This window comes from Pauljensenia sp. UMB10120 (assembly GCF_030212035.1).
In the GTDB taxonomy this organism is placed as follows: domain Bacteria; phylum Actinomycetota; class Actinomycetes; order Actinomycetales; family Actinomycetaceae; genus Pauljensenia; species Pauljensenia radingae_A.
The window spans coordinates 173,014-288,356 of sequence record NZ_JASODH010000002.1; the positions used below are offsets into that span (position 1 = coordinate 173,014).

Here is a 115,343-nt window from a genome sequence, read left to right on the forward strand (position 1 = left end):
CAGTGGCAGTTCAACCGTGCACGACGGGACGTGCAAGGGTGGACTGACACGGCTTTGGCCGGTGCCATTGAAGCCATCGCGCTCGCAGACGAAGAGGCCAAAGGCCTGTCACGTGACCCTGAACGCGCAGTCGAAAAATGTGTCCTCACGATCTGTCGACTGCGCGGGTCGGCCCGCGCCTAAGAGCCTAGGAGCCGCTTCTAGTCCACTTCGACTTCGTCGGGGTGAGACGAGACACGGTTGCCTCGCTCCAGCGCGGTGATCGTGCTCATTTCGTCACTGGTCAACGTGAAATCAAAGATCTCCATGTTCTCGCGCATGCGCTCAACATGTACTGACTTCGGGAAAATGATGTTCTTCATCTGCAAATGCCACCGCAATACCACCTGAGCAGGAGTCTTTCCATGAGCTTCAGCGGCCTCCTTGATCGGCTTCTCACCGAACAGGTCGTACTTGCCCTGTCCCAGCGGTCCCCAGGCTTCAATCGCAATATCGTGCGAGCGTGAATACTGCGTCACCGAGCTTTGCTGGTAGGTCGGATGCAACTCAATCTGGTTCACAACCGGAACAGTCTCTGACTCACCGAGCAAAAGCTCCAGGTGTTTCGGCAGGAAATTACACACACCGATCGAGCGAATCAGCCCTTCCTCTCGGCACTTCTCCATCTCATGCCATGCATCGAGGTACGCATCCTGCCGGGCGCACGGCCAGTGAATGAGGTAAAGGTCAACGTAGTCAAGTCCCAGGCGTTCCAGGGACTGCTCAAGTGCCTGGCGTGCATTCGGCTGGTCATCGTTCCACAGCTTCGTGGTGATGTACAGGTCTTTACGGGCAATTCCCGATTCAGCGATCGCGCGTCCGACGCCTTCCTCGTTCCCGTAGATCTTCGCCGTGTCGATGTGGCGATAGCCAGTTTCGAGGGCGTCCATCACTACCCGCTGTGCCTCATCTTCTTCAACGAGGAATACCCCAAAGCCCAGCTGAGGGATCTCGTAGCCGTCATTCAGTTTCATCACAGGAATATCGCTCATGGCTCCAGTGTGCCATTGACCACACTCGCGTGCAGAACGAGAACGAGGACGGTCGAACGCGGAACACCTGCGATAACGCGAGCAGAAAATGCCGGCGAATGCGTGATGGCGCGCGAAGCGGACGAAGGAGGATGGCGTGGCCGAACCAAAAAGCGAGGGAGCAGGCGCCATGCCTGCTCCCTGTGAAAGTGTGTGCCCGCTCGGGGCGCAGAATCACTCTGCTTTTTCAGCCGTCATCTTGTTCAGACGGTGCGACAGCTTCGACTTACGCTGGCTGGCCTGATTACGGTGAATCACGCCCTTGGAAGCAGCCTTGTCAAGCTTGCGGGAAGCAACCTGCACTGCTTTTTCTGCAGCGTCCTCGTCGCCTTCTTCAATGAGTTCGCGAGCCTTACGTACCAAGGTCTTCAGCTCAGACTTCACTGACTGGTTACGCAGACGACGCTTCTCGTTGGTGCGGTTGCGTTTGATCTGAGACTTAATATTCGCCACTGTCCGGAAATCTCCTTACTTCATGAACGTCCAGGTCGGTGAGGGTTCTGTCGCTACCGGGACTGGGACGAGGGGACATCCCGCAAACGGTAAACAACCAGACCCCCTGCTCGACCAAGCCGGGAGCCCGACCGTTAACATTACCAGCATCAAGCGCGTCCGTGCCAGTAGCTGAACGAAAAAACGGGGTGAATACGCTCACCTTCGGCCGGTTCGGGCGCCGGCTCCAGAACAAGTGAGCCGGCGGTGGCCCTCTCAGAGGCGCACCTTGACGATAGTGAGCAGTCGCACGACTCAACGAAAATCTTCAGCGGTGGGAGTTGGCGGCAGTCCTTACCTGTTCGAGTCGACGGTGCGCATGCCGTTGATGACGCGTTCGAAGATCTGACGTTTCAGTGTTGCGCCTTCTCGACGCACTTCATCATGAGCTACCCATAAAATCCGATCGAGTCGAACCTCGGATGGGCGCCCTCGTGAATCCCACTTGCCGGTACCGACGTCCATCCAGTGACGGCCCTGCGAGGCTTCCCAGCGGGCATCTCGATCGTGGTCCTTCGAGGTCAGCTGCGCAACATACACGCCGTGGGTGCCTGACTTTGTCGAGCGGCCGATGACCACGACCGGGCGATCTTTTCCGCGGGAGGCATCCTCCTCATAGGGAACCCACGTCCACACCACTTCACCCGGATCCGCATCCCCATCCGGATCAGGATCGTAGGAGGTATGCGCAAGACCCTCGGACAAGTCAACCTCGCGAATGGAATGCGCGCCGAGGGGGCGCGGCTGGGAACCGTCAGAAGGCATGGAGTTGCGCTGCGATTTTCGTGTCTGCGTGGGCGCCTGTGAGCCGGAGGTGCGCATCTGAGACACCACAGTGAACAGCGCTTTGCGGGCAATGTTGCGTGCGAGTCGGGACCACGATGGCATGAGGAAATCCTAATGAGAAGCTAGAACGATGATGGAAACAAGGCAGGTGACTGCACAGATCGCACCACCCGCCGTCATGGCGAAGAAGGCAATCACGCTGGTGCGCAAATCGCGTTCGAGCCAGGGCGCATTTTCCACCCCGCCCAGGTATTCCGTTGCGGCACGTTGAGCTGCCTCGACACGAGGAAGAGTGGTCTTGCGCCGCAGGTCATATTCCTTACGTGCGTTGAGCCAGCGCACTTCTTCGCGGTCAAGAATTGTCGAGGGAGAAAGTGCCGACTCCTGAGGCGATGAGGGGGAAGCATTGTGGATGGTGATTGAGTTGCCTCCACTCGAATGGCGATGTGCCCGGGAGTCTTCCCGAATGGCCTTGACCCACAGGCGTCGTTCGTACCAGAAGACACCGGTGACAAGCAATGTGACCACCGCAATAATCAGGGGGAGCCATGAGCCGAAACCGTCGCGCTGGCGCACCACGAAAATGCCGAGCAATGCGCAGATGGCTGCTGTCGTTGCGGCTGTGATCAGAACGAGCAGGCCGATAAAACCTGTCACGCGTGCAATCCACCGGGAAACCCGCTGAGTGGTGGCCGGGATGGGTGTATGTGTGCGCGGCGGCAGCGGGGTTGCTTCAGACGTCATGGAACCTTCCTTCAGTACGCTTCGTCATCATTGTCACCCAAAAGTGGCCGGTGTGCGTGGCATCACGGACAGAATGCGAGGCTAATTCATATACCACCTGCACAATTGTGGGCATCTGCAGTACTGTTAGTGTCTGAAAATACTTTCAGGTCGGTACGTGACACGTTAGGAATTCTCAGTGGACAACGATCACACGTATGGTGCCAGCCGGTGGCCGGAACAGGATGTTCCTTCATCGTCTGATTCCCGCCAGGACTACGGCAACTCAGCATCAACTGGATCCGCATTGGAACAGTCCGGATATAACTCGTCGCAATATTACGGGTCGTACGGCAGTTCCCCTTATGGATCGGCCAACGGCGCTCCCAACGGTGCTGCCAATGGCGCTCCCGATGGGTCCTCATACCAGGGCCAGTCCTATGGCGGCTATTCCAACCAGGGTGTGTACGAGGCGCACGGCGCAACCCCGTACCCAAACCAGGGCGGGTATGGCAACCAGGGAGGCTACCAGTCTCAGGGCGCCTACCAGAATCCCGCCGGATATCAGGCGAATCCAACCTATTCGGCACCGAAGTCGCGAATCGTCGCAGGAATCCTGGGCTTGTTCTTCGGCACGCTCGGTGTCCATAACTTCTATGCCGGTAGGACGACGCTGGGCATTATTCAGCTCTTGGTGACGCTCGTGTCGTTCCCGCTGTGCTTCATCATCATCGGGTTCTTCACGCTCACCGGTGTCGCGATCTGGGCGTTTATCGAATCGATCATGTACTTCATCGGATCGGGATCTTACGCCTATGATGGGCACGGGGTGCCGATGCAGGCTTGAGGACTTCTCTGGAAGGCTCCTTTTATCCACAGGGATAGAAGGAGCCTTCGTTTATCCACAGATGTACTCGGCCATACATGTGTGTGCCATGAACTCATGTCAGTATGAGTGAACCGAAAGGAACTGACATGAAATGAGGTAATGGTGTGGGACAATCTACGACAGGCTCGCAGCATCGAAGCAGTGCCGGGGGGATGCCAGCCCCTGTCAATATGAAAAGCCGCGCCGGTGATATCACCACTGAAGGGCGCGCCTTGGAACGTATGCGGCAGCTAGCAGACGGAGGCAACCTTGAAGAAGCGATTCACGTCGCCAAACAGGTGATCACGTGCAATAACGTCGATACTGCGACGCAAGTCATCATCATGAAACAGGTCGTCGATTGGCATGGGCACCTCGGGCAGGCCGATTACGCGCGCAGATCAGCTTCCAAAGCGGTCACCCTGGCGCGCCGCGATCTGGGAGCGTGCCACCCACTGTCCCTGCTTGTCCGTCACTCGGAGCTGTACTGGATGTGCATGAGCGGATACGACGAGGCTGCACAGCCGCAGTTCGAACCGCTCATCAAGGATATCTGCCGTACCCTGGGGCACACCGATTCACTGGCATGGGCCGCGCGCACAAACTCCGCAATGCCGTATAAAAAACGCCGAGATTACGCGGGAGCTGCCCTGATATACCGACAACTTGCTGATGACATGGGTGCCGAATTGGATCCTGATGACCCGATGCTCCTGACGATTCGTGACAATCTTGCCGAAGTGCTCGCCCTCGACGAACAGTGGGATGCAGCGATTGCACTCTACGAAGAGCTCGTGAAAGACGTGATACCGGTGTGGGGGCAAGGCAGCGAATTGACGCTGAGTATTCGCGATTCCCTTGCAGCATGCCTGTTTGCCTCAGGAGACGTGGAAAAGGCGCGACAATTATGGTCTGTCCTGGCACAAGATTGCCGGCGGTTCCTGGGTGAGCGCGCTGACATGACAGCCCGGCAGCGGATCTTACAGGTCGCCCTCGCCCTCGATGAGGACGATTATTCGGCCGCGCAGCACTGGTGCGCCGAACTGCTGGAGAATCTGCCCGCCGGATTCACTGAAGAGGATGTGCAGATCTACATGCACATTCAGGGCTCCTGCCAGGAAGCTGTCGACACGCAGGAGGGCATTCGGCAACGGTAGGCGAGCGGAAGCGGCGCGACGTGCGGCGGTGGTCCCTGACCCGGGATGTGCGCAACTGGTCAAGGCGACAGTTGGCGCGTGACCCGTCTTCAATGGGACGATAGGGGGTATACATCGTGATGTTCGGAGGTTGTTCCTTGTCTGCTAGTTTGACTGATGCAGTACGCCAGTCGATTCTTCCGGCGCATACCCCGCAGAATCGGATTCGAAACTTCTGCATTATCGCCCACATCGACCACGGCAAATCCACCCTGGCTGACAGGATGCTGCAACTGACTGGCGTCGTCGAGCAGCGCGATATGCGCGACCAGTACCTGGACCGCATGGACATCGAACGCGAACGCGGCATCACCATCAAGTCTCAGGCTGTGCGCATGCCGTGGGTTGTTGACGGCACCGGCTACGCGCTTAACATGATCGACACCCCTGGCCACGTCGATTTTTCGTACGAGGTTTCCCGATCCCTCGCTGCCTGCGAAGGCGCAGTTCTGCTGGTCGACGCAGCTCAGGGTATTGAAGCGCAGACCCTGGCGAACCTGTACCTCGCAATGGAAAACGACCTGACGATCATCCCTGTACTCAACAAGATCGACCTGCCCAGCGCCCAACCCGATAAGTACGCCGACGAAATTGCCCAGCTCATTGGTGTGGACGCCAGTGAAGTTCTGCGCGTTTCCGGCAAGACAGGCGAAGGCGTCGAAGAACTGCTCAACGCGATCGTGAACCTGGTGGCACCGCCAAGTGGCGACCCGGATGCTCCCACACGAGCCATGATTTTTGACTCCGTGTACGACGTGTACCGCGGTGTCGTGACGTATGTGCGCGTCGTGGATGGCTCATTGTCCTCGCGTACAAAAGTGAAAATGATGGCCACAGGCTCCACCCACGAACTGCTCGAAATTGGTGTCATCTCACCAGACCCCACGCCTACCGACGGAATTGGAGCTGGCGAAGTCGGATACCTGATCACAGGCGTGAAGGATGTGCGCCAATCTAAAGTTGGCGACACAGTAACCGAATCGGTACGCGGAGCCGACCAGCCGCTATCGGGTTACCAGGATCCTCGTCCGATGGTGTTCTCCGGCATCTACCCGGTGGACGGAACAGACTTTCCTAACCTGCGTGAAGCACTCGAACGCCTCCAGCTCAACGATGCAGCACTGACATTCGAACCGGAAAGCTCAGCGGCGCTGGGCTTCGGTTTCCGCTGTGGCTTCCTCGGGCTGCTGCACCTGGAAATTGTGCGTGAACGCCTCGAACGCGAATTCGACCTGTCGTTGATCGCGACCGCACCCAACGTGGTCTACGAAGCGGTCGCAGAAGATGGTACCCGCATTCGTGTCGACAACCCCTCGACTTTCCCGGACGGTAAAGTGGCAGAAGTGCGTGAGCCGATCGTGGACGCCACCGTGCTCACCCCGTCAGACTTCATCGGCGCGGTCATGGAGCTGTGTCAGGAGCGGCGCGGAACCCTCGAAGGGATGGAGTACCTGTCGCCTGAGCGCGTCGAAATTCGCTATAAGCTTCCACTGGCTGAAATCGTGTTCGACTTCTTCGACCAGCTCAAGTCCCGCACCCGAGGGTACGCCTCGCTGGACTACCACGATGCCGGGCAGCAAAGCGCTGACCTCGTCAAAGTCGATGTGTTACTCAACGGTGAAAAGGTCGATGCGTTCAGCGCCATCGTCCACCGAGATGCGGCCTACGCCTATGGGCTGAAGATGACGAAGCGCCTCAAGGAACTCATTCCACGCCAGCAATTTGAAATCCCCGTGCAGGCTGCTATCGGTGCGCGCATCATCGCGCGTGAAACGATCCGAGCCCTGCGCAAGGACATGCTGGCCAAGTGCTACGGCGGTGACATCACCCGTAAGCGCAAGCTGCTGGAGAAGCAAAAAGCCGGTAAGAAGCGCATGAAGTCCATCGGGCGTGTCGACGTGCCGCAGGAGGCATTCATTGCGGCTTTGACGTCAGATGTGCCCACAGGAAAGAAGCAGTGACCGGCCGATGAACCGTGTACATCGAGCCCGCAAGTCAGTGCTGGATTCATCCGACCGCCACGACGAGGAAAACGGTGTGTACCGTGCCCGCACGAAGTCCTTCACGCGTCGCTCGCGTCGCCTGACCGAATCGCTGCAGCGCACAATGGACAAGCATGGTGACCGTTTCGTTGTGCCCGTTAAGCGCTCACAGGGATACACCACTGTCGCATCCGACTTCCACCTGGCGCCCACTGAACTGTTCGGGCGCGAGGCGCCACTGGTTGTCGAGATCGGACCGGGCGTCGGCGAGCAGATCGTCTCGGCGGCAGATCGCTGGCCCGACCACAACTTTTTGGCATTTGAAGTCTGGCAACCGGGTATTGCCAAACTCGTTTCACGAGCAGTCAGCGCCGGAGTTGAGAACATTCGCGTCGTCGAAGCTGACGCCGCCCAGGCGATCCCGATCACCCTAGACAGTGCGATTGCCGACGAGGTGTGGACATTCTTCCCAGACCCGTGGCGCAAGGCGCGTCACCGCAAGCGCCGCATCGTCAACGACCAGTTCGCCCTGGAGATCGCCAGAATCCTCAAAGACGGGGGAGTGTGGCGCCTGGCAACGGATTGGGACGATTACGCATGGCAAATGCGTGATGTCGTCGAGGCGTGCGACGTCCTCGTCAATCCGTATGAAGGCGAACGGGCGGACCCCAATGACCCCGAGGGGGAGCGCGGGGGATTCGCACCGCGGTGGGAAGGGCGCGTGCTCACCCACTTCGAATCCCGCGGCATCCACGACGAACGCCATGCACACGACATCGAAGCGATCCGGGAGCCTCGACTGCCACGCACACAGCCCGCGAGCGAAAACCCCCAGCAGTGAGCCCGCAGCTGCCCGACGGAATGCGCTGGCCACAATCTGGCGCTATCAGCTCTGAAAACGCGCAGCCCGAGCTTCACCGACCCCTCAGCATTTACGTCCACGTACCTTTTTGCCGCGTGAGGTGCGGGTACTGTGACTTCAACACCTACACTGTTGGGTTCGGTCCGGGGGCCGACCGCGATACGTACGCGGACAGTGTCAGCAGCGAAATCTCTTTGGCGGCACGCGTGCTGGACGAGGCGGGGCTGGGACAGACACCTGCACGCACCGTCTTCTTCGGCGGCGGCACGCCCACCATGCTGGACACCAGTGCCCACGCGCGTATGCTGCACGATCTCGCAGACCGAATCGGAATTGCCCAAGGTGCAGAGGTTACCTGCGAGGCAAACCCGGAAACCGTTGACGAGCAGTCTGTCAAGAGGCTTGCAGATGCCGGGGTGACACGACTGTCGGTGGGCATGCAAAGCGCAGTTCCGCGAATCTTGCACACCCTGGATCGTCAGCACCGCCCCGAACGTGTCGGCCAGGTGATCGAGTGGGCGCGCGCAGCAGGACTGGACGTATCCGTTGACATCATCTACGGCACGCCGGGTGAATCACTCGATGACTGGGCCACAACAGTGCAGGCAGCGTGCGACCTGCAGCCCGACCACATCAGTGCCTACGCACTGGTCATTGAGGACGGCACCAAGATGGCGGCGCAGGTTGCTCACGGGCAGCTGCCCATGCCTGATCCGGATGACGAAGCCGACAAGTATGAACTGCTCGACCAGATGATACGCAGCGCCGGATACCGCTGGTACGAGATCTCGAACTTTGCTCGCGAAGAGGCAGATGAAGCAGGGCTTCCAGCCACCGAACTGCGGCACGCGTCCCGTCATAACCTGGCCTACTGGCGCGACTGGAACTGGTGGGGCTTTGGCCCCGGTGCCCATTCGCATATCGGGCGCGCCCGCTGGTGGAACGTCAAACACCCGCGTGCCTGGGCTGGTCGCCTTCGATCCGCGCAGTCACCGGCCGCCGCCGGTGAAATCCTCGATGACCAGACGCGTTACCTGGAGCGCGTCCTGTTGAGAGTGCGCACGTCAGATGGCATCGCGCTAGGCGAGGTTGCCGCTCACGCGGGCAGGGAGAACGCCTCGCAAACCTGTCACCGTCTGCGTGACGAAGGCCTGCTGGACTCAGAGGCGCTGGAGCGTGGCCACATCGCACTGACCCTGCGTGGCAGGCTTCTGGCTGATTACGTGACGCGCGAGCTCACTGACTAGGCGCATCTTTTTCGCCCGTACAATAGCCGGGTGATGGATGACCCGTATGGCACAAATATCTTCGAGTTTGACCCGCATCGCGATGGGCCCGACGCGCATCGCCCGCGCTCGCGAGAGGTCCACGTTGAGCCTGGCATGGTCCTCGAAGATGTCACCACCGGATTCGTGGGCGCGGTCATCCGGACTGAAAAATCCGCAGGGATCTACGTGATCGAGTTGGAAGATCGACGAGGGAGACGCCGCAGCTTTCCCTTGGGCGGTGGATTCTGGCTCGATGGCCGACCGATTATTGCCCTGCCGCCATTGCCTCGCGCGCAGGCGACGCCTCAGAACGCAGGATCGGTGTCCGCCAGTGGGCGGGCGGTGACCAATTCTGGGTCGCGACGCGCCCGCCCGGAAGAATCGGCGCGCACGCATCCGCGTGTGGCTCGCCAGTCACGAATCTGGGTCGAAGGGCGCCACGATGCTGACCTGGTCCAATACGTGTGGGGTGATGACCTGGCAGATGTAGGGGTTGTGGTCGAACTGCTCGAAGGGGTCGATAACCTGGAAGCCGTTCTGGAAGAGTTTTCGCCCACGCCTCACGCACGTGCAGGAATACTGGTCGATCACATGGTGTCCGGTTCGAAGGAATCCCGTATTGCTCACAGCGTGCAGCAGCGGTGGGGGGACAGCGTCCTCATTGTTGGGCACCCGTTCGTTGATATCTGGCAGGCGGTCAAGCCGGCGCGTGTTGGACTCGACACGTGGCCGGCGATCCCGCGATCCGTTGACATCAAAGTGGGAACCCTTCAGGCGCTGGGCTGGCCTCATGCCTCGCAGGCTGATATTGCGCAGGGGTGGCGACGAATCTTGCGCACTGTGCGCGACTATCGTGACCTCGAGCCGGCACTGCTTGGCAGGGTTGAAGAGCTCATTGATTTTGTGACCGCGCAGGGAACGCTCTAGCCGACAATGCGCCGTGGGAACGCATGTACGCCCTGAGCAATACACGCGGATTTTCCACCGCAGCCGGTGAGAGGAAATCACCTGAACGGAGTAGAATTGGCACTCAGACAGGGTGAGTGCCAAATGTGGCGTTTGTGTCGCAGACATGGACGTGCCACAGCACCACCACAGAACGGATCGTGGAAAGGACACAACATGGCCACTGATCGCAGGCTCGACGTCTTGCGTGCGATCGTGTCGCAGTACGTCCACACCCGCGAACCCGTCGGCTCGAAAATGATCGCCGCAACGCAGGATTTAGGCGTCTCACCGGCAACCATTCGCAACGACATGGCTGTGCTGGAAGAAAATGATCTGATCTACCAGCCTCACACCTCTGCCGGGCGAGTTCCCACTGAAAAGGGCTACCGCCTCTTCGTCGACACGCTCTCTGAGATCAAACCGATGAGCGCACCCGAGAAGCGGGCGATTGAGACTTTCCTCGGCCAGTGCGTTGACCTCGAAGACGTCGTGAACAGGACTGTTCGACTGCTTGCGCAAGTCACCAGGCAGGTCGCGGTCGTCCAGTACCCTTCGCTGTCCACGTCCACACTGCTCCGAGTCGAACTGGTTGACCTCGCACCGCATCGAGTCTTGCTGATCGTCATTACGAACGAGGGACGCGTGGAAGAACGCATGCTGGAATTCCCCCAGCAGGTTCCCCCACATGTCATCTCATTTCTGCGCGAAAAGCTCAACGACGAATGCGAGAACCACACTGCCGACAAGGTGCGTACCATCGTTGATGAGATCAGGAATCAGGCTCCAAGCGGGCATCAGAACTTCGTCGACGCCGTGTGCAGTGCACTGACGGAACTACTGCATCCCACAGCAGCTGAATCGCGCGTCGTCATCGCGGGGATGTCCCACCTGACGCGTTCACATGTGGATTTCACCGATATCGGCGCGCTGTTGGACGCCCTCGAAGAACATGTGGTGCTGTTGCGATTGCTGTCAGAATTGGACGAGGAACATTCCAGCGGTGACGTGCATGTGTCGATCGGGACGGAAAACCCTGACGGAGCGTTCGCGGAAACATCCGTCATATCAGGAACGTACGGGACGTCCAGTGGAGCGGTCGCGCACCTCGGTGTCATCGGTCCGACGCGCATGGACTACGGGCGCACGATGTCAACCGTCAGGGCAGTTGCGTCCTACTTGTCGAAATACCTAGCGTCATGAGTGCACACATCTGCCACACTGACATGTCCGGCGCGAGCTGCTTGTCGGAACAACGCTTGTCGAAACAACGAGGGAATTGAATCGAGTGAACGACTACTACGAGATCTTGGGCGTCTCGAGGGATGCCTCACCGGAAGAGATCAAGAAGGCCTATCGCAGGAAGGCTCGACAACTGCATCCTGACTACGCCGGGCCTGATTCCGAAGAAGCCTTCAAGGAACTTTCAGTTGCCTACGAAACACTGTCAAACCCTGACAAGCGCCAAATGTATGACCTCGGTGGACCTGAAGCTGTGCACGGGGGCGGAGCAGGCGGCTACGGGTTTGGCGGTGGCGGTATGCCATTCGACTTCTCCGACATCTTCGACACTATGTTCGGCGGGGGAGGATTCGCCTCATCAGGCGGGCCGGCCTCGCGTGCCACACATGGCTCAGACCAGCTGTTGACCATTGACGTTACCCTGGAAGAAGCTACCTTCGGTGTCACCAAGAACATCGAAGTGGATACCTATGTGCTGTGTGCGCGATGTGAAGGTTCGTGCTGCGAGCCGGGCACTCAGCCGCGCGCCTGCTCAGGGTGCCACGGGTCGGGCAGCGTGACCCGGATGCAGCGTTCACTGCTGGGCGTCATCCGCACGCAAAGCCCGTGCCCGGACTGTGGCGGACACGGTTCCATAATCGACCAGCCCTGCTCGGAATGTTCCGGTGACGGCAGGGTGCGCACGCGCCGCTCGATGAAGGTGGATATTCCTGTGGGTGTGACAACGGGAACCCGTATCCGCATGAGTGGCCGTGGCGATGTCGGCATGGGAGGTGGTCCCGCAGGAGACCTCTACCTTGAGGTGCGTGAAAAGAAGCACCCGATTTTCACGCGCCGAGGCGATGACCTTCACACGTGGGTCACCATTCCGATGACCACGGCGGCGCTGGGCACCGTGTTCGAGCTGGACACGCTCGATGGCGCGAAGGAAGTCACCATTAAACCCGGTACGCAGCCGCAGGAAACAGTGACACTGTCGGGTCTGGGAGTGGGGCGCTTGTCGCGTTCGGGCCGGGACGCCGGCCGAGGTGACCTGCAGGTCCATATTGATGTGGAGATTCCACGCAAATTGGATCAGCGCTCACGCGAAATCCTGGAAGAACTGGCTGCCAATCGTGGAGAGGACCGCGTGGAGCCGCGACGGGCCGATCAGTCAGTCTTTGACCGTATCCGCGAAAAGTTCACGAATCAGGAGCACCCATGACCGCTCCTGTCTTCTTCGCTGACGACCTCAATTCCGGCTTATCCACCATTGCCGAGGGGGATCACGTCCACCTGGGCGGAGCCGAAGGTAAACATGCTGCCACGGTGCGCCGCATGCAGGTTGGAGATGAGCTTGATCTTGTGAATGGGGAAGGGTGCCGAGCACAGTGCCGCGTGCGAGCCGTTGACGGTCAGGAACTGGATCTGGTGGTGGAGCACGTCATGTGTGAACCTGCCTCTGATCCGCACCTGATCCTCGTGCAGGCCCTGGCGAAAGGTGGACGCGATGAGCAGGCCATCGAAACGTCGACGGAGATCGGTATCGACAGCGTGATCCCTTGGCAGGCGCACCGCTCCATCGTCAGGTGGACCGGGTCGAAAGCAGAGCGTGCACGCAGCAAATGGATCAACATTGTGCGCGCAGCAGCTAAGCAGTCACGACGCGCGTGGATTCCGCAGGTTCTGGAATCGATGGATTCGCGCGCTCTTGCCCGGTGGACTCAGGATCGCTGCTCGCATGGTGATGTCGTCTTCATGTGTCACGAACAGGCCACTGTGTCGATCCTGGAGGCTATGAGCCAACTGGGGCTGACGGTCGCTGGGTCTGCATTTCCTCGGAAGGATGGAACCGCCAAGGCGGTTGGTGTGTCACCGCGCAGCATTGCCATCATTGTCGGGCCTGAAGGTGGCATCGATGATGACGAATATGCGACCCTGACTGAGGTAGGCGCCATCCCGGTTCTTCTGGGGCCGACCGTCCTGCGCTCTTCAACTGCCGGCCCCGTTGCCACCACGCTGATACGCGCGCTGACGACATGGCGTCACGAGGCGTCTACTGACAGGCAGGATGCCCATGTTGCAGGCTCCCCCATACGATAAAGTAGAGACACGATGGATGCAGATGCAAAGGAATGTGTGGCCCACCGCATGACACGCGTATGAGTGAGCAAAACACGACGCATAACGACCCGACACTGGCGATGTCAACCCGCCGCGTCGAGATCCCATCGCATGTCGAACCCATTCAGCTGCTGGGAACATCGGATCAGATTCTGCGCGCACTGGAACGCGGCTTTCCAACCGTCCGTTTCTTCGTCGCCGGACGCACCATCACGATGACGGGTTCGTCAGGAACCATTGACGTCGCCGCTCAACTGGTAAGTGAACTGGTTGACCTCACGGCATCCGGCACGATGCTTGATGTGCCCGGCGTTGAACACGCCATCCGGCTGCTGACCGCTCCTCAGCCGCGCGCCGGCCAGGACACTTCCGACGACATCGTCACTGCTGACGGCCACACCATTCACCCGCAATCCCCAGGGCAGAGCAGCTACATCAAGGCCATTGAACGCTCGGTTGTGGTCTTCGGGATCGGCCCGGCCGGCACCGGCAAGACATACCTGGCAATGGCCCAGGCTGTGCGCGCATTGCTCTCGGGCGAGGTTCGGCGCGTTGTGCTGACACGTCCCGCGGTGGAAGCGGGGGAGAACCTCGGCTTTCTGCCAGGATCTCTCACTGAAAAGATCGACCCGTATCTCAGGCCCCTGTACGACGCCCTGCATGACATGATCGATCCACAGGCACTGCCGCAACTGATGGCTGCCGGCACAATCGAAGTGGCGCCCCTGGCGTACATGCGCGGACGCACCCTGAACGACTCCTTCATAATCCTGGATGAGGCGCAGAACACGACGCCCTCGCAAATGAAAATGTTCCTGACACGTCTGGGCTTTAACTCGCACATGGTTGTCACGGGCGACGTGTCCCAAATCGACCTTCCCGGAGGAACCCGATCGGGGTTGAACGTCGTGCAGGATATTCTGACAGATATCGACAATGTCGAATTTTGCTACATGACCAGCGCGGACGTCGTCCGGCACCCCCTGGTCGGACAGATCATCGACGCGTATTCCCGGTGGGAAGAACGCGCCCACAGGCAGGCCGACACGCGCTCCGCGACGCGCACCGGCCGCAGGTCACGAAGGAATGATCATGACTGAAGTGATAAACGAAACGGAATGTGAGATTGACGAGTCTGAATTCGCCGCACTCGCAGACTACGTTCTGATGCAGATGCATGTGGCAACGACAGCTGAACTTAACATCTTGTTCATCGATCCCGAACCGATGGCAGATCTGCACGTCAAGTGGCTCGGCCTGGAAGGACCGACTGACGTGATGAGCTTCCCGATGGATGAGCTGCGGCCGGGAACCGACGACAAACCCACCGAGGGTGTACTGGGGGATATCTGTATCTGCCCGCAGGTTGCGCACAAACAGGCCAAAGAAGCGGGGCACTCTGCCGCTGAAGAGATGCTGCTGCTGGCGACGCACGGCATGCTGCACCTGATGGGATACGACCATGCTGAGGAGGAGGAAAAGGAAGAAATGTTTGCCCTGCAACGCAAACTCCTGCTGACATTCCTGGCAACACGATCATGATCCCTTTCGCTCACCAGCCATCCCCGTCAGGTCTGTCGGATACTGCTCCTGTTGCAGTGCTGATCGCCGTATCCGTGATCTGCCTGCTGCTGGCGGGAATCCTCGCCACCATCGAAACCGCGTTTTCCCGACTGTCGAGGGCGGCCGCGGAAGACCTTGTCGAAGAAGGCCGCAAACGTGCTCCTCAGCTGGTTGACTTGCTTGCGCAGCGCAGGCGCACCGCGTTGACCCTGCGCACAGTGCGCATGTTTGTGCAGGTCATCGCCGCCGTCGGTATCACCCTGGCGCTGGTGCACCCGTCGCTGAGGTGGTGGCTTATCGGCATCATTGCAGTCGCTGCGGTGGGTTTGATCGAATTGTTCGCCGTGGTGATGCTGCCGATACCGTTGGGTACGCGTAACCCTGAACGCATGGCGTTGGTTGGAACGCCTCTGGCGTCGCGGCTGGTTGCCATCTCTCACATTGCCGACCCCATTGTCCGTTTCGTACGCAAGCGCCTGCCTCAGTCGGACCAAACCGATGCGGAAGCGCGGCAGGAAATGGCTGACGACCTGCGCGAAATGGTCGACCAGGTTGGTGAAACAGAAGGCTTTGAAGAAGAAGATCGCGAGATGCTGCGATCCGTGTTTGAACTGGGGCACACGGTGGTGCGCGAGGTGATGGTGCCGCGCACCGAGATGATCACCGCGACCGTGGATCTGCCAGCTTCCAAAGCACTGCGACTGTTCATCCGATCAGGGTTTTCCCGCTTGCCTGTCATTGGTGAGGATATCGACGACGTGCGCGGCATCCTGTACTTCAAGGACGTCATTTCGCGCATGGTGCATGATGCGGGCAGTAATGATCTGACCGCTTCCCACATGATGCGACAGGCAGTTTTTACTGTGGAGACCAAACCGGCTGACGATCTGCTGCACCAGATGCAGGCTGAGCACTTCCACATGGCGCTGGTCGTCGACGAGTACGGTGGGATCTCTGGCCTGGTCACCCTGGAAGACCTGATCGAGGAAGTCGTGGGCGAAGTGACCGATGAGCATGACCGTCGCGAAATCGAGCCGGAAGAGGTCGCCGAAGGGGTGTGGCGAGTCCCGTCCCGATTCCCGATCGACGAGCTGGGCGAGCTTTTCGGCATGGAGCTCGAGGACGATGATGTGGACTCGGTCGGCGGTTTGCTGACCAAGGCGATTGACCGTGTGCCGCTGCCCGGCGCTCGCGGTGAAATGGACGGCATCTACATGCTGGCCGAGGAGGCACGAGGGCGACGCCGTCAGGTCGGCACCGTTGTCTGCGCACTGTCGCCACTGCCGACCACGTTCGAGGACGGTTTCCGCATCCTCGACGAATCACAACTGCTTGAACTGAGCTGCACGCCGGAGAGCGAGGACACCGATGAATGACCGTGATGACCAGTGGGACGACTCCACTGACGAGTGGGATGACGCCTCTGAAGAACAGGTGCGTGACGAGGTCGCCAGCATTCGCGACGCACGTCAGGAAGCCGAGCAGGCTGCCGATGCGCACGGACTGATGTCGCTGACCTACCCGGAGGGTTTTCGTGCCGGATTCGTTTCGGTTGTCGGGCGCCCCAACGTCGGAAAATCCACGTTGACCAACGCAATGGTCGGCCAGAAAGTGGCGATCACGTCAGGTAGGCCTGAAACGACGCGCCATAACATACGCGGAATTGTCCATAGGGACACCTCGCAGCTCGTCATCGTCGATACGCCCGGATACCATCGCCCTCGAACCTTATTGGGTAAACGCCTCAATGACATGGTCCGAGAAGCACTGGCTGAGGTGGACTGCGTGGTGTTCTGCCTGCCGGCCGATCAGAAGATCGGGCCGGGGGACCGTTTTATTGCCCGCGAACTGGTTGATGTGCGCCGCCCCGTCATCGCAGTTGCCACGAAAATCGATCTGGTGCCGAAAGACCGTCTGATGAAACACCTGCTGGCGATTGACCGGCTGGGATCGTGGGAAGCGATCGTCCCGGTCAGCGCTCAGACAGGTGAGCAGGTGGAGGAATTGATTTCCGTGCTCTCGCGCACTGTCCCTGAATCCGCGCCGCTGTATCCGCGAGATGACGTGACGGATGAATCCCGCGACACCCTCATTGCTGAATACATTCGCGAAGCAGCGCTTGAAGGCATTCGCGAGGAGCTGCCGCACTCCCTGGCGGTGCAGGTCGAAGAAATTATCGAGCGCCCGGCCAAGGAGGGCGATTTGCGCCCACCTCTGCTGGATATCCACGTCAATGTCTATGTGGAACGTGACTCCCAAAAGGCGATCATCATTGGACGAGGCGGGTCGCGCCTGCGTGACATCGGCACGAAGTCCCGCAAGCAAATCGAGGAGCTGCTGGGACGCAGAGTCTTCCTGGATCTGCATGTGCGCACCGCCAAAGATTGGCAGTCAGATCCGAAAATGTTGGGCCGCCTCGGTTTTTGAGTAAATGACTATTCGGTAAACAGCAGGTGACTGTGCATTAACTGATGCTAATGGAATGGGGGTGACCTGCAACGTTGTCACATAATGGAAGGAGTGTGACAAGCGGCACCCGCAAGAGGTTAGAATCACATACAGTGGATGGGTCGATGGTGCCCCATCCACGCAAGGAGAGGAGAACGAGTGTGACGCAACCTCCCGACCTCACCGCCCCTGAATCTACCGCGCCCGAATCGACCGGCTCTGACACTCGCGATGCCTCGCTGATCGTCCGCGCCCCCGCAGTCGCCGGATTCTTCTACCCAGATAGTCCAACCGATATTGAGTCAACTGCCAGTGCGCTGATTGATCGTGCCCGCCAACACAACGCCCCGGCTGACAGTGAGGCACACCCGGCACGCGCAATCATCGTGCCCCACGCCGGTTGGCGATACTCGGGCGATCTTGCTGCGCTGGGCTGGGCGTACGCGGCGCGCAGTCGCCCCCGAACCACACGAATCGTCCTGCTCGGCCCGACCCACCGTGTCGCCATCCGGGGAATCGCGCTGCCCGGTGCGGACCGGTTCGGAACACCGGCTGCAATGCTCTATATCCCCACCCGTGACATCCTCGAATCCACGCGCACGTGCGTCGAACCTGTCCACTGCGACGAAGGCACCCACCGGGATGAACACGCGCTGGAAGTCCAGGTCCCTTTCATCACGGCACTGTTCGGAGACGACGTCGAACTCGTGCCCCTCAACGTCGGAGAAGCCTCTCCCACAGCAGTTGCCGACGTGATCGACGCGCTCACCTCGCCCACCACGCTGATCGCAGTCAGCTCAGACCTCTCGCACTACCACACATACGACGAGGCGCGCCGCATCGACCAACGCACCATCGACATGATCGAACGAGGACAGTACCCCGTTGAACCCGAGCAGGCCTGCGGCGCCCGTCCCATGAACGGCCTGCTCGAATATGCCCAGAGACACTCTCTGACGGTGACCGCGCTTGGCTCACACAACTCCGGAGACGTCCTGGGAGGTGACACCGCACGTGTCGTCGGATACGCAGCGTTTGCACTGACTGACGAAAAGGACTGACCCAGATGCCAACACCACTGCCAGACAATGCGGGACGCATCCTGGTTCCACTGGCGCGAGGAGCCATACGGCTCAGGCTGCAGGGAACACGTACCGACCAGATTGTCATGAACTCCCTACCGGCACCGCACGACCGGCCCGAATGGCTGCAGGAACCAGGAGCAAGCTTTGTGACGCTGACGATCAACTCTCATCTGCGAGGATGCATTGGGTCGCTCTCACCGCGCGGATCTTTGTACGACGACGTCATCCATAATGCCCTCGCAGCCGCCTTCCACGACCCGCGTTTCGATCCCCTTGACGCAACTGAATATCCGAGCATCAGCGTGGAGGTGTCGGTGCTGTCGGCCCCGGTGGCCCTGCCGGCATTGAGTGAGAAAGCGGTGCTTGAATCGTTGCGCCCCGGAATTGACGGGGTCGTCCTGATCGCCGGTCCGACTCGGCGCGCCACTTTTCTGCCGCAGGTGTGGGACGACCTTGCGGATCCAGCTGACTTCTTCGCCCACCTCAAACGCAAGGCAGGCCTTCCCACTACCTGGTGGTCGCCGGACGCCCGAGTGGAAACCTACACGGTGCGAGCCTTCACCGACCAGGACGCGGATGGTGACGATGATGCGCCGACCAGTGCGTCAGACATGACCGACCGATAAAACCACGCAGCGCCATGTCCACACCTGCACACACGATCACCGGGCGCTGGCAAACACGCCTCGATGACGGTCGAGTGCGCTGTGACTTGTGCCCGCGTGCATGCAAACTGCGCGATGGGCAGCGTGGATACTGCTTTGTGCGGGAGCGTCGCGGCGCTGACATTGTGCTGTCAACCTGGGGGCGCTCCAGCGGCTTTTGCGTGGACCCCATTGAAAAGAAACCACTCGCGCACTTCTACCCTGGTACCGCTGTGCTCTCATTTGGTACCGCCGGATGCAATCTGGGATGCAGGTTCTGCCAGAACCACGAGATCTCAGCGGCTCGACAATGGGACCTCCTGGCCGAACGCGCAACGCCTCATATGGTCGCAGACGCGGCAGTGAGACATCATATTCCTGCGGTCGCATTCACGTACAACGATCCCGTGATCTACGCCGAGTATGCTATCGATACGGCTCTGGCATGCCACGAGGCGGGCGTGCGCACCGTAGCTGTGACTGCTGGCTACATTTCTCCGAAAGCTCGATCTGAGTTCTTCGCGCCTATGGACGCGGCAAATATTGACCTCAAAGGCTTCACGGAAGAGATGTACTGGCATCTGACAGGCGCTCACCTGCGCGACGTCCTGGAGACGATCGCATGGGTCGCTGAGCGGGACAGCACCTGGCTGGAACTGACAACCCTGCTGATCCCTGGACACAATGATTCATCTGAGGAAATCCGCAGCCAGTGCCGGTGGATCCTGCGTGAGTGCGGCCCTGATGTGCCTGTGCATTTTTCAGCATTCCATCCTGACCACAAAATGCGCACCACTGCACCGACTCCACCTGAAACTTTGCGCCGAGCCCGCTCCATTGCACTCGACGAAGGGCTGCATTACGTGTACTGCGGCAATGTTCACGACATCGAAGCGGATACCACCACATGCGCCTCCTGCGGGCACGAACTCATCGTGCGCGACTGGTACCGCCTCATCAGCTACGACGTAACAGCTAACGGGACGTGTCCGGCGTGCGGGGCCAGAATTCCCGGTCGCTTCGACGAGGGCGGCCCCGGCGAAGCCTCTGCGCATTCCTTCCAGGTCGCCTTGTCATGAAACAGCTCAAGAACCGGCGCCACTACGTCCCTCGACCTATCATGTTCGAGTGAATAAGGAAGACACAAACCGCCCGGGAAGCTGCCGCATTCCTCGGAGCCAGATGATTCCAGTGGGTCCGCACGAGGGTCGCTACGTGATGTATGAGCCTGTCACGCATCACGCATATCTCACGGTAGACAACGATGACCGTGGAGCAGCCGCACAGGGCGGGGGACTGATCGGAGCATTCCTTCTTGCGCCGCTGACGATGTGGCTGGTAACCAAGCTCCCCGCTGATTTGAGCGGCGGCGCCTACATCGCACTCTTCTGTGCCGCGACGCTGCTGGGCGGAGCGGTTGCCGCCTGGCTGTATCATGCAGGCATCCGTCAGAAGATGAACCTGCACAGATGGAATGCGGGAGGCAACGACCTGCTGGCTGCTCGTTCACGCAACAGAGTGCGTGAGGTTTGTGCGTTCATCATCATGGTCATATTCGTGTTGCTTATTCCAGTCATGGCTTGGGCATACTTTGCGGTACCAACAGCCGCAGCGTTGACTCTGTATATCCCGGCGCTCGTCCTGTCGCCCATCTCGGTATATGCAGTGATCAGCACCCTGCGTCTGCAGGCATGTGCTCGCAGATGGCGTGCACAGGCCGCACGCGCTGATAACAGTTCTAACAGCGCCGGCTGACGCATGAACTGACGCAGGCGCGGTGCGCATCAACAGTTTTGGCATCGTCGATTCAAACGTCAACTGCACGGGAACTGGCGTCCGACCAGCGGCGCGTAGTGTCCACTTTGTGAAACGCGTGCGGCGCGGTGGTCCCAATCTCATTACGGTGGAGATCATGATGCAGCGCGCACTCCTGCTTATGTGCCGCGACGAGGCCTGAAAAGGCCGGAACCTCGTCGCGGCGTTTGTCGACCCCGGTCAAGCCGGTTCGCCACCGGAATCGACACCAGCAGGAAAGAAGAAAGCAGATGCGCACAACAGCCAACGTTCCCACACCTCAAGCCAGCCCCAAGCCGGTTGCCAAGTACATTCCATTCCTGGAATCCAACCCCATCGACCTGCCCACGCGCACATGGCCTACCAAGCGTATGACACGCGCCCCGCGCTGGCTGTCCACCGACCTGCGTGACGGCAACCAGGCACTGATCGAGCCGATGGATCCCACGCGCAAGCGTGCCATGTTCGATTTGCTGGTCTCACTGGGGTACAAGGAAATCGAGATTGGATTCCCAGCGGCATCGCAAACCGACTACGACTTTGTTCGCTCTCTGATTGACGATGAGGCGATCCCTGAAGACGTGACAGTGTCTGTGCTGACACAATCACGCACCGAACTCATTGAGCGCACCATCGACGCCCTCGTCGGCATTCCCCGGGCAACGGTTCACCTGTACAACGCAACGTCGCCACTGTTCCGCGAGCTCGTCTTCCGTATGGACAAGGCACAAACCGTTGACCTGGCACAAAGCGGCACCCGGGAAATCATGGCGCGGGCAGAAAAAGTCCTCTCAGATGACACGATCTTCGGCTTCGAATACTCACCGGAAATCTTCGTGGACACGGAGCTGGACTTCGCAGCCGAAATCTGCGAAGCAGTCATGGATATCTGGCAGCCTGACGACGACCGTGAAATTGTGCTGAATCTGCCGGCAACGGTGGAGCGCGCAACGCCTAACGTGTTTGCCGACCAGATCGAATGGATGTCAACGAACCTGTCGAGGCGTGGCCACATCGCACTGTCTGTCCATCCGCATAATGACCGCGGAACGGGTGTTGCAGCAGCGGAACTGGCGTTGCTGGCCGGCGCTGACCGCGTAGAGGGATGCCTGCTTGGACAGGGGGAACGAACCGGCAACGTCGACCTGGTCAACCTCGGCCTGAACATGATGAGCCAGGGTATCGATCCGGGTATTGACTTTTCCGACGTGGATCGCATCCGGCACACGGTGGAACACTGCACCATGATGGAAACCCCGCCGCGTATGCCCTACGTGGGGGACCTGGTTTACACGTCCTTCTCCGGATCGCACCAGGACGCCATCAAGAAGGGCTTCGAAGCCCGCAAGAAGAAAGTTGCGGAAGCCGGCGGAGATGAAAACGCTGTGCCGTGGGGCATTCCGTACCTGCCGATCGACCCGCACGACGTGGGTCGCTCCTACGAGGCGATCGTGCGCGTCAACTCCCAATCCGGTAAGGGCGGCGTCGCCTACCTCATGTCGACCGCACACCACATGGAACTGCCGCGACGCCTGCAAATCGAATTCTCACGCATCGTTCAGCGTCACACAGATTCCTTTGGCGGAGAGATCAACTCCAAAAACCTGTGGAAGATCTTCACCGACGAATACCTGCCTGCCGACGAGGCAAGCGGCCTGGCCCCGTGGGGACGCTTCGAAATGGGAGACTTCCACCTGCACACGCGCGGCAAAGAGCAGGAAGTGGAACTGCGCGGTGAGATCCTGGACCAGGGACAGCCCGTTGCCATCAGCGCCGTGGGAACCGGCCCGATCGACGCTTTCGTCGCAGCTATGCACGACTTCGACCTGGATGTGCGCATCCTCGACTACTCTGAGCACGCCATGAGCCAGGGACGTGACGCCACCGCAGCCGCATATGTGGAAGCAGCGGTCGACGGCCAGATCGTCTGGGGGGTCGGCATCGATTCGTCCATCACGACAGCCACATACAAGGCCGTTATTTCCGCCATGAACCGCGCTTTGCGCTAATAGCACATTGACGGTGCCGGTCGACGTGTCCTGTGGCACCTCGACCGGCCTGTGAGACAATGCGAGCGTGATCAGAAGCTACCGAGACCAGGCGATCGTCCTTCGTACTCACAAACTGGGGGAAGCTGACCGTATCGTCTGCCTGCTCACCAAGGAAAACGGGCAGGTACGCACGGTAGCCAAGGGAGTGCGCCGCACCACCTCGAAATTCGGTGCGCGCCTGGAACCGTTCTCACTGATCGACGTGCAGCTGCATCGTGGCCGCTCATTCGACATTGTGACGCAGGTGGAAATGCTGCGTCCCTACGGCACTCAACTGGCTTCGGACTTCGATTTGTTCGCCGCCGGAACCGTCATGGTGGAAACAGCCGAACGCCTCACGGCCGATTCAGCTGACGGCGCACACGCTCAATACTCACTCCTGCTCGGAGCACTCCACGCGCTGGCCAACCTGCGTCATGACCCGGTCCTCATCGTCGATTCGTATCTTCTACGCGCCCTGTCAGTGGCGGGGTGGGCACCCTCGTGCTTCGCATGCGCCAGTTGCGGCAAGCCCGGCCCGCACACGTCCTTCTCCATTTCCGAGGGTGGCGCGCTGTGCGACGAGTGTCAAAGCGAAGGGGGAGTGGCCGTCTCGGAGAACACGATGGAACTGATGGGGCACCTCCTGGCCGGAAACTGGGATCAGGCTGACCGCACCGAAGCGTATGACCGGCAACGCGTCGCACACCTGACATCGGCGTATACGCAGTGGCATTTGGAACGTAAGCTGCGCGCACTCCAGCTCTTCGAAAGGAAACGGGCATGACATCTGCCCAGGCTCCGGTTGATCGGGCACCATCAGATCCCACTGCTCCTGTGCTGGGTCCGGGTCAGTGGTCCCAACCGGTTCCCGTTTTTGACCGCGTGCCTCGCCACGTCGCCCTCGTGATGGATGGAAATGGTCGATGGGCCAATGCTCGCGGATTGAATCGCACGGCAGGGCATCACGCCGGAGAATACTCCCTGATGGACACGATCGCCGGTGCCATTGACGCAGGCGTGCGCTATCTGAGCGTCTACACCTTTTCGACGGAAAACTGGAAACGTTCCCCGGCTGAAGTGCGTTTCATCATGAACTACGCGCCCGATGTGCTCACGCGCAGGACGGGCCAACTTGATGAATGGGGTGTGCGCGTGCGATGGAGCGGCCGGCGACCCAAACTGTGGAAGTCCGTTATTCACGCCCTGGAAAAAGCTGAGCGCGCCACCGAATCGAACCGGACGCTCGATCTGATTATGTGTGTCAACTACGGTGGGCGCGCCGAAATTGTGGACGCTGCACGCACGATTGCCATGGAGATTGCTGACGGGACGATGAAGCCGGCTGGCGTGACTGAACGGACGTTTGCGCGCCACTTGTATCTGCCCGATGTGCCAGATGTCGACCTGATGATTCGCACCTCAGGCGAGCAACGTATTTCGAACTACCTGCTCTGGCAGCTGGCGTACGCGGAGATGATGTTCGTGGATACGCCGTGGCCGCAATTTGACCGCAGTGAACTGTGGAAATGTCTGGCGTCCTACGGGAAACGTGATCGCCGTTTCGGTGGCGCCGTCAACTCACCGCACGCGCCGCTTCGGTGAGCGTCCTACTGTGCTGATACCGGGGATTCCTCGCACGTCAGGACTTCCTGAGGTGCCGCTTTGGGGTGCGAGTGACGGTAGATGAGCCAGCTGGCCAGAATAATCACCGCCAGAGCGATCCCGATCCATGAAATCGGAGAGCCTGCGATTGCGCCGATGGCAGCGACCCACACAGCCAGCAGCCCCAGCCCGTACATGATCGACCACGCTACGCACCCGGGAAGCATCGCGAGGGTATAGGTGCGCCACTTCAACCGGACAATTCCGGCATCGGCATTGACCGCTGTCTGAACACCGACGGTGAGGAAACACAGCGGGATGATCAAAAGCCCCCATTTTTCGAGCAGTTCTGCACCGCGGCGGGGAACAGGCCCGTTAAACCAGCGGGCGATCGCGCCGATGAGGCCGGAGTGTCCGTCACCTTTCAGGGCGCCCGTGGCGGCGCCTCGACCAAGCCAATAGGTGCCCTGGGCGCGCAAGAAGACGACAAAGAACAGGAAGATGAAAAGAGGCAGCCCGCTTGAGGCCCACTGGGGAACTGGCATCAGGCTTCGTCATCCTCAACAGCGCCGCACTCAGAGCACAGACCGAATACTTCGAGCGAATGGGCAACCTCAGTGAAGCCGTGCTGCGAGGCGATCTGAGAAATCCAGGATTCTGCTTCGCTGACTTCGATCTCTTCAGTGTGACCGCAGTTGCGGCACACCAGGTGGTGGTGGTGGCCTTCATCTTCGCACAGACGGAACATCGATTCGCCATCGTCCATGCGCAGGACATCGACGACATTCATCTCAGCCAGTGCCTGCAGATTGCGGTAGACCGTCGCTAGGCCGACGCGCTGCCCCTGATTTGTCAGGTCGTCGTAGATCCGCTGTGCGGAACGAAAGTCCTTGTCACGACGCAGCTCGTTAAAGACGGATTGACGTTGCCGAGTCATCCGCTGCACGATGTCCCCCTCTTGCCGACCCTGAAGTAAATCTTCTCGTTCTTGGAAGCATACAGGGTTGAGGCGAGAAATGGAGATTACAGTGTGTCATCTGCTGTTGGTGTGCCCATCCGATCGGGGGAGTCAGGATGCGCCGAATGAGCGTGAGGATCACCGGCAATCAGATGCGTATGTCCGCCGGTGACCTGGAGGCGTCGCCCTCGTCGAATTCCGTCAATGGCAGCCTTGATGACGAATCCGAGGATGTATACGACGATAGCTGCCACCACGATGAGTGCGCCGGGGGAGACATCCACGAAGTAGGTCACCACAAGGCCGCCGACACATAGCACGGTTCCCAGAGCCATTGCGCAGGCCATTGTGGAGCGGAAGGAACGGGTGACGAGTTGCGCGATTGCGACCGGGACGATCATCAGGGCCGACACCAGGAGCGAGCCCACGACGCGCATCGCAACTGCGACAGTTAACGCCGACAGGATCGCGATGAGGATGGACAGGGCAGCCACCGGAAGGCCGGTTGAGTGCGCGAAGTCCTCATCATCGGTCACTGCGTACAGTGCAGGCGACAATCTCAGGCCGATGAGCAAGATGAGTGCACACAGCGCGCCAATGAGGTAGACGTCTCCCCATTGCACTGTTGAGATGGATCCGAATAGATACGAGTTCAACTGTGTGGACGTTCCACCTGCCAGACCGATCAGCAGGACGCCGGTGGCGATGCCTCCGTAGAACAACATGGCGAGGGCAACGTCGGCACTGGTGCGGCCACTGAGCCTGACGACTTCGATCGTCACCGCGCCCAGGATTGATACGACAAGGGCGCCCGGCAATGCCCATTGATCAGAAGGCGTCACGTTTGCAGCTGTCCCGGCGATCCAGCCCAGAGCCACACCCGTCAGCGAGACGTGCCCGATGCCGTCTCCCAGCATCGCCATGCGGCGATGTACCAGGTAGGTGCCGACGATGGGTGCGCACAGTCCGACCAGCAGCGCTGCCAGCAGGGAACGGAGCATCAGTGGGGATGTGAAAAGGTCGGCGAGTGCCTCACCCATGATGGCTCGCCTCCTCGGTCGATGCCGGTTGTGGGGCGTCGTCGTAGGTGATGTGGCCGGCGGCAATGGTGATTTGACGATCCAGGAGGGGGCGTAGTTCCCCCAGCTCATGCAGGACCAACACAATGGTGGTGCCCCCGTCCTTGGCTGACTGCACGATCGACGCCAGGCGTTGGCGCGAAACCGAATCGATTCCAGTTAGCGGCTCATCCATGATGAGGAAATCCGGGTGGCGCACCAGGGCGCGCGCAATGTTGACGCGCTGACGCTGCCCACCTGACAGGATGGAGACCGGATCGTTTGCGCGATGCGCGAGCCCGACCAGCTCCAGGGCATCAAGCGCTTTGCGTCGATCGGAGCGTGACAGCCAGAATTTTCGAGGCCCCAGTAGACCTGAGGCGACAACTTCACGCGCGTTGGAGGCGACGCCGCCGCCTGCGCGTGAATACTGCGGGACGTAGCCGATGCGCGACCACGGTCGCTTGCCGTGTGCACTGACCTGCATGCCGAACAGTGACATGCTGCCGCGTGTCACCGGTGCAGTGCCAAGGATTGCGTGCATCAGCGTGGACTTGCCAGAACCGTTGGCTCCCGTCACGGCGAGTGCTTGTCCGGCAGGTATATCCAGGTTGATGCCGTGCAGGATGAGGGTGTCATCCCACGCGACATGCAGGTCACGCATGCTGACGGCGAAAGCGGTCATGTCAGATGCTTCGGGGCAGGTCATTGCGGGGATTACTTGCAATCCAGTGCTGTGCGCAGAGCAGTCAGATTGTCTCTCATCACGTCCATGTAGTCCTTGGATGGATCGTTTTGTGATTCGAGCGGATCAAGGACCGCGGTCTTGATGCCCAGGTCATCTGCCAGAGTCTGCGCAATCTTCGGGTCAATGAGAGTCTCAGTGAATATTGTCGTCACGCCTTCTTTCTTGGCCAGCTCGGAGATCTCCTTCAGCTTGGCCGGTGAGGGTGACGTTTCCGGATCAATACCGGCAATGCCTTCCTGGTTCACGCTGGCGCGGTCGGCCAGGTAACCGAAGGCCTCATGCGAGGTGATGAATGTCGTGTGAGCGCACTTGCGTGTGCCCTCGACAATTTCCGTCGACAATTCGTTGAGGGAAGTAGACACCTGGGCCGCCTGCGTGGTGTACAGCTGCGCGTTGGTTGGGTCGGCTTTGGCCAGTGCCTGTCCAATCACCGTGGCAGCCTGAGCCATACGCTGGGGATCCAGCCAGAAATGTGGATCCACGTCACCGTGGTCATGTTCGTGACCTGTGTCGTGATCGCCGTGTTCCTCATCCGCCGAGTCAGTGTCCTCGGCCTCACTGTGCCCCGACTGCGCGTCCTCGTCTACGTGCGTGGGGGACAGGAGCTGAACAGCACTGGCAACGTCAACAACATGTTCGGGTGGATTGATCGCCACAGCGTCATCGACGGCAGTCTGGAAACCAGAAAGGTACACCACGATGTCTGAACGCCCCAGTTCATTCACCTTGGCCGGCGACAGCTCCAGGTCGTGCGGCTCGGCTCCAGGAGGTGTCAGTGACGACACAGCTACACGATCACCTCCGATCTGTTCCACCAGATATTGCAGCGGGTAGAAGGATGCCGCGACGTTGAGTACCGTCGACCCGTCGGACTGGGAGGACTGGCCTGCGTCAGCGATGACCGACCGTTCAGACTGCATCGATTGGGGTGCCGAAGCAGTGGAGCACCCGGCGAGCACGGTGGCTGTACAGGCAAGGGCGAGGAGAGGGCGCGAGAAGTTCATACCCATAACTCCACTGTAAGTGAGAATGAATGTCAAGTGGACCCGGTGTGAGATGCGTAGTTTATCGCGATGTGGACGGCGCGCGACCAGTCGAACCGCGGACAACCAGATCCGGTGTGTACAAGAATGCCCCGGACGTGGCGGGCATGTCAGGATTCTTAATCGCTTCGAACAGAGTGCGAACTGCAGCCGTGGTAATCGCATCAACAGGCTGGCGGATCGTCGTGAGGGGTGGATCGAGGTGAGCCATGAGTTGCGAATCGTCAAACCCGACAACCGACAGGTCATCCGGCACGCGCATGCCACGTGACTTTGCCGCGCGAATTGCGCCCAGTGCCTGCATATCTGATCCAGTGACGAGGGCAGTCATGCCTTCATCGAGCAGACCGTGAGTTGCAGCTGCGGCGGCCTCGTATGTGTAGAACGTTTCGACAATGCGCGGCTTGTCGATTCCGAACTCCTGAGTCATGACTGTCTTGAATGCGTCGACTTTTCTGCTGGCGGGCACGATGTGCGTATGCCCGGACAGCAGAGCGATCCGTGTGTGTCCCAGTTCGCGCAGGTGACGCACGGCGATCGAGATACCGATCTGGTCGGCGGCAGAAAAATCTGCGCTTTCAATCTCCTCGCGTGATCCATTGATGGTGACGAATGGGATGCGTCGTTCGCGCAGGTGATGGTAGCGGGACATATCTCCGCGAAAATCGGCGTGACGCCCCGACACAAAAATCAAGCCGGAGCATCCGTGGGACAGAAGGGTTTGAACGTAGTCACCCTCGGAGGTGGAGCCGGGAGTCTGACTGCAGATCAATGGGATTGCACCTGTGCGCGAAACCTCAGCCTGGATGGCGTGGGCGTATGCGGCGAAAATTGGATTGGTCAGTTCGGGGATGATGATCCCGATGCAGGGGGTGGAGGAGGAGCGTTCAGGAAGGGGGCGTTCATACCCCAGAGAATCAATCGCCGTCAGGACGCGGTGGCGCGTCTCGGCTGACACGGGGCCAGTTCCGTTAATGACGCGTGACACGGTAGCTGTTGACACCTGCGCGTGTTCAGCGATATCAGTCATCCGTGTGCGGTGCTTCGGCATTGAACCCTCCCGGTTATGTACGTCTTATCGATCGTAGTCGATCACGAGGGTGAGCCGTGCATGGCTCACCGAGTGGACGCTGTACTGAATGTAACAGTTCTCTATCTTTTCTGTAAATCCTTGCACAATTGTCGGAGATTATTTACAGTAAGAGCTACAACCGCACGGCAGCGGAGCGTGCGGATTCACGATCACCCGATCATAGGAGTTTGAATGCGCAGACGCATAACTGTACTTGGTGCCCTCGCCATCGTTGCCACACTGACAGCATGCGGCGGAAATTCGCCGTCCGGCCAGTCCTCAGACGGTGTTGACGCGGAACAGTCCGCCATCGGACAGTCTGCTTCGGACGGTGCTGCAACCGTTGGATCCCTCACTATCTGGGCAGATGACACCCGAACCGGGCCGCTGAAAGAACTCGCGAAAGATTTCACTGCTCAAACGCAAATTGACGTCAATATCTTCTCCAAGTCCAACGACACCATGTCGAAAGACTTCATCGCGCAGGTACCTACCGGCAAAGGCCCCGACATGATGGTGACCGCTCACGATGGGCTGGGAGAACTGGTCAACAATGGTGTCGTCGCTCCGGTTGACATTGCCGATTCAGCTGACGCCTTTACCGAATCAGCAGTGCAGGCCGTGACCTATGACGGGCAGACCTACGGTGTGCCCTACGCCACCGAATCGCTGGCACTGGTGCGCAATAACGCGCTGACCACGGATGAGCCTGCCACATTCGACGAGATGATCGAATCGGGCAAAGCGACAGGAGCCGAGTATCCGTTCGTCCTCCAAACCGGAGATCAGGGAGACCCGTACCATTACTACCCATTCCAGACCTCCTTTGGTGCAACGGTTTTTGCTCAGGAAGCTGACGGTTCCTACACCTCAGAGCTGACGATGGGTGGCGAAAAGGGGGTGGCGTATGCTACATGGCTGAAACAACAGGCAGACGCTGGAATCTTCGACATCAACATCACCGGCGAAATCGCCAAGCAGTCCTTCCTGGACGGCAAAGCGGCATACACCGTGACGGGTCCGTGGAACGTTGACGCTTTCCGCGATGCCGGCATGGACATCTCTGTGCTGCCCATCCCCTCAGCGGGAGGTGAAACAGCGGCGCCGTTCGTCGGCGTCCAGGTCTTCTACGCATCTGCAAAGAGCCAGAACCAGGTGCTTGTCTCGAAGTTCATGGACTTTATGAAGACCCCCGAAGCGCAGCAGAAAATGTACGACCTGGCTGGGCGCACACCGGCTCTGAAGGAAACAGCCGCCGCAATTGATGACCCTGACATTCAGGCTTTCTCCAAGATTGCCGAAACCGGTATGCCCATGCCGTCTATTCCTGAGATGAGCGCCGTGTGGCAGTTCTGGGGTCTGACCGAAGCAAACATCATCTCCGGCAAGGAAGCTCCCGAAGAAGGCTGGAACACGATGATCTCCAACATTCAAGGCGCTATTGAGTAGTGTCTGTCGCGTCGCGCTGCTCACTGCAGCGTGACAGACCAGTGGCACGGGGATGAGAAACGAGGTGCCTCGCATCTCTTTTCTCATCCACCGTGCCGCCCACACCCTGTTCACCCAATCAGGAGTAGGCCATGTCGTCGCCTTCATCAGCAACGTCTTCTCACACAGAACAGTCCTCACAGTCAACGGATTCACCGCAGACCCCCTCGTACCGCACCTCACATGCCCGCGACATAACGAGGCCCGGTTTTATCGCCAAATTGATCTTGATGATGCTCGTCAATGCACTCGGCGTCTACGGCATCATCACAGCGGCGTTCGTCCAGTCGTGGCTCATCGTGGCGCTACTGGTCCTTCTGCTGGTTGCCGTCGATTTCATCTATTTTTCCTCGCGGATGCTGCCCGCCAAATACCTGATCCCCGGCCTGGTGTTCCTCCTGATCTACCAGGTCTTCGTCATGGGGTATACCGGCTACGTGTCCTTCACGAACTACGGGCAAGGGCATAACTCGACCAAAGCTGACGCCATCAGCTCCATCATGATGGAGAACAAGAAAAGGGTGGATGGCGCGCCCACCGTCAATATGGCGGTCGTCGACGACGGCGGCACACTGGGGCTGGCGGTCGAAGATCCCGATACACATGCGGTGAGCGTCGGTTTTGAGGATGTGCCGCTTCATGAGGTCAACGCGGAAGTGGGTTCCCTGGGTATTACCTCGGTGGAAGGCTACGACGTCCTCGCGTTTGCAGATGTTGCAGCCCGACAAAACGACGTGGTCAATCTGACTGTACCGGTCAGTGACAACCCTGACGACGGGTATTACGTCACCACCGACGGCTCCAAAGGTTATCTGGCTCAGCCCACATTCCACTACGACGAACAAGCCGACACCATGACAAACACGGCAACCGGCGTGGTGTACACGGCAGACAGTGACGGTTTCTTCACCTCACCAAACGGCGAGCACCTCACGCCCGGGTGGCGCGTCTTTGTCGGTTTCGACAACTACGCCTCAATGGTGGTCAGCTCTGACCTGGCCGTCCCGTTCTTTAAATCGCTGATCTGGTCGTTCGTCTTTGCATTCGGATCGGTGATCACCACCTTCGCCTTCGGCCTCTTCCTGGCGTTGACATTCGCTGATCAGCGCATCAAAGGCCGGCGCGTCTTCCAGTCCCTGATGATTCTGCCCTACGCGTTCCCTGGCTTCCTCGCCACCCTGGTCTGGCGCGGCATGCTCAACGAGCGCTTCGGCTTCGTCAACGAGGCATTGCTGGGCTGGATGCCCGGAACGAACATCCCGTGGCTGACCGATGGGACGTGGGCGAAGGTCTCCATCCTGGGGGTGAACTTGTGGCTCGGATTCCCATACATGTTCCTCGTCTGCCTGGGCGCACTGCAATCGCTGCCCTCTGACGTCATGGAGGCGGCGAAGATAGACGGAGCAGGGGCGCTGCGCACAGTGTGGTCAGTGAAGCTACCACTGGTGCTGCAATCGACGGTCCCACTGCTCATCTCATCGTTTGCCTTCAACTTCAACAACTTCTCACTGATCTACATGCTCACAGGTGGAGGCCCGTCCTATCCGGGATTGTCGGTGCCGGTGGGTGAGACTGACATTTTGATCTCGATGGTCTACAAGATCGCATTTGACCGGGGCGGGCAGAACTTCGGTCTGGCATCAGCCATGTCAATCGTCATCTTCATCGTCGTAGGAGTGATCTCCTGGCTGGGCTTCAGGAAGACGCGCGCATTGGAGGAACTGTGATGACTACTGCATCAACGTCTCAAGCTGCCACAACACGCGGCGCACACAACGATCAGACGAACAATACACGCCACTCGATGTCGGCTGGTCGATGGATGCGAGAGCTGGGCTGGAGGTACGTGGTCGGTATCCTCGTCACCATCTACTGTCTGATTCCTCTGCTGTACGTCTTGTCTGTTTCCCTGTCGCCGGGCGCGACGCTGACCGGAGCCAACAAGTTATTCCAGCACTTCTCATTGGAGAACTTCCAAGCACTGGGGCAAACCACGTACTGGCAGTGGATCAAGAACTCGCTGATCGTTTCATCGATTACCGCGATCGGCACAGTGCTGATGGGCGCTGCGGCCGCCTACGCATTTTCCCGCTTTCGTTTCCGAGGGCGACGCGGCACACTCACCTTCCTGCTCCTGGTTCAGATGTTCCCGCAGATGCTGGCATTCGTGGCACTGTTCCTGCTGCTGCTCGCCCTCCAGGACGTTTTCCCGGTCCTGGGACTGGACTCTCGTCTGGCGCTGATCTGCGTGTATCTGGGCGGCGCATTGGGGTCGAACACCTTCCTGCTGTACGGGTTCTTTAACACCGTTCCCCGCGAACTTGACGAAGCGGCCGAAATTGACGGGGCAAGCCACGCTCAGACGTTCTGGACGATTATCATGCCGCTGGTAATCCCGATCCTGGCTGTTGTCGGTTTACTGTCCTTTATCGCCAGTTTCTCCGACTTCGTCATTGCGCGCGTCGTGCTGCAAAGCGAATCAAATTTCACACTGGCTGTCGGCATGTACAACTGGGCTGCCGATGAGCGCGTGGCACCGTGGGGCCTGTTCGCCGCAGGAGCCGTTGTCGCGGCAATTCCTGTGATCCTGCTCTTCCAATACCTGCAAAAGTACATCGTGTCGGGTCTGACAGCGGGCGCAGTGAAGGGGTAACGCAGTAAAACCGGTAGACTCGAGCGCGTGAGCGTCGCACCAGCCAGGTGCGACGATGAAAATAAGGAGAATTTCCAACATGGCACAAGGCCCTTCACGTCTCGACTCGGTCATCAGCCTGGCCAAGCGCCGCGGCTTCGTGTTTCCCTCCGGGGAAATCTACGGTGGTACCCGTTCAGCCTGGGATTACGGTCCGCTGGGTGTGGAACTCAAGGAAAACATCAAGCGCCAATGGTGGAACACTGTTGTGCGCTCCCGTGACGATGTTGTGGGACTGGACTCAGCCGTTATTTTGCCCAAGCGCGTGTGGGAAGTGTCCGGTCATGTCACAGCATTCACTGACCCGTTGACCGAATGCCTGTCCTGCCACAAGCGTCTGCGTGAGGACGAACTAATCGAGCAGTACGCTGAGAAGCATTCGAAAGATGAAGGCGACGTGTCGATGGAAGACGTGCCGTGTCCGAACTGTGGGACGCGCGGTCAGTGGACACAGCCCAAGGCTTTCTCCGGATTGCTCAAGACATTCCTTGGTCCCGTTGATGACGAGGCCGGACTGCACTACCTGCGCCCCGAAACAGCACAGGGTATCTTCACGCAGTTCGCCAACGTCATGTCGACCTCCCGCAAGAAACCGCCGTTCGGAATCGCTCAGATCGGCAAGTCCTTCCGCAACGAAATCACGCCAGGTAACTTCATCTTCCGTACCCGCGAATTCGAGCAGATGGAGCTTGAGTTCTTCGTAGAACCGGGCACTGATGAGCAGTGGCATCAGCAGTGGATCGACCAGCGTTTCCAGTGGTACGTCGACCTAGGCATTGATCCCGAACACCTGCGCCTGTACGAACACCCGAAAGAGAAACTCTCGCACTACTCCAAGCGCACCGTTGATATCGAATACACGTTCGGTTTCCAAGGCTCCCAGTGGGGCGAGCTCGAAGGCATCGCGAACCGTACCGACTACGACCTATCGGTCCATGCCGAAGCTTCCGGCGCCAAGCTGGACTACTTCGATCAGCAGAAGAACGAACGCTGGACTCCGTATGTTATCGAACCGTCGGCTGGTCTGACCCGCTCTCTCATGGCATTCCTGGTGGAAGCTTACGACGAGGAAGAAGTACCCAACGCGAAGGGTGGTGCGGACAAGCGAACGGTGCTGCATATGGATCCTCGTCTGGCTCCCGTCAAGGCCGCCGTCTTGCCGCTGTCACGCAAGCCGGAACTGCAGGAGCCTGCACGCGAACTGGCGAAGAGCCTGCGCATGCGGTGGAACGTGGACTATGACGATGCTGGCGCGGTGGGCCGGCGCTACCGCCGTCAAGATGAGATCGGCACACCCTACTGCGTCACCATTGACTTCGACTCGCTCGACGATCACGCAGCGACAATCCGTGAGCGCGACTCGATGGAGCAGGTGCGCATCCCGATCGACGAGGTTCCTGCCTGGCTTGCCGATAAGCTCGGCGCCTGCTGAGGCATACCTGTCCATCCGATGACGTTACTTCCCGTTCAGTGTGCTCCCGCCTTCGCGCCTGTAGCTGTCGGCCCCATTCAATTGTGGTCACCGGTCATCCTGGCGTCGATGGCGGGAGTCACGAATGTGCCATTTCGGCGCCTGTGCCGCCACTTCGGTGAGGAAGGTCTGCCCGAGCATTTGCGTCCAGCTCCTGACGGGCGGGCACATCCACGTCCCCGGATCGATGCGCCCGCGGGCCTGTATGTCACCGAAATGGTGACCTCGCGCGCTCTGGTTGAAGGCAACCAACGCACGTTGGATATGGTGCGCGTGGATCCTGAAGAACGGGTGCGCTCCATCCAGCTATATGGAGTCGATCCTGACGTGATGGCGGCTGCGACCCGACTGCTTGTCGAGCAGGATCTGGCCGACCATGTGGACCTGAATTTTGGTTGCCCGGTGCCGAAAGTCACGCGCAAGGGTGGGGGAGCTGCGCTTCCCTACAAGCGAGACCTGTTTGCCTCACTGGTCGGTGCTGTGGTTCGCGCGGCTGACGATGCCGGCCGCACTGTCGGCCGAGATATTCCCGTCACTATCAAGATGCGAATCGGCATCGATGACGGCCACGTGACCTACCTGGATGCCGCACGCATTGCGCAGCAGGCAGGCGTCGCCGGTATTGCTCTGCACGCACGCACACAGCACCAGTATTATTCGGGTGCCGCCCAGTGGCAGGCGATTGCGCGACTACGCGACGTTGTGCGTGAGGACATCCCCGTCTTCGGCAATGGAGACATTTTCAGCGGAGACGATGCCCGAGCCATGATGGACAGCACAGGATGTAATGCAGTGGTGATTGGTCGCGGCGCGCAGGGCCGCCCCTGGCTGTTCCGCGAACTCGTTGCAGCCTTACACGGTCGTCCGCTTCCACCACCGCCCACGCTCCGCCAGATCACACCCATCATTGAGCAGCATGCTCGCTGGCAGGTCGAAGAAATGGCCGACGAATATCGCGCGATGCGTCACCTGCGCGCTCACATCGGCTGGTACCTGCGCGGATTCGCGATCGGCGGGCCATCTCGCCAGGCTCTCAATCTGGTTTCCTCCCTGGAGGAGCTGCATGAGCGACTGATGGATCTTGACCTCGATCAGCCCTTCCCGTCGGCAGCGCAGGGCAGCAGAGGACGCGCAGGACACGAGAAGAAACCACATCTTCCCGATGGGTGGCTCAACTCGCGCACACTAACTGACGATGAACGCCAGCACCTGCACCTGGCTGAAGATGACGCGTCAGGCGGGTGAGAACATGCAACGAGAAGTCCAGATCGGCCCCGTTTTCCTGGGGCCGGGGCATCCGACCAGAATTATCGCACCGCTGACCGGGAGCACGTGGGATGCCCTCGTCGACGAGATCGACAACTTGCATGGCGAGCCGATTGATCTGGCCGAGTGGCGCGCAGATATGTGGCCAGATCCCGACGAGCTTGCCAGCGTGTGCAGCGCTGTTGTCCAACGCTGTCCCGTGCCCGTCCTCGCCACCATACGCACCATTGACGAGGGCGGCCGCAGCGCCCTGGATGAAAACGCATACGCTCACAGTGTCAGGAAACTGGCGGCGCTTGCGCTCTGTGTGGACGTGGAAGCCAGATGGCCCGGCAGCGCACAGATCGTGAACGATGCTCACAACGATGGCAGTACCGTCATTATTTCCGCACACAACTGGGAGCTGACACCGTCACCTGAAGAGATCACGCGCCAACTTGAGCAGATGGCGGCACTGGATGGAGATATCGTCAAGGTTGCCTATCGCGCTCACTCACATGCTGATGCGGACGTGATTATGCAGGCTGGACGGTGGGCGATGTCGCACCTGGACGTGCCGACGATCTGTATCGGCATGGGCGAGGCTGGTGTGGCGACACGCCTGGCGGGCCATGAGTTTGGACTGGCGGCCACATTTGCAACGGTTGGCGCGTCCAGTGCGCCTGGCCAGTTGCCGGCTCAACAGGTAGCACACACACTACGTGGACATGCGCACCGTGCGCACTGACACTGCGCACCGCGCACCGATCGAAAGAAGGCGCCTCATGGCGAGCGCTCAGCAAACAACGTCACACCACCACGACCTGCGCCTGTGGTACAGGCAACCGGCGAGCCTGACCGAACTGATGTCCAGTGGAAAAGGGCCGCAAGCTGGCTCGCCCTCCATCGTGGACGCTGACTCTCGCATCTGGCAGGAAACAGTGATGCCGATCGGAAACGGTGACCTGGGCGGCGCGATATTTGGTGAGATCAGCCGCGATCGCATCGGTTTCAACGAGAAAACCCTGTGGACGGGCGGACCGGGAAGCACGCCGACCTATGACGGCGGCAACTCAGTCGAACACGGCAGAAACGGCCAGACGCTGCGCTCGGTGCAGCACCTATTCGAACAGGGACGCCGCGAAGAAGCAGCGCGCCTGGCGTCGAACACCCTCATAGGCGGCTTCAATGCCGCCGAACAAGGAGGCTACCAGGCGTGGGGAAATATCTACCTTGACTACGGTTTCGCTGATGACCACTACTCGAACTATGAACGTGACCTGAACCTGTCGACCGGGATCGCGCACGTCGCATTCGATCGTGACGGGACACACATCACCCGCGAATACTTTGCCTCCAACCCTGACAACGTTCTTGTCATGCATCTGACGTCCACCACCGCACAGACACTGGCCGTGTCGTTTCCAACGAAGCAGGACAGTCAGAAAAACGCTGAGCGCACCACCGTTGACGTGGCCGGAGGCCTCCTTGAAGTCAGCGGTGCACTGCATAACAACGGGCTGCGCTATGCCTCGGCAATTAAAGTGGCCAGCACTGACGGCGAGGTCAGCGACGGGGGAGACCACCTGAGTATTGCAGGGTGCACGCACGTGTCGCTGCTGGTGAGCGCGGCGACTGATTATGCGCTGACGTATCCGGCATATCGAACTGGCGAGAGCCCGCGCGATGTGTCGAGACGTGTCAGGGCGGTGCTGGAAGAGGCTGCTGCACGCAGCATTGATGACCTGCGTGAACGCCACCAGCGTGACTACAGCGCGCTGTTTGACCGAGTAAAACTGGACCTGGGCCAATGCGACGCGAAAAATGCGGGCCAATGTGACGGGGGCGAAGCGGATCAGTGCGCCCGGACCGTTCCGACTGACGTGCTGCTCGACGCCTACCGCGCAGGAGATGCCTCGCCTGCGCAGCAACGCGAACTGGAAGTTGTGCTGTTTCAGTACGGACGCTACCTCGGCATCAGCTCCTCGCGGGAGAACTCACTGCTGCCAGCCAATTTGCAGGGCGTATGGGCGAACAGATCTGACGATACCGTTGGGCCGAATGCATGGAACTCCGACTACCACCTCAACGTCAACATGCAGATGATCTACTGGGCGGCCTACAGTACGAACCTGGTCGAAACTGCCGATCCGATGATCCGCTTCATGAAGGCTCTGGTTGAACCGGGCAGACGCACGGCACGCATCTACCTGGGTACCGATGGCAGTGACGGATCAGGTTTCAGCGCTCACACCGAGAACACTCCATTTGGCTGGACCACTCCGGGACGTGACTTTTTCTGGGGATGGTCGCCCGCCGTGGTTCCGTGGATGCTGCACAACGTCTACGAATGGTACGAGTTCACCGGGGACACGGAGCGCCTGCGAGAAGACATCTACCCGCTGCTCAAAGAACAGGCAGACCTGTACGTGCAGCGCCTGCTGCACCCGTCCACCGACTCGACGGGCACACGCCGCCTGGTCTCATCGCCTGCCTACTCGCCCGAACATGGGCCGGTCACTGACGGCAACGTGTACGAGCAGACCCTGATCTGGCAAATGCTGACTGACGCCATCGAAGCGGCAGAGGTGCTGCAGGTGGATGGCGATCGGCTGAAAATGGATGAGAGCTGCTCCATCGACGATTGGGAGCGGGACTGGGAAAATGGCGGCGCGTTCACCTCGGACGCTTCACGTTCATGGGCGTGCGCCAGGCAGCTGCTCGACCCCATCGTCATTGGCGACTCAGGCCAGATCAAGGAATGGTACGACGAGGGCGCCCTCGGGCATCATACGGATGGCTCCGCGATCGCGGACTATCAGCGCTACCACCGCCACATGTCGCATATGCTGGGCCTCTATCCTGGCGACCTGATCACTGTTGATCATGCAGAATTCCTCGACGCGGCAAAGGTGTCGATGAATGATCGATCTGACCGCGCGACCGGGTGGGGAATTGCTCAGCGACTGAATTCGTGGGCCCGCGCCGGCGATGGGGAGCGTGCGCACCGCATCATCCAGTCTCTTTTTGCCAACGGGATCTACCCCAACCTGTTCGATACACACCCGCCGTTCCAGATCGACGGGAACTTCGGCTACACCGCGGGTGTCAGCGAAATGCTGCTGCAGTCCAATTCGACCTGGGTGGGTCAGGATGGACGCGAGTACCGCAACTATATGTATCCAGCGCCCGCGTTGCCGCGCGTGTGGAGAAACGGTCGAGTCAGTGGGCTGCGCGCTCGCGGCAACTTCACGGTTGGCTATGAATGGGCCGATGGCGCCGTCACTTTGATGACGATTACCTCCGGAAGCGGCGGGCACGCAGTGGTACGTCTGTCGGGAGCCTCGAACGCGACCGTGACAAGCGCTGACGGCGCGTGCGTGAGATCGACGCTGCTGGACGCCACGCACCTCGCATTCGATACGCGTCCTGGCGAAACCTACACCATCACTCACCTGACCGAGGAAGCGTGAGCGTGTGGGCGCGAGGAGACCTACCGGCTCCGTGGCGAGCGAACCAGTTCGACAACCGTATCCAGGCGGCGCTGCCCGATGGGAGCGAACTCGTCGATAAGTGCCTGCTCTGACATGGATGCGAGAGGTTCGAGCTGGACAATGTAGCGCATCGTGGCCACACCGTACAGCGTGGACTTGACGCACTTAATCTCCCGCGCAATCGCTATGCGCGTGGCGGATGACAGGGGAGGAGCGTCAGTTCCGCACACGTGCTGATGAATAAAGTCAGTAATGTCGGGGATGATGCTGGAGTGTACGTAGGAGCGGAAACGCTGCTTGGAGTCGAAATAATAGTTCACCATTGCCGGATCGCAGTTGGCGCGAGCCGCGATATGACGGGTTATGGTGCCGTCGTATCCATTCGCAATGAATTCTTCTTCTGCGATGCGTCTGATGATTTCGCGCATGTCGCCGCGCTTGCCATGCGCGACATCGCGCAAACCCCTGGTGGGACTGGTCGGGGAAATCCTGGTGAAGTTCCATCTCGAGGCAAACAACCACGCGGTGCGCGTTATTGAAGAGGAAGGGCGTGAGGCGGAACTGCCCACACTGATCCAGTTCTTCCACAACGCGATGGCATCAGCATCGCGGAACGCTCACAGCCTGGGGATGGTCGACATGATTGAACATGGCTGCCCGAACATCATCTGTGCACAGCCTTTCGGCTGCCTGCCCAACCGCATCATTGGCGAGGGAATGTTCTGCGCGCTGCGCAATCGCTACCCGCAGGCCAATGTGGTGTCAGTGGACTACGATCCGGGTGCCTCACAGGTCAACCAGCTCAACCGCATCAAGCTGATGATCTCAACGGCGATGGAACAGCATCGGCGCGAAAGCGCGGATGGCGTGCTGGATTTCGGCACAGTCGACATTGTGTGGGATGAGGAAGACAAGGGATTTGAGCCACGCCGACCGGCATGCGGAAGTTGCGCGATGGCCTCACTGGCCGCCCAGTCCGAATTCGCCGTCGATCGCGGCGATCGTCCCTCCCTGCCGATTGTGGCGGTGACCAGCAATTAGCGCGTTGGTCGGGCTGCTCCGCTGAACAGACCGACCCGGTATCGAGATCGGCGCGATGTTGCCAATGCCCGGGCGCTGATGGTTCTCTGATTGAGCAGGCCCGTGTGGCTTACGAATAGCTGGAGACGGGAGGGGCCTGAACCAAGGCTGCTTCAAACCAGGCGCACTGGTCAGGGCCGACAACAGTGGGCTGATTCGGCTCACCACCGGAGCGCCCCGTTGAATCAAGCAGCAGCGCATGTTCGGGCGGAACCTCAACAGGAGTATCAGAAGCGTTGACCACCACCATGACGCCGGCGCACAGGTGCACACCCACACCCTCATGCGCCCAGGCCAGGTGGTTCACGTATGCCAAGGATCCTGACCCCATGGAGCGCTCAACACGGATCCTCAGGGCACGTGAGACCATTTCGCGCTCGCGGCGCGCATCCTCACTCGGCTCCCACTCCACGTGAGCCCCGTCGTGAGCATCAAAATTGCGGCGACCGGCCAGCCTGTCGAACGGTGCGTACGCCGCCCCCGGCAGTGACAATGCCACCAGTGCCATCGCATTGCGGCGCCACTGCGAAGCGCCTTCCTCCCACGAACCAGGGGAGGGAAGAACGGGGCGGTTGTCGGTGACGCAGTGCGACCACTGCCAGGCGGCAACGTGACCCAGACGCGAACGCTCCGACAGCGTGCACGCAATGCGTTCATGCAGCTCAGTGATGTCCCATGGGCAGGTGACCAGTGCGTCGTCACGCAGATGATGGAACCAGTCTTCTTCGAGGTGACGGCTTAATGCATGTGGGGTGGTAATCGAGCTTTCTGCAGCCAGAATCGGCATGCGATCAAAATCGGCCAGCTCTGCCTGCAGAATATGAATCAGCTGCGTGAAGCGCTGCGCCTGATCGTCACCTGACTGGTCATCCTCGCGAATGATTCCCAGGTCAATCCCGTCGGCACCGGCTTTCAGAGCCGCCCTCGTGCGCACGACCAGTGAGGACACGTCCTGTTCGAAGTTGACAAACGCTCCCTCGCTGCTGCCCGGCACGCGCGCGCCGGACAGTCGGACGATGACCTTGACGCCGGTGCGGTGAACACGCTCGATAAATGATGTCAGGCGCGACCCATCCACCGCGATGTCGGCATGTGCGGGCCGGACGGCAACAGCCGTGAAGCCGACGCGCGCAAAATCGAAGGAGAGTTTTTCGATAACTTCCAAATCCTCATCGGTCACACCGCCGCCGATATCGCAGGTCACGGCGCGTCTCCACCAGGGGAAATGTCCCCGTTGGACGCGCTGAACCAGTCGCGTAGTCACGCTTGAATCGGATGCGACGTGCAAAGTCGACGTGTCAGACATAACACCATTGTGGCCCATTCGCGTGCCGAAGGCACATATTGTCCAAGGAAGAGCATGCACGGGCGTTAGGCTGGAGCCGTGAACCAGCGCATGAACCACGCCCAGGCGCCCCATCGGATCGTCTACTCGGCAGGTGACCGTGAACGATTCGTCGCAGAATCACCCAAGAATCCTGAACGCACCGATTTTGAACGTGACCGCGCGCGAATTGTCCATTCATCAGCGCTGAGACGCTTGGGCGCCAAGACTCAGGTGCTGGGACCCATCAGCGATGACTTCGTGCGCACGCGCCTGACGCACTCACTGGAAGTGGCACAGGTGGGTCGCGAGCTTGGTAAAGAACTGGGCGCAGATCCAGACGTTGTGGAGGCAGCGTGCCTGTCTCACGATTTGGGCCACCCGCCGTTCGGTCACAACGGCGAACGCGTGCTCAACGACCTGGCGCAAGATGCCGGAGGCTTTGAGGGCAACGCTCAGACACTGCGCATTGTGGTGCGCCTCGAACCCAAAGTTGTCGCCCCGGACGGGGCACCCTCGGGACTGAATTTGACGAGGGCGACGCTGGACGCCATCGCGAAGTATCCGTGGAAGCGCGGCCAGGGCCCAGACCCTGACAAGTCGATGAAGAAGTTTGGCGTCTATGAGGATGACGCCGAGGTGTTCACCTGGATGCGCGGCGATGTGCCCGCGGGGAGGCGCTGCCTAGAAGCACAGATCATGGACCTGTCTGATGACATCGGGTATTGCGTGCACGACGTGGAGGACGCGATCGCCACGCGCGCGATGGATGTGAGCCACGTGAGTGATGATGAGCATGTGGCGGGCATTATCGACTCCACGCTGCAGTGGTACGGCCCGGGAGCGAGCGCAACTGAACTGGAAGCGGCTATGGAACGCCTGCTTGCCTTGCCGGTGTGGCTGCACCGTTTCGATGGCACCTATGCGGACCTTGCGGCCTTGAAAAATCTGACCAGCCAGTTGATCGGCAGGTTTTGTCAAAGCGTTGTTGCAGCCACGCGTGAGGTGGCCGGTGATGGCCCGCTGGGACGGCACCATGCGGACCTGGTGATTCCTCGGGACGTGCGGGCGGAGATTCAGCTGCTCAAGGGGATCGCTGTGCACTACGTGATGTCTCCGCGAGAAACCGAACCGGTCTACCTGCATCAGCGCACGATTCTTGCCGACCTGGTTGACGCGTTGCTCGAATCGCGCGGGCAGCACCTCGAAGAGCCGTTTGCGACTGCATGGCAACATGCCGACGGTGATGCCGAGCGGCTGCGTGTCGTCATCGATCAGGTGGCGACATTGACGGATATTTCAGCCTCACAGTGGCACGCCCGCCTGTGCGGACTGCTATCGACCCAGTGGACGTGAGGGCGCGGAACAGTACACTGAAGCCATGGCTGGCATGATCCGTCGAGAAGACATAGCGGCGGTGCGTGAAGCCTGCCGGATCGAAGAGGTGGTAGGCGAACACGTCACCTTGAAGAGTGCGGGTGTAGGCGCATTGAAGGGCCTGTGCCCGTTCCACGATGAGAAGACCCCCTCGTTTCACGTGCGCCCCGTAGTCGGCCTGTGGCACTGCTTCGGATGTGGTGAGGGTGGAGACGTCATCAGCTTCATCCAGAAGATCAACCATATGAGCTTCGTTGAAGCCGTCGAGATGCTCGCCCAGCGTTACTCGATCACGCTGCACTATGAAGAAGGCGGCCGGCGGGTACGTGAGGAAGAACCGGGGAAGCGTCAGCGCCTCCTGGATGCCCACAACGTGGCAGAGGATTTCTACCGCGAACAGCTCATGTCTCACGAGGCAAAGCCAGGCCGCACTTTCCTGGCCAACCGCGGTTTTTCGCAGTCCGACAGTGCGCAGTTCGGGATCGGGTATTCTCCACAATCGTGGGATTCGCTCACGCGTCTGCTGCGCTCGCGTGGATTCACGGATGCGGAGATTCTGGCCGCCGGCCTGGCCAGTCAGGGAAACCGCGGCATTTACGATCGTTTCCGAGGGCGCCTGATGTGGCCGATCCGCGACATTACGGGTGCGACCGTCGGGTTCGGTGCGAGGCGCCTGGACGATTCTGACACGAATTCTCCGAAGTATCTGAATACTCCGGAAACAGCGATCTACCACAAGTCGCAGGTTCTCTACGGCCTTGACCTGGCCAAGCGTGAAATCTCCAGGCGTCGACGCATCGTCATTGTGGAAGGCTACACCGATGTGATGGCCGCGCATGTGGCTGGGGAAGTCACTGCGGTGGCCACATGCGGCACTGCGTTCGGCTCCGAACACGTCAAGATCGTACGGCGTTTGCTTGGCGACAGTGCTGATCCTGCGGCTGGAGTGGTGCTCTCATCGGGGCGTGCTCACGGTGGAGAAATTATTTTCACTTTTGACGGTGATGAGGCCGGTCGTAAGGCGGCGCTTCGTGCCTTTGGTGAGGATCAGAACTTCTCCGCGCAGACCTTCGTCGCCGTGGAGGCATCCGGCCTGGATCCGTGTGACTTGCGGCTTCGCAGCGGTGATCAGGCAGTATTGAACCTGGTCAATTCGCGCACACCGCTGTTCGAGTTTGTCATCCGCTCGTTGCTGCGCCTGCAGGATCTGAACACTGCTGAAGGTCGCGTTGCCGCGTTGCACGCTGCCTCTCCCGTGGTGGCCGGGATCAAGGACAGGGCGTTGCGTAACGAGTACACGCGTTCACTGGCAGGCTGGCTCGGCATGGATATGCGAGATGTGGCCAAGTCGGTGCGCACCGCGCCGCGGATGGCGTCCAATCAGGATGGTCGTTTTGCGCAGGCGTGCAGCTACACGTCGCCCTCGGCAATGGACATGGCGGGCACGGGCGTGCCTGGACGAGTGCCTGCAGCAGTGATGGACGATCCGGTGGCGAACCTGGAGCGCCAGGCCCTTGAGGTGTTGATTCAACGCCCAGTCGACGTGGTGGATTCCGGTTTTGAGGAACTGGGTGGGGAAGCGTTCACGGTGCCTGCTCACAGGGCAGTTCACGACGCTGTGCGCGCTATCGGCGGGCTGCAGACCTTTACTGACATGCTGACCCGAGCAGAAGACTCGATGGGCAGGGGGGACGCGGCGGAAGCTGCTGCGACGAAGAAATTTGCCGAAGCGATTCGTGAAAGCGCCGGGCCGGTTGTCGATGCGGTTGTCACGCAGCTGGCTGTCGCACCCTTGCCGCAGGACCGTCCCGATCAAATGCGTTCGTTTTCGCGCGGCATTATTGCTGCGATGGTGCGGATGGATCTGACGCGTCGAAGTGCCGAGCTGCATGCGAAACTGCAGCGTATGAACTCTGATGATGAGCGCTATGCTGAGACCTTCACAGAGTTGATGAAATGTGAAGAGCGGCGGCGAGCGTTCGCTGAGCAGAATTAGGAGAAGAAATGGCGGAAGTGGAAAGTTTCCAGCTCGATCATACGGCTGTGCGCGCGCCTTACGTGCGGCTCATCAATCGTGAGAGCGGGCCTGCCGGTGACGTGATCTCGAATTTCGATCTTCGTTTTGTCCAGCCCAACGCGAACGCCATCCCCACCGGGGGGTTGCATACGATTGAGCACCTCTTGGCGTCACTCCTGCGTGACCGCATGGACGGAATCATTGACTGCTCACCGTTCGGTTGCCGTACCGGGTTCCATCTGATTACGTGGGGAGAACCGGCAGTGGAGGACATTGCGCGCGTAGTGACCGATTCTCTTCGCGCCATTGCCGAAGACGTCGCGTGGGACGATGTGCCGGGTACGGATGAAAAGTCGTGTGGCAACTACCGTGATCACTCGCTGTTCAGCGCTCGCGAGTGGGCTCGCTCCATCATCGATGCCGGCTTGAGCGTTGATCCTTACGAGCGCCAGCTTCTGGACGCGAACTAGATCACCGTTGCGGATATCCTCACTGCTATGACACCTTCGAAACCTTCTCACAGCCAGCTTCCCTCCACGGTTGCGCAGCATCTGCCCGCCTATGATGCGAGTGCTCCATGTGAGCGCCTCGAGGACGGGCGAGTAGTCATCGCCGGCAAGTACGCATTTTTCGTCGCCAGTGACGAGGGTGTCCACCTCGCTGCCATGTGGTACGAAGTTCAGCATGCGCGCTGGAACGCTGAGAAGCGGACGTTGAGCGTCACGTGGGTCGATCCCGGCCGCGAACCGTTCACGGGCGTCACGATCAGTGAGGACCCAGAGCGTTTTATGGCGCTTATGAGTGAAGCTGTGTCGCAGTCGATCGTGACTCAACGTTCGGTGACGGTTGATTCGGGTGCGACAGTGACTGCTGCAATCCGTCGAACTGCTGATGGGCAGTTGTTCTCCACACTCGTGTCGGATGGGCCGCTAACCGGTGAGGAAGCGCATCAGGCGGACGCGCTTGAACGGGATGTGCGTGAAGGTGTCGGCCTCGACTAGCGAGACCGAGCAGCGGCCTCACATGAGCGTGCGAATGTGAGCCTGAGCCACTCACCCTGGCCGTTGGCGCGTGAGCAGTGCTGTATTGGCACGTGCAGCAAAGTGAGGGATACACCACCTCTTTCAAGTTGCCCCTTTTGGTCATCAGTCGCTAGACTTCAATGCGTTGATCCCGCGTAGCTCAACGGCAGAGCATCCGACTGTTAATCGGACGGTTACTGGTTCGAATCCAGTCGCGGGAGCTTTTTATTGCCCTGACTTGGGCCAATCGACGTGCTCCAATTGGCCGAACAGTGGCCCCTCGCCTTACTCTCGCGTAGGCCACGTCCCCGAACGCTCCCCGGACAATCATTGCTTAATTGTTCGTGAGGCGATCTCCCAGCGTCAGCCTACTTTCGGTCAGGCATTCCTCGATGATGTCGTGAAGACTAGCAAACTCCGATGTGTCGAGATCATTCAGGTCCTCACCGCTTTCGCGGATCACTTTCATCAGTTGGCCATATGCCAGGCAGCTTGCGAACGTGAACTCTCGTAGTGCGTCTCGCAGCGCGATCGCTGCAAGTGTCTGTTCGACCTGGTCGTCAGCAGCCTTATGGCGCAGCATGCTCGCCAGCCACCTGGCTAAGGTTTGGTACAGCATCCACAATGTGGCCTCATCTTCGTCGGCGTTCTCACGGAACGCGCCGAGGGCATCGTAGAGCTTGACAGCTAGTGCGTGAACGTCAGTGAACTGGTTCATGAGTAGACTCCTCTGGATGATTGGGGTAAGGCAGCGACTGGTCCGTTTTGCGTTCCTGTCATCGTGGTGCACAGTATGACCCACACCACTGGCATTTGCGCTCAGGCGCGATTCGCATTCGAAGCCTTAAAGCGGTTAGGCTAGATCTGCCCTGATAGCTCAGTCGGTTAGAGCAGCGGACTCATAATCCGTTTGTCCCGGGTTCGAGCCCCGGTCGGGGCACCGCAGAATCACAACGACAAGCGCCTGCCCAGACGGTGATGGGATACGCATACTAGGCCCCCAACTGGACGCCGCGCATGACAGGCGAACAATGCGCGGGCAGATATCACGCACACCGCAGTGAGTGAGGGACAGAAACGTTACTGCTTTAAGGCTGCATCGAGGGCGTCTGACATGTCAGCACTGCCCGATGCGGCTCCTGCCACAATGTCAGCGGCCAGGCTGCGCACCCCCAGAGCGCGCACATCCGCATCGGCGGAATCAACCAGAGTCAGATCCGTTGCCAGCATCAACGCATCCAGTGACTGAGGTGACGACTCTTCCAGATGGCACCGGAACTCGCGCGTATCGTCCACGCCAGCGTTGAGGACAACTCGCGTGCGTTCCAACAATCGATCCACCGTGGCAGATGCGTCAGCGATCCCCTCGCCCTCCACCTGGAGGGCAGGAAGAGTCTGACCGACACAGTCCCATACGCGCACCGCATTGGACACGTCAGCATCTTCAGTGAAGTCGCGTTGATCGCTGTGCATGCCCTGGTCAGCGGGTGCCAGGTGCGCAAAGAGGACGGTGCCTGTGTCGACAGGCGCAACCTCCTGGGCATCCAGAATTCCCTGAGCCGCGCGCATCACGCCATCACGAGCAGACCCGCCCGCAGAATCCCCGAAAGTCCGAGCCGCAATCCGGTTCGCCAGTGCCAGCACGCTTGATGCGCCCTCACCGTAATCAACGCCCACAACCGCACCGAGCGTGGTCGCATCCGCCAGGCGCGCCGCCGCGACCCTGGAAAGTATGCGCGCATCAGCATCACTGAGCAGGGCAGGATCAGCGACGGATGACAAGTCGCGTACAGCACAGGCCGCCATCCAGGCGACGAATGCATCCGCTGCAACGGGAGCCTCAGCGATCGGATCGGGCAAGTCAGCGCCCTCAGGGGCACCATCAGGCCACGGATCCCATACGCCTCCCAGTGACTCGACTCGCTGCGCGGCACGGTCGGCCACATCGCGCCACGCCTTCTGGCACGGCTCACACTGTCCGGCCAGATCAGCGAGCTCGTCGGCACGAGCGGCAATTGCCCAATCCGCGCGAACAGCACGATCGCGCACCAGCTGGGGCGCTGTCAGCTCAGGCAGTGAGCCCTGCGCCGATTCCAGGTGAACTCCGCAGCCTGTGAGTGTCACAGCGATGGCAGCTGTCGCGGCGCTTGTGCACGCCGCCCTCGCCAAATGGTAAAACGAGTGGCGGTGCAGGCTGGAGGAAAACTTCACGGTGTCATCATCGCACGCGCATGTGGCTAAACTAGTGAATATTGGCGTGTCGTTCGGAAGGAAGAAACTGTGGCACAACCCGCTCAGCCAGTAGATCAGGATCTGATCAGGCGCATACTGGAGCCCGTCGTCGCCACGTGCGGACTCATCATCGATCAGATCGAGGTCGTCGGCCCCCAGGCGCGTCCGATTGTGCGCATCAGCGTGGATTACGGTGAGGACACGTCTGCAGACTCCTACGAGTCAGTTGACTCCGACACACTCGCGCAGGTCTCACGAGCCATTTCCTTGGCGATGGACGAGGCCGACCCGATTGACAGTGAATACATTCTGGAAGTGTCCACACCGGGAGCCGAGCGTGAACTCACGCAGCCGCGACACTGGCGCAGACAGATCGGACGGCTCATCCGCGTCAAGCTTCGCGACGGGAACACCGTTGAGGGGAGACTGTCCGAAGTGGCTGATCAGCAGGTCATTCTGGTGGTCGATGGTGAGCCGGTTACCATTGAATACGACACGATCAAGAAGGCGCGTCCGCGCGTCGAGCTTGGCACGGGTAAGTCAGACAAGTGAGGGATCATGGAAATTGACATGACAGCGCTCCGAATGGTGGAGCAGGAAAAAGGTGTAGATCTCAATACTCTTGTGGACGCGATCGAAGAGGCGCTGCTCAAGGCGTATCACAACATCCCGGGCGCTATCCGCAAAGCTCGCATTGAGATCGACAAGCGTTCAGGGCGGGTCACCGTCATGGCGACCGAAGAAGACGACGACGGCAACCCGATCGATGAATTCGATGACACCCCCTCCAACTTTGGGCGCATCGCACAGGCAACTGCGCGCTCGGTGATCATGCAGCGGCTGCGAGACGCCGACGATCAGAAAGTTCTGGGCGACTTCGCATCCAAGACCGGGCAGATCGTCACCGGCCTTGTCCAGCAGGCACGTGAACGCCACCTGACGCTGGTGAAACTATCGGACGACTTCGAGGCCGTGCTGCCGGATTCAGAAAAGGTTCCGGGCGAGGAATACCACCACAATGAGCGGATCCGCGCCTACGTCGTGTCGGTTGAACGCACCGAGCGTGGCGCGCGAATCGTCCTGTCACGAACCCACCCCGGCTTGGTGCTCGGCCTGTTCGAACGCGAGGTTCCTGAGATCCAGCAGGGTCTGGTGGAGATCAAGGCCGTTGCGCGCGAAGCGGGCCACCGCACGAAGATCGCCGTTGCCGCAACACGTGAAGGTGTCAACGCCAAGGGAGCATGCATTGGGCCGATGGGGTCGCGTGTGCGCTCGGTGATGACTGAGCTGGGTGGTGAAAAGATCGACATCGTTGACTGGTCGGCAGATCCTGCTCGTTTCGTGTCCAACGCGCTGTCTCCGGCGCGCGTGAGCCGAGTGGTCGTGCACTCGGTTGAAAATCACACCGCCACCGCCGTTGTGCCTGACTTCCAGCTCTCACTGGCAATCGGCAAAGAGGGACAAAACGCTCGACTGGCTGCGCGTCTGACAGGTTTCCACATTGATATTCACTCCGACACGGATGCGGACGGAAAGATGGAGGCGTCACGCTCATCGATGCCTGACATGCCCTATGGAGGTGACGAGGCTGCCAGCGTGTCAGATGGTAGCGGCACCGACGCATTCGACATCACTGCCGAGGACGAGGACGAGGACGAGGACGAGGACGACGTGACCAGTCGCTCACATACAGATTCCAATACGGACGCCGACCTCAGTTAGACTGGTTGGGCTGGACTAGTATGTGTGCGGTGGAGACGCATGACCATTCAGGCCCGATTCGCACATGTATTGGCTGCCGGCAGCGAGGCGCCCCCTCGAGCATGGTTCGAATGGTGGCGACTCACGACGGATCCGCACAGGTGGATCCAAAAGGCATCCTGCCAGGTCGTGGTGCGTGGATTCACGCACATGCGACATGCATGGAGAAGGCCCGCCGACGGCGAGCCCTCGAACATGCATTACGCCTGCCTCACGCCGTGGGGGAGCACCAGTGGGATCACCTGATCGACACGATCACATTGTCAGCAACGCACCGTGCGTTGGACATCGAGTAATGGAAGCGGGTTGGAAGCTGATGGGCACCCGATGAGTACCCAGCGATGAGCTGCCAGCAAGAACGATAAGTCCCGTCTCCAGTTCGGAGACGGATCCGGACAGGAGAATTGTGGCAAAGTTGCGTGTACACGAGCTCGCCAAAGAGCTCGGCATTGCCAGCAAAGAACTCTTGGCGTACCTGCGCGATAGCGGAGAGTTCGTCAAGGCATCAAGCTCGGCTCTGGAACCGCCAGTGGTTCGAGCCGTGCGTGAACACTACGCCTCCCTTGCGCCTCAGGACACAGAAGAATCCGAGAAGGCGAAGGCACCCAAGAAAACAAGGAAAACGGCTGCGAAGACAACTACTGCGTCTCGTAAGTCGACCAGGAAGTCGTCCACTGCGTCCACACCTGCCGACCTGGCACAGCCAGAAAGCAGTGCGGCCAGTGATGATGCGCCGACCGGAAAGTCAGAAAAGAAACCGGCCAAGACGCGAGCACCGAAGCCAGGACCGGTAGCGCACGCAGCTGACAAGAAGGCAGCTGCAGCGGCGAAACCGGGACCTCGCGATACTCAGGAATCAGGCGATGCTCACGCATCGGCACCGGTGTCGTCGGGAGAATCTGGTCCCAAGCCCGGCCCCCAATCCGCCAAGAAAGCATCGGCTTCAGATTCCAAGGCTCATGGCCGCCAGTCGGCACCGCGCCCAGGACCTCGTCCCGGCCCGCGCCCTGCTGGGCCACGCCCAGGCAACAATCCCTTCGCATCCACGCAAGGTATGCCTCGACCTGGTGGAACACGCGGTGGCCAGCGCACCAACAGGCCCGGTGGTCGCGGCACACAAGGTGGCGCTGCGCACACGAACCGCTCCGGCGGTGGCGAGCACCGCGCTGAACGCCCGAACCGTTCACGCGGCGGCAACCATCCAAACCCGATGATGATGCCCGATCAGGCACGGTTCGCCAAGCCTGACCGCCCGTCACGTGGCGGACGTGGACGTTCCAACAATTCACGTCACAACAGCCCAGGAGTCGGCGCACACGCAGGTGCATTTGCGCCCCCGAGCGGTGGCCGTCCCCGTGGCGGTCGCGGTGGTCGCGGCTCCACACCGGGCGCATTCGGCCGTGGAAGCGGCTCGCGTCGCGGACGCAAGTCCAAGCGTGCAAGGCGGCAGGAATACGAAGAGCAGAGTGCACCGACAATCGGCGGCGTGAAGATTCCTCGCGGAAATGGCCAGGAGATTCGCATCCGTCAGGGCGCATCCCTGGCTGATCTTGCCGAAAAGATCGACGTCAATCCGGCAGCATTGGTGACTGTTCTGTTCCACCTCGGTGAAATGGCAACGGCCACGCAGTCACTGGATCAGGACACCTTTGAAACACTGGGCGACGAACTGGGCTACAACGTTAAGGTCGTTTCCCCAGAAGACGAAGATCGCGAACTGCTTGAGTCCTTCGATATCGACCTTGAGGCCGAAGAACTTGATGATGAAGAGCACCTCAAGCCGCGCCCACCGGTCGTCACCGTCATGGGTCACGTCGACCACGGTAAGACGAAGCTGCTGGACGCCATCCGGCACACCGACGTCGTCGACACCGAACACGGTGGCATCACCCAGCACATCGGCGCCTACCAGGTCACGGTGGATATGGAGGGCAAGGACCGCCCCATCACATTCATCGACACGCCTGGTCACGAAGCCTTCACCGCTATGCGTGCCCGTGGCGCCAAGGTAACGGACATTGCGATCCTGGTGGTCGCAGCCGATGACGGCGTCATGCCGCAGACCGTTGAAGCGATCAACCATGCGCAGGCAGCGGACGTGCCGATCGTTGTGGCCGTCAACAAGGTGGATAAGGAAGATGCCAATCCGGATAAGATCCGCTCCCAGCTCACCGAATACAACCTTGTGGCTGAAGAATATGGCGGCGACGTCATGTTCGTGGACGTGTCCGCCAAGCAGCGCACCGGCATCAGTGACCTGCTCGAAGCAGTCCTCCTGACAGCGGATGCCGCACTTGACCTGGAGGCAAACCCTGACACCGAGGCGCGAGGCGTCGCCATTGAAGCGAACCTTGACCGTGGTCGTGGTGCGGTTGCCACCATGCTGGTCCAGCGTGGAACGCTGCGCGTGGGAGACGCCCTCGTTGTGGGATCCGCCTCCGGACGCGTGCGCGCCATGTTCGACGAGTATGGCAAGGATGTGCAGGAAGCCGGTCCGTCACGACCGGTGCAGGTGATCGGCCTGACATCAGTTCCACGGGCAGGCGACTCCTTCCTTGTGGCATCCGATGACCGCACCGCCCGCCAGATCGCTGACAAGCGAGAAGCTGCCGAGCGCGCAGCACTGCTGGCCAAGCGTCGCAAGCGCGTCACCCTCGAAGACTTCGATAAGGTTCTCAAGGAAGGTGAAGTTGACACCCTCAACCTTGTCATCAAGGGTGACGTGTCCGGTGCCGTTGAGGCTCTGGAAGATTCCTTGCTGCGTATCGACGTGGGCGACGAAGTTGCCCTGCGGATCATCCACCGCGGCGTCGGAGCCATTACGCAAAACGATGTCAACCTGGCCACCGTCGATAACGCGGTCATCATCGGCTTTAACGTGCGTCCGGCTGAGCGCGTGGCTGAAATGGCCGACGCGGAAGGCGTGGAGATCAAGTACTACTCGGTCATCTACGCAGCCATCGACGATATCGAAGCGGCCCTGAAGGGCATGCTCAAGCCGATTTATGAAGAGGTCGCGCTGGGCACGGCTGAGATCCGCCAGGTCTTCCGCTCCGGCAAGTTCGGTAACATCGCAGGCTCCATTGTCCGTGACGGCATCATTCGCCGCGGCTCGAAGGCCCGCCTGGTTCGCGACGGTGTCGTGGTTGCTCCCGATTTGGAGATCGCGTCGCTGCGCCGCGAAAAGGACGATGTCACCGAGGTTCGCGAAGGCTACGAATGCGGTATCACCCTGGGCTTCAAGGACATTGCCGAGGGCGACATCATCGAAACGTGGGAAATGAAGGAAAAGGCTCGCGACTAGTTCGCACTGTGTTTCCTGTCCCATTGACGAGGGTGACCCATCCACTTTGTGAGGGTGGGGCACCCTCGTTTTACGTATGACGTGCAGCTGATGGTATGGTGAGGGGGCACGGGAGCCCGGACAGGCGGGCTGAGAGGGAAAATTCTCCGACCGTTATACCTGAACCAGATCATGCTGGCGTAGGAACGCGGTTTAGTCGTGCGCATTGGTGAGCACGAGGAGCCGCAAATGAATCGAGACGAACAACTCGACATCATTAACAATGTGTGGCCACTGATCTCAGATCAGGATGTGGCGGCGCTGGAAGAGCGCCTGGTGGATATGCCGCATCTGGCGGGTGCTTCTGCCCAGCGCCCGCAGGTCCTCACTCACTCGGCGCGTCCAATGGCCTCGGCGTGTATCGCCCAGCTGGCATGTGGAACACGCGTCTTCATCAAACGCTATGCGCCCCACCTGATCAGCGAATACGACCTGTGTGTCAAACATGACTACGTGAACCGGCTCGCCGCAGGCGCCTTCCCGACGCCGCGCTTCTTCACCTTCGATACCGGCAGAACATGTCTGACGATGGGCGGATGGGTCTGGGAAGTGAGCGAATGCGCGCCGGGTGAAGACCGTTACCGTGCGACGACCAGCTGGATGCCGCCGTGCACACGCGAAGAGAGCGTGGAAATCGGCCGAGTGGCGGGGCAGCTTCGTCGCGCCTCTGAAAAGATTCCGGCAGTGGTCGCACCGCCCAACCCTTACCAGTCGCGCATGGACCTCATGCTGGGTGATCCGTTTGACCGTCTTGAAGCCTGGTGCGAAGCGCACCCCATCGTTGCCAACTATGTGTCCAGAACCGGCCGTGACCTGGCTGGTGACCTGGCAGTTGTCGCTCCTTTTGCGCGGGCCCTTGAGCCGCTGCGGGAGCGCCCTCGTTACTGGACACACGGGGACCTGCACGTGTCCAACACGATGTGGAAGGACACCAGGCAGGGTCCCGTCATCACCAGTGTCTTTGATTTTGGGCTGGCATACGCCAACCCGTCGCTGTTCGATCTGGCACAGCTCATTGAACGTCACGCGATCGACTGGCTGACCATCACTGAAGGTATCGAAAATGCGTGGCGTCCCCAGGTGGTGCGCGACCTTCTGGACGGGTATGTCAGTCAGTACCCACTGATGCGCGAGGAGGCTCGCATGCTCGCGCCGATGGTGGCAGTGTCGAACACCGAGTTTGAACTCGCTGTTATCGAGTATGACCAGCGTGCCCCGATACCGGGGCGTACGTCGGATTGGGCGTACACGATCGGGATGGATGCTCATCACCGGTGGTTCACCACTGAATCCGGCACTCAATTTATCCGCACAGTTACCCAACTAGCAATCGAGAGATCATGAAAACAACCAGGCTTTTGCCCCTCCTTCTCAGCGTCGCCATGCTGGGCGCATGCTCATCAGGCGGAGCGTCGGATATGTCCTCAGCTGACCAGTCAGGCGCCGACGCCACCGGCCAGTCGGCTTCGCAGGCCTCTGGACAGATGCGTGATGTGTCCGTCATCTTGGACTGGACACCGAACACGAATCACACAGGACTGTTCGTCGCCCAGGAAAAAGGCTACTTCGCGGACGCCGGATTGAATGTGGACATCATGGGCTTCTCCAAGTCAGGTGTTGACGCTGTCCTCAGCGCGAAGGGCGCTGATTTTGGAATCTCGGGAGCAGATGCACTGGCATCGGCTCACGCCGCCAACCTCGGGCTGACGATGGTGCTGAATATTCAGCAAAAGTCCTCCTATGGCGTGGGAGTTCTGGAAGATTCGGGGATCACCCGTCCAAAAGATCTGGACGGCAAGACAATTGCAGACTACTCGGGCGATTCGGCCCATATCTCCACCCAGATGATGATTCAGCACGATGGCGGAACAGGCGAATTTGACCGCGTCATTGTGGGCGCGCAGGCGATGGCGGCTCTGGAATCAGGCCAGGCGGATTTTGCTGAGGTTCTCAGCACGTGGGAGGCAATTGAGGCAGAACTGTCGGGCACCAAGCTGCACATGTTCCAGCCCGCCGACTATGACGTTCCCACCACTCCGGCAATGATCGGCATTTCGACGCGCAACGACTTGATCGAATCGGATCCCGACCTTGTCCGCGCCTTCGTGCAGGCAGCACAAAAGGGCTACGAGTTCGCCAAGGATAACCCCGATGAAGCGGCGAAAATTCTGGTCGATGCCAACCCACAGGCCAAACTTGATCCCGAACTGGTCACCCGCAGCCAGGAAATACTCTCCACACAGTATTGGCCTGATTCAAAGGGTGGTGTGGGCTTTGCCGACATTGATCGCTGGAACACCTACCTGGCATTCATTGTCGAGCAGGGCCTCGTGTATGACGAGAAGGGGACTGCGGTCACCGAACCGATCGCAGCTGACGACATCGTCACCAATGAGTTCGTGAAGTAACAGATGCCCGCGAGGTACCGCACCGCCGTCTCTGCACGTGAGCGCGACCAACACCACCGGGGCAGTTTCATGCCCGCATTGATGTTTGTGGTGTTGCTCCTGTGCGCGTGGGAGGTGGCGGTGCGCGCGTTCAACGTCAACGAACGCCTTATGCCGGCGCCCTCGACGATTATCCACGCCGGCTTTGATGATGCGCCCAATGTCTGGGAAGCCACCAGGATCACCGCCCTTGAAGTTGGCCTGGGAACGGTGCTTGCACTCGTGTGCGGTGTGAGCCTGGCTTTCATCATCTTTGCGATTCGCCCGATCGGTCGTGTCGCCATCCCTGTTCTCATCATCTCGCAGACCATTCCGGTCGTCGCTATTGCGCCGCTGCTCATTATCTGGTTCGGCTTCGGTATCACGTCGAAAGTACTGCTGGTCGGATTGTTCGGGCTTTTCCCGATCGTGGTGCCGCTGGCGCGCGGACTGGCATCGCCCAGCAGAGACCAGATTGACGTGGCCACGACCTTGGGCGCATCGAAATGGTGGATACTCACGCATGTGCGCATGCCCGCTGCGGCCGCAGTGTTCATGTCCGGGCTACGTATCACCGTCACCTACGGGCCGGCAACGGCAGCGACTGCTGAGTTTGTCGGAGCGCGCAATGGCTTGGGAATCTACCTGCTGACCGCGCAATCCTCGTTTCGCACCGAGCTGGTCTTTGTCGGCGCAGCAGTGCTGACAGCGATGACACTGGTGCTGTACGGCGTTGTTGCTCTGGCCGAACGCATTGCGTTTCCCTGGAAAGCGGTGACACATGCTTCACATCAATGACGTCAGTAAACAATTCCAGGTCCCGCCCACTCTGGCCCTCGATCGCATTTCAGCCACTCTGTACCCACATCAGACTGTGGCAATCGTCGGGCCATCAGGATGTGGCAAGTCCACGCTGCTGCGTATCGTGTCCGGCCTGGATCACGCCACGAGCGGCCAGCTCGAATGGCAGGTGGATAACCCGCACGTCGCACTGATGCCGCAAAACGACGGTCTGTTTCAGTGGCGCACTGTTGTTGACAACGTCGCATTGCCGCTGTTCATCCACAAACTACCCCCGGCCACGGCACGGCAGGCCGCCCTCGACCTTCTCGCTCAGTTCGAGCTCGACGAATTCGCACACGCCTATCCGGACCAGCTCTCTGGCGGAATGCGCTCGCGTGTGGCATTTCTGAGGACGATGCTCGCTGAACCCACATTGATCGCACTGGATGAGCCGTTCGGCGCCCTTGATTCCATGACGCGCGCCGGCATTCAACGTTGGTTGGTCAGCGCCACCCGCCAGCGCGCACTGTCGATCCTGCTGGTCACGCACGATGTGGAAGAGGCCATTACCCTTGCTGACAGGGTTCTTGTCATGTCCGCTCGGCCGGGTCGCATTGTCGCAGATTACCCCATTGATCTGCCTGACCGCACCGATCCCAATCTGCGCACAGATCCCCGGTTCTTACACGCACTCACCAGTATCAGAGTCGCCCTCGAACAAGGGGCAGAAAGAAGGTAGCAATGAACCTCGTCAGAATTCGTCTGGAATACGTCGTGACGTGGCCCAACCACGCCGGCCTGTTCGTGGCACGCAAGAAAGGCTTGTATGCCGACCAGGACCTGGACGTCGACATCTCCTGGGACGGTTTTGACCGTGGCACGCCCGCTGAACTGACCGCCCGCGGCGAATTCCAGTTCGCCTCGATCCGCTTGGGCGAGCTGCTCGAAACCCGGAAGACTGATCACCCCTTTGTTGCGGTCGCCACATTCAATCAGAACCAGCTTGGCGGCGTCATTACGTTGAAGTCCAAGGGCATCACCCGCTTCCGTGACCTGGAAGGCAAGCATGTGTCGATCCCACCGGTGGGACGCCTGACTGAAATGGTCAAGGAAGCTGTCGAAAAGGACGGGGGAGACTACTCGAAGGTCATCGTGGAAGATCCTGGCGTGTTCGAGCCGGATATCCGCGCAGTCGAAAAAGGTCATTATGACGCGATCTTCAACGTGCTTGGCTGGGAAGCCTACCAGGGGTCGGAAGACTTTGGTCAGGTCGTTCAGATCTCCTTCGACGACATTGAGGTCACGCCACACCATGCCTACTTCCTATGCGTCGAAGAGTCCTACCTGCGTGAGCATGGCGACACGGTGCGCAGCTTCCTGCAGGCCACCGGCAAGGGATACGACTTTGCGCGCGACAACCAGGATGAGACGATCCAGCTGATTGCCAGCACCATGTGCGCCAGCGAAGAAGACACCCTCAAAGCTTCCCTGGCCTTTATGGCGCCCACGTGGCACGCGCCCAGTGGACAGTGGGGGCAGATGGACGAGGGGGTCATCCGCTCCTACACCCAGTGGATGGTTGATAACGGGTTCACCACCGCGACGATGGATGACATTGATGGCGCGTGGACGAACGACTACCTGCAGTAAGACAATTGCCCGCAGTACGTGAACGCTGGGGTGAGGCCGGGAGAATCTGCCCGACCTCACCCCAGATCGTGTAAGAGAAGAAAACCCCGCCGAATCTCACTGCGCTGACGGGTGAGATGACAAAGAGGAACGAGACAAAACGGACAGCGGCGAAAACAGAAAGCCCTTCAAAGCGACGAAAGTGGAACCCACGAGGACGAACAGAAGATTGTATGAATGTGAATTTCGTTTGTGACAAGAGGGAGAGTGCGATCCGGCACGTTCGTCGCTTCAATGCCGTACAGTAGCGATAAGTGCGAAACGAGTGGGCACTCACTGGCAATGGTGAAGCGTGATCCCTCGTCCGAACGACACATGAAAGGCCAGCAATGAAGCGAACAGAATTCGATGTCGTTGTCGTAGGGTCGGGTGCAGCCGGCCTGAGCGCGTCACTGACGGCGGCAAAAAACGGGCTGCGCACACTGATGATCGAAAAAGGCGACAAATGGGGCGGGTCCACCGCTAAGTCGGCCGGCATGGTGTGGGTGCCGGGTAACAAACAACTTCAACGCGTCGGCGGCAACGACAATATGGAAATGGGTCGCACCTACATGAAGGCGACGGTTGGAGACTGCACCAGTGACGAAATGATTGATTCGTTCCTGACCAACGGTACGCGCGCGATGGATTTCCTGACTGCAAACTGCCCCGGGCTGGTGTGGCGCAACATGGAAGGCTACCCCGATTACTGGCTCGACGCTCCGGGAGCTCAGCCGCAAGGACGCGGCGTGGAGGCCGGTGCCTTCGACTCGAACAAACTGGGCAAATGGAAAAAGAACCAGATGGAGGCCTATTTCAAACCGGCTGTTCCGCTGGATCTGAATTCGTTCGACTCCGCCGACATCCTGCTCTTTGCGTCAAGCTGGAAGCCGTGGGCGCGACTGGCCCGACTGACTGCACGCAACATCAAGCATCTCTTTGCCCGGCGCACACCGCGCACAATGGGAATGGGACTGACCGGCGCCCTCATGGAAGGATGCCTGCGCGCAGGTGTCGAAATTGCCATGAACACCGCGTTGAAGGACCTCATTGTGGAGGATGACGCGGTGCGCGGCATCGTCGTGACGCACGAAGGCAAGGAGTCACGTATCCGCGCTGCCAAGGGCGTCATCCTGGCGTGCGGCGGGTTCGAGCGAAACGCGCAGATGCGTCAGAAATACCAGCGCCACCCGATTAATGGCACGTGGACTGTCGGCGCGGAAACGAACACGGGCGACGGTATTCAGGTCGGCCTGCAACACGGCGCTGCGATCGACAATATGGCTGATGCGATCTGGTCACCTGTTATCCAGTTGCCGCGTTCATCCGCGTGGACGCCGATCGTCATTGAAGATGAGGAACGCTTTATCGTCCCGGACCGGTCCCTGCCACACACCGTGATCGTCAACGGCCAGGGCAAGCGCTTCATGAACGAAGCGCTGCCTTACTGCACCGCTGGCCAGGGCCTGTATGGTGGGCATTTCGGCAAGGGCGAGGGAGACGCTGAAAACCTTCCCGCCTGGCTGATCTTCGATCATCAGTTCCGCTCGAAATACGTGTTCGGCTACGGACACATGCCGGTCGTGCCCCTGCCCAGGGAATACTTCGAATCAGGGGCGATGGTACAGGCAGACAGCGTGGACGAGCTGGCGCAGAAGATCAACGTGCCGGTCGAGCAGCTGCGCCTCACCCTCGAGCGGTTCAACGATTTTGCGCGCACAGGCATCGACGAGGATTTCCACCGCGGCGAAAACGAACACGATCGTTTCTACGGTGACCGCTACCATGAGCCGAACCCGTCGCTCGGCACAGTGGAGAAAGGCCCGTTCTACGCCACGCAGGTCTACCCCGGTGACATTGGAACGTCGGGCGGCCTGGTGATTAATCCGCAAGCGCAGGTCACGCGCGAGGACGGCAGTGTCATTGACGGTCTGTATGCGGCCGGCAATACCACCAAATCCATTGTTGGGCACACCTACACTGCCGGCGGCACGTCGATTGGGGCCGCCCTGGTCTTCGGGTATGTTGCCGCGCGTACGATCGCAGAAAAGGCCGGCCGCAATATGGTTGCTCACTAAGAACAGCGAGGGTGCCTGGCCACGCACGCACACCCGAGCGCGGCCAGTATGAGTGCTCCTGCGACCATTCCTCCATGGGTGCCGCTGCTGGCAAGGCGCTGCGTGCCCAGTGGCGTAACTGATGCCAACGGAGCACCTGAAGCCGAGGCGGAGGCATGCTGCTCGCCCGTGCTCTGCGCGCCAGCCGCGTCCTGCGGTGTGGTACCTGCATCTGCATTGTCAGTTTTTGTCTCGCCAGAGTCTGTCGGCTGGGCCTCGGTGGAGGGAGCCCCGCCAGCGGGAGTATCTGGCGTGGGAGTGCCTGCGGTGGGCGTGTCAGCGCACGAGGGCGTCTTTCCTGACCTGTGATCAAGGATTGCCTGGTGACCGACAAGTACGGTCAGACACTGCTTGCCTGATGATGCGGGCGCGCCATCGATCGTCCCGCTGTAGGACGCATCGAGCAGATACACGCCAGGCTGGGTGAATGCCCACGCCGCATGTGCGTGAATGTTCGCCGGCATGGTGATGCTGGTCAGCTCGCGGGTTGAATTTATCAATTCGGTGGTCTCACCGAAGGTTCCCAGGGTAAAGACGTGGTATGACGCACCCTCGGGAATGGAACGCGGCTCAAGGTGTAAAGTCAGTGACTCGGCACGCTCAGCGTCAACCTCGGTCGTCGACCAGCCTGGCCACAACGCGCCCTGGCGCTGTTCCTGGTCCAGCAGGTAGTACTTGGCTGGAGGTGTGGGAAGGAAATTGGGGCCGTTCGCCGCGCCTGACGGAGTGCGCGGAGTGGACCGACGCGTATTGTCATCCAGTGCGAAGGCGACTGACGATAGTTCGCGAACCTGCGATGAATGTGCATGCTGCCTGGTGTCATCCTTCAATGCGATCCCCAGACGGCCATTTGCCTCCAGACGGGCCTGAATATCCACGTGGCCATCGCTCAGGATCAGGCGTGGGTCAGCTTGTGTCAGCGGCGAGTCGGTATGGGCTCCGGGAGTGGTGCCTGGTTTCGCACCGGGATTTGAGCCAGGATCAGTTCCTGTCTCGGATCCGCCCGGCTTATCATCCGTACCGGTTGCGTCGGATGGATTGGAATCTGGATCGGCAGGGGCTGCGGGAGAAGCAGCTGTCAGCGTGCCTGAATACGTCAGCGGCTGAGCAGTATTGACAGGCGTGGGGATCGCGACTTCGGTCGGCAGCGCTCCGACTAGGGCGTGAGGGAGCACCGTGAATCTCAGTGACATTCCATCGCAGTCAGACTGCATATAGGTGATGGAAGCGGTGGCTGCACCCTTCGACCCTGAGACCATCTCCGAAGGCTCAAGACCGCAGGTGGGATTATTCGCGCCAGCCTCGTAATATCCGCCACGGATCGTCGCACGGATCTTCGGGTCATTGAACCTTATAGTCGTGCTGAATGTCTCCCCGTCTTCCGGGGTGAGCGTGAGGGTGAATCCCAAGTCAGTGGGCGTATACGCGTCGGTCGAAAATGCAGGCGCCGGATCGTGTGAAGCGGGCTGCGGCAGCCCCTGAGCGCTTGCGGGAGACGATACCGTTGCCGCAGCATCGCCTGTCGAGTAAGACACTTCGGGTGAGACCCACCTGGCGTGTGTGCCATCTGCGGGAATAAAAACGGCTTGGAGGGAGCTGGTGGTGTTCCCCAGCATTTCAGGCCACGTTGCACGCCCGTCTTTAACAGGTACTTCCGCCAGGAAATAGCCGTCGATCAGGAAGGTCACTGTTCCGCTGGCACCTTCAGGCACGCTCGCCACCAGATCCGTCAGCTGATCATCACCATCATTGTCTCGCCCGTGGTGAGGGCGAACGGTCAAGGAGTAGGCACCGGCCTGCGGTGGAGCATCAGATGCCGCGGCAAACTGATCGGACAGCGAAGCAGAGGGTGTGCTTCCAGGTTGGCTGCCGCCGACCTGCCACACGTGCGGGTACTTTCTTGACGCGATCAGGGTGCCGTCAGCTGAGCGTGCGGTGACTCGATATGTCGCCGTGTAGCGCCCGGGTTTGGAAAACAGCGTCATATTGTGCGTGTGCGATCCTGCAGTCAACCATGTCGAGCGCAGATCCGGATTATGGCTGGAGATCAAGCGCGTCAGAATCTTCAACGGCCCCAACGTCGTGTAATTCATCAGCTCCATGCGACCAGGTCCATCAAAATCAACCAGGTCGAGGGTGAAAGTGCGACCAGCGAACTGTTCGATCGGAATGTCTGCGTCGGCACCGAATCCTGCCCAGATCGGAGCCTGATTCCATCCCGGAAGCTGCGGAGCCATGTACCACGTGGCACTGGTGTCTCGCAGGAATCTCACCTCGGGATCATCAGGAACGTGGTAGATAAACTGCTGAGCCTGGGTTGTGTCGTTGTACCCCTTGCCGACCCAGTTCACGGTCTGCTCAAGCGGATAGACCTTCCCATGCGCCTCGTTCTTGAGGACGAAGGTTCCGCCTTCCCAATACGTTTTCGGCGCATCGATATGTCCGAGCGTTGCCACGGTTTTCCCGTCATCGGGAGCGGCATGGGTGGGCGGAGCTGTCGACAGTGCGGCGCCGATGGTCATGATTGCAGTGACGAGGGTGGCGCCGGCATATCGGAAGAATCGTTGGCGGGAGATGGCGGGCACGGTGTGCACCTTTCGTAGGCGGTGAAGTTACCACCACACTAGTGCAAGTGAGAATACTTATCAATAAGATGAGAGCTGCCCATTGTGACTCCTTGTCGTCAACGGGTAGTGATCACGCCCAGTGCTGTCCCCACCGCGACGCCCGCCGCATCGGCCACCACATCTACCGAATCGGCACCGCGACCCGGAATATGAGCCTGAAGTTTTTCGGAGATCCATCCGTGCGCGCATTGGCCCGCAGCGGCCACATACCACGGCACTCCCACAGCAACGAGGCTGGCAGTGCCTGCGGCAAACAACACAGCGTGCACAAGTTTGTCGGCATCACGCGGCATCGATTTCAACACGGCGTCCGCGATGCTGTCGTGATCGTCACTGTCGATGGCGCTGGTATCGTCGGTGGCACAGGTTCCGCCAGTGGAGCAGGCCGCGCTGGTGCCGGTATCGCTGGTGCCGGTATCGCTGAGGTAATTGGTGCCATTGCCGTCGGTGTCATCAGCGTCAGTGACGCCGATTCCGCTGGCGTCGCAATCCGACCGTGTCACAGCTCGCGGATCAGGGGCATAGAGTGCTGCAAGCTGCGCGCCCCACGCGAGACCGGCTAACACCCATGTGACAGGTGAAGGTTGACGCGAGCGTCGTGCCATCAGTGCATCTTCTCCCAACGGCCAGGTGTCAAAGGCAGTGCACGCTTGTGAGCGGTGCGCGAGTGCCACCTGACGATGGTCTGCTCATCTTCTTCGCTCACCTCGCGGCCCTCAAGGTAGTCGTCAATGGCCTCATACGTGACGCCCAGAGCAACTTCATCAGGACGCAGCGGCTTATCAGATTCCAGATCCGCGGTAGGAACCTTGTCAGTCAGTGTCGCCGGAGCGCCCAGATAGCGGCCCAGCTCCCGCACGCGGCGCTTGGGCAGTCCAGTCAGCGGTGTCACGTCAGCAGCACCATCACCAAACTTCGTGTAGAACCCGACGAGGGCTTCCGCAGCCTGATCAGTGCCGACGACGAGCATTCCGCGAGCACCGGCAACTGTGAACTGCGCGATCATGCGTTCGCGAGCCTTCACGTTGCCCTTGACAAACTCCGTGTAGGAATCGACATGATCATCATCTGCTTCACCCACTGCCTGCCACATGGCATCGGTCGACGCTCCGATGTTGACTGTCAGAACCTGATCAGCATCGATAAACGACAGGGCATCTTGCGCGTCGTCCTCGTCAGCCTGGACCTGGTATGGAAGGCGCATCGCGACGAATGTGGCGTCACCACCATCCTCGCGCACTTTTTCGCACGCCAGCTGAGACAGGCGACCGGCAACGGTAGAATCTACTCCGCCCGAAATGCCCAGGACATAGCCCTTCAGGCCAGTTTCCTTGAGGTATTCGGCCAAGAACGTGATTCGACGCTCGACCTCGTGAGCCGCATCGAAATCTTCGACAACTTCCAGTTCTTCCATAATCGCGCGTTGGCGTTCATGATCAGTCATATCTGAATCGTAGCGAACTGAAGGCGCTCGCAGTACTGCCAACATCGGCGTATCTCACGCTTGCTCGGGTGGGGCGATAAGTTTCGCCAGCGTAGAGTAGAAGCATGCAGGTAAAGAACCTCTTGGATCGCGGACTGATCCCGTACATGGAAGGTGACCGAATCCAGCGTGAGACCTTCGATGACGTGAAGGTGAGCCATTGTGATGACACGCTCATTGTTGCTCAGTTCGAACCGACCTACACGGCTGGGAGGCGCACGAAGCCTGAAGATATCGTCGATGCTGACCTGCCGGTCATTTCGGTTGACCGTGGAGGATCGGTAACGTGGCACGGGCCCGGGCAGCTGGTGATCTACCCGATTATTCGCCTGGCGGCTCCAACGGAAACGATTGGATACATTCGCGCCGTCGAAGCGGCAGTCATCGAGGCTGTCCGCACTACATGGCACCTGCCGGTTGTTCGCATTGAGGGCAAAGCCGGTGTGTGGTTGCGTGACCCTGATCGCAAACTCTGCGCCATCGGACTCAAAGTGGCTCAGGGCGCAACGATGCATGGTCTTGCTCTGAACGTCAATCCTGACTTTTCGCGCGCCTTCACAGGTATCATTCCCTGTGGGTTGCACGACTGCGGTGTCGCCTCCCTCGTTGGGGAAGGCGTCGATGGAGTCAGCGTTGCCGATGCGGCTGATCCGCTCATTGCGTCCCTGACAGCCCACCTGGAGCCACTGACATACTCTGCACACGAATCTGAACTAGCTGCAACGAAGTGAGGACCAGCGTTGTCGACACTGCCAGAACCTGAAGGCCGCAAGCTCCGACGCGTCGAAGAGCGCAACTCGCAGACGCCTATCGAAAAGCAACGTCCCACATGGCTGAAGACGCGCGTTTCCAATGGGCCGGGATATCAGGATATGCAGCAGCTGGTTCATCGCGGCGGACTGCACACCGTCTGCGCAGAAGCTAACTGCCCGAATATCTACGAATGTTGGGAGGACCGTGAGGCTTCCTTCCTGATTGGTGGAGCGCTGTGTACGCGTCGATGCGACTTCTGCGATATTGCCACCGGACGGCCAACTGAATACGACCGGGATGAGCCCAAGCGCCTGGCTGAGTCGGTTAAAGAACTCGGACTGCGCTATGTGACGATCACAGGCGTCAGTAGAGACGACCTTGAAGACGGAGCCTCGTGGCTCTACGCAGAATCGTGCCGACAGATCCATGTCATGCAGCCTGGTACCGGTGTCGAATTGCTGGTCGATGACTTCAAAGGCGATCCGCATGCCCTTGCACAGATATTCGAATCCGGGCCTCAGGTGTTCGCTCATAATCTGGAAACGGTTCCGCGCCTGATGAAGACAATCCGGCCGGCGTTTCGTTACGACCGTTCGCTGAGTGTCATCAACGCAGCGAAGGAGGCTGGCCTCGTCACAAAATCGAACCTGATTTTGGGCATGGGCGAGACGACCGAAGAAATCGAATCCACCATGCGTGACCTGCTGGACGCGGGGTGTGACATCTTGACCATTACGCAATACCTTCGCCCCTCGGCATTGCACCATCCCATTGACCGATGGGTCAAACCTCAGGAATTCGTGCGACTGCGTGACGTGGCGTATGCGATGGGATTCCCCGCCTGTATGTCAGGGCCGCTCGTGCGTTCCTCCTACCGTTCAGGCAAATTGTGGGGCGAAGCGATGAAGAACCTGGGTCGGGAAATCCCGTCCGAATATGCTGGCCTCGTTGAACTGGCCTCCGCTGGTGCGGCGCGTCAGGAAGCCTCAGCTGTTGTGGGACGGATGTCTCCGGCAGAGTGTGCTCACTCAACGTCGGCCGAACCTGCGATCCCTGCCAGCGGGTCGCTGGTAGGACGTCCGCTTCCGGTTTCGGCCCTCTAGGAACCTCATACTTTACACAACGCGCGCCTTGAAGCTGGCTGATGAGCCAGTCAAGGCGCGCGTTGTGCGTCGGCGACCAGAAGTTATGACCTCGGCGAGAAGGCGTGTTCAGTGTGATGGCTACCAGTGATGACTGGCACGTTCGAAGCAGGAGCTTCTGGCTCGGTGTCGAACAATGACTGAAAATTCTCCTCGTTGATAATCTGCCGGGACGCATGCGCTCCCCTGAAACCAGATCCGGACGAGGCTGCTGCCGCCATCGAACCACCGGCGCCTGCCATCGCCATCGGCGGAACCATGAAGCCGCGTCCAGTCGCCGCGGCGCCACCACGAGCTGCCAAGGAGGCAGAGGACGCGGCTGACGATTCAGCGGCGTGGAAGCCCAGACGGCCCGACTGCGTGGGAGCAGATGAAGACGCGTGGACAGCTTCTGCACCTGCCGGAGCCACCGGGATGCGTGAGTCAGGAGTGATATCACCGTTGTGCCGGATACCCGCGAAGGCAGCAGAGTGGCTCATTCTCACATCAGACGCGCTATGGGCGCCCGACACGTCATAGGAGCCTGGCATGCCGTAGGAGCCTGCGTGATAGGAACTCGGCAAAGCTGAGGCGTAGTGGGTGCCATAGTAGTCTGAGTAACCCAAGCCGCCATATGCTCCGCCACCGTAATATCCTGAACCTCGGTTCAACGAGGTGCCTCGACCGTACGCCGCAGGATCCATCATCTGACGCTGAGAACCAAAGAGGCCGCCACCCTGTGAGCCACCCGTGATCTTGTTGAGCAGCGCGTTTCCACCAGTGGTGAGAAGCTTGGTGCCGACATCTTTCAGAACCTGACCACCGGGGGTGGCCAGGAACTGATTGAGCATGCCGCTCACTTTGTCGAACAGGCCCGCAAGCTGACCCAGGAGGCCTTTGAGGTTGCCGATCGACTCGATCACCTTGTTGATCGTTTCGCTGATGCGAGTGGCCAGGCTGGATACTTTGGCGGTGACTTGCTGGATGATCGCCGGCAGTGCCAAACCAGCGGTCGCGACTGCTTCGATCACTGCTGAAGCAAAAGCGCCGATGATCTGTGAGAGCGCGTCGCGGACCAGGTCATGAACGATCTGGACGAGGGACGCGGCTACTTCCAGTGCCGTGCCCATTGCATCTGCCCAACGTCCGGCTTTCTCAACGGTCTTGGCGATGTCGCCTTCGAGGGCATTCAGCGCCTGAATGGTCTCACCGCGCATATCGGACAGGTCGACGCGGGTGTGGTTCTGCAGAAGCGTACCGGCTTCAGCGAGCTGAGCGTGAATGTTTTTCCACGTCGCGCTGTAGGCGGCCACCTGGTCGGCATCACCGGTGAACGCATCGAGCCATTCGTCCAGAGGGTGAACATGCTCGATGAGCCACCCCAGACCCATCGCAATCAGTGTGCCCAGCGGGTCGAGGACCGAGGCACCGATATCCAGCGCGGTTGAAAAGAGTGCGACGCCGCCACTGACCCAGTCCTTCGATTCAAAGGCCTTGACGAGGGCCTCACCATCTTCGATCAGCAGCGTACCGGCCAGCTGCCCTGTGGATTCCTGGCGTTCAGCAACCAAAGAATTACTCATGGCGACCTCGCTTACCCCATACGTTTACCTCAGCTTTGAACCCGCGTGTCAGGTCCGCTTCCTGAGAGTTGAAGTCTTCAGTGGTCAGTCCGAGCTGCCTGGACGTCCTCTCCAAGGCGTCGGTTGCGCTTTGCATGGTTCGGCGCGCTGCGCTTTCCATGATCAACAACGGAGGCAGCAAGATCGGGGTGCAGAGAAGCCCAAAAGCGGTGCCGCCTATACCCGCTTCATATGAGGCCTGCTTAGCCAGGTCAACAGCGCTGGCCACCTGTGCTACGTGTGCTTTGTGCTGGGACAGTTCGTCTGTTCTGATCTCGAGGTCGCTCACATTTCACCTATCAATCTTGAGACAATCGGAGAATCCTCACCAAACAGTTCGCCCGCGATCGTGTGCACCTGACCGCGAAGGTCCGTGCGCGCCGCGTTGTAAGCCTCCATCACGTCGTAGGCGATGTGATCGGCTGGCACGCCCTGGGCATGACTATCGATATCTGTACTTCTGAGATGACCTTGAAAATTCACCGTGATTCGCACGAGACGGTCGCGACTGGTGCCCTGTCCGGTCACTTGCTCTGCTCGGCGACGAAATTCTGTTGCGGTTTCTGCGTGCTGTTGAGCTTGGGCCACTTGACGCTTGACCCGCTCTTGCGCTTGTGCAATTTCGTCCACACCTAGGAATGTAAACGGAAAACAGGACCTTTGTCCATACCTGACAGCAAATTTCCGCAAATTTACATTTGCTCTGTACACCGGCCGCTGCACCGTCATGCAATGTTCTTTTACCGATACGCGTCCACACTGCGACAGAACGCGACGCGTGCGTATGCGCGCACATTCACCCGTTCATTGGATTCAATGCCAATGTGCCCCGTACACGCACATGTCTGGTACACACACTTCCGGTACACACACCGCCCTGCTAGTCACCTGGTGCGAACACTGCGCGAAGCGCGCAGACGGTGACCTTGCCGTTGGACGATACCGGCAGTGACTCAACTACCGCCAGGCGCTGAGGCACTTTGAAGCGCGCAAGATATCGACCGGCAAACTCACGTACATCGTGAAGCGATGGCGCTTCGCACCCCTCATCCATGACCAGTACCGCGCTGACAGCTTCGCCCCACTTCACATCGGGCACACCCACCACATGCGCGGATCGGACTCCGTCCATGCGCGTGAGCACCTGTTCAACCTCGTGAGGGAGCACCTTTTCGCCGCCTGTGTTCACCGTGGCCACTTTGCGCCCCACGATGTGAACGAAGCCGTCCTCGTCAATGAAACCCAAGTCGCCGGTGCGCAGCCACGGGCCCCTCAACGATGCCGCGTTGAGTTCCTCGTCATTCCAGTACCCGTGGGTGACGGATGGGCCGGTGCAGATGAGTTCACCAATAGTGTTCGCACGGATGTCTCCCTCGCGCGAGCTGGGCGGCAGAACGCTCGCAACTGACGAGGGGGACTCGCCCGCCCGGGTACCTTCAACTGGGACAGCGTGTGCGTCCAGCCCATCCACCATCTCGATACCGATACGTGTGTGCGGGAAAGGAAAACCGCTGGTTGTGGAGCGGTCGGCTGGAAGACCGGGAACTAGGCACGTACCTGACGCTGCCTGCTCAGTCATCCCCCATACGCTGAACGGTTCAAGGCCTCGTTCGCGCAACATGGCGGCAAGGTCAGCCGGTACGGGTGCGCCACCGATCAAAGGGCGCGTGAATGAGGGCAACCCATCCGAGGTGAAAGTGGGAACCTGACACATCATGCGGTACATCGTGGGAACGGCGAACATCATCTCCACCTGGTAGCTGCCCAGGGCTTCGACCAGTGCAGCCGGATGGAACGCATCCACGATGATCACCGTTCCGCCCGAGACCGCTAGGTCCAGCGTGGTGCCGTTGAAACCACCGATATGGGACAGGGGAACGCTGACGGCTTCGACGGTGCGTGGACCATATTCGAAGACGTCGCGGAAATTGCGCGTGCCCCACCACAGGTTCTCATGGGTGAGTGTGACGCCCTTGGGATGAGCGGCCGTTCCCGAGGTGTACAAAATTGCGCCGACCGTGTCCGCAGGCAGTGCCGCCACATCAGCAAGCGGCAGGGGAGAGGTCTCAGCAACCGCGCGACTCCACTGGTCAACTGTCACGACGCGTGGCTGGCGGGCCGGGTGGGAAGCGTTGTCGGTGTCGATATTCAAGGTGGTCGCGCGCTCAACGCGGTCAATCTGAGCATCCCCGCAGATGATGACATCCGGCTCGCAGTTGACCAGGATGGCGGCTAATTCCCCGGCCTGCAGGTGCTGATCGAGCGGCACAGTGATGGCTCCTATTGCGGAGCAGGCCACGTGCACGAGCATATGCCAGGCGCAGTTCGGCGCCATGATAATGACGCGGCAGGTGGGTCCGACATTCCAGTCCAGTAAGACCTGAGCAGCGCGCAGCGCGTCGTCGAGGCTGTGAGCCAGGGTGCGGCGCGAGGCTTCCGAGTAGGTGTGCGCTGCAGGATCCAGATGCAGCTCGATGAGATTGTCGCGCCCGGCATGGCGCGCAGCGGACAGCGCGAGGAAATGGATGGCGGAAAAATCTGCGTGCGGCTCAGTGATCACGGCTCCTATTATGCAGCCACCGATGTGCTGACGGTGAACATGAGGTGATGGACACGATCACTAGGAACACGACGGCGCAGACACGTACGATAGAGGGTCGCAACGTTTGTTTACCAGCACAGGAGGCATCACCATGGCAGATGAATCGCGAGTACATAAGGTGGAGGACCGGATTCATCAGACGGTCGCACGCTTGCTGGGCCGACGCATCAAGGATCCGCGCCTGGGGTTCGTGACCATTACAGATGTGCGCGTCACAGGAGACTTGCAGCACGCCTCCGTGTTCTACACCGTCCTGGGTGATGACGAGGAACGCGCAGCAACGGCGCGCGCTTTCGAATCCGCCAAGGGGCTGATTCGCTCCGAAGTGGGCAAGGCATTGGGCATTCGATTGACCCCGACGCTCGAATTCATCCTCGACGCGCTTCCAGAGACGGCCGCCTCCATTGAAGATGCATTGGGCAAGGCTCGTGCGCGTGATGAGGAGATCGCGCGCGGTGCTCAAGGTGCCAGTTATGCCGGTGAGGCAGACCCCTACCGTCATCCCGAAGAAGACGACGAGGAATACGCCGACGAGGGAGGCGCTGACGACACATACGTCGATCAATCAGACATCGACGAGGCCGACGCCGACACCGACGAAATATAGGCCCGCCCAGATCCATGACACCTACCGATTCGAAGCAGAAGCCACAGCCACCCTCGGGAATTCTGATCGTTGACAAGCCCCAAGGGATGACCAGTCACGACGTGGTGAGCCGTGTGCGACGACTGGCGCACACCCGTAAAGTCGGGCACGCCGGTACGCTCGACCCGATGGCGACCGGTGTGCTGGTGATCGGTATCGGCAAAGCGACGCGGCTGCTCACCTACCTGAGCGCCAGTACGAAGATCTATGACGCCACCATGCGTCTGGGAATCGGGACAACCAGCGAGGACGCAGATGGGCAGGTCACGGAGTGCCCAGGAGCCAGCGATGTAACAGTCGATCAGGTGGCCGACGCTGCCCGTGTGGTGCGTGAACGCGGGTGGCAGGTGCCCTCTGCCGTCTCTGCCATCAAGATCGGTGGGAAGCGTGCGCACGCCCTGGTGCGCGAAGGAGAAGACGTCCACATCCCTCCGCGCGAGGTTCATATCAGCGCGATTGACCTGACTGGTCCGCTCCGCCCGACCGCAGCGGAGGCAGGCGTGCCGGTGGTGGACTGTGATATTCACGTTGAATGTTCGGCCGGCACCTACGTGCGAGCCATTGCCCGCGACATTGCCGAACAGCTCGGCACAGCTGCACACCTGACTGCTTTGCGCCGGCTGCAGGCCGGGGCATTCACTCTGGACGATGCTGCGCCACTGGATCGGCTTGAAGCGCTGACCGCTGAAGGAGCCGACGTGCCGATCATTCCCATTGGTGAGGCCGTCAGCAGACTCTTTGACACCCTTGAGATTTCTCAGGAGGAGGCCGCGCGCTTTGCTCACGGGAATCCGCCTGAACGCAGCGGCGCGCAGCTGGCTGATATGAATGTGGACCAGCCGATCGGCGTGTATTGTGAAGGCCGGCCTTTAGGCCTGGTGAAGGTACAAAACGGTGCTCTGCGCACGATAAGGGTGTGGTAAGACATGCAGGTGTGGACGTCAATTGACCAAGTGCCACGAGATTTCGCCTCCGTGGTGACCATCGGCAACTTCGATGGTATGCACCGCGGTCATCGGCGTGTGATCTCCGCCTGCGTGGACCGTGCGCGCAAACGCGGGGTGGCGGCAGTGGCCTGCACCTTTGACCCGCACCCCCGGCAAGTCCACCAGCCCGACTCGCATATGCAGCTGATCAGCCCACTGGAAGATCGCCTGAGCGCGATGGATGCTGCCGGCCTTGATCACACGCTTGTCATCCACTATGACCGCTCCTTCTATTCGCTGACGGCGCGCGAGTTCGTCCAGCTCACGCTCGTTGAGGTACTGGGTGCTGTGGAAGTTGTGGTTGGTGAGGACTTTCGTTTTGGCAAAGACAACGCCGGCACGGTCGAAACCTTGCGTGAACTGGGCAGAGAATACGGCTTTGATGTGGTGATGGTCGCTGACATCATCAGCCCGCAAGGTCGGCGCTGGTCGTCGTCCTGGGTTCGTGAACTACTTGACGAGGGTGACGTTGCTCAGGCGGCATATGTTTTGGGCCGACAGCACCGAGTGCGTGGCGTTGTTCAGCACGGATTTAAACGCGGACGCAAACTCGGTTTTCCGACTGCCAATCTGTCCGAGGGGATCGACGGTGTGGTGCCTGCGGACGGTGTGTATGCCGGATGGGTCGTGCGCTCGGTGCCGAATACGACGGCGCGTGAGTTCTATCCGGCAGCGATTTCAGTGGGCACCAACCCGCAGTTCGGTGGAGATAAGCGCACCGTTGAAGCGCACGTGCTGGGGCGCGCCGACCTGAACCTGTATGGCGAGCGCATCGCGGTGCATTTCGTGGAACGCATCCGTGCGATGCAGGCGTTCGACTCGGTCGATGCTCTGACGGCTCAGATGGATGATGATCTGCGGCAAACAGCATTGGTGCTGGGGATCGGCGTGTCAGGACGCGTGGATCCTGATGCTGTGACGGCCAACTGACTGAGAGCAGACATCTGCTCGGCACCGGGAAAGCTGCTCACGCCACGTTCTTCACCCGATAAATCACGAGTGCGCCGGTCAGTGCGAGCGCTCCGGACAGGATATACAGGCCCGCATAGCCGCCCAGGGATGACAAGGCTCCCGCTGCCACGACCGGTGCCAGCGCATTTGGCGTGACAACCGCGATATTCATGATTCCGACATCGCGTCCGCGTTGCGCGGGGATTGGCAGTACCTCGTTGATCAGCGCCTGATCGACCGCCATGTACACGCCCCACGAAATGCCGAGTACCAGCGCGGCAATAATGACCACCCAGAACGCGTGCGCCCACGCCATGATCAAGCAGGCGGCCGCAACCCCAACGGATGATCCGGCCACGAAAATCAGGCGCCGGTGCATCTTGTCAGAAATCGACCCGGCCACCACGGCGCACACCACCACGGCCAGCGCATAGATTCCGGTCAGGATCAGCACGCCCGTATCTGGATCGTCCAGCTTGATGCGATCTCTCAGGTAGTAGAACAGGTAGAACAGTGCCGTCACGTTCCCCAGGGTCACCGCCATGCGCGCAATGAACACCCAGATAAAGTCTGCATATGGACGGTCGGCATTCGCCTGAGCGCCGACGGGTTTCTTCACATCCTCATCAGTGTCATCGGTCGCGGCAGGTGTGGTCGGTGAGATCGCGAAGACGCCCTCGCCAGTGGGGACCTCGCGGTAGAAAACCAGGAACTGTACGACCAGGACCACCACGACTGCAGCGGAAATCCAGTAGGCCGGCGCGACATCGAAGACCGTGCCGATTGCCGTGCCGAGGACCAGGGCGAGTGTGTACGTCAGACCCATGACGCCCGAAACTGTGCCGTACTGGTTGATCGGAACTCGGTCGGGTGCCATCGCCTGGCTCGCCCCCACGGCGCTTGCGATCATGATCTGGAACAGCGTCCACGCGATCAGCAAACTGACGAACGAGGATGCCCCGCCCATCCACACCAGCAAGGCAGCTGCTGTTACCGCGCCAATCAGCACCCACGGGGATCGACGTCCAAAACGCGAACGCGTCCAGTCGGTGGCAAATCCCCACAATGCGGTGGCGATAATGGAGGCCGCACCGCCGACCGCCATGATCAGCGCAAGGTACTGCTCTTTGCCGTTGTCTCCGAAGAAGTCAAGGACCTGCTTGGCGATGAGGAGCTGGCTGGGACCCGCCCACGCCAGGTTGATGCCCAGGTAAGCCAATCCGTAGCGACCGATCCAGCCTTTGGTGACGGGTGGTCGCGCGTGAGGATCAACGAAGTGATCGTGGTGGTGGGTCTGGTCAGGTGCGGTGCTCATTGCGGATCCTCCCGGTAACGCTGGCCGGCAACGTAGGTGTCGTAAAGATCCGGTGTCAGTGCGCCTTCGCGAATGATGTCGCGGTACATGAGGGCGGAGGGTTTGCACGTGCGCTGACCGGTGGCAGGATCCACACTGACCAGGCCGAAGCGCGCTGTCATTCCCTCGCTCCACTCCCAGTTGTCGGTAAAGCACCAGTGGTAGTAGCGCTCGACGGGCAGGCCACTGTGCGCCAGTGCATTCAGGTGATCCCAGATGAAGCGGCAGCGGAATGATTCATCGGCGTTTGCATCGCCGTTGTCGCACGTGCCGTTTTCAGTGATCCATACGGGTGCGTTGTAGCGCTCAGCCAGTTCGCGTGTCACCTCGACGATGCCGTCAGAGTAGACCTCCCAGCCCAGGTCGTTGACAGGGGTACCGGGTATGGTGCCATCTTCGAGCTTGTCGATCGCGCTGCGCGAATAGTAGTTGATGCCCAGGAAGTCGTAGTAGCGCCCCGGTTTTACTCCGCCACTTGTGCCGAGGGCGACCGGAAACTCACCGACCAGCATTGCCTGTGCGATGGCGTCCTGGAACGCATAGCGGGCAACGCGGGTGAGTACCCTGTGCGACGGGTTCGAGGCGACGCGCGGCACAAAAACACGCATGTGGTGCGCGAAACCGACCTTCGCTTCTGGTTGCAGCCGGTGGATCAGCATGTAGGCGCGGCAGTGAGCCTGAGCGAGGTGGCGCAGGCAGGCGCGCACGCTGCGCCACGATACATCTGCCGGGGGACCTTCCTGGAACAGGTGCGCCTGCGTGACATAGACATTGGGTTCGTTGATCGTCACCCAGTCGGTGACGAGGTTGCGAAATTCGCGTACTACCCGATAGACGAAACGCATGAAGCAGGTGATGTTCTCGTGGCGGGTGAATTCACCTCGCTGGGCAAACCAGCGCGGATTAGAGAAGTGGTGCAGCGTCACGAGGGGTCGGATCCCTGCTTCGACGAGTGCTTCGAGCTCGTATCGGTAATGGGCAATGGCGTCAGTGTCGAAAACACCTTCTTCGGGTTCGATGCGCGCCCACTCCAAGGACATTCGGTAGTCGCGAATGCCAAGGTTGCGCATCAGTTCGATGTCCTCGCGCCAATGCTGCCAGTGGTCCACCGCAGTAGCGGGGTCGGAGTTGTCGCGGATAGTGCCGGGCTTTTGAGCCCAGTCATGCCAGTCGTTGTGGGTGTCGCCGCCCTCGATCTGAAGGGAGGACGTGGCGACGCCCAGATGCAGGCTGGTCGGTAAGGTCACGTCGTCGGGATCCATACCGTGATGCTAGCAGGGCGACAGCACGTATGTGAGTGGTCGCTCACAGCAGCATGGGATGTGAGCCTCGTCAGGCCTGTTCGCTGACCGGCTGTGCGAGTCCCTCGATCACCTCGGCACCGGGCAGGGCCGCCAGCAACTCGCCGGGCACCGCCAACTTGGAGCGACGCAGACCTGACCCGATGACACACATGTCGACTGTCACGCGCGGATCCAACAGCAGGCGCCACTGTGGCGGCACGCCCACAGGTGTGATGCCGCCGTATTCCATGCCGGAGGCTTCCACTGCTTTGTCCTGCGGCCAAAACGAGCACTTGCGCACGTCCAGTGTCTTCTTGATGACATGGTTGACGTCGGCTCGCGTCGTTGCGCGCACGACAGCGGCAGCCACGCGTTCATCACCGTTGCGCTTGCCAGCAATGAGGACGCAGTTACACGACAAAGCCAGATTCATCTGGTAGTGCTCAGTCATCGCCTCGGTATCGGCGTAATCCGGATCAATATCGGCTACAAGGGCCTGCGCAGTCAGCTCCGGCTCGCGCTTGGCCAGTTCCTGAAGTGCCTTCGCGGTAGGATCCGCGAGAAGATCGAGATGCTCGAGGGCAGGGAGCCATGTCGCTGTTCCATCCAATTCAATACTCATATGGTTATTTCAGCCTGCCTGATCAACAGGCGCCACCTGAATTTCTTATGATGAGACATTAAAGCTGAACGTGCGCCATCTCACCGCGCTCGCAGCGTGATTTTCGCCCTGATCAGGCTGAAGTGAGGGCGGGGCGTGTTAGCCTGTATTCGCCGTTAGATCGGCCGCGGGATGGATTGCACGAAGACAAGCTTCGATGCTCCGCGCAGCGAGACATTTGAGGAGAACACGTGCCGCTGAGTAAAGATGTTAAAGACCAGATCATTGCTGAGTACGCAACTCATGAGGGCGACACAGGCTCTCCCGAGGTGCAGATTGCTCTGCTGAGCCAGCGAATCAAGGATCTGACGGAGCACTTCAAGTCGCACCCGCACGATCACCACTCACGTCGTGGATTGATGCTGCTGGTTGGTCGTCGCCGCAGGCTCCTCGGATACCTGTCGGACATCGATATTGAACGCTACCGTTCACTGATCGACCGCCTTGGCTTGCGTCGCTGAGTAAAGCTCGGCCCGGCTCCACCTGGAACCGGGCCGCTTTTGCTATCCCGACTCGACAATGCGCGCCTTGAACGAGCGGTTTTCGACAGTGGCTTACGGAACGCATGAACAGAAAATGCCGGTCCGTGGGCTTCGATCGAAGGCCGACGTCGGGCGCATGACCAGAACAAGAAATGGAGTATTACGCCCATGATGGAAGGCGAAGAAATCACCGCTGCCGAAGCCATTATCGACAATGGCAAATTCGGTAAGCGCACCGTCCGTTTTGAAACCGGACTGCTTGCGCAACAAGCTGCCGGCTCAACGCTGGCATACCTCGACGACGAAACAGTCGTCCTGTCCACCACGACCGCAGGGAAAAATCCCAAAGATCAGTTCGACTTCTTCCCGTTGACCGTCGACGTGGAAGAGCGTTCCTACGCTGCTGGCCGCATCCCCGGATCATTCTTCCGTCGCGAAGGCCGCGCCGGAACTGAAGCCATTCTGGCTGCACGTCTCATCGACCGCCCGCTGCGCCCCGGATTTGTCAAGGGCCTGCGCAACGAAGTCCAGATCATTGAGACCGTTCTTGCGGTTCACCCCGATGACGCATACGACGTCCTCGCCATTAACGCGGCGTCGATGTCCACCCAGATCGCGGGCCTGCCCTTCACTGGCCCGATCGGTGGTACGCGCCTGGCTCTGATCGATGACCAGTGGGTCGCATTCCCGCGTTGGTCCGAGCTGCAGCGCTCCGTGTTCAACATCGTGGTCGCCGGCCGCATCGTCACCAACGAGGACGGCACGGATGACGTGGCCATCATGATGGTGGAAGCCGGCGGCGGCGAGAACGAATGGGAACTCATCCAAAACGGTGCCACCGCGCCGACTGAAGATGTCGTTGCCGACGGCCTGGAAGCCGCTAAGCCATTCATTCGCGCGCTGTGCGAAGCACAGATGAAGGTGGCAGAGAAGGCCTCCAAGGAAACAGGCGAATTTGAGCTCTTCCTTGATTACACCGACGAAGAGTACGACGCCCTCGAAAAGCAGGTGGGTGACAAGCTGGCCGAGGCCCTCAAGACTGAAGGCAAGCTTGCTCGCGACGAGGCCGTTGACGCTGTGCGCGACGAGGCTCTGGCAGCACTTGAGGAACAGTTCCCTGAAGGCGAGAAGGACCTCAAGGCTGCATTCCGCGCCTTGGAGAAGAAGACGATTCGTGAGCGCACACTGCGTGAAGGCATCCGCATGGATGGCCGTAATCCGCGCGAGATCCGCTCCCTGTTCGCTGAGGTCGGTCTGCTGCCTCGCGTCCACGGTTCAGCACTCTTCCAGCGCGGCGAAACCCAGATCCTGGGTGTGACCACGCTGGCCATGCTGCGCATGGAGCAGCAGCTCGACAACCTGAGCCCGATTACCTCCAAGCGCTACATGCACCAGTACAACTTCCCGCCATTCTCCACCGGTGACACCGGCCGCGTCGGATCCCCGAAGCGCCGCGAAATCGGTCACGGTGACCTGGCTGAACGCGCACTCAAGCCGGTTCTGCCCACGCGCGAAGAATTCCCCTACGCCATCCGTCAGGTCTCCGAGGCATTGGGCTCGAACGGCTCCACCTCAATGGGATCGGTGTGTGCCTCAACGTTGTCACTGCTGCAGGCTGGCGTGCCGCTGCGCGCACCCGTCGCCGGTATCGCAATGGGCCTGATGACCGGCGAAATTGACGGTGAGCAGAAGGCCGTGACCCTGACCGACATCCTCGGCGCAGAAGACGGCTTCGGCGACATGGACTTCAAGGTCGCGGGCACCAGCGAATTCATCACCGCTCTGCAGCTGGACACCAAGCTGGACGGCATTGATTCACAGCTCCTGCGTTCCGCGCTCGCACAGGCTCGCGATGCCCGCCTGGCGATCCTCAAGCTGATCCACGACGCGATCGACGGCCCCGATGAGATGTCCGCCAACGCGCCTCGCATCATCACCGTCCAGGTTCCGGTCGACAAGATCGGTGAGGTCATTGGACCCAAGGGCAAGATGATCAACCAGATTCAGGACGAGACAGGCGCTGAAGTTGTCATCGAAGATGACGGCACAGTGTTCATCTCTTCCTCCGATGGTGCTTCTGCAGAAGCGGCACGCACCATGGTCAACCAGATCGCAAACCCGCAGATGCCTGAGGTGGGTGAGCGCTTCGTCGGCACCGTCGTCAAGACGACATCCTTCGGCGCATTCGTCTCCCTGACGCCAGGTAAGGACGGTTTGCTGCACATTTCGCAGGTTCGTCGCCTGGTCGGTGGCAAGCGCATTGAATCTGTCGATGACGTGCTGCAGGTGGGCCAGCAGATCGAGGTTGAGATCGCTGAAATCGGTGACCGTGGCAAGCTGTCTCTGCATGCCGTCGTTGACGGAGAGGCCGCTGAATTCGAGCCGGAACCGCGTAAGGACAAGTCCGGACAGTCCGACAAGGACCAGGATGATCGTTCAGAGCGCTCCGGACGCGGTCGCGGACGCGGCCGTGGAGAGCGTCGCCAGCGCACCCGCACCCGTCGTCATCACAACGACGAGGGCGGCTCTCACGACGCAGACTCGAAGGATCAGTCAGATTCCACTGACTCCTCCGACGATGCTGAGTAAGTGAGAACGCTGAATAAGTCTGAACGCTAAGTAGCGCTGACTCGGCAGGGCGCGGCACCCGACTGCGGGTGCCGCGCCTTCTTCGTGGGCTGGCCGAAGGCCTGCGTCGAACAACGCCGGTATGGTCACAGGCGGGTGCGTCGCGGCTCAATGGCATAAGCTAAGTCTGACGCGTGCAACACAGCTGCGAACCAACGAAAGGACAGCTCATGAAGCGCTTCACGGATCCGGTCTTATTCGGCGCCCTTTTTGTCTTGGATACGCTGGCATGGCTGATACTGATGTCCACCGGCGGCATTGAAACCGCAGACCCCGGCTACGTCGCACCGATGACGGTCGGCAGCATCATTGTCATCGCCTGCCCAGCTCTGTTGGTTGCCACAGTTCTCGGCTTTGCGCGCGCTATTACCCGCCAGTCACCACGCAGCTTCTATATGTGGGCATTGTGCATGACGGTTGCCGCCGCCGTGATCGTCGGAATCGCCAGCGCCGCAACATCTGCATGGGGTATTGAAGTGGGATTCGGATGGATGACGTGGTTCTTCGCCATCATGGCTCTCGCACTTCTGATCGCTCTGATCATCGCACTCACCGGCGGCATCCCGTCGGAAAAGCACCTGGGCACCAGCGCCAAGGAGTCCAACGCTGACACCTCAGCCAGTCGCAACGACAAGACGGCAAGCGCCAAAACACGCACAACGGCTCCGCTCAAGTCCCGCTCGAGCCTGGAAAGCGATCCGCCACAAGACATCGCACCTGTCGGCGCCTCCGCAACTGAAGGCTCCAAGATGACGTCGAAGCAGGCGCGCCAGGGTGCCGACCCGCTTGACCTGCCCGACTCGTCAATTACGCCATCCGCGTCAAATGGCACATCAACGAATGCACCAAAGGAATCTCGTTAGTGACCGCACCAACCATAACTGGTATCGATCTTCCACTCGGCGGCGCGCAGGCAGCGGCCTCGTCAATGACCGTCAGCGATGATGAAACGACGGTGACGCGCACGATCCTGCCACGCGGCGTCAGAATCATCACTCAGCACGTCCCCGCCACGCGCTCAGCGGCAATCGGGCTGTGTGTGCCGGTCGGCTCGCGCGACGAAAGCCCTGTTCACGCTGGAGCCACACACTTCCTGGAGCACCTGCTGTTCAAAGGCACACCAACGATGAGTGCGCTCGATATTGCGGTCGCATTCGACGCGGTCGGCGGTGAAACAAACGCGGAAACCGACAAGGAACACACGCAGTACTATGCGCGGGTGCGTGACGCGGATGTGGATATGGCGCTGAGTGTCCTCACCGACATGGTGACCTCCTCATCGCTGGTGCCCGACGCCTTCGACGTGGAAAAAGGCGTGATCCTTGACGAACTGGCGATGGCGAAGGACTCACCGCTCGATGCAGTCCACGAAGCATTCGCTGCCGCAGTTTTCGGTGACACAACGCTGGGCAAACCGGTCGGCGGAACTCCTGAAGCAATCCGAGCCGTCAGCCGTGACGACGTGTGGGAGCACTACCAGTCCCATTACGGTCCAGACCGCCTCATCGTCTCCGTTGCCGGAAACGTTGAACACGACCACATCGTCGACCTCGTTGCTGCTTCGCTCGACCGGGCAGGGTGGCGTGGGGACGAGGGAGACCTCGGACCTGCTCCCAGGCGTGACACAACACCGGCACAGCTGGCACAACCCACTGTCCAGGAACGTCACCGCGACGTCGAACAGGCTCATGTGATCGTCGGATGCCCTGCGCTGCAGGTCGGTGATGACCGCATCCCTGCGATGTCAGTACTGCTGTCTATCCTGGGCGGGTCGATGTCGTCACGCCTGTTCCAGGAGATCCGTGAAAAACGCGGCCTGGCTTACACGACATATGCCTTCAACATGCGCTACTCGAATGCAGGCGCATTCGGGATGTATGCCGGCACGTCGCCCGCACACGTGGAGCAGGTTGAACAGCTCATGAACGAACAACTGCAGGCTCTGGCTTCTGACGGGCCGACCGAGGAAGAGATCGTTCGAGTACGTGGACACGTGCGCGGCGCGATCGCCCTGGGGCTGGAAGATAACCTGTCACGGATGGGCCGGCTGAGTAACGCCGAGCTGACCGGCACGTATTTCACGGTCGATCAGGGCTTGGCCCGCATCAACGCAGTCACCCAGGAAGACGTGCGAGCGCTGGCAGCTGAGCTGGTCAACGCCGAGCAGGGCCGCGCGGTCGTGCTGCCGAACGCGCGCAGCTAAGACAGCCGCAGGCCACCGCGGCGAAGGAGGAGAGATGAACACACTGCGAGTTGCAGTCGTTGGTGCTCGAGGACGCATGGGTGCGACCGTCGTTGAGGCCGTCAGCGCAGCACCAGACATGGAGGTTGTCGCGCGCATCGACGTCGATGACCAGATCACCACCGACACACTCAACCAGGCGACGGTCGCTGTTGATTTCACCGCTCCGGCCGTGACAGAAGATAATGTGCATGCGTTGCTGGACTGCGGCGTAAACGTCGTGGTGGGGACAACGGGCTGGACCGATGAGTCTCGCGGGCGCGTCGCGGAGCACGCCGAACGCGCAGGTAGATCCGTCATCATCGCGCCGAACTTTGCGATGTCAGCAATTCTGGCGATGAAATTTGCCGAAATGGCCGCGCCGTACTTCGAATCGGCTGAAGTGATCGAGATGCACCATCCGAACAAGCTGGACGCACCCTCGGGCACGGCTCGCGCCACAGCTGAACGCATTGCCCGTGCCCGCCGCGAAGCAGGATGCGATCCGATGCCCGATGCGACCCGCACCGACCCTGAAGGAACTCGCGGCGGCGTCATTGACGGTGTCCCCGTGCACGCCGTGCGGCTGCGTGGACTGGTCGCACATGAAGAAATCCTGCTGGGAAACGAGGGCGAGCAGCTCGTCATTCGCACCGATTCCTTCGATCGCGCATCGTTCATGCCCGGCGTCCTGTTCGCTATCCGTCACGTGCACGAACAGCCCGGTTTGACCGTCGGTGTCGATCAGCTCATGACACTATGAGCAACGCTGATAGCCGCGTCTCAGTACGCCCCGCAACCGCCCCGGATGCAGCCGACATTGCTGCCATTCAGGTGGCATCCCTGCGCAGCGTTGCCCGCGCCGTAGGGGGAGCGTCCGTCGACGTTTCGCCTCTGGAGGTGCAGCGCGCCTGGAATGACACGCTCTCACGCATACCACCGCCGGGATGCTCCACAATGGTGGCGCTGCACGGCAGCCGCGTTGTCGGGTTCGTGGTCGCGCAGCCGGCACCGTCCCATCACATTGACCATGCGAAGGCACCTGATATCCCAGACGGCCTTGAGCTGGCCGCCCTCGACGTGGACGAGAGATTCAGGCGCTCTGGACACGCCTCCCGCATGCTGGCCGCGATTGTGGATACCGCGCGGGAAGCGGGGCTGTCTGCCCGCAGTCTCCAGGTGTGGATCAGCCCCAACGATGAAGCGCGTGTCAGATTCTTCCAGTCAGCAGGTTTTGCGCCGGCAGGGCTGCTCAGACGGCTCGATGTGGCAGGAACGCCGATGACGCAGCACCTGTGGTGGGCAGGACTCGACTCCGCGGGATCAGGTGGCGGTGGCAGGCCGAATGCGCAAGCAGACAGTGCCGGTGCTCGCGGCCCTGAAGGGTGCGACCACCCTGCAGAATCCACCAACTGAAACAACGCGGCCCCTCGTGACGCCATCTCCTAGACTGTGAAACATGAAACATCTTCCGTCACGTACATTCGGATCCCTCGCGCCCGCACTGGTGACCCCTTTTCACCAGGATGGCTCACTTGATGCCGAGGCAGCAGCCAGGCTGGCCACCAAACTGGTCGACGACGGATGCGACACGATCCTTCTGTCGGGTACGACGGGTGAATCACCGACCACCCACCAACCTGAAAAGGACGAACTGACCAGAGCTGTCAAGGAAGCTGTGGGGCAGCGCGCTCACATCATGTGCGGCGCATGCTCGAACGACACTGCTCACGCCGTGCGCATCGCGGAAGGAGCGCAGGCATGCGGAGCTGACTGTCTGCTGGTCGTCTCCCCGTACTACAACCGACCTTCCCAGGCTGGACTGATTGCGCACGTGCGCGCCATCATGGACGCGACCGACCTGCCGATCATGCTCTACGACATTCCGGGGCGCACCGGCCTGGCGTTTAGTGACGAGACGCTCGATGAGCTGGCCCAATACGACCGCATCAAAGGCGTGAAGGATGCGACCGGTCAGGTGGAACGAGGATCGGCACGTATGCATCGCACAGGGTTGGAATACTACTCGGGTGATGACGGTGAGAACTTCAACTGGCTGGTGGCCGGCGCATCAGGACTGATCTCAGTGGTTGCCCACGTTGCCGCCGCTCAATACCGCCGGATGATTGATTTGCTGGATGACAACCAGGTGTGGGAAGCGCGCGAAATCCACTTCGAACTGCGCCCACTGGTCGACGTCATCATGGGAGGCGGACAAGGGACAGTGATGGCGAAGGCCGCACTGGCACTGCAGGGAATCATCGACACACCGGCCGTCCGCCTGCCGCTCGTGCCGGCATCTGATGAGGAGCTCACGCGCCTGCGTCACGTCATGGAACGCATGAACCTGCTGTGAAATAGCGTGGGAAAACATCTGGACGCGCGCCGCCGCTTTCAGCGCGGTCCAATGCGTGAGACACTTGCCCCATGAAGTCCCTGTACGAAAACTTAACCGAACCGGCACCCCTACCCGCGGGCGCCCTGCGGATCGTGCCCCTCGGTGGTCTCGGTGAGGTCGGCCGCAACATGACCGTCCTCGAATATGACGGAAAGCTGCTCATCGTCGACTGCGGCGTTCTCTTCCCCGAAGAAAGTCAGCCAGGTGTTGACCTGATTCTGCCTGACTTCTCGTGGATTGAGGAGCGCCTCGACGATGTGGAGGCGATGGTACTGACCCACGGCCACGAAGATCACATCGGCGCCGTCCCCTACCTGCTCAAACTGCGCTCTGACATCCCGATCTATGGGTCGGACCTGACATTGTCGTTCGTTGAGCCCAAGTTGCGCGAGCACCGCCTGGAGAACCCTCCCCTGAACGTCGTAGATGAACATGACACTGCCGAGGTTGGCCCGTTCAGCCTGGAATTTATTGCGGTGACGCACTCCATTCCGGATGCGCTCGCAGTGTTCGTGCGCACTCCCGCCGGCAAAGTTCTGATGACCGGCGACTTCAAGATGGACCAGTTGCCCCTCGACCACCGCCTGACCGACCTGCGTTCATTCGCCCGGTTCGGCGAAGAAGGCGTCGACCTGTTCATGGTGGACTCCACAAACGCCGAGGTGCCAGGATTCATCACTCCTGAACGCGAAATCGGCCCCGTCCTCAACCAGGTTTTCTCAGATGCGACCGGCCAGATCATCGTGGCCTCCTTCGCCTCGCACGTGCACCGCGTCCAACAGGTCATCAATGCGGCGGCGCGCAGTGGACGCAGGGTTGCCCTCGTGGGACGGTCAATGGAACGCAATATGCGCATCGCGGAAGAAAAAGGCTACCTGTCAATTCCCGAGGGTGTCCTGATCGAACGCTCGATGATAGGGGAGCTGCCTCCAGAGCAGCGCGTCTACATGGCGACCGGCTCGCAGGGCGAACCGATGGCCGCGCTGTCACGCATGAGCGTAGGATCGCACCGATTCGTCACGATCGAACCGGGCGACACTGTGGTGTTCGCTTCCTCACTGATCCCGGGCAATGAAAACTCGGTCTATCGGGTCATCAACGACCTGACTCGACTGGGCGCAAAAGTCGTGCACCAGGCCAATGCGAAGGTTCACGTGTCCGGTCACGCCTCTGCCGGTGAACTCATCTACGCTTACAACCTCGTGCAGCCAGCCAACGTCATGCCGATTCACGGCGAGATCCGCCACCTGGTGGCCAACGGACAGCTGGCCGTCAAGACAGGTGTCTCCCCGGAAAATGTCGTGCTGGCTGAAGACGGCGTGGTCGTTGACCTGATCGATGGGAAAGCGCGCGTTGTGGGCGCGGTTCCATGTGAATACATCTACGTCGACGGACGCTCGATCGGTGAAATTTCCGACGACGAACTCGAGACGCGTCGCACGCTGGGAGCCGAAGGGTTCATCAGCGTGTACGCCGTGGTGGAACATGATTCAGGGATGGTGCTCGCACCGCCGACGATCCGCGCGATCGGCATGGCTGAGGACGATTCTGTTTTCGACGAGATCCTGCCTGATGTGGATGACGCACTGCGCCAGGCAGCAGCGCCAGGAGGACAGGATCCCTACAAACTGCAGCAGGCCATGCGGCGCGTTCTGGGCAGGTGGGTGGCGCGCAAGCTGCGTCGCCGCCCGATGATTGTGCCTGTCGTGGTCGAGCAGTGAACGTAACACCGTCCACATCGAAACGCAGTCCGCTTCCACCAGCCAGCGAGCAGGCCACCGCCCGCGCGCTGAGAATACCGACCATCGTCTCGGACATTTACGCCATTACGATGATCTGGTCCCTCCTGTCGGTGCTGATCCACCTGATCGCTCCGCGCGTCGTTGAAATCGGCATGTTGATCACGAGCGCGTTGAACTTGCCGTCGGGTGCCGGCCTGTTCGAAGCAGTAGTGTGTGGGTCAATCGCGCTGGCCGCATCGCGACGAAAACGCGTCGTACTATGGGCCATCGCCTTTTTCCAGATCATTGGCGCCCTCACGTCCGTGTTGTTCATCATCCTTTTCGTTGCGGACGGTAGCGCTGTGTGGCTGGATATGCCGTCCTTACTGATCTCGCCGCTCGTGGCGCTCATCGTGATGGTGGCGCTGTTGCACTATCGGGCCTCGTTTCCCTCGCACATTGTGCGCGGGTCCCTCGTCGGTGCCTTGGTCATTCTGATCACAGGGATCGGCACTTCGATCGTGTGGGGAATTGTGCTGGTGACGTGGGGACCGTGGTCGCATACCACTGCTGGACCCGGATGGGTGATTTCACGCTCTCTGGGCTTCGTGTCGCTGACACTGACCGACGGTAGCGAGCCGATAGGGCCGCGCCCCCTTGCACTGGCGTTGTCTTTATGGTCAGCGCTGATCTATCTGTTGGCACTGGCCTACTTCCTGCGCGGGCAGAAAACGCCGGGACGCACTTGCGGAGATGACCTGAAAACGCGCGAACTGCTGGCCCGTTGGGGAACAGATTCGCTCGGGTACTTCGCAACCCGTGGTGACCGGTCCCTGGTGCTGTCAACAGATCAACGTGCCGGCGTATCCTATTCGGTTCTGTTTGGTGTCTGCATGGCTGCCGGCGACCCGCTGGGTGATCCCCAATCATGGCAGAACGCGATCGCGCAGTGGCGCCTGCGCTGCGCCCGCTTCGGATGGATTCCGGCCGTTCTTTCTGCCTCCGAATCAGGAGCGCGTGCCTACCGACAGCAGGGGTTTGCCGTGCGAGCCATGGGGGATGAAGCAATCGTCCACGTCCGCGACTTCGAATTGCGTGATCCCTACATGAAAGACCTTGCCCATGCGGTTCGCCGAGTGGCACGCGCCGGTATCGATATTTCGATCCGCCAACTCGGAGAGATCGACGCCGAGGAACGCTGCTGCCTGGAACGGGTCGCCAACGAGTATCGCAGAGGCGACGAACGCGGCTTTTCCATGGCGCTGGACCGCATGTTCGACCCGGTGGATTCACGCACACGAGTAGTCGTTGCCCGCGCAGGTGACGGCACTATCGAAGCAATTCTGACATTCGTGCCGTGGGGCAATACGGGGCTGTCACTGAACCTGATGCGTCGATCAGCTACAGCGACAAACGGCATCATTGAAGCCATGATTGTCGCCCTGATAACGGACTGCGCTGACGGGCCGATCAACGCGATCTCATTGAACTTTGCGATGTTCCGTCGCATTTTTCGCGAGGGCGAGGCGGTTGATGCCACGTGGCGTGCCCGGCTGCTCCGGCGCATCATGCGCGCCGCATCCAAATGGTGGCAGCTCGAGTCCCTGTATGAATCCAATTCCCGCTACCGCCCCGAGTGGTTTCCTCGTTATATGTGCTATCGCACGTTCGCAGAAATCACACATGTTCTGGCTGCAGCCGGTGGACTAGAGGGTTTCCTGCCCGTATGGGCTGACATTGACCATGGACAGTCATGGGGCATTGATGACGAACACCGCCGGGCAGTGCACGCCATCGAGCAGGAAGCCCATCAGGCTGTTGTGCCGCAGCGTGCACTCACGGAGCAAGAACGCGTCCGCCGCTCCAAGGCTGAGCGTCTGCGCCAAAGCGGCATGGAACCGTGGCCCCCGTCACTGTCGCTGGGGCTTCTCCCTGATCAGGTGCGCGCTCAAGCGCGGCAGTGTGCCGATGATACCTGGTCCCCTGACGAGGTCACTACCGGTGGGCGCATCCGTGCCATCCGAGATCATGGCGGCATCATCTTCGCCGACCTTGACCGAGGCGGGCAGACGATTCAGATCATGCTGGAACAATCCACGACGGAACCGGCAGTGTTCGAACTGTGGGGCCTGTGTGACATCGGAGACTCGGTGGCAGTAACAGGGCACCCAGGACGTACACGCTTTGGCGAGCCGACGGTGCGGGTGGCAACGTGGACGATGGCGGCAAAATCGTTGCGTCCTCTGCCTGCCCACGGCACGACGCTGGATGCTCAGACCCGCTCCCGCCAGCGTGTGACACATCTGTTGACAGACTCCACTGCGGTGGATCTTCTGCGCAAACGCTCGCGCGTGATGGCCACTACGCGCGCTGTGCTGGCGCACAACGGATTTACCGAAGTGGAAACGCCAATCCTGCATCCGATTAAGGGCGGGGCGAATGCTCGGCCATTTATTACACACCTGAATGCCTATGGTTCCAACGTATTCTTGCGGATAGCTCCCGAACTGTACTTGAAGCGACTGGCTGTGGCGGGTATGGACGCCATTTTCGAAATGGGACGCTCCTTCAGGAACGAGGGGGCGGACATGACCCATAATCCCGAGTTCACCTCCCTGGAGGCCTACCGAGCGGGCGGCGACTACACAACGATGCGTCATCTGGCCCAGGAACTCATCCAACGCTGCGCCCTGGAAGTCAACGGACAATGCGTATGTCTGCGGCCGGCAGGGTCATTCGGTACCGAGGGATTGCAGACGGTGTGCCGCTACGACGGTGTAGACATGGTCGAATACGACCTGTCAGGTGAGTGGCCTGTGATTGGTGTCCATGAGGCGATCAGTGCTGCCACGAACACCACAGTGACACCGGATTCGGACGATGATGAGCTGATCGGCCTCTGTCACGCGCACGGCATTGACGTACCACCCGTTGTCGACCACGGAGCACTGATCGCGGTACTCTACGATGACCTAGTTGAAGCGCAAACGGTTCAGCCGACGTTCTACTGCGACTTCCCAGCATCCTCTTCGCCACTGACCCGCAAACATCGCGACGACCCCCGTCTTGCCGAACGGTGGGACCTGGTGGCTTTTGGCATGGAGTTAGGCACGGCCTACACAGAGCTGACAGACCCTATTGACCAGCGCGAACGTTTCGTTGAACAGTCGCTGGCGGCAGCAGCGGGAGACCCTGAGGCAATGAGCATCGACACGGCATTTCTCGATGACCTCGACCTGGGATTGGTGCCGACCGGAGGTGTGGGAATCGGAATGGATCGGTTGGTCATGTTGTTGACCGGCAGCACGATTCGTCAGATTCTGGCGTTCCCATATGTGCGTCCTATGACTCACGCAGGAACAGAAGGTACGGTAATGGCATGACCGGTCGTTTCATCTCGACAGATTCCATCGTGCTGTCGCTCCCGCTGCACGTTGATCACATCCCCGAGCGGGGAACATCCGTGCGGGCAGACAGCGCCATGTCACGACCGGGAGGTGGTTTCACCACGCTGTCAGCCGTGGCAGCCTACGGGATCCCCGCGCTGCTGGCCTCACCACTGGGAACCGGACCGAACTCCTTCACCGTGCGCCGCCAGCTTGCCCACGCTGGCGTCCAGATCGTGACTGATGAACTGGTGGGCGACATCGGCGCTGCCATCATGCTGGTGGAAAACGACGGCTCGACCACGTCCGTCGCTACGTCAGGCGTTGAATCTGAGCCATCGCGCGCCGCCCTCGACCGTATTGAGCTGCACGAGGGGGACCTTGTCCATATCGGTGGCGCTGACCTGGTCAACGAGTCCAGTGCGCGCGTCCTGTCCGGATGGGGAGCAGACCTGCCCGATGATGTCACGCTGGTTGTCTCCGTGTCACCGGCTGTGGAGCAGGTACCAGTGTGGGCGTGGCGCCGACTGCTGAAACGTGTGGATGTTCTGACCATGAATATCCGCCAGGCCTCCACGTTGAGCCGGATTCTGGCAACTACTGAGCCTGGCACTGCGATTCGACATGTCATACGCCCCGACGCCGCAATCGTGCGTCGCCTGGGCGTGATGGGGTGCGAAGTACAGGTCGACGAGAACTCGCCGCGCGTGCAGATTCCCGCATTCGATTCCATTACCGTTGACACGGTCGGTGTGGGCGATACGCATATCGCGATCATGTCGGCCGCACTGCTGGAGGGGCACGACCTGATCGAAGCATGCCGCATTGCCAACGCCGCGGCAGCGGTGACCATTTCACATGAATCGGCACTGCCGGTGCCCACGCGCAGTCAGATCGAGGAAGTCCTGCGGGAAAAACGCGTGAAATACTCCATGTAAGGCGATCTGGCGCGTCAGTCGGCGCGTCTGAAACGGATCGGAAAGCGTTCGCGGTAGCGTCGAAGTATCATGGCCAAAAAATCTGCATCATCTTCGCGTACTCGCAGCTCTCGAACCTCGGGGCGCTCCTCTGCACGCGCCGAGAACGCTCCGGCACGCCCAGGCGGCCTGGCGCGGGCAGCGTCGGCAACAGGCCACGCGGTTCGCAGCGCACACGAGCAGTGGCGCGCTACGGACCCTCAGCTTAAACGCGACGCGTTGGCATTCATCTTGTGTGGGCTGGCCATTATCATCGCCCTGCGTGAATGGTTCGGCATTTCCGGAACCGCAGGAATGATCGTGCATCACGCGGTAGCCGGCCTGGTCGGACTGTTCTCCGTTCTGGTGCCGATCGTGTTCGTCGCCCTGTCGATCGAGCTCATCAAGGCGCGCTCCGGCCAGCACGCGCTGCCACACCACATTGCAGGTGGAATCGGCATGGCCATGTCGATCGCGGGCATCACCCACATCACCGCGGGAAACCCGAACATCGATTCCTTCGACCGGATCGAAGCAGCCGGAGGGCTTGCCGGCTGGTTCATCGGACGCCCGCTGGCTCAGCTGCTGTCACCCTGGGGCGCAATCCCCATTTTGGTGCTGCTCGCCCTGTACTCACTTCTGCTCGCCACCCGCACGCGGATCAGTGACATTCCCGCAGTGCTGCGCTCATGGTGGCGCATCCTGTCACGCCAGGACCAGCGTGAACGCATTGATGCAGACGATGTCGATAGTGACGAGGACGAGCTTGCGGCCACCGCTCAGCTGGATTCCTACGACGCGGATGAAGCATTCCGCCGTGCACACGAGAGCGCACACGCCGTCCCGAATGTGTCAGAACACCAGGACATCGAGGAAACGGCGCCCCCCTCGTCAGACCACGAACCAGAAGCAGCAACCCAGGTTCTGCCGCAGGCAGATACGGGAGCAGGGGAGGAGACCTCCATACTGGCCGCACCGCCCACGACCGAGCCGCCTGCCAGTTCCTTCCAGCCCGAGCTCGACGAGTCGATTTCCTATACGCTGCCTGACGAATCCCTTCTGGTCCGCGGAGCGCCGCACAAGACGCGTTCTGCCGCGAACGATCAGATCATCGAGGCCCTGCAGCGCGTATTGACCGAATTTAACGTCGACGCCACAGTGACAGGCTTTTCGCGCGGCCCCACGGTGACTCGATACGTCGTCGAGCTGGGTCCGGGCGTCAAGGTCGAACGCATCACGAACCTGTCGAAGAACATTGCCTACGCTGTGGCAACAGCAGACGTGCGCATCATTTCACCGATTCCCGGCAAGTCCGCCATCGGTGTGGAGATCCCGAACCCTGACCGCGAGACGGTCGCATTGGGTGACGTGCTGCGCTCCGGTGTCGCCAAGCGCAATCACCACCCGCTCATGGTCGGTGTGGGTAAGGACGTCGAGGGTGGCTACGTTGTCACCAACCTGGCCAAGACACCGCACCTGCTGGTTGCAGGCCAGACCGGTTCGGGTAAGTCGAGCTTCATCAACTCGATGATCACATCCATCATGATGCGCGCCACTCCGCAGCAGGTACGCATGATTCTGGTGGACCCCAAGCGTGTGGAACTGACGGTCTATGACGGAATACCGCACCTGATCGCACCGATCATCACGGATCCGAAGAAAGCCGCCGAAGCGCTTGAATGGGTTGTTGAAGAGATGACCAGGCGTTACGACGACCTGCACACATACAAGTTCCGTCATATTGACGACTTCAACAAGGCCGTGCTGTCCGGGCAGGTGCACGCGCTGCCGGGACTGGATCGCACGCTCAAGCCCTACCCGTACCTGCTGGTCGTGGTCGATGAGCTGGCGGACCTGATGATGGTGGCGCCTCGTGACGTGGAAGCGTCCATTCAGCGCATTACACAGCTGGCACGTGCGGCCGGCATTCACCTGGTGCTGGCCACCCAGCGCCCGTCGGTGGACGTGGTCACCGGCGGCATTAAAGCTAATGTTCCCTCTCGTCTCGCGTTCGCAACAGCCTCGCAAACTGACTCGCGCGTGATTTTGGACCAGACCGGTGCTGAAAAGCTGATCGGTCAAGGTGACGGCCTGTATCTGCCGGCGGGTGCGGCGAAACCTTTGCGCGTTCAGAGCTCGTGGGTCACTGAATCTGAAATCCATGCTGTTGTCACGCATGTGAAGGAGCAGATGGAAGTGCAGTACCGTCAAGACGTCACGGCACCTGCGAAGAAGCCGAAGGTTGCTGAGGATATTGGTGATGATCTTGAGGATCTGCTGCAGGCAGCCGAACTGGTGATTTCCACTCAGCTGGGCTCCACCTCCATGCTGCAGCGCAAACTGCGCATCGGGTTCGCGCGCGCAGGACGATTGATGGATCTGCTGGAATCGCGCGAAATTGTCGGCCCGTCCGAAGGATCCAAGGCGCGCGAAGTGCTGGTTCCACCTGAGTCCTTGCCGGACGTGCTGGCAATGCTGCGCGGGGAAACGGATTCCGTACATGCTTCCGAACCGGAACAACCTGCCGATCCGGCCTCCAGTCGGGGCGGCTACCACGGCGCGCCCTCGTCCGCTGATCACGCACCTGACGCGTACGGCGACTCAATGGGTCATGACTCACATGCAGGGCCGTTCGCCCACCCTCACCGGGACCTGACCAGCATCGGCGCACCTGATGACTGGGTCGATGAGAAGGACTATGACGACGGGTCAGGTCCAAATGAAGACGCCTGGCAACTGACTGGTCGCTGAACACGATAGGATTCATCATGATGAAGTCAGCACCGGAAAACGTCTCGATGTTGGATGAGGGGCCGAAGCGCTCCTGGGTCAATGTTCCCAACATCCTGACTGTTTTTCGCCTCATCATGGTGCCCATCCTCATCATCTTGATGCTGCAGCATGACTGGAACCTGCACTGGTGGGCGGTCAGCGTGTTCGTGATTGCCGGCGTCACCGACCAGCTCGATGGGCACATCGCCCGCTCGCAGGACCTCATTACCGATTTCGGCCGGATCATGGATCCGATTGCCGACAAGGCACTGACCTTGAGCGCCTTCATCATGCTGAGCATCGCGGGTTACCTCCCGTGGTGGTTCACCATCGTCATTGCGGCAAGAGAACTAGGCGTGACGGTGTTGCGTGCACTCCTGCTCAAACGCTCAGTTGTCGTTGCTGCATCGCTTGCAGGCAAGTTCAAGACCTTGTTGCAAATGTTCCTGATCTTCATCCTGCTGCTGCCCTGGTCCACTTTTTCGAACATCGTTATGCCGGGATCATGGTTCATGGTCGTCGTTGCAGCACTGACTCTGATCGCCACATTGTGGAGTGGAGCCGGCTACGTGATCGAAAGCGTCAAACTGTTCGGCAAACATTAGGTGTCATCTCAGACATGAAGAATATCTGGCGGATCCTGTCAAGTGCCCGGTCACTGTGGCCGCTCTACGTCGGCATTATCATCGGCGCCATCGTCACGACGGTGACCTCCCTGCTCAGCCCCTTCGTCATCGCGCAGGGCACGCAGATCGTCGTGGACATGATCGGCGGCAAGTCGAACGCGACGATCACCACTCTGGTGTGGCTGGCCGTTGGACTGCTCGCACTCATGGTGCTGAACTCGTTGATCACGAACGTCACCGGCTATATGGGTGACCAGATGAGCACGAGGATCCGTGCGATCCTGTCGCACAACTATTTTTCGAAACTGCTGCGCCTGCCGCAGCGCTATTTTGATTCCGAGCTGACCGGCACGATTATTTCGCGCCTGAACCGTTCAATCACTTCGGTGGCTGACTTCCTGCAGGTATTCGCCAATTCGTTTTTCACCACGATCCTCACTGTCGTCACGGTGCTGGTGGTGGCTGGCCTGCATTCGCCGTGGCTGGCGTTGTGCCTGTTCATCATCTACCCGCTGTTCGTCTGGCTTACAGCTTTGACCTCGGTGAAATGGCAGGTGTGGGAGCATCAGAAGAACGAGCACTACGACATCTCGGGTGGCCGTTTCGCTGAAGTTATCGGCCAGCTTCGCGTCGTGAAGTCCTATACGCGCGAGCGCTCCGAACTGGATACCTTCGACGGGCACTACGACGACGCAATCAGCATCACGCGCTCCCAGTCTGCTTACTGGCACCGCATGGACATTCTTCGTCGCGTGTGCCTGGACCTGGTGTTCTTCGCGGTCTACCTGATTATCTTCATCCAAACTGCTCGCGGCGCCTTCTCCGTTGGATCAATGGTGCTGCTGATCCAGCTGATCAACATGGCCAAGCAGCCCGTCACGTCGATGAGCTACTACGTGGACACCCTGCAAAAAGCGATCACGGGCTCCAACGAGTACTTCAAAGTCATGTCAGAACCCGACGAGCCGCTGACCGCCGTGCACGAGACAATCGACTGGTCCAGCGAGGATCCATACGTCGAGTACTCCCACGTCAACTTTGGTTACACCGACGAGACAGTCCTGCGCGATATTTCCCTCGCTATTCGCAAAGGTGAACGCATCGCGTTTGTGGGTGAGTCAGGTGGTGGCAAGACCACGATGATCAACCTGCTGATGAAGCTGTACACGCCTGATTCAGGCGTGCTGAGGGTACGCGGACATGACGTGACGCAGGTGCCGACTCAGACGTTGCGCGATCAGATCGGTGTTGTTTTCCAGGACGCGAGCCTGTTCTCCGGCACGATTCGTGACAACATCACCTACGGCAAACCCGACGCTACGGACGACGAGATTGTCGAGGTGGCGCGTCGAGCGAACGCCCTGTCGTTCATTGAGCGCCTTCCCGAACGCTTCGACACGCAGATCGGTGAGCGCGGCATCAAACTGTCAGGTGGGCAAAAACAGCGCATCTCCGTTGCTCGCGCCATGCTCAAGGACGCGCCGATCCTCGTGCTCGATGAGGCAACCTCAGCCCTGGACACCAAAGCTGAACGGCAGGTTCAGGCCGGCCTCGACGAACTCATGCATGGGCGCACGACGATCATCATCGCGCACAGGCTGTCCACGATCGCAACGGTGGATCGAATCGTCACCTTGAAGAACGGGACGATCGATGAGGTCGGGTCGCCTGCTGAACTGGCGCGCAGTGGCGGAATCTACGCGCAGCTCCTGGCGCTGCAGGCCACAGACTCGCACGCCAGCCGCACACTGCTCAAACAATTTGAAATCACGCACTGACGCTGCCGGCCAGGGGAGTACCAACTCCCCGAATCGAGACGTACCCCACATTAGGGATCTGTCAACTGCCGGGAATAAAGACATCGTCAAGGGCGTTGAAATGATCAGACAAGGAAATGATCCTGCGCATTGCAAGCTGGTGTTCAGTAACTTCCCAGTTGGTGAACATAGGATGCATGTGAGTTCAATGAGAGGATACAGTCAGAACATGACGACAACTGCAACAGCACCACTGCTTCGCACCGAGATCGGCGACGTGCTGCGCTCACTGCGTCAGGACCAGGGCCGGACCTTACGCGAAGTTTCATCTCAGGCACAGGTGTCGCTGGGATATCTGTCCGAAGTTGAGAGGGGACAGAAAGAAGCCTCCTCTGAACTGCTGCAAGCCATTACCGGAGCACTAGGCGTCCCGCTGTGGGTCGTCCTGCGCACCGTGTCAGATCGCATGGCGATCATTGAAAGCACAACGGTGCCCGATACGGTACCCGATGATTTGATGTCGGTTGCGCTGCTGAGCTAGAACGGTTCAGCTTCGTGCTCAAATCAGAATTCTGGAACGCCCTTGACCAGGTCTATGGACCTGCGTTGGGGCGTTCCCTGTTTCAGGACCTCTACCTCGTCCCGCTGAAAATGAGCGGTCGTGAGGCAATGGATGCCGGTGTTGACGTTGAGGTGATATGGGACGCCCTCGTCGATGAAACCGGAAAAGGCGAAGAAGCCCGCTGGGTGCACAGGCGCCCGAAGAAGAAGCGCTGAAGGCGAGCCGAACGGTTGCCTGCGCGAGAATTGACGGGCGAGGCGGCTCATGTTTGTGACATCAGCGTGTCGTTTCACAATCGAACACGTGTTCCACTACTGTATCCACAGGTGGCCCGATTCGCTCCAGCTTTCCACAGATTGCTCGCGACGAATCCCAAATGCCTATGGTCGGGCATATCGTCACTCATGCACCCCGGCGAGGGGACCGCATTCCGAGACCAGGACTGATCCATTGGGCGGAGAGCCCGCAACGACGAGGAGAAACACGATGGCCAGGAAAACAGCCCCGCGTGCGCAGCAAGCGACCACAGATCGCGACAAAGCACTGGAAGTGGCACTCGCGCAGATCGATAAGCAGTTCGGAAAAGGATCTGTGATGCGACTGGGCGACGATGCGCGCCCGCCCGTACGCGTCATTCCCACAGGTTCGCTGGCCCTCGACATCGCACTGGGCATCGGCGGTTTGCCGCGCGGTCGAGTCGTTGAAATCTATGGACCAGAATCTTCCGGTAAAACCACCGTTGCTCTGCACGCCGTTGCCAACGCACAAAAAGCGGGTGGAAACGCTGCGTTCATCGACGCTGAGCACGCACTTGACCCGGAGTATGCGCGTGCTTTGGGCGTGGACACTGACTCCCTGCTGGTTTCACAGCCCGACACCGGTGAACAGGCACTGGAAATTGCCGACATGCTGATCCGCTCGGGCGGCATTGACATCATCGTCATTGACTCGGTGGCCGCGCTCGTTCCCAAGGCGGAAATCGAAGGCGAAATGGGTGACTCGCACGTCGGCCTGCAGGCCCGTCTGATGAGCCAGGCGCTGCGCAAAATCGCAGGCGTCCTGTCGGCCACAGGGACAACTGCGATCTTCATTAACCAGCTGCGTGAAAAGATCGGTGTGTTCTTCGGATCTCCCGAGACAACAACGGGTGGCAAGGCACTGAAGTTCTACGCTTCAGTTCGCATCGACGTGCGCCGCATCCAGACTCTCAAAAATGGCGATCAACCCGTCGGCAACCGCACCCGCGCCAAAGTCGTCAAGAACAAGATGGCGCCGCCGTTCAAGCAGGCGGAGTTCGACATTGTCTACGGTAAGGGAATCTCACGTGAAGGCTCCCTGATTGACATGGGCGTGGAAAGCGGCATCGTGCGCAAGTCAGGTTCCTGGTTTACCTACGGAGATGATCAGCTGGGCCAGGGCAAGGAGAACGCCCGCCAGTTCCTTGTTGACAATGCTGAACTTGCCGACGAGATCGAACACAAGATCCTGCAGGCCGTTGGCATCGAAGCATCTCCCGAAGAAGAATCAACACAGTCCGAGGAGGCTTCGGAGACAGCAGAGCCGGCCGTTGACCCCTCCGAAGATGCAGGATTCTAAGGTGTGTGCACGTGGTCAACTACTCGGATCCCGAAGACCATCCTGAGCTGGGTGACCAGCGTCGGCGTGCAACCGCGGATTCGGCTGCGCAACGCATGGCGCGAATTCGCGAACGCAACGCTTCTTTAACGGGGACAGTCGCGATTGAAGCGGCACGTGAGGTGGCACTGCGCCAGCTGGACGCCAGGGCGCGATCACGCGCCGAACTGCACACGGCCATCACGTCGCGCGGCTTTTCCAGTGATGTTGCCGATGACGTACTGGAACGGCTCGAACGCGTTGGACTGGTTGATGATCGCGCGTTTGCCGCCATGTTCGTCAAGGACCGCTTCTCGCTGGGCGGCAAAGCAGGACGCGCACTGGCAGCAGATCTGGCGAAACGCGGAGTTGCGCTGGAGCTGATTAACGAGGCCCTGAGCGAGATTTCTCACGAGGATGAACAGGCGCGGGCTCGACAACTTGTCGACGCGAAGAAACGGTCGGTGCTGTCACGAGGGCTCGACGGCGCTGAACGCGATAAAGCCTTTCGCAGGCTGACGGGTATGCTGGCGCGCAAAGGATATGCGGCTCACGTGTGCGTCAGCGTTGTCGGCGCCGCGTTGAATGAGTGGAGTAGAGAATCGGACGATGACATCTGATGATGCGACTTTTCGCCTGGTGCACGACCTTATCGACTCACACCTGACGATTGCGACAGCTGAATCCCTGACAGGTGGGCTCCTGTGCTCGACACTGGTCAACATTGCAGGCGCATCCGATGCGGTGCGCGGAGGCGTGTGTACCTATGCCACTGAGCTGAAGGCTGACATTCTGGGTGTCGATCGGGCACACCTGGCACGAACCGGTCCGGTAGATGCGGACGTGGCCATTCAGATGGCTCAGGGGGTACGCACCCTGATGGGTGCCGATATCGGTATCTCCACCACAGGCGTGGCCGGCCCAGGTCCGGCAGACGGGCACGAAGCAGGAACCGTCCACATCGCCTGTGTCACTCCAGAAGGCTTCACGCAGCGTGAATATCACTTCACTGACCGCTCACGCACACAGGTGCGCACCGCGGCTGTGGACGCTGCAATCACGCTGGTGAGTGACGTGGTCACACGCGGGCATGACGAACCCAACAGGGTGGAGTAAGGCATTGTTGAGTAGAATCTTCAGACGATGACTTCTTTGACCGATCTTTCCGCGCCAGCCGCACCGTCTGCACTGCCACGTACCTACGCGGTGCGCACACTCGGATGCCAGATGAACGAGCATGATTCAGAACGCATGGCGGGACTACTGGAAGAGTATGGACTGGTTCCCGTCTCACAAGTACCCGAAGCTGCAGCACGCGCCACTGATGCCGGCGACATGGGCGCTGACGTGGTGGTCATCAATACCTGCTCGGTCAGAGAAAACGCTGCGACTCGTCTGTTCGGAAATCTTGGCCAGCTCGCCCAGGTCAAACGTGAACGCCCCGGCATGCAGATCGCAGTGGGCGGGTGCCTGGCTCAGCAAATGCGCGGCGGTATTGTGGAACGCGCACCTTGGGTCGACGCCGTTTTCGGCACACACAACATCGATGTTCTGCCCGCACTGTTGCGGCGCGCTGAACACAACCAGGAAGCAGCAGTTGAGATCGAAGAATCGCTGAAGGTTTTTCCATCGACGCTGCCCACACACCGCGAATCCGTGTATGCGGCATGGGTGTCGATCTCTGTCGGATGCAATAACACCTGCACATTCTGCATCGTGCCGCATCTGCGCGGAAAGGAACGCGACCGCAGGCCAGGTGAGATCCTCCAGGAAGTCGAAGCAGTTGTCGCACAAGGCGCTATCGAAGTGACGCTGCTGGGGCAAAACGTCAACTCCTACGGTGTGGGATTCGGTCACAGAGGAGCCTTCGCTGATCTGCTGCGCACAGTCGGCGCAGTCGATGGAATTGAGCGCGTACGCTTCACCTCCCCTCACCCGGCAGCTTTCACTGATGACGTCATCGAGGCGATGGCTCAGACACCCACCGTCATGCCATCCCTGCACATGCCATTGCAGTCAGGCTCAGACACGGTGCTGCGCCAGATGCGCCGCTCGTACCGTCGCAAGAAATTCATGGGCATTTTGGAACGCGTTCGCGCAGCAATGCCCGACGCGGCTATTACGACCGACATCATCGTCGGCTTCCCCGGCGAAACGGAAAAAGATTTCGAGCAGACCCTCGAAGTCGTCGAAGAAGCACGCTTCGCATCTGCTTTCACCTTCCTGTACTCACCGCGCCCCGGCACGCCCGCAGCCGATCGCGACGACCAGGTTGACCCCGCGGTCGCCTCCGAACGCTACAGCCGTCTTATCGCCCTGCAAGATAAGATCTGCGCGCAGGACAATGAGAAGCTCGAAGACACTGCCGTCGAAGTCCTCGTCAGCGAAGGACAAGGCCGCAAAGACGGTGCCACTCAACGCATCACGGGGCGTGCGCGTGATAACCGACTGGTACATGTCGCCCTGCCCGACACTCTTGTAGAAGCGGACAGGCCACGACCCGGCGATATGGTGCGCGCAACGGTCACGCACGGTGCGCCTCACCATCTGCTCGCTGACTCGGCCCTGACCGGGGGACTTTTCGACGTTCGCCGTACCCGTGCAGGGGACGCATGGCAGGAGGTTCAGCGTGCACACAACGAGGCATCCGATCCACGCGTAACTCTTGGAATGCCGACGCTGCGCGTGAGATCATGAATGCATGAAGCAAAGCGACGTTGACGCCGTCCAGGACGTCACGCTTATTGAGGTGCGCCCCCAAATCAGCCGTCCGTTCAACAATGAACACCCGCACGCTGATCTCTACTGCCGGTTGGCGGCTCTCACGGAGCAACATTCGCAGCGAATCTTTGGCACATCTGTGTGGGCGCTGACCGCCCAACAGCTCTCCACGGCTCGTCATTCGTGCGCTCAGCTCTTTATCGTTGCCTGCGCAGGTTCCCAGCCCGTCGACGTCGATCGAGCCAGCGTGATCGGCTTTGCCTATCTGGAGCTACCGCTGCTGGAGAACACCCATCTGGCAACGTATGACATCTATCTGGCAGATTCCCACAATGAGGCGATTGCTCAGGCACTTCGCGCCCGATGTGAAGAAAAAGCGCGGCGCTATGGGCGCACCGGTATCGACACATGGGTTGTGTCGACCTCGTGGCACAAGATCGAGGATTCCGAAGCTATCGCTGACGTCAGTGGATATCACCCGGATCGGCCGGACACCCTCGTCAATTTTGATGAGGATGCCGACACTCGGGCACTGCGAGCCGGGGGCTATGAGCCTGTGTGCGGTGAATGGGTGAATGTTCTTCCTGCCCAACGTATCCGTGAAGCCGCACCGGTCGCGCCTGACGGTTTTGAAACAGTGACGTGGACAGGACCCTTCACTCGGCCCGCGCTCGCCAGGCAGATGGTGCGCCTCTACGAAATGTGCGCGCGTGACATCCCTTCAGGCGCGCTACCCACTGATCAAAGCGCAATCTGGGACGAACAGCGTATCCGACTGATGGAGGACGGACTCTACCGCGCCGGCACCAAGTGGATGACGACCGCAATTCGACCAGCCGGAGGACCACTGGTTGGTTGGACAACGCTGACGTATCGTGACGACACATCCGGCTACGCTTACCAGGAAACAACGCTGATCGACCCGCAATACCGGGGCAGGAAACTGTCAGCGTGGATCAAGCTTGTCAATGCTCAGGCACTGGAACGTGAACGCCCCGACATCTGTCACATCGTGACATCGAATGCCGTGACCAACCGCGCAGTATTGGCGCTCAACCGCAACTTTGACGCTCGCGCCGTTGCCATTGACGTGGACTGGTACAAACCGCTGGGTGATCAGAACCTGTGACCTCTGACCACACTCCGATTATCGCCGTCGTCGGCCCCACAGCCTCAGGAAAGTCCGACCTCGCCCTTACCATTGCGCAGGATCTGCCGGCATTGCTGGGAACATCCGGTGAGGCCGAATTGGTCAGCGCGGACGCGATGCAGCTGTACCGAGGAATGGATATCGGCACGGCCAAAACACCACTGGAGGAACGCCGAGGGATCACACACCACCAGATCGACGTCCTGGATGTGACAGACGAGGCCAGTGTTGCCGCCTATCAGCGCGAAGGACGACGTGACATCGCGGATATTCATCGTCGCGCGGGCATCGCCGTGGTTGCCGGCGGATCGGGACTGTACGTTCGCGCGCTCCTTGACGTCATCGACTTTCCTGGCACAGATCCGGACATACGCGCCCGCATTGAAGCTGAGGGCGACGGGCCACTGGGCGTCCAAGGGCTGTGGGACAAGCTCTGTGAGCGTGACCCGATTGCTGCGTCCCGAATCGACCCGCATAACGCGCGCCGAATTGTGCGCGCACTTGAAGTGATTGAACTGACGGGAGAGCCGTTCTCAGCGCGCCTGCCGCGCTACGAGTTCGCCCAGCCGGCGGTCATGCTCGGAATGAGGCGTGAGCCTGCCCGCCTCGATGAGCGCATCGCGGTCAGAACGCACGCCATGTTTGACGAGGGCCTGCTTGACGAGGTTGCCCACCTGATTCCTCTCGGATTGCGCGAGGGCAAGACGGCATCCCGGGCAACGGGATATGCGCAGGCTCTGTCCGTGCTTGACGGTCATATGAGTCGTGATGAGGCGATTGAGTCGGTTGCACTGGCCACCCGTCAGCTTGCACGGCGACAGATCAAATGGTTCAGACGGGACCCACGCATCATGTGGATCGATGCAGACGGGTGCGATGAGGCGGCACTGCGCGCGAACGCGTTGAAGTTGATCGAGCGCGCACTCAGTGATGCACAGCCCGAATCGTTCTAGCGCTGCGCAGCCTGAATCGCGATCTAGCGGCGCGCGACCCGAATAATGCGGTAGCCCTTCTTGGATGCAATCTTGCCGGCATCCCAGCCTTGCTCGCACAGCCAGGAGATCAGGGAATCTGCGCCAAGGTTGCGCTGTACCACCAGGTACGCCTCACCCTCATCGGCCAGCAGGTTGAGCCATTGAGTCAGCAATTCACGCAATGCTTTTTTCCCGATACGCACCGGAGGGTTTGACCAGATCAGGTCGAAACGCACGTTCTCGGAGTGAGCTTTGGCCAGGGCAGCGGGCGCACGGTACGCCGTGATATTGGACACTCCCGCGGCTGTGGCGTTGCGGCGCGTCAAATCGAGCGCCCTGTCTGTCACATCGACTGCCCACACCTGAGCCTCGGGCGACTCCAGCGCCATCGCCAGCGCGATCGGCCCCCATCCGCACCCGACATCCACAAACGTTCCTGACGAAGGCGGCGTGGGAGCTTCTGCCAAAAGCTGGCGTGTCCCCAGGTCCAGACGGTTGGCAGAAAAAACATGATCACTGACCCAGGCGCGAAAATCGTGTCCGCGCAGCGCCACGTCAATGCGGCGCAGTTCAGATTCTTCGGCAGGAGCAGCGTTGGTGAAGTACTGGTCAGTCATGATGTCCAGCCTAGTGGATCACTCAGGTGTCCACACCCATCGCTGTCTCATCTGCGCGGGTGGGTCTGCTCGTGGCACACTAGGATGAACCCGCAACGAAGGAGATCAGTGGCCGACTCACGTGATTCAACCTCAGCGCATGACGACGAATCGTTCAAAGCAGCAGAAGACGTCGTGGCGCGTATCCTCGCCCGCCAGGGCACAGCACTGGCATCCACGCGCTTTCAGGACACGACGCACGATGCTGGCGACCTGGAACGGGAGGCGCGCGCCGGTATGCGCCGCGTCAATGACATTGCGAGCCAGACCGAGCTTGACGAAGTCAGTGAAGTTGAATACCGCCAGGTGCGTCTCGAACGTGTGGTCCTGGTGGGCCTGCGCACAACGCAGAGTCTGGAGGAATCGGAAAATTCGTTGCGTGAACTGGCAGCACTGGCTGATACAGCCGGATCCCACGTCCTCGATGGCATCATTCAGCGGCGCCCCACCCCAGATCCTGGCACCTACCTCGGCTCCGGTAAAGCGCGTGAACTCGCTGAAATCGTGGCGGATAGCAGGGCAGACACGGTCATTGTGGACGGTGAACTGACCGCTTCTCAGCGCCGCGGCCTGGAAGACGTCGTCAAAGTGAAAGTTGTTGATCGTACGACGTTGATCCTTGATATTTTCGCCCAACATGCCAAGTCTCGTGAAGGCAAGGCACAGGTGGAGCTCGCTCAGCTCGAATATCTGTTGCCGCGACTGCGAGGTTGGGGTGAGTCCATGTCGCGTCAGGCCGGTGGCCGTGTGGCCGGCGGTGAAGGTATCGGCTCACGAGGACCCGGTGAAACGAAAATCGAACTGGATCGGCGCCGCATTCGATCACGCATGGCGCGCCTGCGCGCACAGATCCGTGACATGGAACCCGCCCGACGCACTCAACGAGCTGCACGCCGTCGCATGGGTGTGCCCTCTGTGGCGATTGTCGGGTACACGAACGCTGGGAAATCTACCCTGCTCAACCAGCTCACTGATGCCGGCGTGCTTGTGGAGGACGCGCTGTTCGCGACCCTCGACCCAACTGTCCGCCGGACGCAAACTTCTGATGGCCGGGTCTTCACACTGTCTGACACGGTGGGATTCGTCCGTAATCTGCCGACGCAACTGGTGGAGGCCTTCCGATCCACGCTCGAAGAGGTCGGTGAAGCGGACGTGATCGTCCACGTCGTTGATGCGGCTCACCCTGATCCGGTCGGCCAGGTTGAAACCGTGCGCGGCGTGCTGGACACGATTGACGGCACGGAGACGATTCCCGAAATTCTTGTGCTCAACAAGAGTGACCTGGCCTCGCCTGAACGCCGGGCGCTGAACCGTACGTTGTTTCCCAAAGCTGTTGCGATCAGTGCTCGCACTGGGCAGGGAATCGAGGAGCTGCGCCAGCTCATCGAAGACACGTTGCCGCGTCCGCGCGTCTATGTTGACGTGGTCATCCCGTACGACCACGGCGACCTCGTCCATGCCGCCCACGAACAGGGCGAGGTCCTCAGTGAAGACTACGAGGCAGCAGGCACGCATATCACTGCTCACGTCGACAGTGCGCTTGCAGACCGACTTCATCATGTGAATGCCGCGCCCCATGAGTGAGGCTGACGAGCAGGAGACTGCCCTTGAACATCGTATTCTGACCCGAGTGCTCACCGCGATGGGAGGCAGTCGGCGCGACGGCCAGGTTCGCATGATTGACGAGGGCGCCGCCGCGCTGAAATCAGGTCACCATGTGATGATTCAGGCGGGAACCGGCACGGGCAAGTCGATTGGTTACCTGATTCCGGTGCTGGCTCGGGCAGCTGAATCAGGCGCACGAACCCTGATCACAACGGCCACGCTGGCACTGCAACGCCAGATTCTGACGAAGGACGCTCCTTTGGTCATTGACGCCGTGGCGGATGAAACGGGTGTGCGTCCGCATATCGCACTGCTCAAAGGATGGTCGAATTACGTCTGCAAGTATCGAGCTGACGGTGGGCGCTCCCAGCTGGATACTCTTTTCGACGCTGCCGACGCGCATCAGGGACCAATCAGTGACCTCGGCAAAGAAGTGACGCGGGTGCGAGAATGGGCGCGCATCACGGATACAGGTGATCGTGATGATCTGATCCCCGGCGTCTCCGACCGGGCGTGGAGACAGGTGAGTATCTCGAAGCGTGAATGCATGGGGCGCGACTGCCCATTTGTGGAGGAATGCTTTGCTGGCCTCGCGCGCGATGAAGCGCTTGAAGCTGACGTGGTGGTCTCAAACCATTCCCTCTTCGGTATTGACACGATGAGTGCGCTCAACCTGTTTGGAGAGTTGGATCATGTGGTGGTTGATGAATGCCACGAACTTGCTTCCCGCGTTCGCTCTCAAGCCTGTTGTGAAATATCCAAGGCACTGTGTACGCGCGTGGCGCGAGTAGTGCGCACGCTGGTCAAATCCGTTGATATTCAACCGTTCGAGCAGGCAGCGAGCGCATTGATGGATGCCCTCGACGCGCAGCCTGACGGGCTGATGGTGTGCAGGCCAGATGCGGTAGTTGAGGCGATCAGCGTATGTGATTCAACAGTGCGTACCGTGGCCAGTGAAGTTGAGCAGTCCTCGGTGGAGCAGAGTCAGAAACTCATGGCGCAGGCGGCGTGTGACGAGTTCATCGAGGCAATCGACGCGTGGAATGTCGATCCAGCTCAGACGATTACGTACATCGAGAGGGACACGGATAGCAGCGCTGTGTCGTTGAAGATTGCGCCTCTGGATGTCGCCGGACCGCTCGGCGCGGTCGGGCTGGGGGAGCGTGCGGCGATCTTGACGTCTGCCACGCTGGCACTGGGCGGGTCTTTTGATTCGGCGGCTCGGGAATGCGGGCTGATGGTCTCCCACGTGCCCTGGCATGGCATTGACGTTGGTTCGCCCTTCGACGTGGCTCGTCAGGGCATCATCTACGTGGCGCGGCATCTGCCAGTTCCGGGTCGCGAGGGCCCGAGCGGGGAAGCGCTTGATGAGCTTGTCGCCCTGACTCAAGCGGCAGGTGGAGGTGTACTCGCCCTGTTTTCAGCATGGCGTGGTCTGAAGGCCGGTGCGCGAGCACTTCGCGAGGGGACATCTCTGGACGTGTACGTGCAGGGAGAGGAAACCACGTCGGCGTTGGTGTCGCGTTTTCGAAACGAACGCGATTCGTGTCTGGTTGGCACACTGTCACTGTGGCAGGGGGTCGACGTTGTGGGCCCGTCCTGTCGGCTTGTTGTCATCGACCGGATTCCGTTTCCTCATCCTGATAACGCGGTGTTCCAGGCGCTGCAAAACGATGCAGCGAAACGGGGAGTGAGCGGTTTCGGCGCGGTGGCACTGCCTCACGCAGCACTGTTGATGGCCCAGGGCGCTGGCCGACTGTTGCGTTCCTCGCAGGATCAGGGAGTTGTGGCAGTGCTGGATCCGCGACTGGTCACAAAGTCGTATGGCAGCTTTATCCGCGCCACCATGCCGCAGATGTGGCCGACGACAGATTCGCGCATCGTGGTACAGGCGCTTGAACGTCTTGCAGCCAGTCTTGACACACCCGATTCGTCCAGTCGCCCTCGTGAATGAGACCATAGACCACTTCTCAAAATTCATCTGATTTGGGATGATGGTGCCGGATCGGAATGAAGGAGGCATCAGGTGCACCACATGACTGCTCAAACCTTGTACCCCTCAGGGACGGAAGGACACCCGTCGAAAATCGCGGTGATCGGGGCTGGAGCGGTTGGCACCGCAGTCGCCTACGCGTGCGCCATGAGGGGCGACGCCCGCACCATCGTCCTCCAGGACATCAACAAGAAGAAGGTCGAGGCTGAAGCGCTCGATATCGCTCACGGCATCCAGTTCACCCCATGCGGCGCCGTTGAAGGATCCGACGATGTGGAAATCGTGCGAGGATCCGACCTGGTGATTGTCACCGCCGGCGCGAAGCAGAAACCGGGACAATCTCGCCTTGAACTGGCCGGCTCCACCGTCAATCTCATGAAAACCATCGTGCCAAACCTGCAGAACGTCGCACCACACGCCCGCTTCATGTTCATCACCAACCCCGTTGACATCGTGACCTATGCGGCGCTGAAAATCATGGGTGTTCCACGCAACCAGGTCTTCGGCTCGGGCACCGTGCTGGACACATCGCGCCTGCGCTACTTGGTTTCGCGCGAAACCGGAGTGGCCACACAGAACATCCACGCCTACGTGACAGGCGAACATGGTGATTCAGAGGTGGCACTGTGGTCATCCGCTGAAATTGGAAACGTGCCGATCCGGCACTGGGGGCCCACCCTGAGCGGCAGGCTCTTCGACAGTGATCTGCGCAAGGAAATTGCGGAAGAAGTCACTCAATCGGCCTACAAGATCATCGAAGGTAAAGGCGCCACGAATTACGCGATTGGCCTGTCGGCAGCTAACATTGCCCGCGCGGTGCTGCGAGACGAAAACCGAGTTCTGACGATCTCCTCGCTGCTTGAAGACTGGGAAGGCATCTCAGATGTCTGCATGGCCGCACCCACCATCGTTGGGCGAATGGGTGCAGGACGGGTGCTGAACCCGCCGCTGACGCTCGCTGAGCGCGACGGTCTGACCGAATCAGCCCGACGCTTGCGTGCTGTTGCGCAAGAGCTCGGGTTCTGACCTACAGGCAGCGGATCACGGTGACGACGAGGCCGAGGATCGTTGCCTCGTCACCAGGGATCGGACTGTAGGACTCGTTTTTCGGCAGCAGCCACACATGACCGTCGGCGTGAGACAGAATCTTGACAGTTGCTTCACCATCGATCATCGCGGCAACCGTCTGCCCGTCAACAGCGGTGGGCTGAGAGCGTACCACGACATAGTCACCATCAAGGATCCCCGCATCAATCATTGACTCGCCGTTGACACGCAGCATGAACACGTTGCCTTGCCCCGTCAGTGAGGTGGGAAGCTCGAACGTGTCCTCAACATGCTGTTCTGCCGTGATAGGCGCGCCGGCAGCGATCTGCCCGACGAGGGGGACAGGAACTGTGTCCTGGTCAGCATGGCTGACCGGGATCTCGATTTCATGGACAGTGGCAGGTGCCTGATCCTGAGCATCGCGGGGATCGCGGGAATCTCCAAGACCCTGCTCCGTGAGTTCAATGCACCGCGCCTGGCCAGGAAGACGACGGATAAAACCAGCCTCCTCCAGTGCGTCAATATGATGCTTCACTGTCGAGGGGGAGGCCAGCCCCACGTTCTGTGCAATCTCACGCACCGAGGGAGGGTAACCGCGTTCGCGGATACTCTCACGAATCGTGTCGAGAATCTCACGCCTGCGACGGCTTAACGTCGCCTCATCCGTCTTCTTCGCCATCGATCCTCCCGTTTATGCAGGTCAATCAGTATTTGGAACGCAAATGCACATGGTCGTTGCTTCACTGTGTTTACAGGGTACCGAAGACTTAGGCAAATGTGAAACATTTGTTCGAGCAAGTCTTGTTGCCCTCATAAAATGATGATATCGTACAAGTGTTCGACGAACATTTGTACGACGATTGAAAGTGAGGGATTCTCATGAGCGCTGCGATTCTTGGAGCAGCTCGAACCGAACACTCCACAACGCGTCATGCTGCGAATCTGCATGTGGTGGACACCGGCGAACTCGCGACAGTTCGTGACATCTCCACTGCACCGTCTCTTCAACGCAAGCGTGCTCGCCTGCTGGAAGAAGACCCCGCCATTCGTCGTCATCCTGTTTTCGCGCGACATCGCGAGGCAGCCACGCCGCGGCTCACTCTTCGCTCTGTGGTGTGCACACTGAGCACATTGGCTGCCGCCACGACACTGAGCGTGGGTGCCGGTCTGTATTTCCAGCCAGACGACTACTCGGGGCCGACCGTGGCGCATTCGGTGACGAATGGAGAGTCAGTGTGGAGCCTTGCTCAAGCCGTGGATACTTCCCGCCCGCTCGAGCAGGTTGTTGTCGACATTGAGCGCCTCAATGACATTGACGGTCCCCTTCAGGTGGGGCAGCGTCTGCAAATCCCAGCAGAGTAGGATTGCGAGCCTGTTGTCACTGTGTCTCGTGTTGCAAATGAGGTGTGAAAACTCGTAGCGTTGAGCTAACACTAGATGGAGGCTCGCGTGCACTGCCCCTTTTGCCATAATCCTGACTCACGTGTCGTAGACACCAGGATCGCTGATGACGGAGCGTCAATTCGACGCCGCCGCGAATGCACTGTGTGCAAGAAGCGCTTCACCACGATTGAAACCTCCTCATTCCAGGTCGTCAAAAACTCAGGAGCAGTTGAGCCTTTCTCCCGAAACAAGGTTATCGCCGGCGTGCGTAAAGCATGCCAGGGAAGGCCAGTTACAGATCACGACCTCGCATTGCTCGCTCAACAAGTAGAAGAGCATCTGCGATCCAGTGGCGTCTCGAACGTCTCGTCAGAAGAAGTGGGCAAAGCAATTCTGCCGTTCCTGTCTCAACTCGATGAGATCGCATTCCTGCGGTTCGCATCTGTCTACCGCTCGTATAACTCGCTCGAAGACTTCGAAGATGCGATTGCGCAGCTGCGCCTGCAGCGCCAGGAAAATGACGATGCTGACAAGACGGCCGATGACAAGGAAGCAACGGTGTCTATCCCCGGCAACACCCGCGACAGTGCGGCTGGGGTACCGCAGCACACTGGAGTGCACAAGCAGCACGCCCGAAAGGCTCGCAAGAAGCAGATCAGAGAAGAAGAGCCCACACTGCTCGACTCCTAATCGCCAGCGTGGGCTCCTACAACCGACTCCTACAACCGAGCGGCCTACTTGTCGCTGCGGCTCGAATCCTGATCGCGGTGCGAATCTCCCTGCCGTTTATCACGCAGACGCTCCACTGCAGCAGACACGGCAGACTGAGCCTGGTCGACAACCTCCTGGGCCTGCTGCGCAAGGTCAGCGGCACGCGACTGCATCGACAAAATATCCTCACGCACCCTGCGGCGCATCACCTTGCCGATCTGAGAGCGCGGCAACTCATTGAGGACAACGAGCTGGCGTGGCAGCGCATAGTGCGACAGTGACTTTTCAGCCCACGTGCGAATGTCATCCAACGTGACAGAGGCGCCCGCCTCCAGCACAATCGCTGCAGCAACCGACTCGCCCGACTTCTTGTCAGGCAATCCCACCACGGCAACATCGCGAACACCTGGCATTGAGCGCACCGCATCTTCAACCTGGCTCGGGAACACCTTGAAGCCCGACGAATTGATCATCTCCTTGCGGCGGTCGGCCATCGTGATGAAACCGTCATCAAGGACCACCAGATCGCCCGTGCGCAGCCACCCGTCAATCAGTGTCTGTTCGGTTTCATCCTCACGGTTCCAATACCCGGCAAACACCTGGGGACCTTTGACGATCAATTCACCGACCTGACCGTCGGGAACATCCTCGTCAATGTTGTCAGGATTGACAATTCGCACCTCGGTGGACGGGAAGGGCAGACCCAGCGTGCCGGGGCGGCGCGCGGGGGAAAGCGGCGAACCCAAGATAATCGGGCTTGCTTCCGTCATGCCGTAGCCCTCCACGATCAGGCCCCTGCTGGTTTCTTCCCAGCGGGCCGCAAGCTCACCATCCAGCGGCATCGCGCCCGAGATCGCAAATCGGACTGACGTGAGATCGGAATCAAGTTCTTCTGCCGCATCCAGGATGCGCTCATACATCGGCGGAACGCCGACGAAGAAGGTACACGGCAAACGCTTTTGTGCAGTCAGCAACATCGCGGTGTCGAACTTTGGGAAAAGCGCCAACGTTGCGCCCAGGCGGATACCTGCCATAAACGAAACACCGAAGCCAAAGGCGTGGAAGAGGGGGAGCACGCAGTACACAACCTCAGAGCCCTCGTGCAGATCTGGAACCCAGGCAATATCCTGCGCCACATTCGCCATGATGTTGCGGTGCGTAATCGTCGCAGCTTTCGGAGTGCCTGTCGTGCCGCCTGTATGCAGCAACAGCGCAGCATCGTCGGGGCGAGCAGGACTGTCACCGGACATCGGCTCGGCATGCTCAACCAACTTGTCCCACGAGGGTACATAGGCGGGAACTGGAGCGGAGATCTCCTGACGTTTTTCCCGCGCAGCCTTAACCGGCAAGCTCAGCAGGAAACGCGTCACCTTCGGCATGGCGTGCGTCAAATCCATTGCGAAAACCCTGCCGGTTCCGCGCAGAAAAGCCAGCTTGTCCACCACTTTTTCCCACGCGATAGCGACGCGCGCACCATGACGGTCAAAAGATTCGTGAATTTCGCGCTCAGGTGCCAGCGGATTGTGCTCCACCACAACAGCACCCACGTACAGCGCTGCGTACACCGCCACAATGTGCTGTGGGCAGTTCGGCATCAGAATTGCCACGCGATCGCCTGGCCGCACACCGGCTCTCTTCAGCACCGTCGCACCCTGCCGAGCCTGCTTCACCAACTCCTGATAAGTAGTCGGGCGTGAGAAGAAATCTAGCGCCACGCGGTTCGGATAACGCGAAGCGACATCCTCAAGAACGTCGGTTATGCGGTGGTCCTTGATGTCAACAGAGTAAGGAATGCCAGGGGCGTACCCAGCCTGAAGCTGGTGCATCAGTGTCATTGTTCCTCCTGGATCGTGCCACTAGAATTTACCTACCCTACGGTAGCGTAGGTTGGCAGGCCAGGAGAAACGCGTATCACACTACAAACTGGTCACGGTCAGACGAATCGTATCGTCCATCGACTCAATGGCATGAAGAGCCTCACGCGGCAATTCCGAAGAAATGTCGGTCAGGGCGTAGCCCACAAACCCCTGCGTCGACAGAATCTGGCCGTCAATGTTGGCCCCGGACTCAGCAAATGTCTGGTTGATCAAAGCCAAAACGCCGGGCGTATTGCGGTGAATGAGCGCAATCCGGTAACGCGACTGTGCCGAAGCCGCAAGCTGCAGATTCGGCAGATTCACACTCATATCCGTCGACCCTGTCGCCAGATAATCGCACAGCTTTGTTGACACAAAGTGTCCGATGTCCAGCTGAGCCTCTTCGGTGGAGCCGCCCACGTGCGGCGTCAAAATCACGTTATCCATCCCCACCAGCGGCGAGGAGAACGGCTGGCCATTCTTCTTCGGCTCCTGCGGGAACACGTCGATAGCGGCGCCCGCCAGATGACGAGACAACAAGTGTGAGCGCAGCGCGTCAATATCCACCACGAACCCGCGCGACAGGTTGATGAAAACCGCCCCGCTCTTCATCATGTCGAATTCTTTTTCGCCAAATAGATTCCGGTTCTGCGGTGCGCCGTCAACATGGATCGACACAATATCCGCCTCACGCAACACCGATTCCATCGTCGGCATCTGCGTGGCGTTGCCCAGGGCGAGTCGCTCCGCAATGTCGTAAAAAATAACGTTCAGCCCCATCGCCTCGGCCAGCACTGACAACTGCGTGCCGATGTTGCCGTAGCCGATAATGCCGAGGGTGCGTCCGCGTACCTCGTGCGATCCGTCCGAACTCTTCTCCCACACGCCGCGGTGCAGACGCGAGTTCTTGACCGTGACACGACGCGTCAAGTCAATGATCAAACCGATCGCCAGTTCCACAACCGAACGGGTGTTGGAATACGGAGCGTTGAACACGGCGATACCGTGCTTGGTGGCCGTGGAAAGATCAATCTGGTTCGTCCCAATACAGAAAGCACCAATTGCTTGAAGCTGAGGGTTCGCTTCAATGGCACGCTGTGTGACACGGGTCTTGGACCGCACACCCACCATGTCAAAACCGTGAAGCGCCTCAATCAACTCATTTTCGTCCAGGGCACCGCTGACGCGTTCAACCTCGACATTGTGATCTGCGAAGATTTGATCAGCGTCAGCGTGAGGATTTTCAAGCAAGAGAACACGAGTCATAAGCTCATATTCTCACAAAGGTGACCTGAAAGTCAGTTCTGTTCAAGTCCGGACAGAACCTGTCCGCTGGAGACGATATGCAGGCGCTGAGTGGATCGCGTCAGCGCCACAAAAAGATCACCCGGCCCGTCGCCCAGAATCTCAGAAGGCTCCACCACGATAACTGAGTCAAACTCCAGCCCCTTCGCGGCCGTCGCACTCAGCACTGCGACCCGCTCACTGAGAGTGGTGTGCCCATCTGTGTCAGCGTTCCACTGGTCGGCGCGCTCCGATCCCATGATGATGGCCAGGCGCCCTCGTCCAATCCCAACCGTGTGGTCAAGTACGGACAATTCTCGCCGAATCGCCTCACGCGTCGGCTCCCACATGTCGTCTGTTTCAGGTGACGAGGGTGGCTGGTGCTCCTGCGCGAGATGCGTGAGCTCATAGGCATCGGTCACATCACGCACAGCCTGAAGCTCACCGGACATGGGTTCGCCTACCGCCGCCATAACGCGCTGAGCACGGTCAATGAGCTGGCGAGGCGTGCGATACGAGATCGTCAGCACATACTCCTCGCTCAAGGCGCGCGCAGCTGGCCCAAGAGCCTCGTGCCACGTGGACGGGCGATCATGTCCGCGACGCTGATCGAGATCACCGACGACAGTAAACGAGCGGGACGGGCAGCGGCGCAACAGAGCGCGCCACGCCATAGGGGAGAGCTCCTGAGCCTCATCCACGACGATATGCCCATATGTCCACGACCGGTCGCGTCGCGCACGCTCAGCCAGTGACGAATGAGATTCCCCTTCACGTGTCGCATCAGCCAGCATCTGAGCCGTGACGATACCGTCGCCCAGGTTTTGGCGCTCAATGGCTTCGCGCGCATATGCCAGACGCTCGGCGCGCTCATTATCCTCACGCTCACGCAAGGCCGAGGATGTCCCCAGCAGCTCCGCACACTCATCAAGCAGAGGAATATCACTGACTGTCAGCGGGGAACCTTTCGGGCGCCGAAGCCCAGCAATCTCATCGAAAGTGAGGCGATTGGGAACCGAAGCGTTGAGCTGTTCCAGATAGCCCGGGCGAGCAAAAATCCTCTCCAGCAACGTGAGCGGAGAAGTCGGCATCCACGCCAGGTTGATGGCGCGACGAGCATCCACCGAATCACGGATCTCCTGACGCCACATCTCCACGTCGTTGCCGTCCACGTCATGCACCCCTTCGCGCGAACGGCGATCACGTTCATCGGCAGCCAGTCGGCGCGCCAGAACATCCATGAGCTCCAGCGCAAAACCGTCACGCGCCTCATTGTGGGGCTTGCCCGTGCGGCGGGCGTGAGCATGTGCGGCGCGGATGTCCTCTACGGTCAGCGTGACGGTGCGTGACCACACGCGCAGCTCCTGATCAGCGTCAGGTACGCGCTGCAGCCCCTTGACTGCGCGGCGAATAATCGACTGCCACACCGCCTTGCCTTTGATGCGTGCCACGCGCTCGCTGTCGTGGGCCTGTGCATGGAATCCGGGCAGCAGGTCACCCATCGTCACGGACACGACGCCTGTTTCACCTAGAGACGGCAATACCTGCTCGATGTAGCGCAGGAAAACGTGGGAGGGGCCGATCAGGAGGACACCGGAATGCTGGAGCCTGTCACGCTGTGTGTAC

103 protein-coding genes, 2 tRNA genes and 1 riboswitch (2 of these 106 only partly in view) are annotated in these 115,343 nt (G+C 59.9%); of the genes, 76 read left to right on the plus strand and 29 right to left on the minus strand.

Features of this window, described 5'->3' with window-relative positions; translation table 11 throughout:
• On the plus strand, positions 1-183 hold the 3' portion of the coding sequence (holA, locus tag QP093_RS02600; protein ID WP_285014500.1) for a DNA polymerase III subunit delta. The gene continues 801 nt to the left of window position 1, outside the view; 183 of the gene's 984 nt are visible here — the last part of the coding sequence; its start codon lies beyond the left edge, outside the window; its stop codon occupies positions 181-183.
• A gap of 17 nt (positions 184-200) precedes the next feature.
• Here the strand turns inward: holA and QP093_RS02605 are convergent, their stop codons facing one another.
• From QP093_RS02605 to QP093_RS02620, 4 genes are all read right to left on the minus strand, one after another.
• On the minus strand, positions 201-1,031 hold the full coding sequence (locus tag QP093_RS02605) for an aldo/keto reductase (RefSeq protein ID WP_285014501.1): 831 nt from the start codon (positions 1,029-1,031) through the stop codon (positions 201-203).
• Positions 1,032-1,244: 213 nt separating this feature from the next.
• On the minus strand, positions 1,245-1,523 hold the full coding sequence (rpsT, locus tag QP093_RS02610; RefSeq protein ID WP_058236375.1) for a 30S ribosomal protein S20: 279 nt from the start codon (positions 1,521-1,523) through the stop codon (positions 1,245-1,247).
• Between the two features lie 333 nt (positions 1,524-1,856).
• Positions 1,857-2,450, minus strand: a complete 594-nt coding sequence (locus QP093_RS02615) for a type II toxin-antitoxin system PemK/MazF family toxin (RefSeq protein WP_285014502.1) — start codon at positions 2,448-2,450, stop codon at positions 1,857-1,859.
• Positions 2,451-2,459: 9 nt separating this feature from the next.
• Positions 2,460-3,092 (minus strand): hypothetical protein, encoded by a 633-nt coding sequence (locus QP093_RS02620; protein WP_285014503.1) that lies wholly within the window; start codon positions 3,090-3,092, stop codon positions 2,460-2,462.
• Positions 3,093-3,270: 178 nt separating this feature from the next.
• Between QP093_RS02620 and QP093_RS02625 the strand changes: the two genes are divergently transcribed.
• The 20 genes from QP093_RS02625 (at position 3,271) to QP093_RS02720 (ending at position 24,706) form a co-directional block, all read left to right on the plus strand.
• Positions 3,271-3,918 (plus strand): TM2 domain-containing protein, encoded by a 648-nt coding sequence (locus tag QP093_RS02625; protein ID WP_285014504.1) that lies wholly within the window; start codon positions 3,271-3,273, stop codon positions 3,916-3,918.
• A gap of 212 nt (positions 3,919-4,130) precedes the next feature.
• Positions 4,131-5,096: a tetratricopeptide repeat-containing protein gene (locus QP093_RS02630; RefSeq protein ID WP_285014505.1), complete on the plus strand. Its 966-nt coding sequence runs from the start codon at positions 4,131-4,133 to the stop codon at positions 5,094-5,096.
• Positions 5,097-5,245: 149 nt separating this feature from the next.
• On the plus strand, positions 5,246-7,096 hold the full coding sequence (gene lepA / locus QP093_RS02635; RefSeq protein WP_371935798.1) for a translation elongation factor 4: 1,851 nt from the start codon (positions 5,246-5,248) through the stop codon (positions 7,094-7,096).
• A 7-nt stretch (positions 7,097-7,103) separates the two neighbouring features.
• The gene (gene trmB / locus QP093_RS02640) at positions 7,104-7,958 is read left to right on the plus strand and encodes a tRNA (guanosine(46)-N7)-methyltransferase TrmB (RefSeq protein WP_092648425.1); all 855 of its coding nucleotides are present in this window, start codon (positions 7,104-7,106) and stop codon (positions 7,956-7,958) included.
• Positions 7,955-9,226: a radical SAM family heme chaperone HemW gene (hemW, locus tag QP093_RS02645; protein WP_285014509.1), complete on the plus strand. Its 1,272-nt coding sequence runs from the start codon at positions 7,955-7,957 to the stop codon at positions 9,224-9,226. Before trmB ends, hemW begins: the two co-directional genes overlap by 4 nt.
• A gap of 33 nt (positions 9,227-9,259) precedes the next feature.
• Entirely contained in the window at positions 9,260-10,174 is a 915-nt protein-coding gene (locus QP093_RS02650) for a DUF3097 family protein (RefSeq protein WP_285014715.1), read from the plus strand.
• A gap of 195 nt (positions 10,175-10,369) precedes the next feature.
• Positions 10,370-11,395, plus strand: a complete 1,026-nt coding sequence (gene hrcA, locus QP093_RS02655; RefSeq protein WP_058236382.1) for a heat-inducible transcriptional repressor HrcA — start codon at positions 10,370-10,372, stop codon at positions 11,393-11,395.
• Between the two features lie 85 nt (positions 11,396-11,480).
• Positions 11,481-12,638 (plus strand): molecular chaperone DnaJ, encoded by a 1,158-nt coding sequence (dnaJ, locus tag QP093_RS02660; protein ID WP_285014510.1) that lies wholly within the window; start codon positions 11,481-11,483, stop codon positions 12,636-12,638.
• Entirely contained in the window at positions 12,635-13,516 is an 882-nt protein-coding gene (locus QP093_RS02665) for a 16S rRNA (uracil(1498)-N(3))-methyltransferase (protein WP_285014511.1), read from the plus strand. Before dnaJ ends, QP093_RS02665 begins: the two co-directional genes overlap by 4 nt.
• Positions 13,517-13,575: 59 nt before the next feature.
• On the plus strand, positions 13,576-14,637 hold the full coding sequence (locus tag QP093_RS02670; protein ID WP_285014513.1) for a PhoH family protein: 1,062 nt from the start codon (positions 13,576-13,578) through the stop codon (positions 14,635-14,637).
• The gene (gene ybeY, locus QP093_RS02675; RefSeq protein ID WP_058236385.1) at positions 14,630-15,079 is read left to right on the plus strand and encodes an rRNA maturation RNase YbeY; all 450 of its coding nucleotides are present in this window, start codon (positions 14,630-14,632) and stop codon (positions 15,077-15,079) included. Before QP093_RS02670 ends, ybeY begins: the two co-directional genes overlap by 8 nt.
• Positions 15,076-16,476 carry a hemolysin family protein gene (locus QP093_RS02680; protein WP_285014515.1) on the plus strand — a complete coding sequence of 467 codons (1,401 nt, stop codon included), beginning with the start codon at positions 15,076-15,078 and terminating at the stop codon, positions 16,474-16,476. The genes ybeY and QP093_RS02680 overlap by 4 nt, the downstream gene beginning before the upstream one ends.
• Entirely contained in the window at positions 16,469-17,527 is a 1,059-nt protein-coding gene (gene era, locus QP093_RS02685; protein WP_074026149.1) for a GTPase Era, read from the plus strand. The genes QP093_RS02680 and era overlap by 8 nt, the downstream gene beginning before the upstream one ends.
• A 182-nt stretch (positions 17,528-17,709) precedes the next feature.
• Positions 17,710-18,609 (plus strand): AmmeMemoRadiSam system protein B, encoded by a 900-nt coding sequence (amrB, locus tag QP093_RS02690; RefSeq protein WP_285014516.1) that lies wholly within the window; start codon positions 17,710-17,712, stop codon positions 18,607-18,609.
• A gap of 5 nt (positions 18,610-18,614) precedes the next feature.
• Positions 18,615-19,259, plus strand: a complete 645-nt coding sequence (amrA, locus tag QP093_RS02695; RefSeq protein WP_285014518.1) for an AmmeMemoRadiSam system protein A — start codon at positions 18,615-18,617, stop codon at positions 19,257-19,259.
• A gap of 14 nt (positions 19,260-19,273) precedes the next feature.
• Positions 19,274-20,356 carry an AmmeMemoRadiSam system radical SAM enzyme gene (gene amrS / locus QP093_RS02700; protein ID WP_285014520.1) on the plus strand — a complete coding sequence of 361 codons (1,083 nt, stop codon included), beginning with the start codon at positions 19,274-19,276 and terminating at the stop codon, positions 20,354-20,356.
• A gap of 49 nt (positions 20,357-20,405) precedes the next feature.
• Entirely contained in the window at positions 20,406-21,032 is a 627-nt protein-coding gene (locus QP093_RS02705) for a hypothetical protein (protein ID WP_285014522.1), read from the plus strand.
• Between the two features lie 290 nt (positions 21,033-21,322).
• Positions 21,323-23,080, plus strand: coding sequence for a 2-isopropylmalate synthase (gene leuA, locus QP093_RS02710; protein ID WP_285014524.1), 1,758 nt, complete (start codon positions 21,323-21,325; stop codon positions 23,078-23,080).
• 70 nt (positions 23,081-23,150) lie between these two features.
• Positions 23,151-23,888, plus strand: a complete 738-nt coding sequence (recO, locus tag QP093_RS02715; RefSeq protein WP_285014717.1) for a DNA repair protein RecO — start codon at positions 23,151-23,153, stop codon at positions 23,886-23,888.
• The gene (locus QP093_RS02720) at positions 23,885-24,706 is read left to right on the plus strand and encodes an isoprenyl transferase (protein WP_058236391.1); all 822 of its coding nucleotides are present in this window, start codon (positions 23,885-23,887) and stop codon (positions 24,704-24,706) included. Before recO ends, QP093_RS02720 begins: the two co-directional genes overlap by 4 nt.
• Positions 24,707-24,711: 5 nt before the next feature.
• On the opposite strand, the gene QP093_RS02725 is transcribed toward QP093_RS02720, so the two are convergent.
• From QP093_RS02725 to QP093_RS02750, 6 genes are all read right to left on the minus strand, one after another.
• Positions 24,712-25,251 (minus strand): DedA family protein, encoded by a 540-nt coding sequence (locus tag QP093_RS02725; RefSeq protein WP_285014527.1) that lies wholly within the window; start codon positions 25,249-25,251, stop codon positions 24,712-24,714.
• Positions 25,251-25,652, minus strand: a complete 402-nt coding sequence (locus QP093_RS02730) for a Fur family transcriptional regulator (RefSeq protein WP_285014529.1) — start codon at positions 25,650-25,652, stop codon at positions 25,251-25,253. The genes QP093_RS02725 and QP093_RS02730 overlap by 1 nt, the downstream gene beginning before the upstream one ends.
• Positions 25,653-25,729: 77 nt before the next feature.
• Positions 25,730-26,704, minus strand: a complete 975-nt coding sequence (locus QP093_RS02735) for a metal ABC transporter permease (RefSeq protein ID WP_285014530.1) — start codon at positions 26,702-26,704, stop codon at positions 25,730-25,732.
• The gene (locus QP093_RS02740) at positions 26,697-27,431 is read right to left on the minus strand and encodes a metal ABC transporter ATP-binding protein (protein ID WP_285014532.1); all 735 of its coding nucleotides are present in this window, start codon (positions 27,429-27,431) and stop codon (positions 26,697-26,699) included. The genes QP093_RS02735 and QP093_RS02740 overlap by 8 nt, the downstream gene beginning before the upstream one ends.
• Before the next feature lie 8 nt (positions 27,432-27,439).
• On the minus strand, positions 27,440-28,474 hold the full coding sequence (locus tag QP093_RS02745; RefSeq protein ID WP_285014720.1) for a metal ABC transporter substrate-binding protein: 1,035 nt from the start codon (positions 28,472-28,474) through the stop codon (positions 27,440-27,442).
• A 61-nt stretch (positions 28,475-28,535) separates the two neighbouring features.
• Entirely contained in the window at positions 28,536-29,564 is a 1,029-nt protein-coding gene (locus tag QP093_RS02750; RefSeq protein WP_285014534.1) for a LacI family DNA-binding transcriptional regulator, read from the minus strand.
• A gap of 213 nt (positions 29,565-29,777) precedes the next feature.
• On the opposite strand from QP093_RS02750, the gene QP093_RS02755 reads away from it, so the two are divergent.
• From QP093_RS02755 to QP093_RS02785, 7 genes are all read left to right on the plus strand, one after another.
• Complete coding sequence (locus QP093_RS02755) at positions 29,778-31,034, plus strand: sugar ABC transporter substrate-binding protein (protein WP_058236397.1); 1,257 nt, start codon at positions 29,778-29,780, stop codon at positions 31,032-31,034.
• Positions 31,035-31,165: 131 nt separating this feature from the next.
• Complete coding sequence (locus QP093_RS02760; RefSeq protein ID WP_285014536.1) at positions 31,166-32,800, plus strand: ABC transporter permease subunit; 1,635 nt, start codon at positions 31,166-31,168, stop codon at positions 32,798-32,800.
• A 77-nt stretch (positions 32,801-32,877) separates the two neighbouring features.
• Positions 32,878-33,726 (plus strand): sugar ABC transporter permease, encoded by an 849-nt coding sequence (locus QP093_RS02765; protein WP_285014722.1) that lies wholly within the window; start codon positions 32,878-32,880, stop codon positions 33,724-33,726.
• Positions 33,727-33,805: 79 nt separating this feature from the next.
• On the plus strand, positions 33,806-35,197 hold the full coding sequence (locus QP093_RS02770) for a glycine--tRNA ligase (protein ID WP_058236399.1): 1,392 nt from the start codon (positions 33,806-33,808) through the stop codon (positions 35,195-35,197).
• An 18-nt stretch (positions 35,198-35,215) separates the two neighbouring features.
• Positions 35,216-36,481, plus strand: coding sequence for a tRNA dihydrouridine synthase DusB (dusB, locus tag QP093_RS02775; RefSeq protein ID WP_285014538.1), 1,266 nt, complete (start codon positions 35,216-35,218; stop codon positions 36,479-36,481).
• A 4-nt stretch (positions 36,482-36,485) separates the two neighbouring features.
• A complete protein-coding gene (gene aroD, locus QP093_RS02780; protein ID WP_285014539.1) occupies positions 36,486-37,229 on the plus strand; it encodes a type I 3-dehydroquinate dehydratase in 744 nt (247 codons plus the stop codon).
• Positions 37,210-39,954 (plus strand): glycoside hydrolase family 95 protein, encoded by a 2,745-nt coding sequence (locus tag QP093_RS02785; protein ID WP_285014541.1) that lies wholly within the window; start codon positions 37,210-37,212, stop codon positions 39,952-39,954. Before aroD ends, QP093_RS02785 begins: the two co-directional genes overlap by 20 nt.
• 20 nt (positions 39,955-39,974) lie before the next feature.
• Here QP093_RS02785 and QP093_RS02790 read toward each other — a convergent pair whose 3' ends face one another.
• Positions 39,975-40,403 (minus strand): TetR/AcrR family transcriptional regulator, encoded by a 429-nt coding sequence (locus QP093_RS02790; RefSeq protein WP_285014543.1) that lies wholly within the window; start codon positions 40,401-40,403, stop codon positions 39,975-39,977.
• Here QP093_RS02790 and QP093_RS02795 point away from each other — a divergent pair.
• Positions 40,402-41,016, plus strand: a complete 615-nt coding sequence (locus QP093_RS02795) for a hypothetical protein (protein ID WP_502929365.1) — start codon at positions 40,402-40,404, stop codon at positions 41,014-41,016. The genes QP093_RS02790 and QP093_RS02795 overlap by 2 nt on opposite strands.
• 109 nt (positions 41,017-41,125) lie before the next feature.
• On the opposite strand, the gene QP093_RS02800 is transcribed toward QP093_RS02795, so the two are convergent.
• Positions 41,126-42,361 carry a hypothetical protein gene (locus QP093_RS02800; RefSeq protein WP_285014545.1) on the minus strand — a complete coding sequence of 412 codons (1,236 nt, stop codon included), beginning with the start codon at positions 42,359-42,361 and terminating at the stop codon, positions 41,126-41,128.
• Positions 42,362-42,451: 90 nt separating this feature from the next.
• Here QP093_RS02800 and QP093_RS02805 point away from each other — a divergent pair, with 90 nt between their 5' ends.
• From QP093_RS02805 to QP093_RS02825, 5 genes are all read left to right on the plus strand, one after another.
• Positions 42,452-43,735, plus strand: coding sequence for a deoxyguanosinetriphosphate triphosphohydrolase (locus QP093_RS02805; RefSeq protein WP_285014724.1), 1,284 nt, complete (start codon positions 42,452-42,454; stop codon positions 43,733-43,735).
• Between the two features lie 25 nt (positions 43,736-43,760).
• Positions 43,761-45,752, plus strand: coding sequence for a DNA primase (dnaG, locus tag QP093_RS02810; RefSeq protein ID WP_285014547.1), 1,992 nt, complete (start codon positions 43,761-43,763; stop codon positions 45,750-45,752).
• A gap of 8 nt (positions 45,753-45,760) precedes the next feature.
• Complete coding sequence (locus tag QP093_RS02815; protein ID WP_058236406.1) at positions 45,761-46,243, plus strand: S-ribosylhomocysteine lyase; 483 nt, start codon at positions 45,761-45,763, stop codon at positions 46,241-46,243.
• 27 nt (positions 46,244-46,270) lie between these two features.
• Positions 46,271-46,774, plus strand: coding sequence for a hypothetical protein (locus QP093_RS02820; RefSeq protein WP_285014549.1), 504 nt, complete (start codon positions 46,271-46,273; stop codon positions 46,772-46,774).
• Positions 46,775-46,944: 170 nt separating this feature from the next.
• A tRNA-Asn gene (locus QP093_RS02825) sits at positions 46,945-47,016 on the plus strand.
• Between the two features lie 113 nt (positions 47,017-47,129).
• Here the strand turns inward: QP093_RS02825 and QP093_RS02830 are convergent.
• Positions 47,130-47,513, minus strand: a complete 384-nt coding sequence (locus QP093_RS02830) for a hypothetical protein (protein ID WP_285014551.1) — start codon at positions 47,511-47,513, stop codon at positions 47,130-47,132.
• 148 nt (positions 47,514-47,661) lie between these two features.
• Between QP093_RS02830 and QP093_RS02835 the strand changes: the two genes are divergently transcribed.
• Positions 47,662-47,735: transfer RNA gene (locus QP093_RS02835), tRNA-Ile, on the plus strand.
• Positions 47,736-47,875: 140 nt separating this feature from the next.
• Here the strand turns inward: QP093_RS02835 and QP093_RS02840 are convergent.
• Complete coding sequence (locus tag QP093_RS02840; protein WP_285014553.1) at positions 47,876-49,006, minus strand: hypothetical protein; 1,131 nt, start codon at positions 49,004-49,006, stop codon at positions 47,876-47,878.
• Positions 49,007-49,075: 69 nt separating this feature from the next.
• On the opposite strand from QP093_RS02840, the gene rimP reads away from it, so the two are divergent.
• The 10 genes from rimP (at position 49,076) to QP093_RS02890 (ending at position 61,086) form a co-directional block, all read left to right on the plus strand.
• Positions 49,076-49,579, plus strand: a complete 504-nt coding sequence (gene rimP / locus QP093_RS02845; protein WP_285014555.1) for a ribosome maturation factor RimP — start codon at positions 49,076-49,078, stop codon at positions 49,577-49,579.
• Positions 49,580-49,585: 6 nt separating this feature from the next.
• The gene (nusA, locus tag QP093_RS02850; RefSeq protein ID WP_285014557.1) at positions 49,586-50,749 is read left to right on the plus strand and encodes a transcription termination factor NusA; all 1,164 of its coding nucleotides are present in this window, start codon (positions 49,586-49,588) and stop codon (positions 50,747-50,749) included.
• Positions 50,750-50,769: 20 nt separating this feature from the next.
• Positions 50,770-51,084 carry a YlxR family protein gene (locus tag QP093_RS02855; RefSeq protein WP_285014559.1) on the plus strand — a complete coding sequence of 105 codons (315 nt, stop codon included), beginning with the start codon at positions 50,770-50,772 and terminating at the stop codon, positions 51,082-51,084.
• Positions 51,085-51,194: 110 nt separating this feature from the next.
• Positions 51,195-54,092: a translation initiation factor IF-2 gene (gene infB / locus QP093_RS02860; RefSeq protein WP_285014561.1), complete on the plus strand. Its 2,898-nt coding sequence runs from the start codon at positions 51,195-51,197 to the stop codon at positions 54,090-54,092.
• A 98-nt stretch (positions 54,093-54,190) separates the two neighbouring features.
• Positions 54,191-54,296: riboswitch (TPP riboswitch) on the plus strand.
• Positions 54,297-54,320: 24 nt separating this feature from the next.
• Positions 54,321-55,475, plus strand: coding sequence for a phosphotransferase enzyme family protein (locus tag QP093_RS02865; protein WP_285014563.1), 1,155 nt, complete (start codon positions 54,321-54,323; stop codon positions 55,473-55,475).
• On the plus strand, positions 55,472-56,539 hold the full coding sequence (locus QP093_RS02870; protein WP_285014565.1) for an ABC transporter substrate-binding protein: 1,068 nt from the start codon (positions 55,472-55,474) through the stop codon (positions 56,537-56,539). The genes QP093_RS02865 and QP093_RS02870 overlap by 4 nt, the downstream gene beginning before the upstream one ends.
• A 3-nt stretch (positions 56,540-56,542) precedes the next feature.
• Positions 56,543-57,355 carry an ABC transporter permease gene (locus tag QP093_RS02875; RefSeq protein WP_058236414.1) on the plus strand — a complete coding sequence of 271 codons (813 nt, stop codon included), beginning with the start codon at positions 56,543-56,545 and terminating at the stop codon, positions 57,353-57,355.
• Positions 57,339-58,079 carry an ABC transporter ATP-binding protein gene (locus tag QP093_RS02880; protein ID WP_285014567.1) on the plus strand — a complete coding sequence of 247 codons (741 nt, stop codon included), beginning with the start codon at positions 57,339-57,341 and terminating at the stop codon, positions 58,077-58,079. The genes QP093_RS02875 and QP093_RS02880 overlap by 17 nt, the downstream gene beginning before the upstream one ends.
• A gap of 2 nt (positions 58,080-58,081) precedes the next feature.
• The gene (locus tag QP093_RS02885; RefSeq protein ID WP_092648444.1) at positions 58,082-58,990 is read left to right on the plus strand and encodes an ABC transporter substrate-binding protein; all 909 of its coding nucleotides are present in this window, start codon (positions 58,082-58,084) and stop codon (positions 58,988-58,990) included.
• A 368-nt stretch (positions 58,991-59,358) separates the two neighbouring features.
• The gene (locus QP093_RS02890) at positions 59,359-61,086 is read left to right on the plus strand and encodes an FAD-dependent oxidoreductase (protein ID WP_285014569.1); all 1,728 of its coding nucleotides are present in this window, start codon (positions 59,359-59,361) and stop codon (positions 61,084-61,086) included.
• Here QP093_RS02890 and QP093_RS02895 read toward each other — a convergent pair.
• The 3 genes from QP093_RS02895 to nadE all read right to left on the minus strand — a co-directional run bounded on the left by QP093_RS02895 (position 61,083) and on the right by nadE (position 65,196).
• Entirely contained in the window at positions 61,083-63,710 is a 2,628-nt protein-coding gene (locus QP093_RS02895; RefSeq protein WP_285014570.1) for a choice-of-anchor M domain-containing protein, read from the minus strand. The genes QP093_RS02890 and QP093_RS02895 overlap by 4 nt on opposite strands.
• A 98-nt stretch (positions 63,711-63,808) precedes the next feature.
• Complete coding sequence (locus tag QP093_RS02900; protein WP_285014571.1) at positions 63,809-64,357, minus strand: hypothetical protein; 549 nt, start codon at positions 64,355-64,357, stop codon at positions 63,809-63,811.
• Positions 64,357-65,196, minus strand: a complete 840-nt coding sequence (gene nadE / locus QP093_RS02905; RefSeq protein WP_285014573.1) for an NAD(+) synthase — start codon at positions 65,194-65,196, stop codon at positions 64,357-64,359. The genes QP093_RS02900 and nadE overlap by 1 nt, the downstream gene beginning before the upstream one ends.
• A gap of 104 nt (positions 65,197-65,300) precedes the next feature.
• On the opposite strand from nadE, the gene lipB reads away from it, so the two are divergent.
• Together lipB and lipA are read left to right on the plus strand one after the other, a co-directional pair.
• Positions 65,301-65,966 (plus strand): lipoyl(octanoyl) transferase LipB, encoded by a 666-nt coding sequence (gene lipB, locus QP093_RS02910; RefSeq protein WP_285014575.1) that lies wholly within the window; start codon positions 65,301-65,303, stop codon positions 65,964-65,966.
• 9 nt (positions 65,967-65,975) lie between these two features.
• Entirely contained in the window at positions 65,976-67,091 is a 1,116-nt protein-coding gene (gene lipA / locus QP093_RS02915; protein WP_285014577.1) for a lipoyl synthase, read from the plus strand.
• 83 nt (positions 67,092-67,174) lie between these two features.
• Here lipA and QP093_RS02920 read toward each other — a convergent pair whose 3' ends face one another.
• The 4 genes from QP093_RS02920 to QP093_RS02935 all read right to left on the minus strand — a co-directional run bounded on the left by QP093_RS02920 (position 67,175) and on the right by QP093_RS02935 (position 71,291).
• Positions 67,175-68,692, minus strand: coding sequence for a collagen-like triple helix repeat-containing protein (locus QP093_RS02920; RefSeq protein WP_285014579.1), 1,518 nt, complete (start codon positions 68,690-68,692; stop codon positions 67,175-67,177).
• Positions 68,685-69,020 (minus strand): hypothetical protein, encoded by a 336-nt coding sequence (locus QP093_RS02925; protein WP_058236422.1) that lies wholly within the window; start codon positions 69,018-69,020, stop codon positions 68,685-68,687. Before QP093_RS02925 ends, QP093_RS02920 begins: the two co-directional genes overlap by 8 nt.
• Complete coding sequence (locus QP093_RS02930) at positions 69,017-69,361, minus strand: YbaB/EbfC family nucleoid-associated protein (protein ID WP_058236423.1); 345 nt, start codon at positions 69,359-69,361, stop codon at positions 69,017-69,019. Before QP093_RS02930 ends, QP093_RS02925 begins: the two co-directional genes overlap by 4 nt.
• A 250-nt stretch (positions 69,362-69,611) precedes the next feature.
• Positions 69,612-71,291, minus strand: a complete 1,680-nt coding sequence (locus tag QP093_RS02935) for a class I adenylate-forming enzyme family protein (RefSeq protein ID WP_285014582.1) — start codon at positions 71,289-71,291, stop codon at positions 69,612-69,614.
• 133 nt (positions 71,292-71,424) lie between these two features.
• Here QP093_RS02935 and rbfA point away from each other — a divergent pair, with 133 nt between their 5' ends.
• The 3 genes from rbfA to QP093_RS02950 are packed head-to-tail and all read left to right on the plus strand — an operon-like array spanning position 71,425 to position 73,895.
• Positions 71,425-71,940: a 30S ribosome-binding factor RbfA gene (gene rbfA, locus QP093_RS02940; RefSeq protein WP_092648451.1), complete on the plus strand. Its 516-nt coding sequence runs from the start codon at positions 71,425-71,427 to the stop codon at positions 71,938-71,940.
• Positions 71,941-71,954: 14 nt separating this feature from the next.
• Complete coding sequence (truB, locus tag QP093_RS02945; RefSeq protein WP_285014585.1) at positions 71,955-72,902, plus strand: tRNA pseudouridine(55) synthase TruB; 948 nt, start codon at positions 71,955-71,957, stop codon at positions 72,900-72,902.
• 3 nt (positions 72,903-72,905) lie between these two features.
• On the plus strand, positions 72,906-73,895 hold the full coding sequence (locus tag QP093_RS02950) for a bifunctional riboflavin kinase/FAD synthetase (protein WP_058236427.1): 990 nt from the start codon (positions 72,906-72,908) through the stop codon (positions 73,893-73,895).
• A gap of 37 nt (positions 73,896-73,932) precedes the next feature.
• On the opposite strand, the gene QP093_RS02955 is transcribed toward QP093_RS02950, so the two are convergent.
• The 3 genes from QP093_RS02955 to QP093_RS02965 all read right to left on the minus strand — a co-directional run bounded on the left by QP093_RS02955 (position 73,933) and on the right by QP093_RS02965 (position 77,175).
• Positions 73,933-75,231 (minus strand): MFS transporter, encoded by a 1,299-nt coding sequence (locus QP093_RS02955; RefSeq protein ID WP_285014588.1) that lies wholly within the window; start codon positions 75,229-75,231, stop codon positions 73,933-73,935.
• Positions 75,228-76,532: a glycoside hydrolase family 1 protein gene (locus QP093_RS02960; RefSeq protein ID WP_285014589.1), complete on the minus strand. Its 1,305-nt coding sequence runs from the start codon at positions 76,530-76,532 to the stop codon at positions 75,228-75,230. The genes QP093_RS02955 and QP093_RS02960 overlap by 4 nt, the downstream gene beginning before the upstream one ends.
• Positions 76,533-76,602: 70 nt before the next feature.
• Positions 76,603-77,175 carry a YbaK/EbsC family protein gene (locus tag QP093_RS02965; RefSeq protein WP_285014591.1) on the minus strand — a complete coding sequence of 191 codons (573 nt, stop codon included), beginning with the start codon at positions 77,173-77,175 and terminating at the stop codon, positions 76,603-76,605.
• A gap of 230 nt (positions 77,176-77,405) precedes the next feature.
• On the opposite strand from QP093_RS02965, the gene rpsO reads away from it, so the two are divergent.
• The 21 genes from rpsO to miaA all read left to right on the plus strand — a co-directional run bounded on the left by rpsO (position 77,406) and on the right by miaA (position 103,161).
• Positions 77,406-77,675, plus strand: a complete 270-nt coding sequence (gene rpsO / locus QP093_RS02970) for a 30S ribosomal protein S15 (protein WP_058236431.1) — start codon at positions 77,406-77,408, stop codon at positions 77,673-77,675.
• A gap of 189 nt (positions 77,676-77,864) precedes the next feature.
• Positions 77,865-80,285 carry a polyribonucleotide nucleotidyltransferase gene (locus tag QP093_RS02975; RefSeq protein ID WP_058236432.1) on the plus strand — a complete coding sequence of 807 codons (2,421 nt, stop codon included), beginning with the start codon at positions 77,865-77,867 and terminating at the stop codon, positions 80,283-80,285.
• A 209-nt stretch (positions 80,286-80,494) separates the two neighbouring features.
• Complete coding sequence (locus QP093_RS02980) at positions 80,495-81,187, plus strand: hypothetical protein (protein WP_058236433.1); 693 nt, start codon at positions 80,495-80,497, stop codon at positions 81,185-81,187.
• Between the two features lie 14 nt (positions 81,188-81,201).
• Positions 81,202-82,527 carry a M16 family metallopeptidase gene (locus QP093_RS02985; RefSeq protein WP_371935769.1) on the plus strand — a complete coding sequence of 442 codons (1,326 nt, stop codon included), beginning with the start codon at positions 81,202-81,204 and terminating at the stop codon, positions 82,525-82,527.
• Positions 82,528-82,561: 34 nt separating this feature from the next.
• Entirely contained in the window at positions 82,562-83,308 is a 747-nt protein-coding gene (dapB, locus tag QP093_RS02990) for a 4-hydroxy-tetrahydrodipicolinate reductase (RefSeq protein WP_285014592.1), read from the plus strand.
• Positions 83,305-83,961, plus strand: coding sequence for a GNAT family N-acetyltransferase (locus tag QP093_RS02995; RefSeq protein WP_070725937.1), 657 nt, complete (start codon positions 83,305-83,307; stop codon positions 83,959-83,961). The genes dapB and QP093_RS02995 overlap by 4 nt, the downstream gene beginning before the upstream one ends.
• Positions 83,962-84,004: 43 nt before the next feature.
• On the plus strand, positions 84,005-84,901 hold the full coding sequence (dapA, locus tag QP093_RS03000) for a 4-hydroxy-tetrahydrodipicolinate synthase (protein WP_285014593.1): 897 nt from the start codon (positions 84,005-84,007) through the stop codon (positions 84,899-84,901).
• Between the two features lie 71 nt (positions 84,902-84,972).
• On the plus strand, positions 84,973-86,664 hold the full coding sequence (locus QP093_RS03005; protein ID WP_070725933.1) for a ribonuclease J: 1,692 nt from the start codon (positions 84,973-84,975) through the stop codon (positions 86,662-86,664).
• Entirely contained in the window at positions 86,661-90,047 is a 3,387-nt protein-coding gene (gene lysX, locus QP093_RS03010) for a bifunctional lysylphosphatidylglycerol synthetase/lysine--tRNA ligase LysX (RefSeq protein ID WP_285014594.1), read from the plus strand. Before QP093_RS03005 ends, lysX begins: the two co-directional genes overlap by 4 nt.
• On the plus strand, positions 90,044-90,988 hold the full coding sequence (locus tag QP093_RS03015) for a PfkB family carbohydrate kinase (protein WP_285014595.1): 945 nt from the start codon (positions 90,044-90,046) through the stop codon (positions 90,986-90,988). The genes lysX and QP093_RS03015 overlap by 4 nt, the downstream gene beginning before the upstream one ends.
• A 69-nt stretch (positions 90,989-91,057) precedes the next feature.
• On the plus strand, positions 91,058-93,757 hold the full coding sequence (locus QP093_RS03020; protein WP_285014597.1) for a DNA translocase FtsK: 2,700 nt from the start codon (positions 91,058-91,060) through the stop codon (positions 93,755-93,757).
• A gap of 17 nt (positions 93,758-93,774) precedes the next feature.
• Positions 93,775-94,383, plus strand: coding sequence for a CDP-diacylglycerol--glycerol-3-phosphate 3-phosphatidyltransferase (gene pgsA, locus QP093_RS03025; protein WP_227469210.1), 609 nt, complete (start codon positions 93,775-93,777; stop codon positions 94,381-94,383).
• 14 nt (positions 94,384-94,397) lie between these two features.
• The gene (locus QP093_RS03030) at positions 94,398-96,182 is read left to right on the plus strand and encodes an ABC transporter ATP-binding protein (RefSeq protein ID WP_285014598.1); all 1,785 of its coding nucleotides are present in this window, start codon (positions 94,398-94,400) and stop codon (positions 96,180-96,182) included.
• A 208-nt stretch (positions 96,183-96,390) separates the two neighbouring features.
• Positions 96,391-96,702: a helix-turn-helix domain-containing protein gene (locus tag QP093_RS03035; protein ID WP_058236441.1), complete on the plus strand. Its 312-nt coding sequence runs from the start codon at positions 96,391-96,393 to the stop codon at positions 96,700-96,702.
• A 14-nt stretch (positions 96,703-96,716) separates the two neighbouring features.
• Positions 96,717-96,938, plus strand: a complete 222-nt coding sequence (locus QP093_RS03040; protein ID WP_058236442.1) for a DUF3046 domain-containing protein — start codon at positions 96,717-96,719, stop codon at positions 96,936-96,938.
• 271 nt (positions 96,939-97,209) lie between these two features.
• On the plus strand, positions 97,210-98,319 hold the full coding sequence (gene recA, locus QP093_RS03045; protein WP_058236443.1) for a recombinase RecA: 1,110 nt from the start codon (positions 97,210-97,212) through the stop codon (positions 98,317-98,319).
• Between the two features lie 11 nt (positions 98,320-98,330).
• Positions 98,331-98,957: a regulatory protein RecX gene (locus QP093_RS03050; protein WP_285014600.1), complete on the plus strand. Its 627-nt coding sequence runs from the start codon at positions 98,331-98,333 to the stop codon at positions 98,955-98,957.
• Positions 98,947-99,453, plus strand: coding sequence for a CinA family protein (locus tag QP093_RS03055; protein WP_058236445.1), 507 nt, complete (start codon positions 98,947-98,949; stop codon positions 99,451-99,453). Before QP093_RS03050 ends, QP093_RS03055 begins: the two co-directional genes overlap by 11 nt.
• A gap of 27 nt (positions 99,454-99,480) precedes the next feature.
• Positions 99,481-101,034 carry a tRNA (N6-isopentenyl adenosine(37)-C2)-methylthiotransferase MiaB gene (gene miaB, locus QP093_RS03060; protein ID WP_285014601.1) on the plus strand — a complete coding sequence of 518 codons (1,554 nt, stop codon included), beginning with the start codon at positions 99,481-99,483 and terminating at the stop codon, positions 101,032-101,034.
• 4 nt (positions 101,035-101,038) lie between these two features.
• On the plus strand, positions 101,039-102,187 hold the full coding sequence (locus QP093_RS03065; protein ID WP_058236447.1) for a hypothetical protein: 1,149 nt from the start codon (positions 101,039-101,041) through the stop codon (positions 102,185-102,187).
• Positions 102,184-103,161 (plus strand): tRNA (adenosine(37)-N6)-dimethylallyltransferase MiaA, encoded by a 978-nt coding sequence (miaA, locus tag QP093_RS03070; protein WP_285014603.1) that lies wholly within the window; start codon positions 102,184-102,186, stop codon positions 103,159-103,161. Before QP093_RS03065 ends, miaA begins: the two co-directional genes overlap by 4 nt.
• Positions 103,162-103,184: 23 nt before the next feature.
• On the opposite strand, the gene QP093_RS03075 is transcribed toward miaA, so the two are convergent.
• A complete protein-coding gene (locus tag QP093_RS03075; protein ID WP_092648462.1) occupies positions 103,185-103,799 on the minus strand; it encodes a class I SAM-dependent methyltransferase in 615 nt (204 codons plus the stop codon).
• 84 nt (positions 103,800-103,883) lie between these two features.
• Between QP093_RS03075 and hflX the strand changes: the two genes are divergently transcribed.
• The 3 genes from hflX to QP093_RS03090 all read left to right on the plus strand — a co-directional run bounded on the left by hflX (position 103,884) and on the right by QP093_RS03090 (position 108,462).
• Positions 103,884-105,422 carry a GTPase HflX gene (hflX, locus tag QP093_RS03080; RefSeq protein ID WP_480294004.1) on the plus strand — a complete coding sequence of 513 codons (1,539 nt, stop codon included), beginning with the start codon at positions 103,884-103,886 and terminating at the stop codon, positions 105,420-105,422.
• Positions 105,415-107,397, plus strand: a complete 1,983-nt coding sequence (locus tag QP093_RS03085; RefSeq protein ID WP_285014608.1) for an ATP-dependent DNA helicase — start codon at positions 105,415-105,417, stop codon at positions 107,395-107,397. Before hflX ends, QP093_RS03085 begins: the two co-directional genes overlap by 8 nt.
• A gap of 81 nt (positions 107,398-107,478) precedes the next feature.
• Positions 107,479-108,462 (plus strand): L-lactate dehydrogenase, encoded by a 984-nt coding sequence (locus QP093_RS03090; protein WP_285014610.1) that lies wholly within the window; start codon positions 107,479-107,481, stop codon positions 108,460-108,462.
• A 1-nt stretch (position 108,463) separates the two neighbouring features.
• Here the strand turns inward: QP093_RS03090 and lexA are convergent, their stop codons facing one another.
• Positions 108,464-109,162, minus strand: coding sequence for a transcriptional repressor LexA (lexA, locus tag QP093_RS03095; protein WP_058236452.1), 699 nt, complete (start codon positions 109,160-109,162; stop codon positions 108,464-108,466).
• Positions 109,163-109,362: 200 nt separating this feature from the next.
• On the opposite strand from lexA, the gene QP093_RS03100 reads away from it, so the two are divergent.
• Entirely contained in the window at positions 109,363-109,845 is a 483-nt protein-coding gene (locus QP093_RS03100; protein ID WP_070725911.1) for a LysM peptidoglycan-binding domain-containing protein, read from the plus strand.
• An 87-nt stretch (positions 109,846-109,932) separates the two neighbouring features.
• The gene (gene nrdR, locus QP093_RS03105) at positions 109,933-110,556 is read left to right on the plus strand and encodes a transcriptional regulator NrdR (RefSeq protein ID WP_285014611.1); all 624 of its coding nucleotides are present in this window, start codon (positions 109,933-109,935) and stop codon (positions 110,554-110,556) included.
• A 44-nt stretch (positions 110,557-110,600) separates the two neighbouring features.
• Here the strand turns inward: nrdR and QP093_RS03110 are convergent, their stop codons facing one another.
• From QP093_RS03110 to QP093_RS03120, 3 genes are all read right to left on the minus strand, one after another.
• Complete coding sequence (locus tag QP093_RS03110; protein WP_070725909.1) at positions 110,601-112,412, minus strand: AMP-binding protein; 1,812 nt, start codon at positions 112,410-112,412, stop codon at positions 110,601-110,603.
• Between the two features lie 81 nt (positions 112,413-112,493).
• A complete protein-coding gene (serA, locus tag QP093_RS03115) occupies positions 112,494-113,699 on the minus strand; it encodes a phosphoglycerate dehydrogenase (protein WP_285014614.1) in 1,206 nt (401 codons plus the stop codon).
• Positions 113,700-113,731: 32 nt separating this feature from the next.
• Positions 113,732-115,343, minus strand: partial view of a HelD family protein gene (locus QP093_RS03120; RefSeq protein WP_058236455.1) — the 3' portion only. 674 nt of this gene lie beyond the right edge of the window; the window shows 1,612 of its 2,286 coding nt (coding positions 675-2,286); the start codon falls outside the window, past its right edge; its stop codon occupies positions 113,732-113,734.

Excerpts from the sequence above, each read along its gene's own strand:
- QP093_RS02965 (WP_285014591.1), bottom strand. The coding sequence starts at position 77,175 with ATGAGTATTGAATTGGATGGAACAGCGACATGGCTCCCTGCCCTCGAG.
- amrS (WP_285014520.1), top strand. The coding sequence starts at position 19,274 with ATGTCCACACCTGCACACACGATCACCGGGCGCTGGCAAACACGCCTC.
- nadE (WP_285014573.1), bottom strand. The coding sequence starts at position 65,196 with ATGACTGATCATGAACGCCAACGCGCGATTATGGAAGAACTGGAAGTT.
- QP093_RS03020 (WP_285014597.1), top strand. The coding sequence starts at position 91,058 with ATGGCCAAAAAATCTGCATCATCTTCGCGTACTCGCAGCTCTCGAACC.
- QP093_RS03065 (WP_058236447.1), top strand. The coding sequence starts at position 101,039 with ATGAAGCAAAGCGACGTTGACGCCGTCCAGGACGTCACGCTTATTGAG.
- QP093_RS03075 (WP_092648462.1), bottom strand. The coding sequence starts at position 103,799 with ATGACTGACCAGTACTTCACCAACGCTGCTCCTGCCGAAGAATCTGAA.
- QP093_RS02805 (WP_285014724.1), top strand. The coding sequence starts at position 42,452 with ATGAACCACGCCCAGGCGCCCCATCGGATCGTCTACTCGGCAGGTGAC.
- QP093_RS02800 (WP_285014545.1), bottom strand. The coding sequence starts at position 42,361 with ATGTCTGACACGTCGACTTTGCACGTCGCATCCGATTCAAGCGTGACT.
- lipB (WP_285014575.1), top strand. The coding sequence starts at position 65,301 with ATGCAGGTAAAGAACCTCTTGGATCGCGGACTGATCCCGTACATGGAA.
- QP093_RS02630 (WP_285014505.1), top strand. The coding sequence starts at position 4,131 with ATGAAAAGCCGCGCCGGTGATATCACCACTGAAGGGCGCGCCTTGGAA.
- QP093_RS02790 (WP_285014543.1), bottom strand. The coding sequence starts at position 40,403 with ATGCGCGAAATCATCAGACGCATCGCAGAAGAAGAATTCATTGCGAAT.
- QP093_RS02875 (WP_058236414.1), top strand. The coding sequence starts at position 56,543 with ATGCCCGCGAGGTACCGCACCGCCGTCTCTGCACGTGAGCGCGACCAA.
- truB (WP_285014585.1), top strand. The coding sequence starts at position 71,955 with ATGACACCTACCGATTCGAAGCAGAAGCCACAGCCACCCTCGGGAATT.
- QP093_RS02815 (WP_058236406.1), top strand. The coding sequence starts at position 45,761 with ATGGCGGAAGTGGAAAGTTTCCAGCTCGATCATACGGCTGTGCGCGCG.
- lexA (WP_058236452.1), bottom strand. The coding sequence starts at position 109,162 with ATGGCGAAGAAGACGGATGAGGCGACGTTAAGCCGTCGCAGGCGTGAG.
- hrcA (WP_058236382.1), top strand. The coding sequence starts at position 10,370 with ATGGCCACTGATCGCAGGCTCGACGTCTTGCGTGCGATCGTGTCGCAG.
- amrA (WP_285014518.1), top strand. The coding sequence starts at position 18,615 with ATGCCAACACCACTGCCAGACAATGCGGGACGCATCCTGGTTCCACTG.
- QP093_RS02785 (WP_285014541.1), top strand. The coding sequence starts at position 37,210 with ATGCGCACCGTGCGCACTGACACTGCGCACCGCGCACCGATCGAAAGA.
- QP093_RS02855 (WP_285014559.1), top strand. The coding sequence starts at position 50,770 with ATGTGTGCGGTGGAGACGCATGACCATTCAGGCCCGATTCGCACATGT.
- rbfA (WP_092648451.1), top strand. The coding sequence starts at position 71,425 with ATGGCAGATGAATCGCGAGTACATAAGGTGGAGGACCGGATTCATCAG.
- QP093_RS02670 (WP_285014513.1), top strand. The coding sequence starts at position 13,576 with ATGAGTGAGCAAAACACGACGCATAACGACCCGACACTGGCGATGTCA.
- ybeY (WP_058236385.1), top strand. The coding sequence starts at position 14,630 with ATGACTGAAGTGATAAACGAAACGGAATGTGAGATTGACGAGTCTGAA.
- QP093_RS02950 (WP_058236427.1), top strand. The coding sequence starts at position 72,906 with ATGCAGGTGTGGACGTCAATTGACCAAGTGCCACGAGATTTCGCCTCC.
- QP093_RS02750 (WP_285014534.1), bottom strand. The coding sequence starts at position 29,564 with ATGCCGAAGCACCGCACACGGATGACTGATATCGCTGAACACGCGCAG.
- QP093_RS02735 (WP_285014530.1), bottom strand. The coding sequence starts at position 26,704 with ATGGGTGAGGCACTCGCCGACCTTTTCACATCCCCACTGATGCTCCGT.
- QP093_RS02620 (WP_285014503.1), bottom strand. The coding sequence starts at position 3,092 with ATGACGTCTGAAGCAACCCCGCTGCCGCCGCGCACACATACACCCATC.
- nusA (WP_285014557.1), top strand. The coding sequence starts at position 49,586 with ATGGAAATTGACATGACAGCGCTCCGAATGGTGGAGCAGGAAAAAGGT.
- QP093_RS02615 (WP_285014502.1), bottom strand. The coding sequence starts at position 2,450 with ATGCCATCGTGGTCCCGACTCGCACGCAACATTGCCCGCAAAGCGCTG.
- QP093_RS02865 (WP_285014563.1), top strand. The coding sequence starts at position 54,321 with ATGAATCGAGACGAACAACTCGACATCATTAACAATGTGTGGCCACTG.
- QP093_RS02830 (WP_285014551.1), bottom strand. The coding sequence starts at position 47,513 with ATGAACCAGTTCACTGACGTTCACGCACTAGCTGTCAAGCTCTACGAT.
- QP093_RS03085 (WP_285014608.1), top strand. The coding sequence starts at position 105,415 with ATGAGTGAGGCTGACGAGCAGGAGACTGCCCTTGAACATCGTATTCTG.
- dapB (WP_285014592.1), top strand. The coding sequence starts at position 82,562 with ATGAACACACTGCGAGTTGCAGTCGTTGGTGCTCGAGGACGCATGGGT.
- recA (WP_058236443.1), top strand. The coding sequence starts at position 97,210 with ATGGCCAGGAAAACAGCCCCGCGTGCGCAGCAAGCGACCACAGATCGC.
- QP093_RS02680 (WP_285014515.1), top strand. The coding sequence starts at position 15,076 with ATGATCCCTTTCGCTCACCAGCCATCCCCGTCAGGTCTGTCGGATACT.
- QP093_RS02740 (WP_285014532.1), bottom strand. The coding sequence starts at position 27,431 with ATGACCTGCCCCGAAGCATCTGACATGACCGCTTTCGCCGTCAGCATG.
- QP093_RS02885 (WP_092648444.1), top strand. The coding sequence starts at position 58,082 with ATGAACCTCGTCAGAATTCGTCTGGAATACGTCGTGACGTGGCCCAAC.
- QP093_RS03030 (WP_285014598.1), top strand. The coding sequence starts at position 94,398 with ATGAAGAATATCTGGCGGATCCTGTCAAGTGCCCGGTCACTGTGGCCG.
- pgsA (WP_227469210.1), top strand. The coding sequence starts at position 93,775 with ATGATGAAGTCAGCACCGGAAAACGTCTCGATGTTGGATGAGGGGCCG.
- QP093_RS02665 (WP_285014511.1), top strand. The coding sequence starts at position 12,635 with ATGACCGCTCCTGTCTTCTTCGCTGACGACCTCAATTCCGGCTTATCC.
- QP093_RS02650 (WP_285014715.1), top strand. The coding sequence starts at position 9,260 with ATGGATGACCCGTATGGCACAAATATCTTCGAGTTTGACCCGCATCGC.
- QP093_RS03100 (WP_070725911.1), top strand. The coding sequence starts at position 109,363 with ATGAGCGCTGCGATTCTTGGAGCAGCTCGAACCGAACACTCCACAACG.
- QP093_RS02880 (WP_285014567.1), top strand. The coding sequence starts at position 57,339 with ATGCTTCACATCAATGACGTCAGTAAACAATTCCAGGTCCCGCCCACT.
- QP093_RS02820 (WP_285014549.1), top strand. The coding sequence starts at position 46,271 with ATGACACCTTCGAAACCTTCTCACAGCCAGCTTCCCTCCACGGTTGCG.
- aroD (WP_285014539.1), top strand. The coding sequence starts at position 36,486 with ATGCAACGAGAAGTCCAGATCGGCCCCGTTTTCCTGGGGCCGGGGCAT.
- miaB (WP_285014601.1), top strand. The coding sequence starts at position 99,481 with ATGACTTCTTTGACCGATCTTTCCGCGCCAGCCGCACCGTCTGCACTG.
- QP093_RS02720 (WP_058236391.1), top strand. The coding sequence starts at position 23,885 with ATGACATCTGCCCAGGCTCCGGTTGATCGGGCACCATCAGATCCCACT.
- QP093_RS02870 (WP_285014565.1), top strand. The coding sequence starts at position 55,472 with ATGAAAACAACCAGGCTTTTGCCCCTCCTTCTCAGCGTCGCCATGCTG.
- QP093_RS02900 (WP_285014571.1), bottom strand. The coding sequence starts at position 64,357 with ATGGCACGACGCTCGCGTCAACCTTCACCTGTCACATGGGTGTTAGCC.
- QP093_RS02795 (WP_502929365.1), top strand. The coding sequence starts at position 40,402 with ATGTCGCCGCGCTTGCCATGCGCGACATCGCGCAAACCCCTGGTGGGA.
- QP093_RS03055 (WP_058236445.1), top strand. The coding sequence starts at position 98,947 with ATGACATCTGATGATGCGACTTTTCGCCTGGTGCACGACCTTATCGAC.
- QP093_RS03035 (WP_058236441.1), top strand. The coding sequence starts at position 96,391 with ATGACGACAACTGCAACAGCACCACTGCTTCGCACCGAGATCGGCGAC.
- QP093_RS02920 (WP_285014579.1), bottom strand. The coding sequence starts at position 68,692 with ATGAGTAATTCTTTGGTTGCTGAACGCCAGGAATCCACAGGGCAGCTG.
- QP093_RS02975 (WP_058236432.1), top strand. The coding sequence starts at position 77,865 with ATGATGGAAGGCGAAGAAATCACCGCTGCCGAAGCCATTATCGACAAT.
- QP093_RS02960 (WP_285014589.1), bottom strand. The coding sequence starts at position 76,532 with ATGGATCCCGACGACGTGACCTTACCGACCAGCCTGCATCTGGGCGTC.
- QP093_RS02725 (WP_285014527.1), bottom strand. The coding sequence starts at position 25,251 with ATGCCAGTTCCCCAGTGGGCCTCAAGCGGGCTGCCTCTTTTCATCTTC.
- QP093_RS02765 (WP_285014722.1), top strand. The coding sequence starts at position 32,878 with ATGTCGGCTGGTCGATGGATGCGAGAGCTGGGCTGGAGGTACGTGGTC.
- QP093_RS02980 (WP_058236433.1), top strand. The coding sequence starts at position 80,495 with ATGAAGCGCTTCACGGATCCGGTCTTATTCGGCGCCCTTTTTGTCTTG.
- QP093_RS02760 (WP_285014536.1), top strand. The coding sequence starts at position 31,166 with ATGTCGTCGCCTTCATCAGCAACGTCTTCTCACACAGAACAGTCCTCA.
- QP093_RS02770 (WP_058236399.1), top strand. The coding sequence starts at position 33,806 with ATGGCACAAGGCCCTTCACGTCTCGACTCGGTCATCAGCCTGGCCAAG.
- QP093_RS02755 (WP_058236397.1), top strand. The coding sequence starts at position 29,778 with ATGCGCAGACGCATAACTGTACTTGGTGCCCTCGCCATCGTTGCCACA.
- QP093_RS02955 (WP_285014588.1), bottom strand. The coding sequence starts at position 75,231 with ATGAGCACCGCACCTGACCAGACCCACCACCACGATCACTTCGTTGAT.
- QP093_RS02890 (WP_285014569.1), top strand. The coding sequence starts at position 59,359 with ATGAAGCGAACAGAATTCGATGTCGTTGTCGTAGGGTCGGGTGCAGCC.
- QP093_RS02995 (WP_070725937.1), top strand. The coding sequence starts at position 83,305 with ATGAGCAACGCTGATAGCCGCGTCTCAGTACGCCCCGCAACCGCCCCG.
- QP093_RS03090 (WP_285014610.1), top strand. The coding sequence starts at position 107,479 with ATGACTGCTCAAACCTTGTACCCCTCAGGGACGGAAGGACACCCGTCG.
- dnaG (WP_285014547.1), top strand. The coding sequence starts at position 43,761 with ATGGCTGGCATGATCCGTCGAGAAGACATAGCGGCGGTGCGTGAAGCC.
- QP093_RS03110 (WP_070725909.1), bottom strand. The coding sequence starts at position 112,412 with ATGACACTGATGCACCAGCTTCAGGCTGGGTACGCCCCTGGCATTCCT.
- leuA (WP_285014524.1), top strand. The coding sequence starts at position 21,323 with ATGCGCACAACAGCCAACGTTCCCACACCTCAAGCCAGCCCCAAGCCG.
- dapA (WP_285014593.1), top strand. The coding sequence starts at position 84,005 with ATGAAACATCTTCCGTCACGTACATTCGGATCCCTCGCGCCCGCACTG.
- QP093_RS03005 (WP_070725933.1), top strand. The coding sequence starts at position 84,973 with ATGAAGTCCCTGTACGAAAACTTAACCGAACCGGCACCCCTACCCGCG.
- QP093_RS02745 (WP_285014720.1), bottom strand. The coding sequence starts at position 28,474 with ATGAACTTCTCGCGCCCTCTCCTCGCCCTTGCCTGTACAGCCACCGTG.
- era (WP_074026149.1), top strand. The coding sequence starts at position 16,469 with ATGAATGACCGTGATGACCAGTGGGACGACTCCACTGACGAGTGGGAT.
- dusB (WP_285014538.1), top strand. The coding sequence starts at position 35,216 with ATGACGTTACTTCCCGTTCAGTGTGCTCCCGCCTTCGCGCCTGTAGCT.
- QP093_RS03015 (WP_285014595.1), top strand. The coding sequence starts at position 90,044 with ATGACCGGTCGTTTCATCTCGACAGATTCCATCGTGCTGTCGCTCCCG.
- trmB (WP_092648425.1), top strand. The coding sequence starts at position 7,104 with ATGAACCGTGTACATCGAGCCCGCAAGTCAGTGCTGGATTCATCCGAC.
- QP093_RS02605 (WP_285014501.1), bottom strand. The coding sequence starts at position 1,031 with ATGAGCGATATTCCTGTGATGAAACTGAATGACGGCTACGAGATCCCT.
- hflX (WP_480294004.1), top strand. The coding sequence starts at position 103,884 with ATGAACCCGCAACGAAGGAGATCAGTGGCCGACTCACGTGATTCAACC.
- serA (WP_285014614.1), bottom strand. The coding sequence starts at position 113,699 with ATGACTCGTGTTCTCTTGCTTGAAAATCCTCACGCTGACGCTGATCAA.